Raw genomic sequence first — 108698 nt, forward strand, 5'->3', positions numbered from 1 at the left:
TTCGTGTTTTAAGATGGCACAGCCAGTCATTTGCGTAATCAACGATACTATGGGCTGCATTAGACTGGCGGCGGCGCCCTGGGAAACCGCTTGTAGCGATAGTACATATAAGCAGCGTTGATGCTGGGGAGCCGGGCTGCTATGAATTCCCTCAACATGATCCGGCAACTATGGACGGCCGTCACGCCTGGGCTGGCGCTAGGCCGGAACAGGTCACACGACGATGAACCTTGAGGGGCTGGATCTTAACCTCCTGATAGCCCTGGAGGCGCTGCTGAGGGAGCGCAGCGTCACGCGAGCTGCAGAGCGTATCAACATCTCGCAACCGGGGATGAGCGCTGCACTACAGAAGCTCCGGCGCTATTTCTGCGATCCGCTGCTTGAGCGTGTCGGCCGCGACATGCAGTTGACGGCGCGAGCACGCGCGCTCGCGGAGCCGGTGCAGTCCATCCTGTCCCAAGTCCGCGAGCTCAGCGAGGGATCGCGCCAGTTCGACCCACTCTCCGCCGAGCGCGTATTCCGCGTGGCGGCGACGACCTATTGCTGTGAGCTGCTCGCGACGCCCCTGATCTCCAGACTTCGCACGGTAGCGCCGCTCATCAGCGTGCAGTTCATGGAGCTGGCCGCCGATACGGCCGACCTAGTCTTCGATTGCCATATCGATTTTGCAATCACCATCTCCGCTAACTTTATCAAGAGGAGGCAGCCGGATAATACCCATTTGAAATCAATAAAGCTGTTCGACGACGAGTTTGTAGTAGCGATTGCAAAGTCCAATCCTAACGTAGGCGAAACCCTGTCCTTTGACGAACTATGCGGCATGAATTATGTTGAGACTCGGTTCGGCGGAACAATCGTGGGTATCAGCGAGCAACTTTGGCAACAGCAACGCAGACAGCCGCACGTATCGGGCTGGCTTCCGAACTTCCATCTAACCTTAGATGCGATCAGCCAGACTGACATGGCAACGATAGTTCCCTCCCTGCTCGTCGCTCAACGGGGCGAGCGATATAATGTACGGTCGCTTCCGGTCCCCTTCGACATGCCTGTCCTCGAGGAACGGCTCTATTGGCATCGGCGCAATGACAAGGACCCTGGCCATGGGTGGATGGTTGAAGCGATCAAGGAAGTTGCCGTGGGCTTGGGTAGCGGGGTAAGCGTGCCGTAATGCCGCTCGACGGTGTCGCGACACTGATCGAGTGGAAATTACCTGGTAAGTCGGCATCGTTAAGGGGCAATGCGTTGCCGCCCCGCCGTCAGGGCGAACGCCTTGCTCTGGTACCGGATCTGCGCCCGGCAGAGCGCGATGTTCTGCGGATCCGCGATCAGCGAGTGCGAAGCGTCGCCGGTCAAGCCGTCAAAGTAATGGTCGACCGCGGCAAGCCTGCCCTGCGCCTCGACCAGCGCGCTCCATCCCTCGAGCGCCGCCTCAACGCCGCTGCGGACCCGGATCGTGAGCGCGTCGGGAAGTGTTTCGCGGCGAGCTCCTCAGCCGGCAGAGCCCATGAGCCCGGACTCAGCCGCGTCTTCCGGCCACTCCCTCCGTCACACGCGCATGCCGCTGGATACTGCTGAAAATACGTCGGATCACGCGCCCTCCTGCCCACCGGAAACGGGGAGCGCTGGAAGCGTGCACACGGTGTATCAACAGCCTGCAGGCAGAGTGTAATCGCTGTTCCGCGGCAGCAGTGTAGTCATAGTCGTCCTTGTCGCTCGTGAGGCGCTGCAGAAGCATAGATATTTCCTCGATCAGTAGGAGGCTGCTTCCCGGACCGGCTCGCTCCAAGCTTGCGGAGGGAGTGCGTAGCGACGCGCAACCAACGCGGGTAAGACAAGACTTAGGTTCGGCTTGGTTGTGGCAAATATCGATCAAAGTATCGGGATGCTCAAGGAGAATGACATGGCGCGGAAGTTGGCACTCGCAGCGTTGCTCGCCAGCTGTGGGTCGATCAGCGCCTTGGCGGCTGACATCGGCCGGTCGAGCATAGAGGCGAATCTGAGCACCGATGAAACCGTTGACGCGGGGCAGGTGTCATTCGCCTCTCTGCCGTCGGAAGGGGATATTGCGCGTCTCTTCAAAGCGGCTTCTCAGCCGACTTACCGCGCGAAGTGGGATTGCGGTGTCTCCCGGTCTGGCCAACTCGAGAACTGCAATCTTGCGGACGTATCGCCGAAGAACGCTGATCGACGGGCTTTGAAGGCGCTGCTCGACAAGGTGCGCCTAGATGCGCCGACGGTGAAGATGGCCCGCCAGAAGCAAGCACGAGTGTATCTCGACGCCTATTTCGATGATGGGCGGCCTGGTCGGGATCGCTCATGTCCTCCCGGCTGGTGCCCGGTCACACCTGCGCCACCTCCGCCGCCAGAAGATCCGGGCCGCCGGTAAGGCGGCGGCCGGCTGCGGCTCTACAACCCTCAGTCGAGGCAATGGAGACTGAACTTCGCGAGCCAGGGCAACGGAATGCTGACCGCGCCATCCTCGTCCGGGTTATCGTCCCGCAGGTCTCGCGGAACGCTCAACTATCGAAAGCACCATACCGCTCGTTGATGTTTACCCAGGGTCGCCTCTGTCACCGGATCGCAATCGGCAGGTCTCGCCCGGACACCGCCACATTACCCATCCGATCGGCAGCAAGGATGCGGATGACATAGTTGCCAGCCGGCAGATCGGCCGGGTTCCAGCCGACCTTCTCGGTTCGGCCATGCCGCGCCCGGTTGCTGACGACGTATAGCATCCGGGTGCGCTGATCGCTGTGGACGGTATCGCCGCTCGCGGGCGCGTAGACGATCTTCGCGGCGTCGGGGGCCAGCGGCATTCGGTCGAACTCCAGCGTGATCCGCGGCTGTTCGAAGCCGCGCACCGGCGTCCCATCCGCCTTGAGGATCTGGAAGCCCGCCTTGTAGAGGCCGAGGCGGCGACGGGCCGCATTTCCGTCCACCTGGTCCCAGGCCTCGGCCACGATATCCAGCGGCCCGCTGTCTGCGGGGACGAGCAGGCGCCCGTCGGGCATCCGATCCAGCCGGCGCCCTTGCCCGTCAAGGAGATGCACGTCGTCGATCCGTGGCGAGACGTGGTCGGACAGACCGGGGAATGGGAGCGCCAGCGCGTTCAGCTTGCCGCGCGGCGGCCCCAGCTCCAGGTGAACATGCGCCATGCGGTTGATCGTCCCGATCCGATCGCCGACGCCAAAGCGCGTGCCCCGTCGGATTCTCACCCGCACGACTTTCCCCTCGGCATTGCGGATCAACTGAAAGCGGGCTTCGTCGAGCGGCTGGTCATCGAGCGTGCGGCCGACGCGCATATGCACATAGGTCATCTGATCGATCCGCAGCGCCTCGTTCAGGCCGCCGACATCGCGAGAATTCGGAAGTGGATCGCGCACGGTCTCGGCCGCGACAGCCAGCACGATCGTGCCAAGGGGCTTGCTGATATCGAGACCGGCGTGGAGGTGATGGCGGCTCTCGCCTTCATAATTCCCACGCACCTCCCCCATGACGCCGACCACCTCATGCGATCCATATTGTGGGGCAAAGGGCCAAGGAAACGGCCGGGTGCGGACGAACGCGGGAGGCTGGGTTTCAGCTAGGACGGTGTCGGGACCCGTATCGACAGTGCGAAGGCTGAGTTTGCGGATTACGAAAGCCGAAGGGTCCGCGACATAGAGCGCGCCCTTGCGATCGACCGCCACCCCGGAGGGCCCGAGCAGGCGCAACTCGGCATTGCCTGGGCTCGCCGCCCCCTCACCGGCCAGGACGCTGAGCCCGCCCTGCGGCGACATCTGCACGATCCGGCCGCGCTGATAGGAAGCGATGTAGACGAAGCCATCCCAGGTCGACGCCAGTCCGATCGCGCCCCTGAGCAGGCCGGCAGGATCGTCAGGATCGGTGCGCGCGAGGGTCGAGGCGACGCCGCCTGGCGTCACCTTCCGGATGGCATTGTTCCCAGTATCCGCGACAAGGATCGCGCCTTCATGGTCCAGCGCGATGCCGGTGGGGGTGTCGAATGCAGCGGTCACGCCCGCGCCATCGGCAAAGCCCGGCTGGCTCTGCCCGGCCACCGTGCGCACCTCGCCATCGGAGGTGATCAGGCGGATGCGGTCGTTATAGCTGTCGGCGACATAGACATTCCCCTTGGCGTCGACCGCGACGCCGATCGGGCCGTCGAACTGCGCGCTCGAGCCGGGGCCGTCGCGATAGCCCGGGAGGCCCGTGCCTGCGAGGGTCGTGACCGCACCTTCCGGGCTGATCATCCGGATCACATGCCCGCCGGTCTCCGCGACGATGACATTGCCCTTCCTGTCGATCGCGAGGCCGGAGGGCGTGTCGAAGGATCCGGGCAGCGTTGTGACCACGCCCTCGGGACTGATTCTGCGGACACGACCGCGGTCCGCTGCGTCGGCGACATAGAGCACCCCCCGCTCGTCCATCGCCACCGCGAATGGATCGCCGAACCGTGCTGCCGCCCCTGGGCCATCGGCCTGCCCCCGCACCCCGTCGCCGGCGACGGTAGTAAGCGCCGCCTGCCAGCCGATGACGGTCTGCGCCGGTTGGAGCCAACCGAGCACGGACAACAGCCAATATCCCCCGCCGGCTATGACGAGGACAATGAGAACAAAGATCGGGACGGCGCGCGAGGTCTTGCTGAACATCGCGGCTACTTAGCCGCAATCGACCGGACTAGCGCAACGGCGGCTTGCGGACATCCAGCTGTCCGGGACGGATGGTACGATTCGAAGCCCTAGACCCCGTTCAGCCGAACCTCAGTGCGCCTCAGAAGCGGTGATCCGTTCATCTCCCCCGTACGCCTGCGGGTATCGAGGAGGCTAGCTTCGCGCGGAAGGCGACGGCGACGCGATCAACGGCTCTCGCGAACTGCGGACCTCGCCCCGAGGCGCCATGGCGGCGTCCGTGAGACGCGACGGCCGCCCCCATCTGGATGACGCCAATCCCATATCCTCCGGCCGGTCAGAAGCTGTAGGTCAAGAACGCCATGCCGGAAGGGGCGGTCTTCTTCCGGACAATCGGGCTGTCCTTGACGTTGCCAAGCAGCGTCGAAATGCTGCCTGCCACACCCAAACCGATATGGTCGGTCAGCCGGTATTGCAGCCCAAGCTCTGCCTCCGCATCCAGGAAGCCCGCACCCGGGCGGAAGTTCGGAAGGCCCGATTCCTGTGCCTGGCTTGCATTCACGCCGAAGAAGCGGTCATTGTGCTTCGCGTTCGCCCATCTCGTCCCAATCGAGGAAGTGACGAACAGCCGCTCGTTTACCATGATGTCGCGGGATAGACTGAAATCAGCGAGCATGCCCTTTGTGCTGCCCGCGAATATTTGGGTAAGGCCTGCCGTGGCTTCGAACCCGAAATGCCGGACGCTAACGAAGCCGCGTGCACCTGCTCCCATATCGATCTTGTTGAACCGGTTCGGTACATCCTCCCGTTCATAGTTATCGAAAACCACGACGACACCGCCGCCGACCGTAAAGGTGTCGTTGTCTATCGGCGCGAATCCAATCCCGTTGTCGAAGTTGACGAAGAAGCTACCGCGCTTGATGTCCACCGCTAAGATCGGTTGAAACTCGTATTTTCTCGATCCCGCATAGGCGGGCTGATACATTCCGCCGGCGCCGATCGTGATGTGATCCTCTTCGGGGCCCCTGTCCTCGATGGATACCGGAGCCTGATCAGGAATCGTGAGCGGCGGCACAACTTCCATTGACGTCTGTGCTACTGCGGAAGTGGCCCAGAATAGAACGCCGGCCGAAACAATGGTTCGGTGACAAAAGCGAAGTTCTTGACGCATGTTGGTTTCCAGAAATAAGTGTGTCGACCGAGTTCCCTCGATGGCGGCGCTCAGCGTACAAGCTGTTGTCGAGCCCGTTTGTTTTGCTAGGATCGAGTGGTGAATGGTTCACAATGACGCGTGACGCGCGCCTACAGAGAATTAGGCTGCGGGAATGGGCCTGAGCGCCTCGTCGTTCAGTTTTGCAAGATAACGACCGGAATGCCGCGGCTCGAATACAGACGGGCGGCACGATGGCGGCACTTCAAACGAGACGCCGAGGCTTTGTGCGTCAAGATGATTGACGCCAATCAAGCTGCGTGGGGCAAGATATCATATCGGTGTCTCCTTTTGCCCTGAGACGCTAACCGGATTGCAGACCCGCACTAGCGGATGAGAAAATCCTTGGCTCCGCTTACGCCGACATCTTCAGTGCTGCGCATTGACTATGTTCCCCGGACATCGCCAGGCGCAGACGCTCACTTTGAATTCAGTTCTTGCTTGCCGCCCCATAGTTCACGCGGCGCCAACCCGATCCCTCAATGTCGAAGTCACACGCGTTGAAGAGGGAAGAATGATGATCTCGAGAAGGGCGCCATGCGCCGCCACCGCGTCCTCCGGCGGAATGGGCATTTTGCCGGCTTGCACGCAGGAGGCGCCGGTTACGTTCATTCTTGGGCGATGAGCTCCGCAAGGCATTCGTCCAGCCCTCTCAGGGGCAGCGGATCGAGGGTAGCTGCACGCCAGGCAAATCCCGCAGGAGGGCGCTCTGGATTGGTAGAGCGCAACCGAGAAGTCACGCTGGTGCCGGCACAACTCCGTCATCACCGCGCCGTCGCGGCTTCCTTCAGGATGCCAATGATCTGCCCTTCCGAAAACTGCTTCCGCTTCATTCCGCCCGTCCTCTGATGGGCGGACTCTAGCTCCACATGGAGGGAAAGACGGGCGTCACCTCACCCAGATCGCGCTATTCAACCAGCCTGCGCCTCTCGGACCCAGGCGACGGCCCGGCGGAAAGGTCCCTCCTGCGATGCGGGTTTAGGATTGAGCCGGCGTCTAGCCGGCATGCGATTTGCCATTCCCAAAGTCTCGAGCCAGGCAGCGATCAAACGCGTCGCGCTCCGCCAAGCCAGCAGTCAGCAGGATGCGCGCCATGAACCTACTTGGTGCTCGGCAGCGACCGAGGAGAAACTGACATGAACCCGATGAAAAGAACTCAGCAAAGCCAGGCGATGGCGCGCCGCAATTTTCTGGGTGGCGCGGCTGCACTGGGTGCTGGTGCGGGATTATCCGTGCCCGCCACGCTCTCCAGCGCCGCCACGTCAGAGGCTTCGGACATCTTGCTGCGCGACCAAGACCTGCCATTTATCGGCACGGAAGAGACCTATTCCACCCTCGAACTGATCGAGCATATCGCCTTCAACGCTGATCACGCGGAGTACCTCAAGTCCACTGGTCTTGCCGAACTGGGTCAGCCTCGGGTCGCAGCAATGGATAAGGCGGGGATCAACGTCCAAATACTTTCCGTACATACGCCAGGCGTGCAGAACGTTCCCGGTCGCAAAGGCATCGATTTTGCTTATCGCCTTAACAAGACGATAGCCGATGGTCCGATGGCGACCTATCCGGGGCGGTTCCAAGCATTTGCAACCTTGCCGCTGCAAGACCCGAAGGCATCAGCGGACGAACTGGAACGCGCCGTTCGGGAAGATGGCTTTGTGGGAGCCATGACCAATGGGATCATCGGCAAGAGATTCCTCGACCACCCCGACTTTGAGCCCGTTCTGGCACGTGCCGAAGCCCTTGGTGTGCCGATATACCTGCATCCCGGCTTCCCACCCGCTGACGTCTTTAATCTCTATTACCGCATAAGTCGGCCGGAATACAACAAGGAGTACCAAGACTATATTTTCAGCGGTTCGGGCTTTGGGTGGCACCAGGAAGTCCTTATCCAGTCCCTTAGAATGATCATGACAGGAGTCTTTGACAGATTCCCTAAGCTGAGGGTCATCATCGGCCACATGGGTGAGGGCCTCCCTTTCTTCTTCGAGCGTATCGCGGAAGATCTTGGCGAGCCTACAGAGCGTTCGCTGAAACGGCCGATCAGTCAATATTTTGCGGAGAACTTCTGGTTCACAACGAGCGCATTCCCCAGGAGTGAACTGCTTCACCTTCTTTTAAAGCACATCAATGTAGATCGGATAATGTTTGCCACCGATTTCCCGTTTGCAGACATGAAGCAACAAACCGACTGGTTTCGTGGAGTGGATCTGCCACGTGAGGCAAAGGAAAGAATTGCGTTCCGGAATGCAGAAACACTGTTCCGCATAAAGGTCTGACCGGCATCAAGCCGATCATCGCGGTGCAGACGACCAGCCGCGGATGACTAGACGTCTTGCCCGGCATTTTGCGGACAGCCGGAGTAACGGCGCCATCCTAGGGACTGCGCTGGTGGTTTCCCGATGGCTCATCGGCCAAAGCGGCAATGCGGCCAAAAAGGCGTCATCGGGCTGGGTATCCACTAGCCTGAACGGCGCCCGGGAGAGGAAATTCCACATCTGGAGGAGGCAGTCATGACGCATGTACTTGCGTGGGAGCCCGGCATCTATGGGGCTTCGCAGATCCAAGAGCGTACCTATTCCCGGTCACTCGACCACTGCAGGCCCCTCTCCGCCACCACGTTTAGAGAACACATCCGAACGTTCCTTCTCAAGGCGCTTGGCTACTCCTCCGTCGGCGAGCCTTGTTCCGGTTCCGGCTTTATCTCCAACTCCTCGACGGTTCCGGTCATCACGGCGCGGACCGTCAAGCGGCAATACGGCACGCCGAGGGACGACACCTTAGAAGTGCGCCTTCACGATGCTCTCGACAGTGGCGAAATCCCGCCATCGTTAGATCCGGGCCGGTTCCTTCTGTTCCTAGAGGTTCTTCGAAGCGGCCTAGAGGTACAGGCACAGGACGGTGCCAATGAGGCCCAGTTGTTGACGATCATCGACCTTACTCTAGAAGGGTGGGATGCATATATCCGTCGATCCAGCCACGTCACCGTGATCGCGGAAGCGTCGGGATCCTGTCGTGCTCGTCAGGATTGACGGCAGATGACCGGACTTTCTGCGGGACCACGATGCCTATTGTTTCATTGCCCAGCCGAGGCTGCTTGCATACTGGGCTAAGTCGCGGCGTCCGCCCGGGCCCGTGTAAGCACGTTTACAACTGCTCGTACGGCAGGAGAAAGTGGAGCTCCCGCCGCGTAATAAAGGTGGAAACCAGCATAGATTGGTGACCAGTCGACCAGCACCCTGAGCAAGCGCCCGTTCTCGATCATCGGCTGGGCCATGTAGTCGACCCCGTGCCACAGGCCAACTCCCTCAAGCGCGGCATGGAGCATGAGGTCGGGATCGTCGGTTACAAGGGCACACTCAAGGTCCAGAGCGATGGCCTCAGTGCCCCTCTCGAATTCCCAACGGTAGAGCGAACCGCCGGGTCCGCTGCGGCAGTTGATCGAGCGGTGACGCGCTAGATCCCGAGGATGCTGCGGAGGTGAGTTGATCGCGAAGTATGCGGGCGATCCAACTACAGCGGTTGTGAAGGGTCCGGTCAGGTCCATTGCGACCATATCTTGCGCTACATCATCGCCCAGGCCGATTCCCAAGTCGAAGCCGCCTTCGAGATCACCGGGCTGTTCGAGGGTGCGCACGTCGAGAGTAACATGCGGGAACTCTGTGGCCAGGCGGCCCGCGGCAGGCGTGACGATCCGCTGGACAGCCAGTCGAGGCGCAGCAAGGCTTACCACGCCAAAAGGTGCATCGCGCGGCGCCACCGCTGCCGCCACCGCGCCGTCCATAAGCTCCAGGGCAAGTGCAAGATCCTGCAAGAGGCGATGCCCGGCCTCAGTCACGGTAACGGACCGCGTTGTACGGTTGAGAAGGCGGTGTCCGATGCGGCTTTCGAAGGCCCGAACGGCATGACTTATGCTGGATGCCGACAGACCCAACTCTTGGGCAGCTGCGCGGAAGCTGCGGGCCTCGGCAACCGCGACGAAAGCGCGAGCTTCAGCATATTCTCCCGGTCTCAGGCGCCTTCGCATTGTTCGGCCTCACTCATGAACGTCATGCCGGGAATCAGCCTTATGCCGAACCCTCTTCGCTCCTAAACTACCCTCGAGAAGAGTTTCACCCGCAGGGAAAGCATGGTTCAGGATGAATAATCAAGGATTGAAGCGGCTCGCCGGGAAGGTGAGCATCATCACCGGCGCAGGCACCGGCATCGGCGAGGCATCGGCGAAAGCGTTTGCCCGCGAGGGTGCCCGAGTGTGGTCCTCGTCGGTCGGCGTGAACCGCCATTGCGACGCACGGCCGACGCAATCGAGGCTGCAGGCGGCGAGGCCATCGTCGTTGCGGCGGATGTGTCGAACAGCCGGCAAGTCGACGCTGTCGTCGATCGCGCCGTCAGCGGGTTCGGCGGGCTCGACCACGTCTTCAATAATGCCGGGATTATGGGATCCTTCGAACCGATCACCGCCATGTCGGAAGAAAGCTTCGATGAACTCATCGCCATCAACCTGAAGGGTCCGTGGCTCATGACCCGCGCAGCATTGCGCGCGATGATAACGGCCGGACGCTCGGGAGCGATCGTCAACACGTCCTCCTTCCTGTCCACGGCAGCGACCGTGGGCAGCTCCGGTTATTCCGCGAGCAAGGCCGGCCTGGACGCCATGATCCGCGCAGTGGCGCTTGAGGCAGGCCCCCACGGGATCCGGATCAACAACATCAACCCCGGCGTGATCGACACGCCAATGCTCAGGGCGCACGGAGACGACGCCATCCCCGCCCTCGCCGCCCGCGCTGCCCTGCGGCGAATTGGAACGCCAGAAGACATAGCCGACGCGGCGGTCTGGCTATGCACGGACGAGGCGCGCTTCATCACCGGCCAATCGATCTTGGTCGACGGCGGTTTTAATATCCCGGGCCCGAGATAAGAGCGACGAAGGGCAAACTTCTCCATGGCGTCCGCGTCGCGCGCGTACGAGCCCGCGGAGATCGCGAGAGCGGACGCAGTCGACGCCGACCGACATGTCGGCCCGTCACCCGCCTCCCTGCCAGCAAGGCTGAAGGGGTCTTCGCCTGGAACAGCCGGTGCCCGCGGGAGCGGGCACCGGGAGGCAGATGGGTCACTGGAGTCGCGCGCGAAGATACTCCTCTACATCAACTGTCCTGAGGCCGCGCCGCGCGTTGTAAGTCTTGGACTTGTCCCACCACATGCCGTCGCCCAGCCCGAACGCGGCACGGTACCTGGCCATCACGTCATCAGGAGCGGCCGCGAGGTCTGAGCGGAGTTTGTGGAGGCTCCACTCCGCCTTTTCAAACGTGCGGCCCGTGACCCGTTCCACCACCTTGGCCAGATCTCCGTAAGAAATCGTGTCGCCTGCGACATACACCACCTCGTCGATGATGCGCGGCTCAGCGAGGAGTATCTCGGTGGTGAGTTTCCCGACATCCTCGGGGGTCGTCACTGTAACCTTCGTTTCCCAGCTGCCGAGCCCATGGATAGTCTGCTTTTCGAGGTTCACAACGTCGAACGCCGGCTCGAACAGAAAGCTGGTAAACATGCCCGTCGAGACGATGACCCATTCGGTACCGCTCTGCCCCCGCAGCAACTTCCGAACCTCATATTGTTCGTCGAAGACCGGCTGCCCGCTGCCACGTCCGACAACATCATAGTCGACACCGAACTGCCACGGGAAATAACGCTTCACGCCCGCTGCAAGAACTGCCCGGCTGATGTGCAACTGGGTTCCAGGCCCGCCGACGAACCCGGTGCAGTTCACCACCGTGCGGAAGTCTCGGAACAGCCGGGTCAGCGTCCGCTCGTCCGAAACAAGGTCGCCACGGACCATCTCAACTCCAAGCCCGCGTAGCTCCGCGAGGTTCGCCGCGTCATCTTCCGATGGCGCGTCCAGTACGTTCGGCGCGATCAAAACGGTCGCCGTCGACTGCGCTGCCTGAAGTCGAGGCGCAAGTGCCCGTAGGACCGCCATTCCAAGTTGACCGGCACCAAGCACCAGCACTCCGCTGGCATCTATTCTGGAATCACTCATCTCAAATTTCCCTTCAAATTCCACTGCTCAACGAGCATTCGATGGACTCGGATGGTCATTTCATGCGGCTTGGTTGATGACGTTGAGAAAGATTTTGCGGGGCCGAGTTCCGACCACTCCAGGCGGACCCGGACTGCTTGGCACCTGCCAGGGACACCTCGGGCCCGAAGCTGAGGTGCTGGTTCACCCATACCGGCGAGACTCCATCCCGCCGGCGAGCGCTCGCGCGAGAGCGGCATTGCTGGACTATACCGAGCCGCCGAGCCAAAGTCGCTGTCGCGTGCCCGGCTGAGTGCATCCTCGCCGTCCGTGACGCGGACGACCCGGAGGATTGACGAGAACTTCTGCTCGCTGACGAGCTTGCATCGGAGCCGATGCTACTCTCGGTCACAACTTCCTGCATAGTTCCGGCCCTTCCGTGCAGACGGACCAGAGTTGGTGCGCCTGTGTCCGCACCTATTTGGCGTGCTTGCTGAGCCGGTTAAGAGCGCCAGAACTGACTTGATTATTCGCGTTTAGCGAATAGTCCGATAGGGTGCGTTGGGGAACCAAGCCATGCCAAAGGGCGAAAATGGAGGGACGCGCATTGGACCGGCTTCACGCAATGGAGACGTTCGCGAGAGTGGTGGAAGCAGGGAGCTTCAAACGCGCGGCCGAGACGCTACGCGTGCTTCCCTCCACGGTTACCAAGACGATCAAAGACCTTGAGACGCATCTTGGCGTTCAGCTGCTGAAGAGAACCACCCGTACGCTGAGCATCACGGATGCAGGCATGCGCTTCTATGACAGCAGCAAGGCCATCCTGCGTGAGGTTGAGGTCGCCGAAAACGCAGTGGCATCGGGCATGCGCGCGGTCCGTGGCACAATCCGCGCCAGCATGCCTCCTTCCTTCGCGCGATACTTCGTTATTCCGACACTCCCACGATTCACGGCGAGGTTCCCCGACATCGAAATCGACCTTCAGCTCGGCGACGCCATCATCGATCTCGTGCAGCAGGGCATCGATTGTGTCATCCGGGCCGGAGAACCGCAGCCCTCAAGCCTGATCGTACGCCGCTTGGGAACATTCGGCTGGCACTTGTGTGGGTCACCAGCCTATTTGCAGCAATTCGGGCAGCCCGCAGCGTTGTCGGATCTTCGCGGTCATGTGGCGGTCGGTTACGCAGAACGCCGAACCGGGCGGCCCACGAGTTGGACCTTCAAGGATGGCGATGAGCTGAAATCAGTTTCCCTGCCGAGCCCTGTAACAGTCGACGACACCGACGCGTATGTCGCCGCGGGGATAGCGGGTCTGGGCCTCGTCAGAGCCGCCAGCTACATGGTCAGTGAGCCTGTCGCCGAGGGGCGTCTCGTACGGATTTTGCCCGGCGTGGAGGGGCCCGCCGTGCCGCTCTCGCTCTTGTATCCGCAAAGTCGTCACCTTTCGCCAGCGGTCCGCGCCTTTATCGACTGGTGCATCGAAGCCATCGGATCTCAGGCCAAACAGTGGTGACTGCTGACACCCATAGGTTCGTGGAAGCTAAACGCTCAGCGACCGAGCCACTTCGGGCCCTTTTTGACTATCCCGGGCGTTCCTCGGCACCCCGCCACGCGGCCAACTCGATCTGAAAGCTGTCATCAGCTGCAGGTGCGAGGAACACCCATTTCAGCCCCACCGCTTCGGCGTTGGCGGCCGGCCGAAAATCGAGCTTCTCCTGATAGCGCGCGATAGCCGCGTCGGAGTCGAGCACGCGGGGCCAACGTGATCTCCTCGCAGAGAAGCGAATGGCCTTGCGGCGTTCCTGGGATTGAGGCCCGATGCCATAGGAGCCCTCCGCCAGTATCGCCGGCTGGCTTCGACGCGTCTGCGCGCGGCCCGCCTACTCCTTCTGGTGGTTATGGTTTGCTCGGGGCTGACGCCCGTGATGGGCGGCGATCAGCTGCCTAACTGCCGCTTCACGGCCTCGGCGTCATGGATCGCCGCCATGTGCTTGAAGCGCCCATCAATGACCTGATAGCCGCATATTCGACGACCTCGAAGGAAGCGCCGGTAGGCCGAACCCCTACAAATGTCTCGGTTGGCGTTCCCGTGTTCACCAACTGCGCCCCCAAACGGTCGCCATCGATGATCAGGTTGATAAGCTCCCAGTGCAGGTCTGGCACGGCACCGACCTCGTGCTTCTGAAGCACCAGGATGTCCTCTCGCGCGACCGGTTTCCCGTTGAGCGTGACCTCATCGTGGATGAACTTGTCCATGATAGCAAAGTCGCGCGCATTCAAAGCGGCGATGTAGCGATCATAGAAGTCTCGCAGATCTGGATTCGACATTGCTACCTCCATTGAAACGACGGCATTCGAATTATCGGCGACGCTTCTACTCGAGCGCTTGCGGTTTGGGCGCGGAAAGCGTCGCCAGGAGAGTTGGCTTGCGCCGTTGGCCGGCTCTGTCGCCGGATTGTGCCAAGCATTTGGATGTTGCGGCAAGTAGCGCAGCGGCTTCTGTCACGTACGAGCCTCGGGTTCGCTGAAACAAGGAATCTGGCAGATCGACGGGCGCCAGAAGAGGAACCTTAATCCGGAGGTTGTGCGCGGTACGCACGCCAGACTTACCTCGAAAAAAGCCCCAGAGCGCATCACGACGGTCCTGTCGCGACGATCCGCCTGGCCCGCCCGAGGTTGAATTCCAGTTCAGCCCTGGTTTGGGCGCTTTGTTTCCAGGCGGGTTGGCCAGGACGCGTGCGCCAGGACTCGCTGAGCGGACTGTTGTTGACCGTGTCGAAGCCGAACTCCTCGTACAGACGCCTCACAATCTCGACAGCTTCGGGAAAGTTGCTGGATGCTGTCAGTGCTAGCCGGTCCGGTGCTCCACGGGGCCTGCCCCATGTGAGGATCCGGGGCGCCTGGATATGCGTGAAAGCCTTGACCACCTTGGAGGCAGCAAGTTGCTCCTGCCGTAATTCATGCTCCGTCTTCTCGCCGGAATCCACGACCGGATAATTGCCGTCCCGCCATGGCATATAGTTGTTGGTGTCGATCACGACCTTTCCGGCGAGCGCCTCGGCGGGCAAGTTGTTTTCAAGCTTCAGTGGCACCGCGACGACGACGAAGTCGCCGGCCGCCGCAGCTTCCGCCGCAGTGGCTGCCCTCGCGGATGGCCCAAGCTGGGAAATCAGCTCCTCTAGGGTCTGCGGGCCTCGCGAGTTGGCGAGGACAACCTCGTAGCCGCTCGCAATCGCGGCACGCGCGATATGGCTACCGACTTCGCCCGCACCGATGATGCCGATGGTGCTCATGACTCTCAAAGCCCCCTTTTTCTACGGGACGATCAGCGGCAGTAGGAAGAGCGCCCCGTCCGAAAGCGCTCTTCCCACTCCTCCTCAGGCGGCGCGGATTAGTTCCTCGCTCTTTATCCAAAGCCGGGCGGCCCGGTCGGGATCGAGCGCGTACAGGCGAACGCCATCCGCGAAGGGATTGGGCGTGTCGTTGATCGTGGCCACGGCAACATCCTCAAGATACTTGCCGCCGATCTCCTCAGGATCGGCCACGACAGCGGCCCAGACGCTGGTTGCAGCGGCCTGCGAGATGTCCTTCAACTCAGCAGGCGGAAGACCCGCTGCTGCACGCGCACTGCCCACGGTGGCGAACAATCCCTGCAGCTCTTCATCCGAGAAATGGCGCGGGAGATCGGTCAGGCTGTTGCCGGGCATCACTGAAGCGGCCCGCACGCCGCGCGACCGGTGACGTCGATCGAACTCGACGGCGAAGAGGGCGTTTGCGGTCTTCGAGCGGCCATATGCCACAAAGGGCTCATAGTCCTGCCGCTCGAAATTGGGATCCTCCAGATCGACGTCCGCCACGCGATGTGCCTGGGACGAAAGCACCACGAGCCGCCCGCCGTCGACAAGCAGCGGTTCGATCCGCGTGACGAACGCAAAGTGGCCGAGATGATTGATACCGAACTGGGTCTCGAAGCCGTCGGCGGTCTTGCCGGCGGGCGTCGCCATCACCCCGGCATTGGCGATGATCGCGTCCAGGCGCTGCCCCTCTTGGATCAACCTGTCCGCGGCCGCACGAATGCTCTGCAGCGATGCCAGGTCGAGCTCAACCAGTTCCAGGCTTCCTCCAGTCCCGAATGCGGCATCGCGTACGGGCGCCGTGACCAGTTCCGCCTTCGCAAGATCCCTGACGGCTCCGACAACGTGAGCACCATGCGCCACCAGAGCGCGGGCCGTCTCGCGCCCGATACCGGAGGCAGCCCCGGTCACCAAAATGCGCTTTCCCTTCAGGTCTACGCCGGCAAGCACTTCGTCGGCGGTCGACTCCGCACTGAAGAATCCGGTCATCTCACTCTACCTCCTAGTCCCTTTTTCCGTAACGGACGTTACGATAACGGTCGATATGGAAACTGGACACGAGGTGTCAAGAATATTATAATGGCCGTTATGAAAAGTTCGGGACAGATCTGATGGGTCGCCATCGCGAGTTTGACGTGGAAAAGGTACTCGACGCCGCCGTCGCTGTGTTCTGGCGCAAGGGCTACGAGGGCGCGAGCTATTCGGACCTCGTCAAGGCGACGGGCGTAGAACGCCCTGCCCTCTATTCGGCGTTTGGCAACAAGGAAGCGCTCTTCCGCAAGGCGCTGGCGCGCTACAGCGAGCTTTACCTGGACTATATTCCCGAGGCCTTTGGGCTCTCTACAGCCCGAGAGGTGGTGACCCACATCCTGCGCAAAGCCGTCGACCACAATACCCGCTTCGAGGACCGAATGGGCTGCCTTGGCATCAATGGGGCGGTGGCATCGTCGGACGATGCGGAGCCTATTAGGAAGGCCCTCGCCGAATTCAGGGCGGCGGGCCGTGAACGGCTCCGCGAGCGGCTTGAGAAAGCTCAGGCGGAAGGCGACCTCCCAAAGTCGGCCGCGCCCGATGCGCTTGCCGCCTTCATCATGACCGTCACGCAGGGGATTGCCGTTCAGGCAAAGGGCGGAATGAGCCGCGAGTTGCTTGAAGCTGTGGCCGAACAAGCGCTGGCCGCTTGGCCGGCGGACGACGTGCTCGGATCGAAGGCCCTTCCCACCGCCTCCTCCGGTCCGCCGTGACATCTGGTAGCCAAGAAGCTGTGCTTTGGACGGCTCATTGGTTCATCTTCAGGCTTGGCGACCTCCTTCTAAGTCCGGGCTGCACAATTTGATCGTGACCCCTGTCGCAACCGTCCACCACAAAACACCCAATGAAGTAGACGAACGCTAAGGCGGCATCGCTGCACTGCTACCGGGCATAACCCTGCGAAGTCGACGGAATAGCGGCCTTAGCGGGGGAAACGAACCTTCGGCCGCCCACCTCGTGCCGATAAGCCGTAGGTGTTGTCTCGCAGGCTTTACGAAAACTGGCGGCGAAAGCCGATGGGGTCTGGTATCCCACTTCCAGAGCAATCGCGATGATTGGCCAATCCGTGGTAGCGAGCAATTCGCGGGCACGCTGCATGCGAAGACTCGTCAACCATTCGTGCGGGGTCATCCCTGTGGCGGCCTTCAACGACGTACAGAAGTGAAAGCGGCTGAGCCCCACCAGCCCTGCCAGCTCATCAAGGCCAATCTGCCGATCTAGCGATGCGGCCATATAGTCGGTGACGCGCTTCACTTGCCTGTCAGGAAGCCCGCGAGGGGGAGCCTGTGCGGTGGTAACGCCGTGGGAAGAGTGTGACCGAATGAGCTGTGTGCATAGCAGGTCCACAGCCTGCTCGACGAACAAACACGCCGACCGGTCGGTGCTGCCAGCGTCCTTGCCGAGGATCTCCAATATGCGCGCAGTGGTGGGGTCGTCGACGCAGAAGCGGCTGATCAACTCAACCGGCTTTGGCAGGGACAGAGCCTCGGCAGCGGCAATGAGGCGCGGGCGTGACAGAAAGACGTGCGACACTTCAACGGGTCCGTCTTGATCCCAGTGGCCGTCTTCACCGGCTGCAAGGAGCGAGATTGACCCGCGTCTCGTACGCGTCACCACACGCTGCGCACCCTGCCGCCACATTGCCTTCTGAGCAGTGCCATAATAGGTCAGCACGACATGCGCATCGAGCGGTGGGAGGCTTGCGTGCAACTCGCCGTGAACCAGCGGCCGCGTGAGGAGCGTGCCATTCTTCAGCTCGTGATCGACGAGCGGAAGCGCCATATCAAGCATCTCCGCTATCGCGATTGCCGATGGCTTCTCGAAACCGGAAGCAGTTGAGCCAAGTGGTTCGGTAGGCGATTCGTGAGTACTCAAGTGTACCTCCCGCCGATTCTTGCCTCTTGCGCTCTCCCCAAGACCACCACGCGATCGTTGTTTACTGAGCCAAACAACGCAACCGCAAAATCGAAACACGGGCGCAATCCGGCAATAGCCCAGTGGATGAGCCGAGCTAGATTGCGCCTCTCTGACGAGCGGCACGAATCGATTTCCAAGTCCTATTCAGCTCGTGCGAAGAAGGCGCCGCCTTCTGATACTCGTGTGTCGCCCTGGATCTACTGCGCGATCAACTCGGTCTCGCAGGCACGAAGAAGGGCTGCAACCAGGGGGCGTGCGGAGCCAGTACCGTTCTGGGGGATGGCGAGCGACGGCTCTCCTGCCCGTCACTGGCAAGCATCTTTGCATACGAACAGAAGGGAACTGGCGATGGGTGACCTGACTGGAAAACGGGCTCTCGTGGCAGACGGCGGAATCCAACGCCTGAAAGGCATCGTAAGGCAACGGAGGTCGTGATGCTGGGGCAATCGCCCGCCACACCTCGGGTCGCCAGCGGCTAGCTTGTTCGTTTGTAGTTCGGACGCATGTACGCGTACGTGAAGCCTGCACGTTCCTGATTGCGATACGAAGAAAAGCCCGGGTCGTCACGGTGGGTCGGTTGTCCGGTTTCGCAAGTCTGTAGGTGCGCCCCCATCGCAGCCGCAGCCCTGACTTGCTCGGCGATGATGTGTTGCTGAACTCCCCGGGCCCGATACGCCGGGAAGGTGGCTTCGATGCCGAACCACGCGCAGCCTCCCTGAACGAACATGGTGCCGCCGCCCACCGGCTGGCCGTCAATCGTCGCGAGAAAACACCGCCACGAGGGACGGTCGACGAGTACCGCAAACCAGGTTGCGCAATCTTTCGGTAGTCCGAACCCTCCCGCCACCGTCGCGCCAAACATCTCGGCTACAGCGGGCCCTACAGCCTCAACCTGCACCTTCCGGTCTAGCGGCTCCAACGCAGGCGCACCTTCCGTCCGGACGAATTTCGCCCATCCAGATCCTGTCGGTGCCAAGCCCTCGAAGCGGAGGGTCTCATGGATCGCAGAAGCTTTCGTCGTCGGCGCGACCTGTAGCGCCCAGGACATCGCATACGCATCTAGCCATTTGATTGCCGCATCAAGCTCCTCACGGGACGGCGCGCGTTCTACACCGACCGCCATCGCACGATTAAGTTCAGTGATAGGAAGTGCACGGCATCCTAGGACACTCATTCCGCCTATCGTTGCGCTCACGAGGCCAAGGCTTTCTCGCACGCTCTGCGGCGCGGCGTCGAACAGATCAAGCCACGCGTCTCGTTCGACCAATTCCGCGAGGCAGTCGGCATTCTTCATCCTCGGCGTCCTCGATGTCTGTCGCTTCTTACCGTGCGGTAATGCCGGCAAGATGGTACCGTACGTCGGCCATGCGAGCGCGAGCCAGTTTTAGGCCAGGGACTATGCTCTTGCTGCGATCAGGCGCATAGATCACTTTGCGATGATGTCGGATTTTTTTCGGTATTGTGTTTCAGTTGCAACCCACCGGACTTTGAGCAGGTGGATACTCGCGGCAGGAGAGTCTTGCTTTTACGCATGAGGCCAGCGAGCGTCAGACGCAGGCCGAAGCAAGGACGACCGGCATCCCCGTGACAATCGTTCCCCCGAACCCGACCCACGCGGATACGGTCGCCAGGCGGCGCTGCATCCCCGGCGGGGCACGGCCGGCCCACCAGATCGACGCTGCCGCGGCGGCACACAGCAGCAGCCATGTCCCCACCATCGCCCATCTGAACACCGTCCCGAATGCGAGCGGGATGCGGTTCAGGCCGCCGGCACAGCCGATGCCGTGCAGGCTATAGAGCAGGGTGAAGCCGACGGCCCAGATCCACAGGCCTGCGCTCGCGCGCGCCAAGAACATCATGCGAGCACCTCTGGCACCATCAGGCACAGCAGGACGAGGATCGTCGTCGCAGCCGAATAGCCGCCGAACATCCGCGCGGTGGTGGCTTCCTGCGATCGGGCGGCCGAGACGTACCCGGCACCGATACGGACGTACACGAACGCGGCACCAAACAGCGCGATGAACGCGTGGAGCACGCCATAGACAATGAGCGCCCAGCTTGCTGCGGCATAGGCGTGGCTCTGGGGGGCGGGCAGCGCAGAAACGCCGAGCGCCACCAACGCGACCATGACGCCCAGTTGCGCGGAGGCGGCCCCGAGCGCGAGGGGCCGGGCGGTATCCAGCGCCTCTGCCGCGACGTGACGATGCGCTTGGTGAATGAGGAGCGCGCCCCCGACTGCCGCAACGCCAGCAATCGGGCTTGGCAGGAGTCCCCCGTCGATCCGCACCGGCGGCGGCCAGTTGGGCGCGACTACCCAGAGGAACGCATAGCCGAACAGCAGCGAGGCGAAGAGCGTGCCATCGGACACCAGGAGCAGCGTACCACCCCACCAGCCCGGGGATCCGCGCACCTCGCGGTGGATAGGGGCAGCATGGCCGCGCCCGATCGAGACCATGCCTACGTCCGACCGCGAGCCAAGCACCCATGCCCACCGCCACGCTAGCGCCGCCACCCCGGCCATCGGCAGCAGCGCGAGCCAGTAATAACCGAACAGGAGCGACAGGAAAAACGCGCCGGTAACGACTGCAGTGACAATCGGGAGGCGAGTGTTCCCCGGCAGGACCACGACATGGTCGACTGCGCCGGTGGCTGAATCCACGGCCATGGTCTCGCGCCAGCCGTGCCGGGTGTCCGGCAGATACCCCTCGCCGCGCGCCAGTTTGAGTGCGAGTTCGGGATCGTCGGACAGGGGCTCGCGGCTCTCGACGTGAGGCTGACTGCCGAAATTATAGGCGGTGGCTGGGAGCGGCATTGCCCATTCCAAGGTGCCGGCGTTCCATGGATTACGGCGCGCCCGGCGCCCGAGGAAGATCTGCAGCGCGACATCGACCGCGAACAGCGCGAAGCCGAACGCCATGATGAAGCTGCCGACCGACGACAGCAGGTTGAGCCAGGTCCAGCCCATGTCGTCAGTATAGGTATAGATGCGGCGTGGCATGCCGAGCAGGCCGGTGAGGTGCATCAGGAAAAAGGTGACGTTGAAGCCGACCAGGATCAGCCAGAACGCCGCCTCCCCCAGCTTCTGCACGCGCCTCCGGCCGGTGAAATGGGGAAGCCAATAATATGCGCCCGCCAGCATCGGGAAGATGAACCCGCCCACCAGCACGTAATGAAGGTGCGCGACCACGAAATAGCTGTCGTGGGCCTGCCAGTCGAACGGCACCATCGCCAGCATGACGCCGGTCAGCCCACCCAGAATGAAGACCAAGAAGAACCCCAGCAGGTAGAGCATCGGGAGCTTGAGCTCCGGTCGGCCGTTCCACAGCGTCCCGATCCACGCATAGATCTGGATCGCGGTCGGGATCGCCACCAGCGCGGACGCCGCGGAAAAGAACCCCAGCGCCATGTGCGGGATGCCGGTCGTGAACATGTGGTGGACCCACAGCCCAAAGCTGAGAAAGGCGAGCGCCAGCAACGCGGCGACGATCCAGCCATAGCCGAGGATACGCGTGCGGGCCATCACCGGGAGCACCGTGGAAATCACGCCCGCCGCCGGCAGGAAGATAATGTAGACCTCCGGATGGCCGAACAGCCAGAACAGATGCTGCCACAGCATCGGGCTGCCGCCGCGGGTCGGGTCGAAGAACGGCCAGTCGAATGCCCGCTCCACCTCCAGCAGGATCGAGCCCAGGATGAGCGGCGGGAACGCCGCGATCATCATCAGCGCGGTGATGAGCAGGTACCAGGCGAACAGCGGCATCTGATCAAGCCGCATGCCGGGCGCGCGGATCTTCAGAACGGAGACGGCGATCTCGATCGCTGCCGCCACGGCCGAAATCTCGACAAAGGTGATGCCGAGCAGCCAGACGTCGGAATTGATGCCGGGCGTATACACCTTGGAGGAGAGCGGCGTGTACATGAACCAGCCGCTGTCGGGTGCGACCCCCAACACCAGCGCCACGAGCAGGATGGTGCCGCCGAAAAGGTAGCACCACCAGCCATAGGCCGAGAGCCGCGGGAACGCCATGTCGCGACTGCCCAGCAGCTTGGGCAGCATGTAGAGCGCCAGCCCTTCGAACATCGGGATGGCGAACAGAAACATCATGATGCTGCCGTGCATCGTGAAAAGCTGGTTGTAGATGGCAGGGCCGACAAAGGCGCTGTCCGGGGTCGCGAGCTGCGCCCGGATCAGCATCGCCAGCACACCGCCCACCGCGAAAAATCCGAACGCGGCCAGGATGAAGCGGATGCCGATGGTAGAATGGTTCACCGTCGAGATCGTCCCGCGCCATCCCTTGGGCGCGCCCCAGATAGCGTCCAGCACGCGGTGGCGTTGCAGTACGTTCATGCTCATCGGGCGGCGGTCCGCTGGAATGTTGCCCAACCGGCGGCATCGTGGACGATCACGCGGAAGCGGTTGCCGGTATGGCCCACGCCGCAAAATTCCGCGCACTGCCCCTCAAGCACCCCGGGTGCGCTCGCCTCGATCCGCAGCACGTTCACCTGGCCCGGGATGGCGTCCATCTTGCCGCCCAGCCGCGGCACCCAGAAGCTGTGGATGACGTCGGCAGACGCGATCCGGACATCGACCGGGCGACCTGCCGGAATGTGGAGGACATTGCGCGTCGTGATCGCGCCCGAGGCGCCGGGCTGGCGGAACGTCCAGAACCACTGGTGGCCGGTTGCCTCGACCACCACCGCGTCCGGCACCGGGCGCGCGATCGTGCGCTCCCCGATCACCAGCGCATAGATCAGCAACCCCAGCAGCACGACCGAAGGCATCGCCAGGCCCAGCCCCCCGATCCAGAAGCCCGTACTGCCCCGGTGATTACCCTCGCGCCCGCGACGGCGAAGCGCCCAGGCGAGCAGGCCGAGGGTGAAGAACGCCAGGATGAACGCGCCACCCAGCATGACCCACCACAAGGTCGCAATGTCACGCGCGGCCGGGCCTGCGGTGTCGAGCGTCGACAACGGTCCGGCACATCCGCCCACAATCAAGGCTGGCATGGCACCAACGGTTCGGTGCAAGGACGGGCTATGAACGATGAAACCACCCCTGTCGGTGACCTGGTCGATCCGGTCACGAAGCACCCCAATTTTCATCGCACTGAATCGAAGATCGCGATCGCCGGACATCCGATCCACGCGATGTTGGTCGCTTTCCCGATTGCCCTGGTGATGTGCACCCTGGGCGCTGACGGCTTCTATTGGTGGACGGGCGACGTCTTCTGGGCCCGAGCCGCACTTTGGTCGAGCGGCATGGCGTTCCTGTTCGGGTTGCTGGCCGGTCTCTCGGGTACGGTCGAATTGCTGCTCGTGCCGGGCATCCGTGTCCGCGCGGCAAGCTGGACCCATTTCGTGATCGCGGTCATGCTGCTTTCGGTGCTCGGGGCGAACTGGGGCTATCGTCTGACCACCGGCTATGTGGAGGCCGTGCTCCCCTGGGGTTTCCTGCTGTCCGCCTTCGCTGCCGGCTTCGCCGCGGTGACGGGGTGGCATGGTGGCAAGCTGGTGTTCGATTATCACATCGGCACCTCGTCCACGGGCAAGGGCTGACCCTGCGGCTCGTTGAGCCAGTCCGGCGCCAGCTTCTCCGTGATCAAGGGCTTGCCGAGTACCAGCCCGAGGATGACCGTCATCGACGCCAGTGAGGCCGCAAGGGGTGGCCAGGCGGGTCGCGGAGCATAGTCGCCCTGGTGCTCGCCAATACTCACGGTGATATGGCCGAGCCAGCCATGCACGAGCACCAATAATCCAACCAAGACCAGCTTGGCGAACATCCACGGTACGAACGCGTCGCGCAGAAAGATCAACGCCGTTCCCATCGCGATGGCGATCACCGCCGCGGGGGTGACGACGCGAATATATGCGTTGTGGGTCAAGAGGCGCAGGCGCGAAAAATCCTCCTGCTCGTCGTCGGGCGCGTGCTTGGCCAACAGCAGCGGCAGGCCGACCAGGCCTGCACACCAGATCGCGAGGGCCGCAATGTGGAGAAACTTGATCGCGACGATCATGCCGGCGCGGCCGTCCGCATCCAGAGCCGGCGGCCGATCACAGCGGTAATCACGGCATAGGGAAGGATGCCGGGCACCCACATGATCAACCCCGCGAGCTGCTGATCGGCGAGCGGGCTCAAGCCCCACGGCAGGGTGGTGGCGACGTGCACGACGTACAGCGGATCGGGCGCGAAGGTTAGCAGGGCGCCGAGCATGCCCATCTGCGCCATGGCCGCGATCGCCGAGAGTGTGGCGGGTACCGGCGGTGCGGCAAACAGCTCGCGCCAGAACCAGACCGCAGTCGCCAGCAGGCTCACCTGCATCAGCCAGTAGATCACGGTATGCGCCAGCGCCCGGTCGTACAAGGACGGTACGTGCCACAGCCACAGCGTCACCGTCGCCGTCGCCGTCAGCAGCGCGGCGCCGAGGAAGCGCGGAGGCCGTCCCGGGAACGCAAGCGCGAGCAGCGGGGCCGCGATCGCAACGATCAGGATATGATGCACGGCACGCGCCGAAAACAGCGCGACGCTCAAGGCACAGAGCGGGGACACGAACGCAAGCGCCAGTACGACGACACCTCCCAGCATGAGGCGCGGGCGTGCGGAGCGGAGCGCGACCGCTGCGCCGATCGCGAGCGCGATCAGCAGGATCGGGTCGAGGTTCCAACGGAGAAACAGGTCAGTGGGTAGCGGCGGCGTTCCGCAGTAGCTCGCGATCGAATTCATTGAGTGCTTTCATCGGGCCGCAGTGCATCGTGCCCATACCCGATCGCGATCGCCAGCGCCGCCCCACCGACGACATTGCCGAGCGTACTGAAGATAAGGTTGAGCACGCCCGCGCCGAGCGCCAGGTCATCGCCCGCCGCCGCCAGCCAGCCGAGCGGAATGATCGACATGTTGGCGATCGAATGCTCGAGGCCCGCCGCGACGAAGATCATGACCGGACCCATGATTGCTAGGATCTTTGCGGGCAGCGTCTGCGCCAACATCGACATCCATACGGCAAGGCAGACGAGCATATTGGCAAGGATGCCGGAGGCGAACACCGCACCGGCCGACTTCGCCAGCTTGTCGTCGGCCAGGGCGATCGCCGCATCGCCCACGCCGTCGCCGAACCCGCCCGCAGCCGCAAACAGGAAGGCGACGACGAGCGCACCCAGCAGATTGCCCAGCCAGACCGTTGCCCAAGCTCCAACCATGCGACCTGCGGTCAGATCGCCGGTGGTCACGGGAAGCACCATCATCGTATTGCCGGTGAACAGCTCGGCGCCAACGATCATCACCATCATCAGGCCGACGGAGAATGCCGCGCCAGAGAGCAATCGTACTGCACCGCCGTCGCCCATGTTCGCCTGCGCAACCAGCGAGATAACCGAGCCGAAGGCGATGAAGGCCCCCGCCAGCACGGCGAGCGTAACCATCCGCGGCCAGGCCGACTTGGCCTTTGTCGCCAACGCGGCCGGGGCGCCGGCGGCGATCGCATCGCCCACCGGATCCTGCACGTCCACCTTCGACACCATCAGGGCATGGTTTCGATGCGTACCGGCACTGCCTTGCTGGCCGGAGTTTTCGAGCTGCGGTCATGATGGCTGATCGCGATCAGGGGGTTGAGCTCGGGATAATAGCCGACAATCGTGCCGGACGGCAGATCGAACGGTACGACCTCCAGCCCGTCGATCCGCCGCTTGTGCCCGTCGCCCGCGTCGCCGACCAGCGCCACCCGCTGCCCGACGGCAAGTCCCGCCTTCTCCATGTCGTCGGGGTTGATGAGGATCACGTCGCGCGTGCCCTCGATGCCGCGCAGACGGTCGCTATAGCCATAGATGGTGGTGTTGAACTGATCATTCGAGCGCACCGTGACCAATCGATACCGGCCATCGACGTCGACCACATCCGTTGCGGACAGCATCTCCGGCGCGGTGAACTGCGCCTTGCCGGTCTTGGTCTTCCACACCCGTTCACGGGCACTGTTGCCACGATAAAAGCCGCCCGGCTCGAACATGCGGGCGTTCATGTCGTGAAACTGCTCGTGATAGGTCTCGGCGATCAGGTCGCGGACCCGCCCGTAATCGCCCGTCCACTCCTCCCAGCGGACCTTCGGATTGGGCGGCAGCGTCGCCATGGCCATGCCCGCGACAATGGCCAGCTCCGATTTCAGATGCGGGCTCGCTGGCGTGCGATGGCCACGCGAGCCATGGATGTGGCTGAAACTATCCTCGATCGTTACCGTCTGCGGACCGCCGGCCTGCAGGTCTTCCTCGCTGCGGCCCAGGCACGGCAGAAGATACGCCGTCTTGCCGTTGAACAGGTGATTGCGGTTCAACTTGGTCGCAATCTGGACGGTCAGCCGCATCCGTTCCCAGGCCGGTTCGACACGCGCCTGATCGGGCACCGCGCGCAGGAAATTCCCGCCGAGCCCGATGAATGCCTGGACGCTGCCGTCCATCACGCCTTCGCACACCTCCACCGTGGTCATGCCGGTGTCGCGCGGTGGATCGAAGCCGAACTGCTCCGCCAGCTTGTCGAGCGGGACGAGCTCAGGCTTTTCCGAAATCCCGACGGTGCGCTGCCCCTGCACGTTCGAATGGCCGCGCACCGGGCAGATCCCGGCGCCGGTCCGGCCGATATGGCCGCGCATCAACAGCAGGTTGACCAGCATCGCGATGTTTTCGAAGCCATGGACATGCTGGGTCAGGCCCATGCCATACACGCCGATGACCCGCTCCGCCGCCACGTACACGCGGCCCGCCTCCTCGACATCGGCGCGGCTCAGCCCCGACTCCTGTTCAATCCGTTCCCAAGAGGTGGCGTCCGCCTTGGCGCGGAACGCGTCGAACCCGGAGCAGTGTTCCGCGATGAAGCCATAGTCGATCAGCGTGCCGCCACGGCGCTCGTCCTCGGCTAACACGAATTTGCACAGCCCCATGATCGCGGCGATGTCGCCGCCGGCACGGACCTGCAGATACTGGCAGCTGATCTGCGTTCCCTTGCCCGTCAGCATCTGGCTCGGACGCTGCGGATTGATGAACTCGATCAGCCCCTTCTCGCGGATGGGGTTGAAGGTGACGACCTTGCAGCCCCGCTCGACCGCCTTTTGCAGCGGATGCAGGAAGCGCGGGCTGTTGGTGCCGGGGTTCTGGCCGAAGAAGAACAGCGCGTCGCAATGTTCGAAGTCGTCGAGAACGCAGGTGCCGACCGGCGATCCGATCAGTTCGTTGAGCGTGACCGACGTGGTTTCGTGGCACATGTTCGAGCTGTCGGGCAGGTTGTTGGTGCCGTAGAGTCGCGCGAACAGGGCATAGAGATAGGACGTCTCGAGGCTCGCCCGGCCGGATGCGTAGAAGATCGCCGACTTGGGGTCGATCTCCTTCAACTCCGAACCGATCGCGGTGAACGCCTCGTCCCAGGTGCATGGCACATAATGGTCCGTCTGCGCATCGTAACGCATCGGATGCGTCAGGCGACCTTGCTGTTCCAGATCATGATCGTCCCAGTCGCGCAGCTCGCGCACGCTATGATTGGCGAAAAAGTCAGGCGTGCACCGGTTGGTGGTCAATTCCCACAGCGTGGCCTTGGCGCCGTTCTCGCAGAACTCGAACGCATGCGGGTGCTTGGGTTTGCCCCAGGCGCAGCTGGTGCACATGAAGCCACCGGGCTTGTTCTGGGTGCGCAAGGTCGCGAGCGCCCCGGGCGATGCCATGTCGCGCAAGGCGGTCTGCGCCATGCCACGCAACGAGCCCCACCCACCGGTGGCGCTGTCATACTCAACGGTTTCTGGCTGGTCGGTCATGGCATGCTCCCAGACACTGAACGAGCAAACTACCCGATCGGCCGCACAGCATCCGCGATTTTAATGTAAGCTTTTGTGTCCAGGCATTCGTCGCCGCGCGCCGGCATCGATCGCGGCGCGGGCCTCGGCTGGGGAAAGGGTGGCGAGCGTCAACGCGTCATTCCTTGCAGTAAAGCTGGTAGAGGGTGGCGAGCAGCGTCTCGACGCGCGGGTCCGCGATGGCGTACCACAGCGTCTGGCTCTCCCGCCGAAAGGTGACGAGGCCTTCGTCGCGCATCTTGGCCAGGTGCTGCGAGCAGGCCGATTGGGACAGGCCGACATCACGCGCGAGATCGCCGACTGTCACCTCACCATGCTCGACCAGCTTGCACAGCAGCATCAGCCGCCGCGCGTTGCCGATCGCCTTCAGCGTGTCGGCGACCTGCCCCGCCTTCGCCTCGAAGGTCGCGAGGTCCATCTGCGGTCTGCGCATCGTCACTACTCCATTAGATGGCGCTTATATAGCGCCGGCTAATATATTAGCAATATCTAACGGAGCAGACCGAGTGGACAGCCGCTCACGGCCGATACGCGGCGTCCAGTGCCTCTGGAATGAGCACCAGGTTCTGGATCGCGGCCAGACCCCATTGCGCCGCTGCATTGGTGGAGACCCCAGGCCACTCCACGATGCCGCCGGGCAGCGTGTGGCGCGGGTCGTGCGCGACCGTGCCGAGCCCTGCTTCGCCGGAGAAGAATTCCCGCGCGGCGCGGCCGGCAAGTGCGGGGTCCTTTTCCCGGTTCGCGGCATAGGCGGTCAGCCGGGAATGCCCCTCGCGCAGGTTGCTCGAGCCCACCCGCTTACCGAACTTCGCGTCGAACTCGGCCCGGGGCGCGTTGTACCAGCGGCAATATTCCAGCCACGCCGCCCGGTAGCGCGGCACATCCAGCAGATCGAGGAGCTCCGAGCTTACCTCGGGCGCCCCGAACACACCGTTCAGATGCGCGATCTGGATCCGGTCGCCCGGATTGAGGAAGCGGCCACTCTTGAGGTCATAGGGCGCGCTGCCCGTCAGCCACCCCTTGGGCAGCCGGCCGATGCTGTCCATGCCGGCCACCAACTGGTCTCGCCACTGCTTGGCCCCGGTTCGCTCCCACTCCGCAAGCCACGCACCCGCGAGCGCGCACCAGGTTGTGCCGAAGCTCATTTCCACCACGCCCGCGGGCAAGGCCTTACGCTGCCCGCCGGGCACCTTGCGCCCGATCTCGACCGTCTGGAGTGTATGGTCGGAGGTGAGCAGCGCCCGCATGAGGTCGCCCACCCGCTCATCGGCGGTCAGATAGTAGAAGATGCGGCGATAGATCGCGTTGCTGACTCGCGGCTGCTTCGAGCTGTCGCTCCAGTGCTGCACTCCGTGACGAGTTCCCATGCCGGTGAATGGGCCCATGTGGTACACGTCGACTTCGCCGGTATGACGGGTCATCGCCTCGGCGAGGCGATAGGTCTTCGCGTCTCCTGAGCGGATGGCGGCGTACCACAGCCACAGGTCCGGCGAGAGTTCGCTGTTGTCCCAGGCAAAGCCGCCGATGTCGTACCGCCAGACCCGCCGGTCGCTGTCATAGGTGTGCATGACATCGCCATGGTCCCAGAAGCCATACCAGCTGCGCCGGTCGACCTCGCCCGCATAGAAATCGATTAGATTGTCGAGCTGGTTCTCCAACAGCGCGCGGGTCGGCGTCGACCGGTCCGGCAAGCCCCAGTCGCCGAACACGCCCGCCGCATGAAGATGCGCCGGCGCCACCATCAATTGCGGAGGCGTGGCAGCCGCCCGTGCCATTTCCTCGAGGGTCGCGGTCTCCGGCGTCCGGTCCAGCGCCCACAGCATCAGCTCGCTGGTGCGCGCGACACCGGTCGCGGAATCCCAGCCCGGCTCGTAATCCTCATAGGTGATGTCCAGTCCCTCGTTCTGGGCATCATATCCTTCCATCCCCATCATGCCCCGATAGGAGCGCAGGTCCATGGCCGGCGCGTCGGGCGACCACAGCCATTGGGTCAGCCGCGCGGTGTCCGTCGCCGCGTTGCGGATGTCGATCTGGCTGGGATGCCGCTCCCAGAAATAGCGGGCGGCGAGTGCAGCGCCCCCTTGGGGTGAGCCGACATAGCCCAGGCCGGGCGAGCGCGCGCCTTCCTCGGCATCGACCCAGGCGTGACCTTCGGCCGTGCGCTTTGAAAGCGTGAAGCCGCGTGCGGAGAGCTGGCGCAGCGTGAAGTCACTCCACGCAGGGATGCGGTCCAGCAGCGGCCCCACCCGTCCCATCTCTTCTGGCGGGGGTGCGGCGCGGCCAGCGACCTGCGCCTGTCGGGCGGCCCTGCCGGGATCCCGGCGCAAGCCGGTGAGCGGGCGAACCGCTTCGACAAACATGCCGTCACCGGCGGTGGCGAGGCGCACGTGACGATCGTGGAGGGGCGCACGCAGTGGCACGTCGGCCGAAATGCCCAGCCCCGAGATGAAGTCCTTCGCCGGATCGAGATCGAAGACGAAGCTGTGGACGATCCGCAGCGCGTCCGAGCCGGCATAGGCGTACAGCCGCAAGGTGAAGGGCAACACTGAGCGGCCGCCGCCGGCGTGCTTGCCCTCCACGCGGATCACCGCGCGAACGGGGCCACGCTGTTCGACCACGACCGCGTCGATGCGCCCGAGGAGTGGCAGGCGGGTGCCATCGATGGGCGCGTCGCGAACCTCTCCCAGCAGGCGGACGTTCTGGAGCACCGCGCGCTCCCCATGCCGCGCGCTTCGGATCACGGAATCGCCAGAGCGCGCGATCTCCCAGCGCAGGTCGCCTGACACGATCGTGACCGTATCCGCGCCTTCTTCCACGACAATCGGGGACGTCGGACGCGCCGGACGCCCCTGCGTCACGGTCAATCCTGCGGAACCAGCCCCTGCGGCGAGCGCGTGGGCCGTCCACTTGATCGACCCGTCAGGCCAATAGGCTGTGGGCCAGCTCTGCGACGGCAGGGACGCACCATCGGCAGTCTGAACGGTCAGCGATCGGCCCTTGGAGAGGGTGCCGCGTGGCCAGGCCACACCAAAGGTCTGGCCGAAATGGCGCCCCGGCGGCGCCCCGTCGATCCACCGCACCGGCGCAGGCGCGAGCCGCGATACTCGCGCAGCCTGGACGGGAACCGCGCGAACTGCGCTTCCTGCGGCGGCGAGCACAGTGCCGCCCAGGAGGGTTCGTCGGGTGAGGCGCATAAAGGTCTCCGTCAAAGCGGCGTGATGCGCAGGTTGCGGACGCGCAGGTGACTTTTGGTGGTGCGGATCGCGAACCATCCCCGCGTATAAGGCGCCGGATCCTGGAGCGTGAACAGTCGGCGGCCGTCCCGCTCGACCGCGATGGTGTTGCCGTCGGCGATCAGCCGGACCGCAGTCCACCGGTTCGGGACCAGCATGGCGTCGGCCGAGGCAAGATCGTGTTCGGGCAAGATCGGGCGATTACCCGGCTCCCCGATGTAGCGGCGGAAGCGGGTAGTCGTGTTCCGGTTGCCGCCGATACCGACATAATAGGTTCGAAGGTCGTCATAGGTCGCAAACGCGCCGGACCGGCCGGGGTCGAGGACCGAGCCGCCCGGCGCCTTCGGATCGGTCGCCATCCAGAAGGCATTGAGGTCGCTGACTTCGTCGTTGGCTCCCCCCTCCGCCACGGCCATCGCCTCGAAGCTGATCGCGACCGGCCCCTCGATCTCATGCCCGTACCAGAGCGACAGGCCTGCAGGGGTGTCGATGTCGATCCTGTCGCCCAGGTAGGAGACACGCGCCGCTGGCGATTCCGCCTCGACACGCCAGGCCTGCGCCTCGGTGGCGATCAGGCCGGACGTGTCGGCCTGATCAGACCCCGAGCATCCGGACGAAAGGAGAACGGCAAGGCCGAGCAGCAAGCCGCGTGCTGCCCTTCCCGCCCGTCTTGCCGTTCCCCCCTGCATCAGTACCGCGCCGAAATGCCTGCAAAGAAGCGCTTGCCCGGATAGCTCCACTCCGAGGTGCGGATGCCGCCTGCGGAATCGCGCTCGGTCGTGCCGGTCAGGTTCTTGCCTTCGATGAAGAACTGCAGCCGGTCCTCCAGGAACCGCAGCGTGATCTTGCCATCGAGATAGCCAGAGGCGTCACGGAACACCGGGTTGCCCGAGCGATCATTCGTCAGGCGCAGGTACTTGCTACGCCACGTGTAGGCGAGACGGGCGTTGAGGAAGCCCTTGTCGTAATATCCGATCACCGAATAATTGTGCTTCGACAGGCCCGGGAACGGAAGGTCCTCGAACGTCAGGCTGTTGGTCAGCCCCACGTCCTCGGCGGTGCTGTAGGTGTAGTTCAGCTGCGTGCCGAACCCGTCGAGCGGCGCCGGCAAAAACGTGAAGGCGGTCTGCGCCGACAGTTCGACACCCTTCACCTTCGCGCCCGCCCCGTTGATCGGCTGGCGCACGTCGAACAACTGCCCATCGCCGAACACGTCGACGCCGAAGGTCGCCTGGTTCTCGATGATGAAGGTGTCGATGTTCTTGTAGAAAAGAGCGGCGTTCAGCAGCGTGTCGGCATTGGGGTACCAACCCAGGTTGAGGTCGTACTGGGTCGCCCGGTACGGCTTCAGATTGGGATTGCCCGCGGTGCAGCTGTCGTTGAGGTTCGGGTTCTGCCCGGTCTCGTCAAAGGCGCAGTTGATGTTCGGGACCAGGCTGGTGGGACGCGGACGCGCCATCACCTTGGCCACGCCGAAGCGCGCAATCAGCCGGTTGGGCACGATCTCAGCCGCCAGGTTGAAGCTCGGCAGCCAGTCCGTATAGCTGTTGGTGAACGAGATGGTGTCGACCGACACCGTCCGCGTAGTCGTGGCGCCGGTCGGGTTGTTCGGGTCGACCAGTTCGATCACGCGGCGCGTGTTCGAGCCGGTGGCCGTGTCCTCGGTCCGGACCCAGCGGATGCCGGCGTTGCCGCTGATCGGCATGCCCAGCAACTCCGTCTCGAAGTTCCCCTTCAGGTAACCGGCGTAGATGTCCTCCTCGATCTCATGCGCCGGCGTCTGGGCAAAGCCGTTCGAGACGCGCACGCGGTCGCGGTTCAGGTACGTCGTGTCGAAGAAGCTGTCGAACCGGTTGAAGTTGGGTGCGAGCCAGCGATCGGGAAGCCCGTTTCGGCTACCGTTGCTGAAGAAGATGTCCGGCGTGAACTCGGTCGCGCTCGCCAGGAAGCGATTGAACTTCTCCTGGGTGAAGAACTGCGACGTTCCTTGCGCCGGGTTCGTCGGGCTGACCGGGAAGGCGAGCTCGGTGTTGTTCTGGCCGATCTGAACGTTCGAGGTCACGAACGAGGTCGGCACGAAGTCGCCGTTCGAGTTGTTGAAGTTGGTGCCGCCGTAATAGCGCAGCGAGGTCGACTTGCGGTACTGGCCGCCGAACTCGATCCGCGTGAGGAACGGCACGTCCGGCTCCCAATCGGCGTCGAGCTTATACTGGTCCTCGGTCACGTCGACCTCTTCGGGCCGATACTGGAGGCCCAGCACGACCGGGGTCGATCCGTTGACGATCGACGTGCCCGGCGTGGCATAAGAAGCTGGGTTGTCCGGGTTGAAGCCGCTTGGGAAGCCGAACGATGGGGCGCCCGTCTTCGGGTCCAGCGACACATGGATGCCGGGTACGGTCGCGTTCAGGCTCAGCGTCAGGCTCTCGCTGACCGTCGTGCCCTTCGACTTCACGGCCAGGCCCTTGAGCTGGAAGCGGTCCGTCTTCCAGTTGAAGCCCGCGGTCTTGTACTCGGACTCCTGCACGTACTTGAAGTCGCGCTTGCTGGTGGAGAAGATCGAGCCCGCGCCGCTGTTGTTGGCCGGAGCCGTCGGAGCCGTGTAGAAGTCGATGAGGTTGCCCTCATCGTCAAAGGTGCAGCGGCCGCACGCGCCCGAGGTGTCGATGCGCGACAGCGCCGTCACGTCCACCGAGCGGTTATAATCGATCAGCTGGTTGTTGCGGCGATTGCGCTGGTACTCGACGTACACGTCGAGGTTGTTGGTGAGCTGGTACTGGACGGTGCCGATGCCGGAAATGCGCTCGTCGTTGCGCAGCCAGATCCCGTATCGCGGAATGCGCGGCACGAACTCATAGAACTGCTGCTGGCAGTCCGCGCGCGTGGCGCCCGCCTCACCGCCCGTAGGTATGGTGCCGCAGCCAGCAAGCGTGGTGATGCTGTCGAAGTTGGCGTTGCTGGTGATCTTCCGGTTGTCGCCGTTCAGATCGCCGAAGCGAACCCATTCGGTGTTGCGCAGATAGTCGTTGCGCGTGTCGTTCTTGTCGTACGTGACGTTCAGGATCACGCCCAGTCGGCCGCCGAGCAGCTTGTTGGTGCCGAAGGTGAAGTTGCCGCGCGGCTGGACCGAGTCCGAGACGTCGAGATACTGCGCCGAAGCGGTCAGGGCGAGCAGCGTCTTTGTCAGTTCGAGGGGCTTGCGCGTCTCGATGCTCACCGTGCCGCCAATGCCGCCCTCGGTCATGTCGGCGGTGAAGCCCTTGAAGACGTCGATCGACTTGACGAGTTCGGAGGCGAGCTCGCGGAAGTCGGCACCGCGCTGGCCGCCACCGCCCTGCCCCAGCGTGGTGACACCGTTGATCTCGACGCGGTTGAGGTCCGGCTCGACGCCGCGGATCGACACGCGCACGCCCTCGCCGAAGTCGCGCTCGAGCTGAACGCCGGTGATGCGCTGAAGCGCCTCGCCGATGTTCTTGTCGGGGAAGCTGGCGATGTCCTCTGCGACGATCGAGTCCACGGTGGTGCCCGCATTCTTCTTGCGGCCGATCGCGGACTGGAGGCTGGCGCGGGTGCCGGTGACGATGACGTCACCGCCGACCATGTCATCGTCCGACGATACGGACGGCGCATCCGCCGGAGCGTCCTGCGCCATGGCCGGCGCCGACAACAGTGCGATCGCTACGGCGATGCCTGAAACGACACCGCCCGACGTCGCGGCACCACGCACGAATTTCCGATGTACGAGCCCCATCTATCCCCTCCTCGCAGTTCATGGAGCGGTCCCGCTCCGTGCGACGGTTTCCCCGCCTTCTGACGAAAGAAGTATCGCAAACCTCCCTGCTTGAAAACAGCAAATTTCCACATATGATAATCTAGTCCAGATATTGGGATATATTGTAGCGGGGATGGAGAGTTAGGATGAAGGCAGCATCTGGTTTTCCACCCGCTCGACGCAGCCCCCACCCGGGCAACGTCCTCAAGCGACTGCTCCTTTACGCCGCCGTGCTGCCGCTCGCGGGCCTTGCCGTTCCGGTCAGCGGAGCGGCGGACGGTCGCCAGATGGAGCGGCTCGACCGCGGGCTGGTCGCTGTACCGGCAAGTGGCGGGGGCAATCACATCTCATGGCGGCTGCTCCGCAGTGACTCCTCCCGCACGACATTCCGGCTGCTACGCGACGGCAAGCCGGTCTCGCGCGCGATCTTGCGTGGAGCCACCAGTTTTGTGGATCGTGACGGCACTCCCGAGTCCCGCTATCGGCTGGAGCGCGCGGACGCGCGCGAGGCTGCGGCGGAGACCTCCGTCTGGGCCAAGGGCTATTGGTCGATCCCGCTCGACCGGCCCGCGGATCGCACCACGCCTGATGGCGAGCGATATTCCTATTCCGCAAACGATGTGAGCGTCGGCGACCTCGATGGCGACGGGCGCTATGAACTGATAGTCAAATGGTATCCCAGCATCGCCAAGGACAATGCCTTCGCCGGTTACAGCGGCGAGACGTTGCTCGACGCCTATACGCTCGACGGCAAACGACTGTGGCGGATCGACCTTGGCCCGAACATCCGCTCGGGCGCGCACTATACCCAGTTCATGGTCTATGACTTCGACGGCGATGGGCGTGCCGAGATCATGGTCAAGACCGCCGACGGCACGGTGGATGGAGCCGGGAAAGTGATCGGCGATGCGAAGGCCGATTGGCGCAGTAAATCGGGCGAGGTCCCGCAGGCGGATCGTACCGGCGCCCGCACGCTTCCCGATGGTCGCCGCGTCGCGGACATGACCGGACGGATCGTGCGCGGCCCGGAATATCTGACGGTGTTCAAGGGCGCGACTGGCCGCGCGCTTACCACCGCCGCCTATTCGCCCCCGCGCGGTCCCCGGACATCCGATCCCACGCCCGAACAGATGACGGCCCTGTGGGGCGATGGCTATGCCAACCGCTCCGACCGGTTTCTCGCCGGCGTCGCCTATCTCGACGGCAAGCTGCCGAGCGCCGTGTTCGCGCGGGGCTATTACGCTCGCACCACCGTTGCCGCCTGGGACTGGCGCGGTGGCAAACTGACCCAACGCTGGCTGTTCGACAGCGCCGAGCCCGGCAACGCCGACTTCGGCGGCCAGGGCAACCACCAGCTCTCGGTTGCGGACGTTGACGGCGACGGGCGGGACGAGATCCTCTACGGATCGATGGCGCTGGACGACAACGGCCGTGGCTTATGGAGCGCCAAGCTCGGACATGGCGATGCGATGCACGTCTCCGACCTCGACCCCACCCGCCCCGGTCTTGAGAAGTTCGGTGTTCACGAAAATGTGAGGGACAATGGTGGCATCGGCTCCGCGATGCTCGACGCCCGCACCGGCGAGGTGCTGTGGACCAAGCCCGCCGACAAGGACACGGGCCGCGGTCTCGCTGCCGACATCGACCCGCGGCATCCGGGCGCCGAAACTTGGGCGTCGAACTCCGCCGATCTGTTCGACGTGCGCGGCAATCCGATCCCCGGTGGCCGGCCAAAGGCCGCCAACTTCGCGATCTGGTGGGATGGCGATCGCCTGCGCGAACTCCTGGACGGCACCCGGATCACGAAATGGGACTGGACGACTGGGCGCGAACACCTGCTGCTGGCGCCCGAGGGGGTAGCCTCCAACAACGGTACCAAGCAGAATCCGGCGCTCAGCGCCGACCTGCTGGGCGATTGGCGGGAGGAACTGGTGGTACGCAGCGCCGATGACCGCGAACTGCGCATCTACACCACGCCGATCCCGACCGAGGAACGCCTGGTCACGTTGATGCACGACCCCGTCTACCGTCTGGGTGTCGCGTGGCAGAACACGGCGTACAACCAGCCGCCGCACCCGTCCTTCTTCCTGGGCGCCCCGGCCCCCGGTCGTTGAACCCGATGCTTGCCACCCTGCTGCTCCTGCCCCTGGCCACAATGATCGACCCGCCGCGCAGCTTTCATTTCGGCCCGGATGCCGCGCCCACGGGCGAGACGCTGGTGGCGCCCGATCGTCGGTATCGCGCCGGCGACTTCGGCTACGAACCGGACAGCTCGCCGGAAACGCCGCTGTTTTCGGTCGCGCTGCCGGAGGGCAATTGGCGCGTTACGCTGACGCTCGGCGGCGCGACCGCAGGCGAGACCAGCGTCAAGGCGGAATCGCGACGCCTGATGCTGGACCGGGTCCGCACCCGCGCGGGCGAGACGGTGACGCGCAGCTTCGTGGTCAATGTCCGTACGCCAGAACTGCCCGCGCCGCCCGAAAACGCGCCCGGAGGCGCTGCGGTGCGGCTGAACCCACGCGAAGCCGGGAGCTACAGCTGGGACGACCGGCTGACGCTGGAGTTCCTGGGTCGGCCGCGCGTGCAGAGCGTACGGATCGCGCCCGCGGCCGATGTGCCCACCTTGTATCTGGTGGGGGATTCGACGGTGACGGACCAGCGCTTTGAATCCGCCGCGAGCTGGGGCCAGATGCTGCCAGCCTTTCTCGGCGATCGGATTGCCGTGGCCAACCACGCGGAATCCGGCGAGACGCTCAAGTCGTTCCTCACCGGCCTGCGCCTGGACAAGGCGTTATCCGCCATGAAGCCGGGCGACTATCTCTTCATCCAGTTCGGCCACAATGATCAGAAGGCACAGTGGCCGCAAACCTATGCCGCCGCCGACAGCACCTATCCCGCCTATCTGCGGGCCTATGTCGCCGAAGCACGGCGGCGGGGTGCGACCCCGGTGCTGGTCACCTCCCCCGAACGCCGCAATTTTGACCGCCAGGGCCGGATCGTCCCGAGCCTGGGCGGCTATCCCGATGCCGTCCGACGGGTCGCGGCCGAGGAGGGTCTGCCGCTGATCGACCTGAACCGCGCCAGCATCACGCTGTACGAAGCGCTGGGCCCGCAGCCGGCACCCCTGGCCTTTAACGAGGGCGGTGCCGACAAGACGCACCACAATAACTATGGCGCATGGCTGCTCGCCCGCGCCCTTGCTGACGAACTTCGCACGGCAGTACCCGCTCTCGCCCCGCACGTGACCGCTGGGCCCTTTGACCTGGGACACCCGCCGTTGCCAGACGAGGTCAAGCTGACGCCGAGCACCGCTGTAAGCGCCAACCGTCCCGCCGGAAGCTGAGGGTGCGACTTCCATTCCCGGGCCACGCCTGCCGCCAGTTCGACGTTCGCGAGCAGGGCGCAGCAGGGGACGGGCGACGACTGGATACGCCTGCGTTCAACGCGGCGATCGCACTGGCTTCCGCCACGGGCGGCGGCGTGGTGCGCGTGCCGGCGGGCAACTATCGCTGCTTCTCGATCCGGCTGCGCAGCGACGTGACGGTCGTGCTGGAGGCGGGCGCGACAATCATTGCCGCCGACCCCGACCTTGACCCCGGCAGCTACGACTTGCCGGAGGACCGTGGCGAGCAACTTTATCAGGATTTCGGCCACAGCCACTGGCACAACAGCCTGATCTGGGGCGACGCAGTCCGGCGCGTCGCGATCCTGGGACCGGGCGTCATCGACGGGCGGGCGCTGACCCGCGACGGCCCGGGCGCGCGGTGGAAGCGTCAGGCCGGCGAGCGGCCGCTTTCGATGCAGGCCATGACCGCAGCCGAGATCGACGCGCTGGAACGCGACGCGGCCTATATGCAGGGGCGCGGAAACAAGGCGATCGGGCTGGTCGAGGCGCGTGATGTGCACCTATCCGGTTTCACGATCCGCGACGGTGGCCATTTCGCGATCCTCGCGACCGGTGTGGACGGGCTGGTGATCGAAGACCTGACGATCGATACCGCGCGCGACGGCATCGATCTGGACGGCGTCCGCAACGCCCGGGTGGAGCGGTGTCGGGTAAACACCCCCAACGACGACGCCATCGTGCTGAAGAGCAGTTGGGCGCTTGGGCGCGCCATCCCGTGCGAGGATGTGGTGGTGCGCGGCTGCGCGGTTAGCGGGTTCGACCCTGGTACCCTGCTCGACGGGTCGAGGGGTACGCGCCAGCAGATTGCACCCGATCGCGACCGGGTGACCGGCCGGATCAAGCTGGGCACGGAGAGCAACGGCGGCTTTCGCCGCATCCGCATCGAGGATTGCCGGTTCGAGCGCTCGCGCGGGCTCGCACTGGAAACCGTCGACGGGGGCGTGGTCGAGGATGTGATTGCGCGCGACCTGCGACTGCAGGACGTGACGACCGCACCGATCTTCCTCCGCCTGGGTGATCGCCGGCGCGGGCCGCCCGGTTCCAGCCTGGGCGCGATGCGCGGCATCACTCTGGAACGCATCGTCGCGGACGGCATCGACCCACGCTTCGCAGCTATGCTGGTCGGTCTACCGCAGGCCCCGATCGAAGCGGTGACGCTCCGGGACATCGCGCTCACCTATCGTGACGGCAGCGGTTGCAAACGCGCGGACGTTCCTGCGCCGGAACTCGCCGACGCCTATCCGGAACCCAGCATGTTCGGGATCACGCCGGCGTGGGGGCTTTGGGCACGCCACGTCCGGGGCTTGCACATCGACGGGCTCACGCTTCACACCCCTGCCGATCCCCGCCCCCCCCTGGTGCTAGAGGATGTCCAGGCCGTCACCGCCGCGCGGATTCGTCATACGGCGGTAGAGCCCCAGAGGGGTTTGACGATCAGCCGGACAGCATCTACCATATAGTGCATAATAATCCCGTATAGTGGGAGAGCAGGAGAGGTCATGTCGATCCACGCGTTCCGGATGCAGCTCAAACCCGGCATGACCGCCGAGTACAAGGCTCGCCACGATCAGATCTGGCCTGAGCTTACCGACTTGCTCCGGGACGCGGGCATTTCCGACTATTCGATCTTCCTGGACGAGCCCAGCGGCGCACTGTTTGCGGTCCTGAAGCTTGCCGAGGACAACCAGCGAGACGCGTTGCCGGGCAATCCGATCATGCAGCGCTGGTGGGACCACATGGCGCCGCTGATGGAAGTGGATGCCGACAACCGGCCCCGGGAATGGCCGCTCCTCCCCATGTTCCACATGGCCTGATCCGATGCGCGCCCTCCTTCTCGCCACCGCCGCGCTGCTCGCCAGCGTTCCCGCCGCTGCCCAGCAGGCGCAGCCTACCGCCAACTTCGACGCTCCGGTCCAGCGCTTTGGCCGGGTGAGTTTCGATGCACGCTCGCTGATGATCGATGGCAAGCGCCAGACGATCTGGTCGGCCGAGGTGCACGCCTTCCGGCTGCCCTCCCCCGACCTGTGGCGGGACATCCTCCACAAGATGAAGGCGACCGGTTTCAACACGGTCGCCTTCTACTTCGACTGGGGATACCACAGCCCGAAGCGCGGCGTGTACGACTTCAGCGGGATCCGCGACATCGACCGCCTCCTCACCATGGCGGCCGAAGAGGGCATCTACGTCATCACCCGCGCCGGCCCCTATGTAAATGCGGAGCTTACCCGCGGCGGCTACCCCGGCTGGCTGGTCAACCAGCGCGCCCGCGCGCGCACCGACGCCCCGGAATATCTCGAGGCCGTCGACGAATGGCTGACCCAGGTGAACCGCATCATCGCCCGCCACCAGATCAACGGCGGCCCGAACGGTGAGAAGGGCGGGACCGTGATCCTGCACCAGATCGAAAACGAACTGGCGATCACCACGCCGTCCCAGCGTCGCTACATGGATCACCTGTACGCCAAGGCCCGCGCGGACGGTATCACGGTCCCGATCTTCCACAATGATCAGGGCCGCAACGGCTATTGGGTGCCCAAGGGCGCGAACGTCGAACATACGGTCGAAGGGCCGACCGACATGTATGCGTTCGACGGCTATCCCGGCGGCACCTGCACCGTCGAGGGCAGGCCGACCCGAGGATCGGCGGCGCCGGACTGGGGCTTCTACGGCCCCGGCGGTGCCAAGGGCGGCGCCTCCGCCTCCCCCAACACGCCTGGCTTTGCGGCCGAATTTGGCGGCGGGTGGTTCGACTATTGGGGGTCGAACGGCGGGTATGAGTGCAACGCGGTCCAGCGCGGCAAGCGCTTCCAGCGCGTCTTCTATGGCACCAACCTGGCCAACGGCATCTCGATCCAGAGTTTCTACATGGGCTATGGCGGCACCAGCTGGGGCTGGCTGCCGGCACCGGTGGTGTTCACCAGCTATGATTATGGCGCAGCCTTTTCGGAAGCGCGCGAGGTGCGGGAAAAGGCGCTGGAGCTCAAGCAGCTCGGCGGCCTGATTGCGGCGATGCCCGATCTTGCCGGCATGGTGCCCGCCGGGCCGGTGCAGATTTCGTCCCCGAACATCCAAGTCTATCACAACAAGAGCCCGGAGACGGACGCACGCTTCCTGATGGTGACGCACAAGCCGTCGAACGGGCAGACCGACGACCGCTTCACCATCACTGCCGACCTGCCCGACGGTCGCTATAGCTTCCCCCAGGCGGAGCCGATGCGGCTCAACGGGTTCGACGCGAAATGGCTGATCGCGGGTGCGAAGCTCGGCAGCCAGCGGCTGGTCTATTCCACCTCCGAATTGCAGACCGTACTGACGCGCGACGGCGAGGATATCGCGCTTCTGTACGGTCGCGCGGGCGAGAACGGCGAAACAGTGCTGCGCTATGCGAATGCCCCGCGCGTCACGGTCCTCGAGGGGCAGGTAAGCTCGACCTTTGACAGCGCGCGAGGCGACCTCCGGCTGAACTATCCGCACCAAGGCCTAGCACGCGTTCGTATCGAGGCCGGCGGCCGCCCCCCGCTCCTTCTCCTCCTTGCTGACGAGGCGGAGGGTACGCGGTTCTGGCGCAACGACACGGCCGCCGGTCCGGTGCTGGTGCGCGGGACCGCGCTCGTGCGCACCGCCAAGGCATCTGGTGGCACGCTGGCGCTGACGGGCGACACCGCGGAAGCAAGCGCGCTGGAGATCTGGGCGCCCGCCCGGCTGCGGCAGGTGACGTGGAACGGTGCGCGGGTTCCCCTTGCACCGCAGGCGATGGGCAGCCGCGGCGCGGCACGTCCGCTAGCGGGTCCGGCACCCGTTGAATTGCCGGCGCTCACAGCCTGGCGGGTGGCCCAGGGCTCTCCCGAGGCGCAGCCCGGCTTTGACGATAGCGCATGGCAGGCCATCGACCGCCGCGCCTACGCAAGCACCACCGCCCGGCCCGACGGCCAGCCCAACATGCTGATGGACGCCTATGGCTTCCACGAAGGCGACGTCTGGTATCGCGGTCGCTTCCAGGGTGCCGCCGACGCAAAGCGGATCAAACTTCATTATGGCGCGGGCGGCTCCGGGATGCTGCAGGTCTGGCTGGACGGACAGTTCATCGGCCAGCATGAGCTGCCGGGCGGCCTGCCCCGCCCGATCACCACAGGTGTCGCCGAGTTCGACCTGCCCGCGGCCGCTCAGGCTCCAGGTGAGCATGTGCTGAGCGTGATGGTGCGCAACAACGGCCATAATTGGGATCTGGACGCCGACGATTTCCACAAGGAAGCGCGCGGGCTGGTGTTCGCTTCGCTGGAGGCGCCCGCGGGTCGCAGCTTCGCGGTGCCGGTCGAATGGAAGATCCAAGGCCGCGCAGGTGGTGAGGACTTTGCGGATCGGGTGCGCGGCGTCCCCAACAATGGCGGCCTGTTCGGGGAGCGGATGGGCTGGCACCTGCCGGCCTTCGACGACCGCGGTTGGACCCCGGCCACCGTTCCCGCGGGCGCGCAGCCGGCAGGAACCAGCTGGTATCGGACGCGCTTCGACCTCAACGTGCCCAAGGGTCAGGATGCGACCATCGGCGTCGCGTTCGGCGATACGCAGGTGCCGCGCTCGCCCGGCCGCTACCGGGTGCTACTGTTCGTCAACGGGTGGCAGATGGGGCAGTTCATCGCCAATGTCGGTCCGCAGCGCGTCTTCCCGATCCCGGAAGGCATCCTCAACCATCGCGGCAGCAACAGTCTGGCGCTGGCCGTCACGTCGGACGGCGCGCCCGACAGCAGCCTTGAAGCGGTCAAGCTGGTCACGCTGCGCAACGTGAAGGGCGGCATTCCCGTTCGCATGGTCGAGGCACCGCAGTCGCAAGGCGCCCTTCCCTGAACTGCGCCACTTTCCTTTTTCAGGTCGGCACGACACGACGCGCCGTCCCTATCAACCCGGAGCTTTCATGGCCGCGCTGACACACGACATTCCCCGGCAAGAGATCACGTCCAAGATCGACCTGCTGATGGACAATCTCGTCAACATCAAGGACGAGACCGGTGAGTTTCTCCTCCACCTGGAGGACGGTCGCATCATCGACACCAAGGGTTGGGCCGGATGGGAATGGACCCACGGCATCGGCCTGTTCGGCATGTGGCGCTATTATGAGCAGACCGGCGACAGCAAGGCGCTGTCGATCATCAAGCAGTGGTTCGAGGATCGCTTCGCGGAAGGCACGCCGACCAAGAACATCAACACCGTCGCGCCCTTCATCACGCTCGCCTACCTCTACGAGCAGGAGCCCGACCCGCGCTACATTCCCTATCTCGACACCTGGGCCGAATGGCTGATGGCGCCGGACGGCCTTCCCAAGACCGAGGAAGGGGGATTCCAGCACATCGTCTACAACGACGAGAATCCCGGCGAGATGTGGGACGACACGCTGATGATGAGCGTGCTGCCGCTCGCCAAGATCGGCCTGCTTCTCGACCGCCCGCACTATGTGGAGGAAGCCAAGCGCCAGTTCCTGGTCCACATCAAGTACCTCTTCGACAAGAAGACCGGCCTGTGGTTCCACGGCTGGGACTTCAACGGCCGTCACAATTTCGCGGAAGCGTTGTGGGCGCGGGGCAATTGCTGGGTGACGATCGCGATCCCGGAAATCATCGAGATCCTGGATCTCAAGCCCGGCGATGCCTTGCGCACCTTCCTGATCGACACGCTGGCGGCGCAGGTGAAGACGCTTGCCGAGACCCAGGACGAAAGCGGCCTGTGGCACACGCTGATCGTCGACCCGACGAGCTATCTGGAAGCGTCAGCAACCGCGGGCTTCGCCTATGGCATCCTGAAGGCGGTTCGGAAGGGCTACCTGCCGCGCCACTATGAACAGGTGGGCATCAAGGCAGTGCGCGGCGTCCTCGCCAACATCGACGAGACGGGCGAGTTGGAGCAGGTGTCGTTCGGCACCGCGATGGGCGACACGCAGCAGTTCTACAAGGACATCGCGCTCACATCGATGCCCTATGGGCAGAGCCTCGCCATCTGCGCGCTGGCGGAGTTCCTGCGCACGTACATCTGACGTGCCCCCAGCCCGGTCACGCCACGATTGGCGTGGCCGGGCTCGATGTGAGACTTCTACGCTTCCTCGCGCGAACGGGATCGCGATGTCGCGTCCAAATCCGCGAGTCGGGCGGCCAGTTCGTCCGGCTGCAGCGGATAGGCGAGAACCGTGAACACGTTCGCGATTGCCCAAGGGGAAGAGGTGGGCGCGGCCACGAGCAATGGCTGGCCGTCGAGCACTGTCTGAAGCCTCTCAACAATGATGGGGATCGCCTCAGCGCGCCACGAAGCGACCAGAACTGCATCAACGTCGGCGATTGCAGCACGCAAGCAACTGAGTTCGACCTCAAGTGGAAAGGCAAGAGGCTCGTACCCAAGCTCCGCCAGCATCTCCTCGTCCACAGACAACTGACCGGCATCGCCCAACAGAAGAACGCGGGCGCCGTCGCCGGGTACCTTGGCACCCGACCCGGCTTCCACCTCCGGCAACCAGACGCTGAACCGCGCCCCGCCAGCGGTCGCCTCGCCCACGTCGATCGTCCCCCCGTGCCCCTGGATGATCTCCCAGGCCGTCGATAGTCCGAGTCCGGTGCCACCAGGCTTGGTGGTGAAAAACGGCTCGAACAGCCGGCGGCGGATGCCCGGGTCGATGCCCGAGCCACCGTCGCTGATCTCCACGACCACATATTTGCCCGGCAAGAGAGCACTGTGGCTGAAGTGGCGCTCCTGGGCCAACGGCTGGCGCCGAACGGCGATGCGCACGGCGCGTCCGCGGCTCGCCTGCGCAGCGTTATTGCAGATGTTGAGGAACACCTGCTGCAAATCCGCCTCCGCGCCGAGCACGGCGCAATGCGTGTTCTCGCCCGCAAGCGTGAACTGGGCTTCGTAGCGGAGGGAGGCTCCAAGGAGACGCACGGTCTGTTCCAGAATGTCGAACAGGTTCACGACGCGCTTGGTCGTGCGACCCTGCTTGGCGAAGCCCAGGATGTCGTCGACGAGCCCCCGCGCCCGCTCGACCGCGGCTTGAATTTCATCAAAATTCCGGCGGCTGGACGACCCATTCCTGGTTCGCTCCTGCCCCATTTCAGCAAACCCGCGTATCGCGCCCAGAATATTGTTGAAGTTGTGCGCGACGCCGCTCGCCATCGCGCCGATCGCTTCCATGCGGCGTGCCTGCGCCAGCTTCCGCTCCAGACGATCGCGTTCGATCTGCAGCACTTCGCGGCGCGCGCCATGCGCAATCGCGACAAGGGCGGACGCGAGTCCGGCTAGATGGTCCGGCCGCAATACCAACGCCAGCTTTTCAGGTTCGAAGCCGATCAGGACCCGAAAGGGATCCGACGTGCGCAGCATCACAAGAGCCTTCACGCCAGCGTCGCGCATGACCCTTCCCAGTGCCCCGGTCTGCCCACGCATATCAGACACCACGACCAGGTCTCCATCCCACGCCTCATCTGCATCGCTCGCCGCGGCGAGCCGCTCAAGCCAAGGGTCATCCGGTTCGGAAGGAGGCGAAACGAAGCACGGCGCATTGGGGAAGTCGGGTATCAGCAACTGCATCCGCCGCGCACCGTTATGGCGGGCCAGGTGCTCCACCGCGTCCTGAGCGCGCGCGAGAAAATTTTGATGGACCGTGTCGATCAACGGGATGGCGATGGTCGCGCTCAGCCGCTCACTCGCCGCTTGCGCTCGCAACTCACGGTTGTGCAGCCGTTGCAGCATCAGGATCGCGATGACGGACGCAAGGAACAGCAGCGTCAGGATCCGCAGCGCAATTAACCGCGTATGTTCAAGCGCAGTACGCGCTTCGGCCTCTTCATTGAGTGCGACGCGCAGCTGCTCGAGCCGCGCCTCCATTCCGATCGCCCGAATGGCCTGCAGCGTCGCGTCAATCTCTGGCAGAATCCGCACCAGCAGCCGGGCATGGGACAGCATTTGCGCGCCCGACGTGCCCTCCGGCACTGCCGTCATGCGCCGCAACGCTGTCTGGGCATCCCGCACCGTGGCCAGGCTCGTGTCGAGGGTGAGCTTCAGGATCTGCGCGGAAAGATAGTTGTAGGTCCCCGACTCCCGGCTGCCGTTCGCCGTGAAGCGGGTGAGGGAGTTCTGGAGCAGCGCATTGCTGCTCTTGAACTGTTCTACCAGCGCTTCCTGCCTGGCATTGGCTATCCGCATTGACGTAACAACGTCTCGGACCGGAGCACTCGTTCGGACGCTCTGCAACAGGGCGAGGCTGTCGCGCGTGGTCGCAACATCCGCATTGAGCGGATCGTAGTTGCGCAACAAACCGGCGCGCGCGTTCAACAGGTTCACCTGCAGCGCATGCTGAGCCAGCGCGTAGCGCATCATCGCGCGGTTGGTGTCGTCGATCCAGCGCCGGTTGCGGCTCATCTGAGGGATGGTGATCAATGCCGCCACGACTGCCCCGAGCAGGAGCAGGGCGGCGATGACGCGCAAAGCGCGCAGGCTCCTCATCGCGGGGTGGCGCCCTCTGCAGGTCGTAATCGTCGGCCCTGGTAGCTGCCCGTCAGGGCTTTCAGGAAAGCCGAAATATCCTCAACGTCCTGGTCCTCGATCTTGAGGTCGAGTTGGGCGCGCGCCATCCGCCGGATCGCCGACGGCAAGGTCGCGGCGCTGCCGTCGTGGAAATAGGGGGCCGTAACGGCGACATTGCGTAAGCTGGGCACACGCAGGAATTTTGGTTGCGCCTCCCCAAGGGGATGAAAGATTCCGCGCCGCTGGATGATGTTCCCGCCTACATTGGCACCTTGATGACAGCTCGCGCATCCAAGCGTGACGAAGCGGTTGGCGCCCCGTTGTTGTTGCGGAGTCAGGGCACCGCGCTCGCCGCGAAGGAAGCGATCGAACGGTGCATGCGGCGTGACGAGGGTCTGCACGAAAGCAGCCAAGGAGTCCGCGATCGCCTCGTCATGCGGCCGGGCGCCATAAACCGCCACAAAGCGCCTTGTCATGGCTGGGTCTTCGCCCAGCCGCCGCGCCGCGGCCCCGCCACCGCCCATTGAGTGCACATCCTGCAGGGTCGCGAGCGCGGCCTGTTGAAGCGTTCGCCCCCGGCCCTGCCAGCCCATCCTATAGTTCAGGCCGCTGTTGAAGACCGTGGGAGTGTTGAATCGCATCGGCCGGCCGCTGTCCCCGCGATCGACGCCGGCCGCCGATGCACCGCTGGTTGAAAGATCGTGGCAGGTGGCACAGCTGATCCTGCCGGACCGGGAAAGGCGCGGATCCACGAAGAGATCTAGCCCCAACGTAATCTTTCGGGGATCGCCGCCGCTTGCGGCGGCCAAGGGCGTAATCGGCCCGTCCGGTGTCTGGCTGCGCGCGACTTGCACGACAATAACACCGGCACCGAGCAACAGCGCCGGCAGCAAGGCTCGCAGCGACGCCCTCACACGATCTCGACGTCCACGTCGAACTTATACCCGACACCCCGCTCCGTCAGAATGTAGCGCGGCGCGCGCGCGTCCTTCTCCAGCTTCCGTCGGAGGCGCAGGATCTGGACGTCGATGCTGCGATCGAACACGTCCTCGTGAACTCGGGTCGCCTGCAAGAGGTGCTCACGCGACAAGGGCCGCCGCGGGGCAATGACGAAGGCGCTCAGCAACGCGAACTCGCTCTTGGTGAGCGCAACGACTTCCCCCGTTGGCGAGCGGAGGTTCCGCTGGCGCTGATCGAAGGCCCATCCGTCGAAGTGGAAGGCACATTCGCGCGGCCGGGCCGGGCTCAAGCGGTCCATCGTCCGCCGCCGCAGTGCCGCTCTGACCCGCGCGAGCAGTTCGCGCAAGCCGAACGGCTTCGTCAGATAATCATCGGCGCCGAGTTCCAGCCCGAGGACGCGATCGATCTCCTCCCGGCGATTGCCGGTGATCAGGATGACCGGGACGACGCTCCTGGTGCGCACCTCACGCAGGATGTCGAGGCCATCATCATCGCCTAGGTGTAGGTCGAGCACGACCAGGTCGGGCTCCCGTACCGCAAGGGCGTGCATCAAGCTTTTACGGCCACTGACAGCAGTAGCGCGGAAATTATGCTCCGTCAGATACCCCACGATGGCGCGTTGCATGGCTGGGTCGTCGTCGACTAGCAGGATGCGAGCGGCTTTAGTGTGGAACGGATTTTCAATCGTATCGATGATAGTCACGAGATACTCCAGCTACCGATACTCGGACGGCCGCCGTCTAGTACTTTGGACGCACGATCTATAACTGGAGACGTCACGGTTGTAACAATCCCGGCCCAGGATCAGACCAGCCGCCCGCGGGATGCGACGAGCGACGGCCAGCCGCTCCCACGAACGGAGAATGCCCGACGTTTCGAGGGGTTAGCAGGCGGAGTCGACGACTACGTCACGCCAACGGCTGCCGCGCTTTTCTTGGATATGACCGTTCGCTCGGCGAAAGAGTCGGTCCTCGAACATAGCATAGGTGGCAGTGCACCGGCCCTTGATCGCAGTAGCGATGCAGGCGCTTCGACCGACGGCACCGACATCCTCCCAGCCGCCGGCATAGCGGCGGCATGTGCTTGCCCCTCCCGACGTTCCGCCGCGGATGCGGGCCAGTTCTCGCCGGTTCGCTGCCGCGGTATCAAGGGCAATCGCATTGCGAGGCTCACGGTCTGGACGTGCCGCCGGTGCCCGCACTGACGCGCTTTTCGGCGCCGGGGAGGGCGATAGGGAGGTGACGGTCGGCTGCACAATCGGCGGCTGTAGTCCCGGGACGCCGTGTCCTTCGATGGAAAGCCAGTCCGCAAACACCTTCAGGTCTGCTGCGGAACCCGCTCCGCTAAGGCGTTGTGCAAAATCCGGGGGCGCCGCCGCCGGGACACCCGTCTGAAGCCCGAGATCAAGTGCGCGGCGGCTGTCCAACATCGTGAAAGCGCTGACTCCAGGTTGCGAGTAGCAGAAGGCCGCATGGTAGCTACCGTCGGAGCCAAGATTGAAGTGCGCCGGATCGCGCGTAGCGAGCTGCTCGAACTCCTCTCGCCCGCTCGCAATCTGGAGAAGCCGGCCGTCGGGCTGAATCGCGACCAGCGCGATCTCGCGTGCAGGATCGCTGCCAACGGCTGTCAGTTCAACGGAGCGAGCGCCCGCGTCCACGCAAGCGGGAGCACCGTCCTCCGAGGAGACGGCACTGGCGGTGACAGCCGCCCTCGGTAGCGCGCTGCCTGTCCCGGTACCGGTCAGCGGAGCGCGGAACGGTCTTAGGGTATCAATCACGTCGCACTGAGCCGGTGTTACCGTCAGCACCTCGGCTGCGTTCGCAGTTCCCCAACTGCGTACGCCGGCGCTGACCCTTGCCCGAAGAAGCTCGATATCCGCCGCGCCGCCCCGAAGGGCGATCGGCGCATCCTCGCTCGTGTCGCGAGCATCGATCCAGCTGCAGGGCAATGGTGCGAGCAATGCCTGAACGCGGGTCGCGCGGCCGTCGGTAGCGTTGGAGGAGCTGGGAGACCCCGAACGAGCCGACGTCGCGGTTGTAGCGGTCGCCTGCCGAGATGGGGTTCGGTCCCACGTAAGACCGGCCGCAACCATGGCTATTACGCCGATCGGCAGTCCCAACCACAGCCCGCGCGGCAGCGGGCGGCGTCGTGCCACCGATCGCCGCAACTTTGTCTTGGCGAGGCTGCCAGACGAGGGCGGATGTTCGGGAACGCCTGTCACTGGAGCAAAGGTCGTCGCTTCTGCGGATCCAGAGGACTTCGGCTTCAGCGTCGGGCCGTCATCAGGGCGCCTGCCCCCGCTGCCTTGCCCGCTCGGGACGCGGATGTTGTCCAGGCCCAGCAACACCTCACGCATCGTTCGCATGCGCATCGCAGGATCCGGAGCGGTCATCCGCTCGATCAGCGGCGCGAGTTCCACGGGCAGGTCGCCGAGATCCGGTCCTGTGCGTCGCCTCTCCACCGCCTCCGAGAGCGTCGTACCCATCGGCGGCGCGGCGCCACGTGCGAATGCCAGAAGCACAAGTGCCGTACTGTAGACATCGGTCCAGGGGCCGATCTGGCGACCGTAGTCGCCGAATTGCTCAGGCGCGACATAGCCAAGCTTGCCCGCGAAGCCATCGCCGACCATTGTCTCGAGCGGCAAATCCAAGCTCTTGGCGATGCCGAAATCGATGATCTTGGCCTGATCAATCCTGCCATCCGGCAGCAGCACATTGTCGGGCGACATGTCGCGGTGGATGGCGCCATGATCATGGGCCACTTCGAGCCCGGTCGCGAGCCGGCGGCCTAGTTCAACCACTTCCCGAACGTGGGGGCGGACGCCATTCAGATGCGCGCCGAGCGGCTCGCCGTTGATAAAGTCCGCGACGATATAATGGAGGTCGAGCACCGGGTCGCGCGCGAACACGCGGTAGCCAACGATCGCGGGATGGGCGAATTGCGTCAGCACCCGCGCCTCCTTGCGGAACAGGGCGATCACCTTGGGATCGCTCGCCAGGTGGCTGCGGATCGCCTTGATCGCCACGCGCTCTTCCGACTCGATGTTCACCCCTTCGAACACCTCGCCCATGCCGCCGCGCGCGATAAAGCGCTCGACGCGGTAGATGCCGTTGAGCACGTCGCCGGGCACAATCGCCGGATCGCGGCCGGGCCGGCGCGCCGGCGCGCTCGCTTCGCCCGCAATAAAGGTACGTTGCTCGCGGTCGCTCATCGCGCCTTCCACCCAGTTGCGGGAACCGTCACGACGCACCCACTGCCACGCCTTGAAGATAGGCGTAGGTGAAGCCGCTCGCGTCGGCACCCAGCCGGATCGCCGCCGGCATCGTGCCGGCCAACTGCCGCTCGATAAGCGCGAGGGACAGGTCCGGCAGGATCGTGTTCGTCAGGATGGCATCGATCATCCGGCCGCCCGAGGCCAGTTCGTGGCAACGTGCGACGATCAGGTCGACAGCATCCGCATCATAGGAGAGCACGATGTCGTGATGGTCGGCGATCCGCTGCACCACGCGTCCCAGTTGCAACTCCACGATCCGGCGCAGCATCGACGGTGAAAGGGGCATATAGGGCAGCACCGCGAGGCGCCCGAGCAATGCCGGGGGAAACACCTGTAGGAGCGGGGTGCGCAGTGCCGAGGCGAGCCCGTCCGGCGTGGGCGCGGTATCTTCATCCTCGCATAACGAGGCGATCAGGTCGGTTCCCACGTTGGAGGTAAGAAGGATCAGGGTGTTACGAAAATCGATGAACCGCCCTTCCGCGTCTTCCATGTAGCCCTTGTCGAACACCTGGAAGAACATCTCGTGGACGTCAGGATGGGCCTTCTCGATCTCGTCGAGCAGCACCACCGAATAGGGACGCCGCCGCACCGCTTCCGTGAGCACGCCGCCCTGGCCGAAGCCGACATAGCCGGCCGGGGCGCCCTTGAGCGTGGAGACGGTGTGCGCCTCCTGGAACTCGCTCATGTTGATCGTGATCAGGCTGTCCTCGCCCGCGTAAAGAAGCTCGGCAAGCGCGTGGGCGGTTTCGGTCTTGCCGACCCCGGAAGGGCCGCACAGCAGGAACACACCAACCGGCTTGCCGGGGTTATCCAGCTTTGCCCGGGTCGTGCGAATTCGCCGCGCGATGGCGTCCATCGCATGGTCTTGACCGACGACGCGCCGCTTCAGCCGGTTCTCGATCTCCAGGGCAGCTGACAGTTCATCCTTCACCATGCGGCCGACGGGTATTCCAGTCCACTCGGCGACGACGGTAGCGACGACATCCGCATCGACTTCAGCGAAAACCATCGCCCTGTTTCCGCGCGCGATCTGCGCATCAGCGATGGCCGCATCCAAGGCGAGGTCCCTGTCTCCCTCGGCGTCGGCGCTCGGCGAGCGCAACGCCGCAACCCGCGCCACAGCCTCGCGCTCCGCTGCCCATTTCGCTTCCAGCAACGACACCTCGTCCCTGGCGGTATCAAGCGCTGCGTCGATGGGGGTGATACGGGCTGCGGTCGCGTAGCGGCCATCAACCTCTCGGCAGGCGATGTCGCGCTCGATGCGCAGCAACTCCATTTTCTGCCGTGCATCCTCGACCTGAGCAGGCGTGGCATGCCGCGACACCGAAACTCGTGCTGCAGCCGTGTCGAGCAGGCTTACCGCCTTGTCCGGCAGCTGCCTCGCGGGGATGTAGCGCTGCGAAAGCCGAACTGCGGCCTCCACCGCTTCGTCGAGGACCAGCACGTCATGATGATCCTCGATCACACGCTTGAGGGAGCGAAGCATAGCGATGGCACCCGCTTCATCCGGCTCCGACACCGTCACCGGCTGAAAGCGGCGGGTAAGCGCTGGGTCCTTTTCGAAATACTGGCGGTACTCGCTCCAGGTCGTCGCCGCGATCGTGCGCAGGCGTCCGCGAGCCAATGCCGGCTTCAGCAAGTTGGCAGCGTCCCCGGTCCCGGCCTGGCCGCCGGCCCCGATCAGCGTGTGCGCCTCGTCGATAAACAGGATCACCGAAGACGGTGCAGTCTCGACCGCTTCGATCACGTCGCGCAGGCGCTTCTCGAACTCGCCCTTCAGGCCCGCGCCCGCCTGCAGCAAGCCAATTTCGAGCGCGTAGAGGCTGACGTCGGCAAGCGCGGGTGGCACGTCGCCGTCTGCAATGCGCCGTGCGAAGCCTTCGACGATCGCCGTCTTTCCGACCCCTGCCTCACCCGTCAGGATTGGATTGTTCTGGCGTCGGCGGAGCAGGATATCGATGACCTGCCGGATCTCTGGATCGCGCCCAAAGATCGGCTCGATTTCGCCCGCACGGGCGCGAGCAGTGAGATCCGTTGCAAAGCGCGCCAACACATTCTCGCCACCGGCCGTCGCCGGTCGCGGTTCGGCCGGGGCCGAAGTGCCTTCCCCCGCTTCCGCCGAACTGGCGGTAATCGTAGCGAACTCGGCGCCGAGCCGCTCGACCCCGATCTTACCCCATTCGGGCGATGCCTGGATCAGGATGCCGCGCAGCGTCGGCGTCTTCAGCATTGCGAACAGCAGGTGACCGGATCGCACGCGCGTTGCCTCGAACAGCAGCGAAGCATACATCCAGCCCTGCTCGATCGTTTCCACGATTTGGGGCGAGAAGTCCTGCAATGCGCTCGCGCCCCGTGGCAGCCGATCGAGGGCGGCGACCAGATCCTCCGTCAGCCGCGCGTCGTCGATGCCAAACGCGGTCCGGACGGCGGCGAGGTCATTGTCGCGGTCCTGCACCAGAACGTGCAGCCAGTGCGCCAGCTCTACGTAGGGATTGCCGCGCATTCGGCAGAAGCCGGTTGCCGTCTCGATGGCGCGCAGGGCGCGGGGGGCGAGGCGGCCGAACAGGGCCGCCCGGCTAATCTCGGTCATGCGGCTGTCTCCTTAGGCCGGGACGGTACCAGCCGCCGGGCATTCGCTCCGAGATGCGCGTCAGCGCGGATCTCGCCGGGGACGAGCGGACCGAACCAACTCGACCAGCCGAGCCGCGCCTCGCCACCCAGCCGTGTCGGGCGCACCCGTTCGCTGGCGATTGCCAGCGTAATGTCCCAATCGAGGTGCGGCGGGGCGAACGCTTCCAGCGCATCGACCAGCAAGGCATAGCGCTCGCCCCCGGGCAGCAGGTCCTGATACTCCCGCGTTGAACCTACCTCGACCGCGACGGCGAACGCATCTTCAACCGTGCACACCCGCGCGCCCGACAGCGCATCCCCACCAAGCGTCGCAAATCCCCGACCCAACTGGGTCTGGTCTTCGGGCTCCACTTCGCGCCACCGCTCGACATACTCGACCACGCGTACCGGCAGACGCAGCAGGGTGCCGATCCCGTCGCCGATTGCGGCGGGGCTACGCGGCGAGGCGAACAGGGCCGCGTGATGCAATCGGGCGCGGCCGGGAAACGGACTTTCCGATCCCGCTCCATCCGTGGCGCCAGTCAACAGCGCGATCTGGTTGCCGAAGCGGTCGTCGCCATCGCCTCTGTCCACGCTCGCAGCGGGCACGGTCGCCGCCCAGGCGCGGTAAAAGAATTGCAACATGCGGCCTGCAAGCACGTCGAGAAAGCGCCCGAACGGCTGCTGGCGTGCATGGCGGCGCTCATAGGCGGCGAACTCAGTGAGGTGGAGAGGCAGCGGCCCCATCGGCCCAGTCAAACCCAGCCAGCTCCCCTCGACGGTGGCGCGCCGCCCGGCGATCTCGATCGTCTCGAGCGTCGCAGCGGGAAAGGCGAGCGACGGTGCATGAACCATCTTCACCACATCGTCGCCCGGCAGCTTGGCCTCGCCAATACGCGGCAGCCCGGGCGCACGCGCCTCGGCGCCGCGCAGCAGCGCAAGCGGCGCAAGCCCGGCGACACCCGATGCCGCGCGCGCGAAATAGCTCAGATGGTCGGCCGCTGGCCGAGGCGCGCGGGCCATCGTGCGAATTTCCCTTGCTGGACTGTTTCCAAGTGCGTTTCAGTGAAGCTGTTGACGGCGGCGAATTCGGCCAGGAAACGCTCGATCACCGCGCCGAACAGGAACATCCTCCCACCCTCGTACGCCGCCTCATCGAGCGTCACGCGCAGATGTTGCCCTCGCACGAAGGCTGCCCGGCCACGGCCGGGCAGCCGGCGGGACACGGCGCTTGCGTGCACCGCTCGGATGCCGTCCACCTCCCGCCGCAACGCCGCGTCGTCGCCCCGGCCGTAGAGCATCAAGTGGTTGCGCAGCACCTCCGGGCTTCCGCCGGGGTCGCGGGCAAAGCCGGTGTAATTCGGCGTGAGATGTCCGATCACTCGCCACGCGCTGTCGCCCAGACCGAGGGGCGGCTGCGGCGGCGTGGGGGGGCGTAGCAGGCTGATCCCCCGCACCGGCATGCCCTCGACCACAAACGGCGCGGGCGTCGTACGGATCATGCCAGCCAGTTCGCGGTTCGTGACCAGCGCGCGGACGGAAAGCTCGGCAATCTGCTCGAGCCGGGTCGGATGGCCCGGCGCCGTCACGCTGATCCAGGTCTCCGTGCCGATATAGTCGCTGCGCCGCCGGATTCGTTGCTCGCGCGTGGACAGGCGGCGATGCCGAAGCCGGGCGACGTAAAACAGCGCGTCGTCCCCGACGTGTAGCTGCCCAGCATGGTCATACAGGGGCGCGACCTGGCGCACGTCGTCAGGATCCTCGCCATGCGCCTTCACATCCAGCAGGCGATATACTTCGAAGTCCAAAGGCCGGGCCCGGTCGGCGATCACCTGCCGCTCATGATCAAAGGCGCCAAGCGTTACCCGATCGAGTTGCTTTTCGAACAGATTGATCGCTGGCGTTGCGAACAGTCTCGCATTGGCCGACGAGACCGCCCTAGTGAGAGCCGGCACGGTTCGGCGGAAAAGGACCACGAGATCGCATGCCTCATCGTCCGCACTGCCGGCAAAGGCGCGAGCCAGGCCGGTAAGCTGCACGAAGCGGAAGCGTTCGGGGCAAGTGAAATGCTCACTCAGAACGCGATAGCCGCGGTTCGAACGCCGGTCGGCCGGCAGCAGCGCGCACTCTTCCCCGAAGCCGTGCTGCTGGGGCAGCGGCAGAGGCACAGCGATGCCACCGGCGGAACTGCCCGCCGGGACGGCCACCGCCGCCACCGCATCCCCAATCAGCTGCCGATAGAGTTCGCCGGCAACGCCGCCCTCCCCGTCGAGGTAGATCGGCAGGGTCTCCGCCGCGATGGCACCGAGCTTTAGCCCGCCGTTGGTCCGGAGACGAATGCGCAGCCCGGCCTCGATCGTCTCGGGAGGCGCAGCGGCCAGGAAGGGAGCGACCGCGGCGCGTGTGGCGAGATATTCGACCTCATCGATACGCAGCGGCCATAATGTGAGCGCATGGCCGGTGCGGAACGTCACGGGCGTCCCGTCACGGTCGGTGGCGACCGCATGCAGGGGCGTCTCCCGCGGGACCTCGACCCCCCGCGCGAGCGCTGAGTCCCCCTCCCGCGGCTCGAAGCCGACGATGCAGATCGACGGCCGCGGCGCGAGATAATGCGGCTGGATGACGTTCAGCAGGTGCTGCGTGAACTCTGGGAATTGGTCCTGCAGCTTCAGCTGCACGCGGGCACTGAGGAAGGCCACCCCCTCCAGCAGCCGCTCCACATGTGGATCGACTTCGGCCGGGCCGTTGAGACCAAGCCTACCAGCCACTGACGGATATTCCTCGCCGAATTCCCGCGCGGACTCCCTGAGGTGGCCGAGTTCGTCGTTGTACGCCTGGAGCAGCCGAGGATCCATCAGCCCTCCCCAAAGCTCGCGGTGCCGGTGTCCACCTCTACCTCCGTGCGGATCTCGACCGGCAGCGCTTGCACGGCGCCCGTGACGTCACCGTGGATGAGGAAGCCGACGCTGTTGGGGCGGTTGTTCTCCAGGCTCGGCTCCACCTCCAGGGTCGTGCGGTCAACGCGGGGTTCGAAGCGAGCGATGGCGTCGCGGATGTCCCGCGCGCGCGCGCGCACCCCGTTGCGGGTCAGCAGCGTCCCACTGAGATCCCCTAGCCCGTAGTTGAGCACGCAGGATCGGACCTCCGGCACGGCGGAAAGGTCCTGCACGGCATGAAGGTTGGTGGTGTTGAGCAGCCAGCCGAGCTCGCGCAGCAGCGTTGCCCGCAGCGCCGCCTCGTTGAAGCGCGCGGTCCGGGGCACCGTCTGGAAACCAAGGTCGCCCGCATTCCCGCCCGCGTCGCCGTCACTGCCGGCGTCAAAGCTATGGTCGGCGATCAGCTTGTCGAACAAGGTGGGGTTGATGCGCGCGGTCATGCCGGCATCACAAAGCGGATCGAGCGGAAGGAAAGGATGCCGATGTCATCGCCTGCGCTGGTGGTCCACACCCGCTGGCCCAGACCGCGGACGACGCCGTTCTCCTCTCGCCAGACCGTGCGACGGGCCAGCCGAAGCTCGGCATCCGCCTCTTTCTCGGTCCCGGGATAGCGTACGGGAAGCAAGGCGGCCGCCGTCCCGCCCTCGCGGAAGCGCAGCTCGACCGGCAGCCATACGAGGTCGCGCAGATCCACCGGGCCTGCCGTGCGGATCTCCTCGAGGGCGGCGAACGGGATCAGTCCCCAGCGTCCGGCGACGATCGCCTCTATCGCCGGGCCGAAGCGGGCATCGCCATCATAGAGGAAGTCGAAGGCCCGGCCGTCCACCTCACCGGGCGTGTCGGGCGCCGCGTCAAAAGCTCGGCGGCGCGATGCTGCCGCGCATTCGCCCTCGACCCCGAACGCGCCCGCCAGGTCAGCCACCCAGTCCGCCGCGCCGTGCAGCAGCGGCGCGGGCGCGTCTCCGGCGCAGCCCGCTGCGCGCGCTGCCTCCGCATCGATCGTCTGCCCATAGGCGACCGCGAGCATCTGCGCCTCGGGCGACAACTGCGCCAAGGCGCCGAGTTGCGCGCGGGCCGTGTCCCACGCGCCTTCGACGCACAGAATTTGGAACAGGAACATGCGCGCCCGCTGGTCATCTGGCCGAGCAGTCAAGCGCTTACGCAGGCTTGTGAGCGTCGCGGTGATGTTCCCGGCTTCCAGCTCGGCGTTGATCTGAGCCTCGCCATGGGAAATGTCAGCGTTCATCGGCCGTCTCCAGAGCAAATCCACAAAATAGCACCGCAGGCCGCAGCAGTGGCCCTGCGCACGATGTACTTCGGAGGCTCTCCCCCAAGCGGCGACAGGCGGAGGGCTCAGGGTTCGGCAGGCTGCAGAGGAAGTAAAGTAACCTTTCGTCACATCGCGCGCAGGAATGCGCCATGTAGTTACTCGCGGCGCCATTGGTGCCTCGCCCCTTCTAGGTCTTAGCCCAACCCGCGTGCGCTCTTCCATCATGGCTATGCTGCTATAGGACGTTATTCCCCGCTTCTTTGCTATCACTCCTAGGGCATATATCGACTTGAGCGGCACACTCCCACGTGTCTGCTTCGGGCAAATTGCCGCATTCCGACAGGTCGAATTCTCTTCCGTAGATATCGAGATACTTATGGGCCCTTCTGTCGGCCGTTCACATAGTCTCGATAATCGGCCATCTGCCAACCCGAGCCCTTGGGCGTCTTCAAGACAGATCCAGATCCACTGCACGCGACGAGCTTTATCTCGGAACCGCCTGCAACTGCTCTTAGTACGCCGAGCATCCTGTCATCTGCAGACGCAACCTCCCCCAGGGGTCGCACAAGAACAAGCTCTGGTCCTTTCCGGGGCTTTTTCCCGTGCTAGCCAGGCTGCCGAACTCGTGTCGGCTCCAGGGTTTATCGCATCTCGCGCATCGACCTCCGGCTCCCGGCGCCTTGGCGTATCCAATCTTCATGGGAGTCCCCGCTAAAGCCATCACGCTGCCTGATTCTTGCGGATGTCCCACTTGAACGGAACGCTGCCTGCAGCCGTCCCCTGCTCGCTCTGCGGCTTGTAGGTCACGTCCACCTTGGCGAAGTTGAACGTCACGTCCTCGACAGTCAGTTCGTCACTGGGCGATCCGCCATGCTCGATGCCGCTCACGAACACTTGTTCCATATCGATCTTGAGGTATTCCACCGGGGAGTCGCCGCCGACTTTCCGACAAGTCAGGACGGCGGTCGTAAAGTGCTTACCTTTTGCGCAGTTGCCCATCAGCGTCGCCGTCGCCTTGTCGACATACTTCGTGATTCTGAGATCGTGAAACGACGCCTTGCCCGTGCCCGAACCGCCGCCCATGCTCGAACTGCCCTGATTGCTCACGGCCCAGTTCCAGCCGATCAGTTCGATTTCGTTCTCGTGGCCGGTTGCGATGGACTCCCCGTCGCAGCCCGCAAGCTTCAGGAACATTTCAACAGCCATGATAAATTCCACTTTTTAGAATAAGGGAGAGGCGGACGGACTGCGGTCACGTCGCGGCTTTTGGCAGGCGCGATACCATGCTCAGGCTCACGTCCATGCCTTCGAGTTGATAGTGCGGCACCATGCGGAACAGGCCGCGGTAGTATCCGGGGTTCTCGGGATCGGCGATCACCTCGACCGAAGCCTGCTTCAGCGGCTTGCGCGCCTTGGTCTCCTCGTCCGAATGCTCGGGCTGGAGATCGACATATTGCATGATCCAGCTCTGCAGGTCGCGGCCAAGCTGCGGCGCCTCGCGAGTGCCGCCGATCCAGTCGCGCACCATGCACTTCAGGTAATGCGCGAACCGGCAGCTGGCGAAGATATAGGGCAGCCGCGCCGAAAGATTGGCGTTCGCGGTCGCGTTGGGATCCTCATAGGCCTTGGGCTGGTGCAGCGTCTGCGCGCCGATGAACGTGGCGTTGTCCGTGTTCTTGCGGTGCACGAGCGCCATCAGCCCGGCCTTGGAAAGCTCGCCTTCGCGACGGTCGGAGATCGCAATCTCCGTCGGGCATTTAGCGTCCAGCCCGCCCTCATCGGTCGGAAACAGCGCGGTCGGCAGATCCTCGACCGTTCCCCCCGATTCCACCCCGCGGATGCGGGTGCACCAGCCATAGGTCTTGAACGCCTCGGTGATCCGCACGGCCAGCGCATAGGACGCGTTCAGCCAGAGGTACTTGTCGTGGTCACCCACGACCTCTTCCTCGAAGGCGAAGTCCTCCACGGGATCCGTGTCGGCGCCATAGAGTGGGCGTCCCAGGAAGCGTGGCAAGGTGAGGGCCATGTAGCGGCTGTCGTTCGACGCCCGGAACGAGCGCCACGCCATATAGTCGGTGGCTTCGAACTGCTTGGCGAGATCGCGCGGATTGGCGAGTTCGCGCCAGCTGTCCATCCCGATCAGCCCGGGGCCCGCTGCGGCGAGGAACGGAGCGTGTGAAGCCGCGCCGATCTTCGACAATCCCTTCATTACCTCGATGTCAGGTCCGCTATGGTCGAACGTGTAGTCGCACGTGATCGCACCGAACGGCTGCCCACCGAGCTGGCCGAACTCCGCTTCGTAGATCTTCTTGAACAGCGGGCTCTGGTCCCACGCGGCGTCGCGATACTGGCGCAGCTGGCGGCGCGCCTCTTCCTTGGACATGTTCAGCACCCGGATTTTCAGATCCTTGCCGGTCGAAGTGTTGCCGACAAGGTACCAAAGGCCGCGCCAGGCGCTTTCCAGCGTCTGGAATTCAGGATGGTGGAGGATCGCGTTCATCTGCGCCGACAGCTTGCGGTCGATCGCTGCCTTCAGCGCGTCGACGGTGAGGTACACGTCTTCGCCAATCACCGCCGAATCTTCCAACGCCTGCTGGGCGAGTGTCTTCACTGCCTGCTCGATGCGCCCCTGCTTGGCATCGCTGCCGGGCTTGAACTCCTTTTGGAGCAGCATCGAGAAATCATCGGCGTAGACGAGGTCGTCGGCGATGGCCGGCGCTGCCGGCTGCAGGGCTTCCTGAGCCATGTTCGTCTCCAGTCTCAAAAGGGGGGCGTGGCGGCAGATCAGTCCGCGCGCGGAGGATCGCTGGGGGCGTCGTCCGCGGGTTCCTCGACGCCGATCGCCTCGGGTGTCTCAGCAGCCAGCGTTGCCATCAGCGTCTTGTCGCGCAGCACCTTGTCGAGCAGCGCCTGGGCCCCAGCCTTGCCGTCCATATAGACCATCAGGTCGTTCAGCTGCTCGCGGGCTTCCAGCAGCCGCGCCAGCGCGGGTACGTTACGGGCGATATGGCCGGGGTTGAAATCTTCGAGCGTCTTGAAGGTCAGGTCGATCCCCAACCGCCCATCGCCTGTCAGCGTGTTCTCGACGGCGAATGCCACGCGCGGCGCGATCCGCTCCATGCGCTCGTCGAAGTTGTCCATGTCGAATTCAAGGAAGTCGCGCTCAGCCTGCGGCTTCTTTTCAACCAGCGACTTTCCGGAAAGGTCGCTCATCACGCCCATCACGAACGGCAGTTCGATCTTCTGCCGCGAGCCATAGGTTTCCACCTCATATTCGATGTGGACCCGAGGTGCCCGGTTCTCCTTGATGAACCGCTGACCGCCTTTTGCCGAAACCATAGGGACCTCGCCTCTGCTGGCGCCATCGGCTGAGCCGGTGCCGCTTTATAGCTACAAGATCGGGGTTCAAGCTTTCAGTGGGATTTCAGGTTCGCGGCACAGGGTTACGACTGACACACGATCCATGTTTGGCGATACCCGTAGGTTCGTCCGATCAGTGGGAATTACATTCGCAACGCGGCGATCATGGTGTGAGCAACAGAGACACGTCAATAAGACTCCAAATTTCTTCGAATGCGAGATCGTTGCGCCGCCATGACTCACGCGAAACTGAACAACAGGCCGAAACCCACCAAGACAAGTCGATGCGCTCCCGCTCGTGTACCCAGCGCCTTAGTCGCCGCGGCGGAACATGAGCAGTTGCCGGGCGTCGCCCATCGCATTGGGAGCGATATCCTCCAGGACCTCGAGGAAGTCGCGGTCCACCCATTCGCGCGCCCGCCCGAGCAACAGCGGCACGGGACTTTGCGGTTCGCGCTGCCGGTAATAAGCAATCACCAAGTCGATCGCTCGAGTGACATCGGCACGCGAGCGAAGCGGGCCGCCCACCGCGCCCATGCTCGCGGGCACCTCGAACTCCGTCGACGGGTCGTCCGGCATTTCGCCGGCGTCCATCGGCTGCGGCAGGAATGCCCTGGCTGCACCGCCGATTTCACCAAGCGCCTGATAGGTCGGCGCGAAGCTGGCGCCCGCTCCGACGCCGGCGCGCTCGGCAAGCGCCGCGTCGACGGTCCGAAATACCGCCTCAATCCGTTCGATCGTAGCGGACGCGATCGTCAGTTGTTCCAGTCCGGACGGATCCTCCAGAGCGCCACGAATTTCGCCAAAGCCGGACTCGGCATCGCCGCTGCGCTGGAAGCGAAGAAGGTCGTCGCCAGTGAAGCTACCGTGGCGCGGATGCTGGACCAGCACGACGTTACGCAGCGGGCCGACGAAGGCCGGGTAACTCGCCAGCGTGTCACAGGCCCCCGTACGCCCTTCGATGCCATATTCCTCCAGCCGGGGATGTCCGTCCTCCCAATAGCGTTCGATCAAGCCCCTGAGGTAGCGCGCGCCCACCTCCACCACGTCGAGCTTGCCCATCCGGGCACCAGCGCGACAAAGATATACTGCAAGCCAGACATCCTTCGTCTTGGCGATTTGCTCGACGATGGCGGCCACGATCTTGCGCCAATCCGTGTCGCTATCTGCCGCCGGGGTTCCCGTGCTGTCGATCGAGACCTGGGCATCGAACGCTTGTTCGATCGCATGGCGTTGCGGATCATAGGCGAGGTCCGGGCCGACGCGGTCGGTATCGGACACCGGCGCCAGCAGTGCTTCGAGGTCGAGTGTCATGGCCGCGGACCTTTCGTGGTGGCAGGCGAAGTGTCGCCAAGTCCAGTCGGAGCGGTACTAATCGCTGAGATAGCCGACAATCGCTCAAACGGCGACAATGGTAATGCTATCAGAACGGAATGCCGATGAATCGTCAGGCAGAGATTACGCTTAAGGTCGGCAGCGAAGTCAGCCTCGTCAAGTTCCGCAGCCACGAACGCTTGGGTGAGCTCTTTGAGATCGACGCGGAGATCGTGACAGCCGCGAAGATAGACTTCCTGCCCCACCTAGGTAATCCGGTGGTGATCGAGGTCTTTGAACTGGGCGAAGTGGTGCGCTTCTTCCATGCGCTGTTGTCGGAATCGCATTTTCTTGATGAGACCGGGCAAGGATATCACTACGCGCTCAAGCTTCGGCCGTGGCTCTACACACTCGCACACAATCGGACCTATCGCGTGTTCGAGAACAAGACCGGTCTTGATATCATCAAGGAAGTGCTCGCGGACTATAGCCGCCGCGTCGACTTTAGCCGCGTGAGCGGACGCTACCTGATCCGCCCTTATTGTACGCAATATCGCGAGAGCGATTTCGCCTTCCTCTCCCGGATCATGGAACGGGAAGGATTATATTATTACTTTGACCATCGCCGCACCGACCATGTGCTCGTGCTGTGCGATGCCCCTTCCGCGCACAGGCCGGCTCCTGGCTATGACACGATCAAACTTCGCTCCGATCGCGTCGGACGCGGCGGCGGCCTCACCGGGGAGATGTGGCGCTGGCACGAACATGTTCGCGACGACGGGGAACGACGCTTCCTGCTGCAGAGCTTCGACTATGAGACTACCAGCACGAAAAGGGGCCTGAACGACGCCGGCGCCCGAAACCGCGCCGACACCCAGGAAGTCTATCACTACAGCGGCGACTTCGTGGAGGAGCCACTCGCCCGACACTGGGCGCAGGTCGGCGTTGAGGCCGCACGCGCGCGGCAACGCCTCTATTCCGGGGAAGGCGACATGAACCGGGCGTTCTGCGGAGGCCGCTTCAAGCTCGACTCCGACGACGCGTTTGATCGCGGCAAGGAGTTCGTGGTGACCGCACTCGAATATGCCGTCGAGGCCGAACCACATCGCAGCGGCATGGAGGCGGAGCCCCGCCGTGTCGGGCTGGAGGCCGTGTTGCGCGATACTCCCTGGCGCTCTCCGCAAACCACGCCGTCGCCCCGCGCCGGTCCGGAGACCGCAATCGTGATGGCGGGCGGGGCGGACGACGCCAATGCGGACAGGCTCGGTCGCGTGCGCGTACGCTTCCTCTGGGGTCGGCCGGGCGACGCGCCGGTCAAGACCCGATCCTGCTGGCTGCGCGTGTCGCAACCATCGGCCGGGGCGTCATTCGGTCACGTGACGCTCCCCCGGACGGGCGAGGAGGTGATCGTGGACTTTCTCGACGGCAACCCGGATCGGCCGATAGTCACCGGCCGCGTATATAACTCGGAGCACGTTCACCCCTACTCGCTCCCCCAGCACCGCACGCGCTCGCTGTACCGGACCCAAAGCATCGGTCCGGCCGGGAGCTATCCCGGCGCCAAGCGCACCCCGCGCGGCCCCGGCTACAACGAGTTGATGTTCGAGGATCGGGGCGGTGCGGAACAGGTCTATCTCCGGGCGCAGCGCGATCGCCTGACCGAGGTCATGCTCGACGACGAGACGCGGGTGATGCGCGATCGCACCGCCACGGTGTTCCGGGACGAAAGCACCACGGTGGAAACGGGCAACGCGGAACTGAAGGTCCAGCGGGGCAGCGTCACGATCGAGGCGGCGACCCGAATTACACTGCGCGTCGGCGGCAACATGATCGTCATCGATCCCTCCGGCATTCACTGCACATCCGGATCGAGCCGTGTCGATCTCTCGCCCGCCTCGCTTCTGATGCGAAGCACGATGATCAACGCCAATGCCCAGCTTTTACAGACCATGGGCATGGCCACCCTCATCCAGGGGCAGCTCGTGACCATCCGGGGCACGCCGACGATGATCGTGCCTTCCGCGTTCGGCCCGTGGATCCCGATTGCGTGAGGCCAGGGTGATGGAATGGCCGGAGGTGGTCTGGACCGAGGCGTGGCAGGTGACGAGCCTGCAGGGAGAGCCACGCCGGGAGGGCGACGACCAGCCGCCCGCCCGTTTCTTTCAGATGCTGCGCAGGGCCGGCGAGAACGTGGAAGCCGCGCGTTTCCTCGCCTCCGCCCTGCCCCGCCTAAGGGCGGTGGAGTGGCTGCGCGGGGTGATTGCCCTCCTCGCTCCGGATGCCGATGCCTCCACGCTTGCCGCTCTGGACGCCTGGCTACGCGAGCCCTCGGACGCCTTGCGGCGGGCGGCTTTCGATACGGCACTGCCGCTCCCGCCCGAGGACCCGGCCAAGATCTGTGCGACAGCGGTGTTTTTCTCGGGCGGATCACTGGGTCCCGAGGACGCGCAATCCCTTCCCCCGCCAAAGACCGGCACAGGGCAGCTCGTCGCCGCCGGGATCCTGCATTGCGTCTTTTCCACCGCTGAACCGCCCGTGGCGCTGGCCGAAGCGCTCGATCTCGGCAGCGCCATTGCCACGCGGACAAGGAAACCGTCCTGATGCCCCTAGTGCTCACCATCCGCGACCGCGACACCCTCGACAATGGCGAGCCCGCGACATTGACCCTCGACCGGCACGGCGCGGTCATTGGCCGATCCCTTCATGCTGACTGGAGCCTGCCCGATCCCAGCAACCGCATCTCGTCCCGCCATTGCGAAGTACGCTATCGCGACGGCGCCTATCTCCTGATCGACCATAGCACCAATGGCACCTATCTGAACGGTGCGACCGATCGGGTTGAGGACCCTCACCCTCTCGCCGAAGGCGACTGCTTCATCGTCGGACATTTCGAGATCGTGGTGCGGGAGGGTGGCGGGGCGGCACCAGCCCCCGCCGTCGAGCCGGCCGCACCCGAAGGCAGCGACTGGGATGCGTGGCAGAGCGGCGAGGTGATCTCGGGCGGCGGCGACGAAGATGACGGCTGGGCTCCTCCGCCCGAGCCGGTCGCCCCCGCCCTCAGCGGCTGGAGCACCGCTCCGGAAGCGGCACCCCCACCTCTTGAAGCAAGCGCGTGGGACATGCCGGCTCCGCTTGCGAAACCCTCGCCCTGGTCGAGCGCTCCCTCCGCAAACGAGGCGCCCTCAGCGACCGATGTCTGGGGGCAGCTCGCACAAGACAATGAGATTGACTGGTCCCGGGGCAACTTCGCCCGCGCCTACCCTGCCCAGGGCGGACGGGAAGCCGGTGTACCCGGGGTAGGCGCCAACCCTCCTGCGGAGGAGTGGGACCAAGGGCCCGGAGCAGCCGCTGCGAAGGGTCCGAGCAGCCCACCTACCCCGATGATCGATGCGGATTGGGAACGTTTCGTCACGGCCAGCGGCTTGCCGGCAGACCGGCTGCAGCGCTCGCGGGGCGATACGCTGGCAGCAGCGGGTGCGATCCTGCGACAGTTCGTGGGCGGGCTGATGCTGATGATCGACGCACGGGCGCGCGCAAAGGCCCGGCTGGGGGCGCAAGCGACCGGCCTTGAGCTTGACGGGAACAACCCTTTGAAGTTCGTCCGATCCCCCGAGCGAGCGCTGCTGCAGTTGCTGGATTTGCCCCAGCCAGGTTTCATGCCGGCGGAACATGCCGTCGAGGACGCCTATGGCGACCTCCAGGCGCACCAGATGGCCACCTTGAGCGCGATGCGCGGCGCCCTTGAGGGCACGCTCGCGCGCTTCTCGCCCACGGCCGTTCGTAACCGATTGGGATTACCCACGGGGTGGGGGCGGCGCTTCTCGGTGCTGCACCGCGCGGCGCAGTGGGACGCCTATGAACGGGAGTTCGAGGGTGTGGTCCGCGGAGCCGACGAGGCGTTCATGGACCTGTTCGCAAAGGAGTTCCGCCTTTCCTATGACCACCACATCGCCGAGATGAAGGCCCGCCGGGAGCGGCCCTAACGGGCAGCATTATCGGGCGACAAGCGTAGGCTCGTTGCAGCCGACTACGATCACCGTCACATTGTCCGCGGCGCCGCGCTCGAGCGCGAGCTCGACCAACCGCGCAGCCGCGGCTCGCGGCGCGCTCTGCCGGACCAGCGCCTCTATTTCGGTGTCGTGCACGGTGCGGGTCAGCCCATCACTGCACAGCACGAAGACGTCGCTCGGCAGCACGTCCCCGTGCCGCAGGTCCAGCGTCAGCTCCGGCCGCACACCGACGGCGCGCGACAGCATATGCGCCATCGGATGGTCCTCCGCTTCCTCGCGGCTCAGAAGGCCGGCAATGACCAGTTGCTCCACCTGCGAATGATCGGTGGTGAGCAGGGAAAGCACTTCGTTGCTCATCCGATAGACCCGGCTGTCCCCAGCCCACAACACCACGAACCTGCGTGCGCGGATGAGGAGGGCAGCGACGGTCGACCCGATCACCTTGTTCTCCCGCCGCCCCGCCCGGTAAATGGAGTCATTTGCCCTGGCGAGCGCGGCCTCTGTAGCGACAAGGGCGCCTTCGAGGTCGCTGGGGAGCCATGCGTCATGCAGGGACGCGGCGATCTCACTGGATGCCCAGCGTCCGTTGCTGTGACCGCCCATCCCATCTGCGACCAACCAAAGGCCGTCGCGTTCGCGCACAAGATGGCTGTCCTCGTTCACGAGCCGCACACAGCCGACGTCGCTGCAACTACCCTGTTCGTATCGCAGCGACGATTGCATGATCCATTCCTCCGTGCGCCCTCCGGCGCGGCGTACTTCCTCCGACAGCTCGCGACGCACCTACAGCCGCGCCGGGCAACGGAAGGAGAAGGGTCCGCCGCGCCCGAACGGGTTCGTGTCAGACGGCAAGTCGACCAAGAACGAAGCGCTCGCTTCCCCGGTGCCGAACCGTGCCCGTATCCGCGAGGGGCCGGCGTTCTCGATGACCGCCCGGTCCATCAAACGAAACAGCGCGAATGAGCCGCGTGTCTCGATCCGCCCGATCTCGCGGTCGCCCCCGAACAGAACCAGCTGGGCCGCGGGCAGTACGGCAAGATTCCACAGCAGCGGTTTGGCTGCGGATGCCGCGGCGGTGAAGCGATAGGTGACGCCGCCAGCAGAAAGCTCAACAGCCGTCGCCTGCTGTCCCAGCCGATCGAGCGCGACGCCTAATGCAAGACCACCCGTAAGCAGGTCACGCAGGACAGAGGCCTTCTGGAACTGCGCGGCGCTTGTCTGCGAAAATCCTGCGGCAACAGGGTCGGCGGCGTTCCATCGCCACACCTGCCCGGGCTGAATCAGCGGCGCCAGCCGCTCTCGCGAAAAGCTATCGAACTGCCCAGTGGCGCCATAGAGGCGGTGCAGTTCAGCCGGGCTGGCATCAAGCGTCGCTGCCGCCACAAAGGGGTAACGCCCGCCGGTCGCCTGCACGCAGGCGGGGCGGATGTTGGCTGCATAATCCTGCTCCAGCGCCGTCCGCGCCGTTCGCGTCGCGGCCCCGGCGCCGTTATGAGTTGCACCGTCGACAAATCCTTTCAGCTGCGGGGGCGCAATTGCGCTGGCGGTGGACAGTTCACCGAGCGCGGTTGCGAACTGACCCTGTACCGCGCCCCCGCCTAAGCTGGCACCCGGCGCACTCGTGGCCATATTGGCAGCGGCCGCTTGGCGGACCGCTTTCAACAACACGTCCACCGGCGCATCGCCTGCACCCTGCTTTCCCGCAAAGCCAGCGATACCCTGAAAGTGCGCCTGGATCTCGCGTCCGGCGTCGATCTGGCCGCCAGTCGCCGGCGTACCGGCACTTGCCAGGGCCGTGTTGCGCACCGTTTCCAGCAGCAGCACTTTCAGGGGCGAAGGCGTTCGGGTGATCGCACCCAGTGCCGCTGGCTTACGGAAGTAGTCGGCTGCCTGCGGCAGTGCGAGCAGCCCATCCCACGCTGCGATGTAGTCGCGCGCATAGCTCGCCGCGACTGCGTTTCGCATGGCCGGAATTTGGTCGCGGATCGAGCGCTTGCTGGCGTCGTGTCCCAACACCCAGAGGTCGCGGTCGAGTTCCCCCTGAACGTCGCGGAGACCGGAGCGATAGGCCCGAACATACCCCTCCCTGGTGTAAAACCAGGGGATCGTGGCGCTGAGCACAGCATCCCCGTTGCGAAATGCCTGGGCGTCGCCGCTGGCCAAAACCGTCTCGGCGCGCCAGTCAGGCTGACCGGTGGCTGCGGCACGCTGCCGCAGCAAGGCATAAGCGTACTCCGCAAGCGGCAGACTTTGGAGTGCGACGCGGGTTGAGGCGATGAGCGTGCCGTCGAGCGGGGCCCGCCGTCCCTGCCACGCTCGACCAAGGTCAGGATCCGCAAGCATCGCGTCGAGGTGCCGGGCGAGCTGCGCACGAACATCCGCCCGGTCGGCGCCCGCGAGCGAGGCGGTTCGCCAATCTTCCGCCACCCACGCCCGCACCGCCTGTCGGTCCAGCGGCCCCGATCCCCCCAGCATGAGATAGGCCTTCAGCGGCGCGTAGAGCTGGGCGGGTTGCCCCGCCTGCTCGCGCATCGCCGCTTCCGCGCGAAGCAGGATACGTGGAAGCAGGACGCGCTGGAGAGTCTGTAGATACACCAGCCGTGCGGTGTCGGCGTGACCGGACTGATATAGACCCAGGCGCATCGAGAATGGCGGCGAACCTGCCAGCTGTGCGTCGTAGCCATGCGGCAACGTGCGCAGCCGGTTCAACAAGGGCAGGGCTTGCTCAAGATCCGGGTCGCTACCGCGAACCTCCACCAGATCGACGCCAGCCGCGCGCGCCTTCTCGTTCGCTTCCTGCGCCGCGTGAAGCAGGTCGTTCTGGAATCCCTTGTTGTGCGCGAACGAGGTTCCCCAAAGACCGATCATCACGAGCACCGCGAGCCCTAGACCGAAGATCACGGCCGCCAGAGTGGCGCGCTGCCGTCGCTGATTCCTCGCGGAGACCTCTACCAGCCCGCCCTCAGGGATGATCACCTCGGTCAGCAACCGGTTCAGGAAATAGGCACGCCCCTGCCCCGGTCGCTGCGCGGCCTGTGGCGCATCGTAGACTTCGGCCATCGCGTTAAGAACCTGGTCGAACGGCGTGCCGACCTGGGTGCCGCTGGCGAAGTAGAAGCCACGCAGCATGGGCCGGGCTGCGCGCTCACTGCCCACAATCCCTTCCACGACGTAGGCGAGGCGCGTGCGCAGCGCCGTGAACTGGGCCGGGAAGGCAAGGATCAGGCCGCGTCGCCGAGCATCCGCTTCCTCCTGGAGACGCTTCGGGCTTCGCGCCCAAAGTGCCTCCGCAACCGCGTCGAACTCTGCGACGAGAGCTTCAGTGTCACGTGAGCCCTTTGGGTCGAGCGTTGCACCCAGCACCGCGCGCCGGCCTTCGGCGCTGAGATCTTCGAAATACTCGGTGAACCCCGCGATGAGGTCCGCCTTCGGCAACAGCAGATAAACCGGCGCTGTCACCTGGAGGATCCGAGTGAGTTCCTCCAGCCGTCGCCGGATTGCGCCGATATGCTCATCGAGCTCCGCCCGGTCGGCGCGCATCAGCACCTCGGTGCTCAAGGCTACGATCACCCCGTTGATGGGCTGCAGCGGCCGGGTTTGCCGAAGTAGGCGGAGGAAACTCTCCCATCCGGCCGCATCGACGACCGTGTCGCAATCCCGCGTGACGTAGCGACCTGCGGTGTCGACCAACACCGCTTGGTCCGCAAACCAGAAGTCGAGGTTGCGGGTGCTCGCCGCCCCTTTCACCGCTGCGTTGGACCAGGGGAAGCGCAGGCCCGAATTGACGAGCGCGGTCGTCTTGCCCGTGCCCGGAGGCCCTATGATCATGTACCACGGCCGCGCGTAGAGATAGTCGCGACCACCGCCGGCGTCGTTCTTCAGCTGCGCTATCGCCTCGCGCATTCGCACGGCCAACGCGCTTCCCTCCGCGTCGGTAGCGCTCGGCTCGTCGAGGCCGGCGGCCAAGGCATCGGCGCCCCGCCGCGCGCGCCACCACCGCCGTGCCGCCGCGCCGCCTAGCCCGATCGCGATCAGCGCGATCAGGCCAAGCCGGAACCATCCGGAGTTCAGAACCGGGAACAAGGTGGGCAGGCCGATCTGCCCGGCCAGACCGAGGATCAGTGCCGCAGGAAGCGCGAGCGCCCACCAGCTGCGCATCAGCTTGTCCATGGCTTCACTCGCTCCGGGGAATGACGATCTCGACCCGGCGGTTCATCGCCTTGCCCGCGTCGGTCGTGTTGGAAGCCACGGGTTGGGCCGCACCAAAGCCGTCGGCAGTCACGCGTCCGGGTGCCGATAGGATCGTCCGGAAGATCGCGGCGACCCGCTCCGCACGCGCCCGCGACAATGCGACGTTGCTGGGAAAGGAGAGGCTGGCAACCGGGTCGGTGTCGGCGTGGCCCTCGATCCGGACCTGACCCGGCTCCCGTTCGGTCGCCGTGGCAATGCGCTCGAACAGCGCGGCGCGACCTGGTGCCAGTTCATCCGAGCCGGAGCGGAACAGGGTCCCGGCGGTCGTTCGAACCCTGAGACTCGTCGGATCCTGCTCCACCACCACCAGACCGCGCGCGATCTCATCGGCCAGGAAGCCCTGCAGGCGCTGCTGCTGCAGGCTGAAGGGCTCCGCTGGTGTCACCGAGGCGCGCGAAAGGCGGAGCGGGGTCGCGGGATTGATCGCGAGAAGAGCATCCATCGAGGGCTGCCCCGTCTGCATCAGCACCAGCCGCAGGCCGAGAACCACGAACAACAGCAGCCCCAGGAGGATGCTGGCGTACAGCATGACCGGAGCCCAGAAGCCCACGCGCCCGCGAGGAGTGGGGGTGCCACGCCATGCTGGCACCAACTCCGTTTCGGACAAGGCGCGAACCTGCGGAAGCGCTGCAAAGGCGCTCCGCAATGTAGCCCGCAACCGACCGTCTGGATCGCCGAGCCGGTGTCTACCCTGAAAGCCCGCCGCGAGGCAGGCATGATATAGTTCGATCAGCTCCGCATATTCCCCCGGCCGCGCCAGCATCTCGTGCAGCAATTGCCAGAAGCGGTCGCCGCCGATGTTCTCACGAAATCCGCGCACAACCATGCTGCGCCTCGCCCACTCGGCGCCTTCCTGGGCCCGGCCCGGCAGATTCTGAGCGATGTCGTCCACCGTCGCGAACACGGCGTAGCGGGCGCGGCGGCGGGTTTCCTCGTCATAGCCCGCAGCGATCAGGGTTGCGTCAAACCGCTCCGCCGCCGCCGCCGCCTTCCGGTGGAAGGCGGGCAACTCGATCTCGACCCGTCCGGACTGGACAGATGCGGCCAGCGCCAGCAGGGGCGCCGCCGCCTCGATCATGCGGGGGCGTGTCTGCCGCGGCGGGGCGGCGGGAAGATCGTCATCGGGTGCGGCGACGGAAGCGGCCGCGACACGGCGAGGCAGCGGCGGCGGCGTCCCTCCCCTTTCTGCTTTCCGCCCCGGTGGGGGAAAGAAGAGCGTGCGCTCGCCGCCGTCGCTCATCGCGAACTCTGTTTCACGAACCAGAGCTCCAGCCGGAGTCCAGGCCAGTCACCCGCGACATGAAGCCCAAGCGCGGGCGCGGCGGCGAGCTCCGGCCAGTCCGGCGACGAGCGATCGAGCTCAAAATACACATAGCCCGGGATCGCCCGGATCTGCGCGGGCGGCGTCGGCGTGTGGCGTAGGGGGACGCCCGCGAGGGCAGAGTCGACGATCTGCCGCATGCGGTGCACCGGGCCGATCTTGGCGATCGACGGAAAGCGTGCGCGAACATCCTCAAGGGGTGTGCGCGCCTGGACGGCAAGGAAGAAATAGCCGGTCTGAAACAGCACCGGATCGGTGATCCGCGACGTGTAGGCGCCCGGCGCCGCCTCGATGAGCGGCAGCATGAACGCGGCCTTGTCATAGATCGCCGAGAGTGCGGACTGGATCGCCTCTACCACCGGCTCAAAGCATTGCTGGAGGCGCTGGTGGTCATAGGGGGGAAACGTGGCGGGCCGTCGCGCCTCCGTCGTCAAGGTCGCGAGTTCGCCTGCGAGACCCAGCAATGCCTCATAGAGCCGCTCTGGGTGCAGCATCGGCAGTGCCGCCAGGTGGCTCAGCTGCGCGCGAGAGCGGTTCAATAGCTGTAGGAGCAGGAAGTTACCGATCGTCTCTGCGCCGCCGTCCGTCGCCTCGACCGCACGCAATGCGAGTTCTTCGATGCGCTGTTCTGCCCGCCCGATGATGTCGGCGAGGAAACCGATGAGGCGGGGACTGGCTGCGATGTCGAGGACGGGCGGGATGTACCGATCGTCCAGCACCACGGCGCCCGCAACCGTCTCCCGGATTCGTGCCAAGCCGAGGACGGTCCGGCCATAAGTCTGGTCGCGCGTAACGCCGAAGCTCAGGTTTGGCCTCGCAACCTCGATGGGTTCGCGCGCTCGCTCCTCGGCGAAGACGTCCGGCACCTCCGCGACGTCGACCAGGTATCGGGACGATGCCGCGCCCGGTTCTTCCACCATGCGGAACTCGACCGCGCCCTGCTGATGGGCCGGCAAGGTCAGGTAGAGGATTGCGTCGCGGGTATCAGCCGTCACGTCCAGCGGCGGCAAGGGCGGCAGCGCGCCGGGAATGGAAAAGGGAAGCCCGTCTGGCATCACCCCGGACAGGCGCTTGACCGCAAACTTGCCGAGTGCGGCAAGATCCTCATTGATGACGAGTTCGGTCAGGCCCCAGGCGTACGGGCCAGCGGTCCTGGCCCGGGCCGCGACCAGTCCGTCCAGATATCGATCCTGCTGCTGAAAATGCTGCTGGCGCAGGAACTGACCCTCGCGCCACGCGACCCGACCCTCAGCCAGCATCAGCCCGGCGACCGATGCAGACGGAACACTGGCGATAGAACATGCATGGGTTTTCCATAGACAGATGTGACCATCGACGAGTGCCGCGCCAGGCATTTCAGCGGTGTGTCAGGGGTCTCTCCCGCGGCTACAGCAGTAACCCGCTCCAGTCGGGTCCGCGCTGCGTCGCATCAATAGCTTCGACACCCCAGGGCGATTACGACCAGGGGCGGCGATGACGCACGTGGGAATCTCGGCACCGGGCGAGGCGGCGGATCGGAGAACGGCGCTAAAAAGAAATCCACGAAGATGTCGCCGAACCACGGAAATAGCGCAGGCCAGAAGATTAGCGGCGCCTAGCCCGCGCCGCCTGCGCCGCTAATTCACTGCCATGCGATCGCTCGCTCGCGAGTGAGTTCCGCACGCAGCCAGTCAGCGTCGAAGGCCTTGTCGCCGAGGAACATGCCGAATTGGACGTCTTCGATCAGCAGGTTCACCCCGACGACATCGTGGCTTTGACCGGGCAGTAGAACGAAGCGCGTCAGGTTTCCCAGCGCGTCCACCACCGCCACGATCTGGGACAGTACCATTTTCGGATTCGACACGGATAGCGACGAACGATGCTGATCCACGGTTTGTCACATTCAAAACCGCGGCTCCGGTTAGCTTGCCGGTGCCCCCGCCATATGCGCACTCATCTTCTGATAAAAGATCCGCCAATTGTCAGCATTCTCCGATCCATTCGTCAGCCCCTGCATCACGCTGTTCCGGGTAAATGACGAATAGTGGATATCCTTTGTATCAAGCGCGTAGTGCGTCGCTTCGTGGACCATCACGCCGCGCAGCGTGAGTTCGGGAAACATCCAGAACGCCTTCTGGTTGATGCGGATCTTCGTGCCCCCGTGCTTGCCCATATGGCTCCAGCCGCCGCCCATCTTGAGCATCACAGAGACATGATCGTCGCCCAGGCCCTCGGTATCCCAGTTCGGCCGCCGATAGGGTATCGCGGTGCCATCGCCCGGCGCGTTGATCAGCGGCGGACCTTGGAACGCAATCAGCAGCGTGCGCACCTGTTCGCGGAACTCTAAGGTGCTCAGCGGCTTAAGATACTTGTCGATCTGCCGTTGGAGATAATCCTGACCGGTCGTGCTCGCGCCGCCGAACCCCGCCCTGGGCGCGCGGAGGTTGAGTAGCCGGTCGAGATCGTTGCGGATGATGGACAGCATCCGGCGGAGCTTCTGTTCGCGATATGCCCGGCTCATCGGCGCCCCCCACCTGCATGCGAGAGGCCCGCAGTGGCGATGAGGGCGGTTGGTGCTGGGGAGGTCGAACGGCTCGGTTCGCCGACGCAGTCGCGGCGGCATTCGAAGCGATGATGGGTCGGGGTCATGGTGATCGGCTCTCCGGGCGATATGGCCGCGGCGGGCGGTGGGGGAGCGCCGCGCAATCGTGCTATAAGATGCGTGTTACCCTTCGGTTTCATGGCCGCGCCGTTCGACGACGGATGTGACACGTCACCATGCCGCCGAGCGCGCGGCGTTGCGGCTGTCACCCACGCTCCCGAATCGCTTATCCGTTTGTTACGGTACGACGCGTTCTTTGTCGGTCCGGTTCAGAACGGCCGCAGCGGCCGATATAGCGCGGGCAAGGAGCGATTATGCAGCGAGAACATCTCGGCGAGTAAGTCGATCTGTGGCAGTTCAACCAGACGCGTCGCATCAAGGTCAATGCAACCGCTGGTCTCGAGGTTAGCGAAGGAGTAAACTTCGGCTGCGTCTCGGATGGCAGTATCGTAAAACTGCCATTGGCACGCTACGGCCTATGGATATTTAGCGCATAGCGATTTTAGGGCGGGGAGGTTGATCATGGCATGGAGTCACGGTCGCTCTTGACGGGGCGGGCGGTGGCGCTCGTGCATGCCGCATGGACACTGAAAGTACCGTATCAACTGATTCAAAGCTAAAGCACTTCCCCCGGTAAGCAAAGTGGTGGCATGCCTTGGCTTATTGACTTTGGTGCAACAACATCGCGATAGCCTTGCGGAAGCGGGATGTCTATACGGGGAAGTCCGCGTTTTGTTTCTCGGGCCCACCTACTCTTGGGTAATTCCTTGTAAGTACGTATATGCTGCATCGCAGTAAACTTTGCCCCACCGCCCATAGATCCGCACCTGAATAATATGAGCCGTTCGACGTTTCTTCCACCTTCTATTATTGACAAATTGGCTCGATCTTCAATCTCTATGAATATAGTACCCCCATTTTCTTTCAAGTATTTTTGAACAGACCGTGTCTTCTCGTAGTTGCTGTCATTTTTCGGCTTCGGCAAGTCTTGCAAAGGAACGGGGTGACCTTTTTTATCAAAAAGCCTTGATGATCCTAGCATAGTAGGGATGGCCTTCCGGGCATGGTCGTAAGCAGAGAAATATCGTGATGGCCAGATTTTAAGGGTAGCACTCAAAGGTTTTAGTGAATACATATTGTGCTCAAAGACCCATCGTGTTCTTTCATCGTGATCGATAAAGACGGTCTTTTCGTGCCAATCCAACTCTGGTGCTTCGACAAAACTGCGCAGCAAAGAGGGATGGTAAGTCATCTTGAAAGAGACTTTAATGTTAGACCCGAATTCTGTATCAGAATCCAGGGGTCTGAATCTTCCGTAAACGGAATCACATGTCCAGCGACCCATTTTTCATAAGCTCCGGTTGAGTTCATTTTTCCTGATTATCTCTGCCCCTTATGGTCGCCGAGGCCGCACTTGCCATCCCCCGCGGTCGTATTCCCACCGATGTTACAGATGCATTTCAACATACTTGCATCGGCCATGCGCGCGCCATTATGAGCCATTTGCAAGGTGGAATGACAGCTATCGGCGAGCATGCGGAAAGACCGGGAACAAGGTTGATCCTCGGGTGCAATCACGCTGCCGCGCCATCCCTGAATGGCGAAGGGCGGTGAGACAGCAGAGCATGATGAATGGTCGCGTCTCCTAACAAGCAGCGTCGCCGTGGACTGTGACGGTGCGTCAATGTCACCGGTAGCGCAATCAGACCTTTACGCGAGCGAAGGTCGAAGTTGTTCATGGACCGGCGGTTAGAACTTTTCCGCCTCTGCACCCATTGTGGATATTATTTGACGTGATTGGGCATCGGCGAGCACTTCAAGCGCGCCTTCCTCAATGCTGTCATACGCTTGGGCAACAACGCTGGCCAGACTGATCTCCGGTAGATCGTATTGCACCGTCATCGGGTGTCGGGTGTCGACCACACTGACATACAGGCCGATCACCTTAATCCCTTGACCTTCCAGCTGCATGCTCAAACCGTTTGTTCCCGATCCCAGTGACGGCAGATCGCCTCGACGCCATAGGCATCGCGGTCATCGCCAATGAAAGCGATCATCTCCGGAACGGGCGGTCGAGCTCCGCCTGGGCAAAATGCGCGGACGCCTTACGCGGGATCTCCTTGGCTTGCCGGAGTTCACGGACCTCGCGCTCCAGCGACTTCACCTTGTCGGCCACCTCGTTCGGCACACCGCCGCGCTTGCCGCTGTGGATCTCGGCCTTCCCTACCCACTCATGCGGCGTCTGCGGAACGCAGCCGATCTTCTCAGCGAGTGATACCACCGTCGCCCATCGCGATGGATGATCCCGCTCGTGATCGAACACCATCCCTACCGCTCGCTCGCGGACCTCAGGCGCAAATTTGTTGGTCTTCTTGCTCATACAGGCTCCACTTTCTCAGGAGTTGGAGCCTCCGACAAATCCGGGGCGGTTCAGTTCACCAGACTGTTGAAGTCGAACCTGCAGGATCATGGCCGCATTGTCGCTCGACGTGCACCTTGAAAGCGGCTTGTCCGTAGCCCACCCAATTCTGCTGAAAAAGGTGCCAGCTGGATCGTTCAGGCTCGAGTTCGGACATTGAAGCGGGCGGACGCCCGCGGATCAGGCCCGCGCTCTGGCTTCCCGTCTCAATCCTCGGAGCGACCCTCCCCCTCGCGGTCGCGCGGATAGTGCCGCTTCGTCGGGAACTCCGGCAGCCACGTTTCGCGCCGGATGGTCCAGTTCTCGTAAGTGGGCGTCAGCTGGTCAGGCGCATCAAGCGTCCCCAGGTGAACCTCGACCTCGTCGCCGTAACGGGAGAAAATGGATGAGCCGCAGCGAGGGCAGAAATTCCGCCCCCCGTACACGCGCGTTTTGCCCTCGACCCGGACGGCTTCCTCCGGAAAGATCGCGGCGGCGAAGAACAGCGCGCCGTGATGCTTGCGGCAATGCAGGCAATGACAGATCCCGACTCGGTACGGTTCGCCCCATGCGTGGATCCGGACATCGCCGCACAAGCATCCCCCGGTAAACTGCCTCACGGTGCACCCTTTCCCGCAACTCACGCCCGAGAACGCGCAATGGGCGGACAATTTCCCGCCCGAGGCCGCAGCGCAGTATCACGTGCTAGGCTTGGCTACCTCCACGGCATAGACGTGGGTGGCACCTTCGAAATTGCCCCGGAACACGATCCACTTGCCATCGGGCGTGAAGGTCATGTTCGGCTCCAGCCGATAGTCGTGCTTGCGCATGTCGACGAGCTTTTCGGCGTCCAGCGTTCCGGGGATCACCAGCGTCTCGGCGTTGGCCGCATGAATGTCGGCGACGTCGGGGATGGCCCTGGGCGTGAAGAGATAGAGGTATTTGCCGTCAGGCGCGCGGGCGACCATTTCCGGATCGCCGCCGTCGCCAGAGAAACGCCGAAGATCGGGCGATTGGTTGAAATGCACCGACCACTGGTTGCGATCGACCTTGTACCAATGCCGCCTGCCCGTCGCGAGTTCGTAGCCGGCAAGCCAGAACACCTCCCCGCGCGGGGTCTGTAGGTCGTACCAGATGGTCTTGCCGTCGGGTGAGAAGAACTCGTGGCCGGCAATTTCCATGTTCATGGTGCGCTTGTGCACCAGCGTCTTGCCAGTGCCGTCGGTCCGGATCGTCCAGATGCGGTCGACCTTATGCCACGGCCCCTCGTGGCAATACATGATCTGGTGAGGATCGGTCGGCGAGAACTGGATGTGGTTGAGCCAGTCCGTCGACGCGGTCACCACCCGCCGCTCCCCGGTGCGGATGTCGATGGTGAAAATCTCCATCGGGATTTTCGCTTCGAGCCGCTCGTTGAGGCGGATCTCCTTGGCCTCGGCAAAGCTGTAGGGCGTCCCGTCCGGGCGGGTCGCGCGATAGTCGGTCTCCCCCGGGCCGACGACATGGCCGCCGTGCTTTCGCTCTGCCTGCGACCGAAGCGTTCCGTCGGCGCGCAGCGCCCCGTCCGCCTTGGTCAGCTGGCCCAGCAGCAGCGTTTCGTCCGCATTGATCGAGCCGATCGTCCCGCCGGGAACGACCGCGACCTTGCGGGTTCTGCCGGTATCGATGTCGGCGGCATAGATCGTCATCGTTCCGCCCGCGTCGTCCCGCGCGCGATTGCTGTAATAGGCGGTTCGGGTCTTTCGGCCCGTGAACAGGAGCGCGAGCCCCTTGCCCTTCACCAGCGGCGTGACCTCCCAACTCTTCAGGTCGACCACGGCGAGACCATCCGGTACCCCGATCACCATCTTGTCGCCCTGGGGCGTGTAGCTGTTCTGGTGGAAATAGAGGCTGATGCTGTCGGGAACCCGGCTGATCCGCACGACCCGGTGCCCGGTGAGCGCGTCGGTCCACTGTGCGGCCGGTTCCGCGCTTGCCGCCACCGGTGTTGCGAGGGGCATCGCCAACATGGTTGCGGCCGCCAGCATGGACAGCAAGGGTCGCATCGCTCTTTCCTCCCCGAACGCTTGTGGTTTTTCCACATTGTATGATAGCTCTTCATGATATGAGCACGAAGCGACAGGCGGGACAAGCCTGCGCGGCGGGAGGAGGATCTCACTTGGCACCCAGCACCCACCCCCCGGCCCGCCCGGTCCGGCTGGTCAACTATCTCGCCTACGGCTCGAACGACGTGCTGGGCGCCGGCTCGATGGCCGTCATCTCCGGATGGGTGCTGTTCTTCTACACGACCTTTTGTGGTCTTGAGGCCTGGCAGGCGGGCCTGATCTTCACGATCGCACGGGTGTTGGACGCGATCGCGTCTCCGATCCTCGGTCATATCTCCGACAACATGGGCGACACGCCGCTTGGCAGGCGCTTCGGGCGACGGCGCTTCTTCATCCTGGCCGCAATCCCGTTGCTGCCGTCCTTCGCCATCATGTGGGTCGCGGGCCAGAGCTTCTGGTACTATCTGGCCACCTATGTGCTGTTCGAGCTCGTCTACGCGATGGAGATCATCCCGTACGAGACGCTCGCGGCAGAGATGTCACGTGACTATCGCACCAAGGCGAAGTTCGCCGGCATCCGCATCCTGTTCGCACAGGCATCGGCGATCCTCGCCGGCTTCCTGCCCGCAATGCTGATCCAGACGCTGGGACCCGACAGCCCGGACACCTTCCTCTACATGGGCATCCTGTTCTCCGCCCTGTTCATGCTCACCGCGGCGTTCCTCTATTTCTTCAGCTGGGAACGCGCGCCCTCTGAGGTGGCGGCGCTGCGTGCGAACACGGAGGGCCGGGCATCGGTCGGCTCCGCGATCCGCGGGCTGTACCGCAACCTCCTGTCGACCTTCCGCATCCGCGCGTTCCGACTGCACCTGGGCATGTATCTGGGCGGCTATATCAGCCAGGACGTCTTCAACGCCGCCTTCACCTTTTTCGTGGTGTTCGCGCTTGCCGGCTCTGTCAGCATCGCCTCGACGCTGCTCGGCACGATGTACGTCGTCCAGTTCGTGGCGGTGATGATCGCCATCAACCTTGCCCTGCGCACCTCGCCCGCCTTCGCCTATCGGCTGGCCGCTGCAAGCTTTGCGATCGGCGCGATCGTGCTCCTGCTGATGTGGAACGCGGGCGCGCGGTCCGGCGACCTGCTACTGTGGGTCCCCATCGTGTTTGCCGGCCTCGGCCGCGGAGCGCTCAACTATATCCCGTGGGCGACCTACAACTACATGGCCGACGTGGACGAGATCGTGACCGGCCGTCGCCGCGAAGGTGCCTTCGCCGGCGTGATGACCCTGGTCCGCAAGCTCACCCAGTCCGCTGCCGTCGCCGGCGTCACCGCGATCATGAGCCTGGGCGGCTTCGTCTCGGGTGCCACCACGCAGAGCCCGCAGGCGATCACGACACTTGCCGCGATCCTGGGCGTGGGGACGGTGGGCGTTCTGATCGCCGGTGTGCTCGTTTCCTTCCGCTTCCGCCTCACGCCGGCGACCCATGCGATCCTGATGGACGAGATCGAGCGGCTGCGTAGCGGAGATACCAGCCCGCCCGACCCCGCCCACCGCGCCGTGGTCGAGGATCTGACGGGCTGGCGCTACGACCAGCTCTGGGGGAACAACCCGGTCGCGGCCGCTCGCCCGTGATGCTGGCATGGGCGTTGGCGCTGGTCGCTTCAGCCGGCCAGGGCGCGGTGGCGCCCAAGCCGCTGTTCCGCGACCCGGTCCGCGACGGCGCAGCCGATCCTTCTACCGTCTATGATCCGGCGACCCGCGAGTGGCTGATGTTCTACACCAACCGGCGCGCCGACCTGCCGCTCGAAGACCCCAAGGACGTATCCTGGGTACACGGTACCGCGATCGGGGTTGCTCGCTCGAAGGACGGCAGCCGCTGGCGATACGGCGGTACCGCCGCCATCCCGTCCAGCTGCACCGGACCTACCCTATGGGCGCCGGAGGTGCAGCGCTTTGGCGATGTCTGGCATCTTTGGGTGACGGTAGTTCCGGGCGTGTTCCGCGACTGGAACGCGCCACGCTTCCTGGTGCACCTGACCAGCCCCGATCTCGTCAACTGGTCCTGCGGGGAGCGGGTGGAGCTCGGGTCGGATCGGGTCATCGACGCCAGCGTCGTTGCCCTTCCCGGTGGCGGCTGGCGGATGCTGTTCAACGACGAGCGTGCCGGCAAGACGGTCCGGCAGGCAGACAGCGCCGATCTGGTTCACTGGCGGGTGGGCAAGACCATCGTCGAGACCCCCGGCGAGGGGCCCAAGCTGTTCCGGTGGCGGGGACGCTGGTGGCTCGTCAGTGACGCCTGGAAGGGGCTGCTGGTGCAGCGGTCCGACGATGGGGAGCGCTGGACGGGGCAGGAGGGGTATCTGCTCGGCGAGCCCGGCGAGGCCGCAACCGATCGCGCCAAAGGGCAGCACCCCGATGTCATCGTAGCCGGCGACCGGGCCTATCTCGTCTACTTCGTCCAGCAGGAGGGTGAGCCGGAGGCCGCACGCGACCCGCGCTGGGGCCGACGCAGCGTGCTCCAGATCACCGAGCTGCACGAACGCGACGGCGTGCTGTCCGCAGACCGCAACCGTCCCACAAAGGTCCGCCTGTCCCCGCCGCCCGACGTCAGCAGTCCTTGAGTGGGCTTCCGGTCGGTGACTCCTGGGTGAGGCAGGGGTGCGTCGGATACGCCTCCAGATCGAGCTCCGTCGCCTCCCGCACCACCTCGACCCGATCGCCAGTGTCGCGCATCTCGTAGAGCTTGCCGAGGGCATGGGTGAACGGGCGGTGGAGGACCATCATCAGCCGCCCGTCGAACGCCTTGAACAGCATGCCATGGCCACTGTCGCGCTTCACGAGCGGGCCTAGCTGCTCCCAAGGCCCCTCAATTTCGCCGGACCGCGAGCGCGCCAGCGCCTGGACGTACCCGCGCTCGCCATAGCTGGACCAGAGCATCAGCAGGGTGCCAGTCTTCGTCCGGAACAGCTCCGGCCCGTCGGTCACATAGACGACGGAGCCATCGGGCTGCTTCTGACCCTTCACCCAATCCGCCTCGTCGGCACGAAACAGCAACCGCGGCTTGCCGATCGCCTTGAGGTTCGCGTCCAGGGGGACCGCCTCCATGGTGCCGACCGTGGTCTGGAGCCACTCGTGCGCATAGACCATCCAGGGCTTCCCCTTGCGGTCAACGTAAAGGGATCCGTCCAGGGTCATGCGGTCGGCCGGCGCGACTGGTTCGGCATTGCGCACGGGCGTGAACGGACCCTCGGGCCTGTCGGCGACGGCCAGCACCGTACCCCGGCGGTACAGCGGCCGCGGGCCATTCGAGGATAGCGGTAAGTCCGGGTTGTGGAAGGTGGTGAAGAGATACCAGCGACCCCGCCAGCGGTGTACCTCGGGCGCCCAGCTTCCCGCCGTCGCCCAACGGCCCTCCGGCATCGCGAAGACGACACGCGGGCGGGTCCAGTGGCGCAGGTCGCGGCTGGTGTAGACCATGGTGCCCAGCCGCGCGTCACCGGTCATCCCCGGCTCGTTGCGGGTGTAGAGATAATAGGTGCGGCTCGCCTCATCGGCGACAATCCAGGGGTCGTGCAGCGGCATCTGCGGCAGGAGCAGCGGTGCCTGCGCAGCAGCGGACGGGGGTGGCGGCGGGGGCGGAAGCTGCGCGCCCTGCCCTCCCCCGGTCATGCTCAGCAGAACGAGTGCAAGCGCCGTCGATATCACTTCATGCTCCCAACAGATTGCCGTAGCCGATCACCAGGGTCGCCAGGACCAGGATCGCCACGCCGGCCCACACCATCGCGCGGACGCGAGGATGGGCATCCTTCCATTCGCGCAGGGCAAAGCCCCACAGCGTTCCAAAGATGATGATGCTGGCCATGTGCAGGGTCCAGGACGAGAAGCCGAAGCTTCCCATCTGGCTCTCCCCCATGGTGTAGAAGAAGAACTGGAAATACCAGGCGATGCCCGCGACGGCGCACAGCAGGTAATTGCGCAGCAACGGTGCCCCGGTGCCGCGGCCGCCGCCCCGCCACTCGCCAGCGCTGCGATTGCGGCGGATCAGCATGGCGCACCATGCCAGGTTGGTGATGAGCCCGCCGAACATGACGAGGCACAACACCGGGAGCCCGGTCCACAAGGGACCGGTGCCGGCCGCGGCGGAAACGGGCCGGATCGGCTCGCCCGCGGCAAGGCCGAAGGCGAAGCATGCGGACATGATGCCGGCAAAGATCGCAACGACGATCCCCTTGCGGAAATCGAACTCTGAGACGGCCGCCGCCTTTTGCTCGGCCGACAGGGCAGCATCCTTGCGCGCGCCTGCCAGGGCGACGATCACGATCCCGGCCAGCGTCATCCCGAGCCCCACGAGGATGATGTTGCCCGAGGGGCTGTCGAGCAGCTTCTGCCGAAAATCCCCTGCGAAGATCGGCGGGATCAGCGTCCCAAACACCGTGCACAGTCCCAGCACAACCGCCATGCCGAGCGACAGGCCCAGGTAGCGCATCACCAAGCCATAGCCCAGGCCGCCGAACCCCCACAAAAGGCCGAAGAACACCGGCCACAGCAACGTCGGCGTCGGTGTGCGCGAGAGAACGCCCAGAAGATCCTCGGTCTGGATCGCCGCGAAGAACCACGGAGCCAGCAGCCACGAGAAGACGCCGCCGGTCAGCCAGTAGATCTCCCAACTCCAGCGCCTGACGCTCCGGTAGGGCACATAGAAGCTCGCCGAGGCAAGGCCCCCGAGCCAGTGGAACAGGACCCCCATCAGGGGATTGGCGCCCATTACAGGTCCAGCGCGAGGCGATAGACGCGGTTCGCGTTGCGCCCGAACAGGTCCCGCCGCTCGTCCTCCGAAAAATCCGCCACGACCGCGTGGTACGCTTCCATATGCCGGTCGAACGGCCCGAACAGCTTGTCGGTGGGGCTATCGCTCGCGAACAGGCAGCGATCGGTCCCGAACAGATCGATCACCTCGAGGAGATAGGGTCGGATGCTCTCCGTCGTCCAGTCGCGGTCGATGAAGCCGACGCCCGAGAGCTTGATCGACACGTGTGGGGACCGTGCAAGCGTCCGCAATCCGTGGCGCCAGCGGGTCAGCCCTTCGGCCTCGGACGGGATCGGCATGCCCAGATGGTTGATCACGACGGGGATGTCGGGATGGCGTTCGATCAGCGGAGCAAGCCCCGCCATTTGCCCGGCATAGCATTGCAGGTCGAATGAGAGCCCATAGCGCGCCAACAGGCCAAAGCCTGCCCACCAGCGATCGTCCTGGGTAACGTCGCTCGGCGTGTAGGTGCGCAGCGGATTGGTATGCCAGTTGACGATCTGCCGAATGCCCCGGACGTGCGGATGGGCGGCATGCGCCTCAAGCAACGATTCCACGCCCGGGTCATGCAACGGCGCAAAGGCGACGATGGCGTTCGGCATGCCGCGCTCTTGGGCCAACCCTTCCAGCCACTGCGTTTCATCCAGCGCCTGGGCGGGATCGGCCCCGGCATCGATGTGGACAATGCCCTTCACGTTCCACCGGCGGGCATCTGCGCAATAGTCGTCGATGAGATAGTCGTGCGCGATGGGCTCGGTCACCCCGGCCGGCCCCTCGCTGAAGGGCGGCGTCAGCCAGGGATAACGGATATGGCCAAGGTCCCAGAGGTGGACATGGGCATCGACAAACGGAACGGCTTCCATGGATCTCCTCTCGCATCGCGCGCCGCCTCTTGCGGGGGTCGCGCATTCCGAACCGGGGCGGGCTCAGAAGGTCGTGCGTCCTCCTGAGGTGTCGAAGGTCGCGGCCGTGGTGAAGCTGCACTCCTCGCTGGCCATGAAGCACACCATCGCGGCGCTCTCCTCGACCTCGCCCAGCCGGCCCATCGGAATCTTGGATCGCATATAATCGACCTGGCTCTGCGGGAGCTGGGCGAGAATGGGGCTTTCGAAGGTGGCGGGCGTCAGCGCGTTGGCGATGATCCCGCTGCCCGCCAGCTCCTTGCCCAGGGACTTGGTGAAGCCGATCACCCCTGCCTTCGATGCGGAATAGGCCGAGGCATTGGGATTGCCTTCCTTGCCCGCAACCGAGGCGACATTGACGATCCGGCCATAGCCGTGCCGCAGCATGAAGGGCACGAGGGCGCGCGAGCAATAAAAGATGCCGTTCAGGTTGATGTCGATCACCTGGCGCCAGCTATCGATCGGATAGTCCTGCACCGGCCCGGTGGCGCCGGTGATGCCGGCCGAGGCGATCAGCACGTCGATCCGCCCGAGCGCAGCGAAGGTGTCGGCAGCAGCAGCCTCAACCGCCGCTTGATCCGACACGTCAAGCGCCACGATATGGGCGTCACCCACCGCGTCGCGCGCCGCGGCGAGGGCCTCGGGATTGACGTCCCACAGCGCTACGCGGCCGCCCTCGGCGACGATGCGGCGGGCAGAGGCGAGCCCCAGGCCAGAGGCGCCGCCGGTTACGACGGCGGTCCGGCCGGAGAACCGATCCGGAAATACGCTCACCCCAGCACCTCGTCGCCCAGGTTGCGCCATGCCACGACCTGCTGCTGCTGCTCGCCGAGGCCCGCGATGCCGAGCCGCATCGTGTCGCCGGCCTTCAGGAAGATCTTTTCGGGCTTCTTGCCTTCGCCGACGCCCGGCGGCGTGCCGGTAATCAGGAGGTCACCGGGATAGAGGGTGATGTAACGGCTGACGTAGCTGATGATCTGCTTCACGTTAAAGATCATCGTGCGGGTATTGCCGGTCTGCATGCGCTCGCCGTTCACGTCCAGGAACATGTCGAGATCCTGACAGTCGGCGATTTCGTCCGGCGTCACCAGCCACGGGCCCACCGGGCAGAAGGTATCGTGGCCCTTCCCCTTCGACCACTGGCTGCCGCGCTCCTTCTGGTTGAAGCGCTCCGACACGTCGTTGGCAACGGTGAAGCCCGCGACATGCGCCAGCGCATCCGCCTCTTCGACGTAGCGGCAGGTCTTCCCGATCACCACGCCCAGTTCCACTTCCCAGTCGGTGTGGGTGGAGTCCTTGGGGATCATCACCTCGTCATTCGGTCCGGTCAGGCTCGACAGCGCCTTCATGAACATCACCGGCTCGGTCGGGATCGGCAGGTTGGATTCGATCGCGTGATCCTCGTAATTGAGGCCGATCGCGACGATCTTGCCGATACCTTCGACCGGTACGCCATAGCGGGGCGAACCTTCGACTGCGGGCAGGCTCGCGACATCGACGTCTCCCAGGGACGCGATCGCCTGCACCGTCAGCCGGTCTACCTTGCCCGAAAGATCGTGCAGGACGCCGTTCGCGTCCACGACGCCCGGCTTTTCGGATCCACGGGCACCAAAGCGGCAGAATTTCATGGGGAACGTCTTTCCTTGGGTCAGGGTAGCAGGGATCAGCGCGCGTAGGGGCGATGCATCGGCAGGTCGCGGTTGAGCTCGACGCCGAAGCCCGGCTTGTCGAGCACGCTCGCGCGCATCCGGCCGTTCACGGGAACGGGCTCGCCGATCAATTGCGGATGGAACATCGGCACCACCTCGCTCGGCCCCGGATGCATCATCAGGAACTCGGCGAACGGCGAGTTGTGGCGCGTGATGACGAAATGATAGCTGTAGACGGACGAACCGTGCGGCACGACCAGCTTGCCGTGGGCATCGGCCAGCGCCGAGATCTTGAGCAGCTCGGTGATGCCGCCGCACCAGCCCACATCGGGCTGGATGATGTCGCAGCAGTCCATCTCGAGCAGCATGCGAAAGCCCCAGCGCGTCGCCTCGTGCTCGCCGGTGGTGACCAGCATGCCCCGGGGCACGTTGCGCTTCAGCTCGGCATAGCCCCAATAATCATCGGGGCTGATCGCCTCCTCGATCCATTTGAGGCCGTGTTCGTGCGCAGCGAGTGCGAGACGCGTGGCATAGTCGACGTCCAGGGCCATCCAGCAATCCAACATCAGCCAGAAATCCGGACCGACGCGCTCGCGCATCGTCGCCAGCTCCGCGATGTTCTTGCGCAGACCCTCGATCCCCTCGGCCGGCCCGTGGTGGAGCGGCATCTTGCCGCCGATAAAGCCCATGTCCTTCGCAAGGTCCGGACGGGCGCCGGTCGCATAGAATTGCAGCTCGTCGCGGACCGCGCCGCCCAGCAACGCATACACCGGCTCGCCGCGCAGCTTGCCGAGCAGGTCCCACAGCGCGAGATCGACGCCGGAGATGGCGTTCACCACCAGCCCCTTGCGCCCATAATATTGGGTCGAGAAGTACATCTGGTCCCAGATCTTCTCATATTCGGCCGGATTGCGTCCTTCGAGGAAGCGCGCGAGATGCCGCTCGACGATGAAACAGGCAGGCTCGCCCCCGGTGGTGACGGCAAAGCCGATCGTGCCGTCCTCGGCCTCGATCTCGACGACCAGCGTGCCCAGCACGTTGATCCCGAAGCTTTGACGGGACTGCCGATATTCCGGGTAGCGGGCCATGGGCGTGGCGATGTGGTCGTCGATCCAGTGACCTTCGCCCTGGTCGTGATAATCGGCACCGCCCCCGCGGACCGTGAACGCTCGAACGTGCTTGATCCTGGGCAGACCGGTGTAGGCCATTCGCACCATCCCCTTACTCGCCGCCGCTTTTACGGCTTTCACAAAAACATGTTACCGGTACCATTATCTGGCACCGCGCTCGATGATATGAGTTGATCGTCTGTTCTGCGCCAAGACCCCGGCGCCCATTTACATTCTCAATTTGTGGGATAGGATGTTACGAGATGGAAAATTCCTCGTCAAACGAAGATTTGCCGGAGGGCAAGGCAGCTCCGAAGGTTCAGGGTAGCCAGACCTTGCTGCGCGGCCTGGACCTGCTCGACCAAGTGATCGACGGCCCGGTTCGGCTTGCCGAACTCTCCGCGCGGCTGGGCCTCACGCGGTCGACAACCCACCGACTTGCGAACGCGCTCATCGATCGCGGCTTCGTCACCTTCCTTCCGCGCGAGGGCTATCAGCTCGGCCCCAAGCTGCTGCAGCTTGGCTTCCTGGCGCAGAACCAGGCAGACGTGGTCCGGATCGCCCGCCCGCAGATCGAGGCGCTGGCAGCGCAAAGCGAGGACACGGTGCATCTCGGCCGCCTCGACGGCGACCTCGCGCTCTACCTCGACAAGATCCCCGGCCGCCGCCGCGTCGACATTTCCAGCCGCGTCGGCGACCGGCAGCCGCTCACCTCGACGGGCCTCGGCAAGGCCCTGCTGCTCGACTCCACGGAGGCCGAATGGCAGCGCGCTTTCGAGCAGGAACAGGGCAATGGCGCACCCTCGATCGACTATGACACCTGGCTGGCGCGGATGCGGGGCTATGTCACCGCAGGCCATGCGTTCGACCTTGAGGAGAACGAGGATCTGATCCGTTGCGTGGCCGCCCCGGTCCGCGATGCGTCGGGCAAGATCGTCGCCGCCATCAGCCTTTCCAGCGCCGCGCAATATATGGACGACGACCGGATGGTCGCCCTCAGTGATGAAGTGCGCGGCACCGCAGAACAGATCAGCCGGGATCTCGGCTGGACCCCCGACGCGCGCCCGCAGAAGCGCCGCTAGACACGAAGAGGATCGCGGAACCGTGAAGCTGCTCGAAGGAAAGACCGTTCTCGTAACCGGAGCTTCGACCGGGATCGGGCGCGCCGCCGCAATCGGCGCCGCCCAGCACGGTGCCAATGTGGTCATCAACTATCACAGCCGCGACGAGGACGCCGACAGCTGCATCGCCTCGATCGAGGCGACCGGCCAGCGCGGCCTTGCCGTGAAGGGCGACGTTGCCGACGCGGCCACGGCCACCGATTTCGTCGCACGCGCGGTGGAGGCTTTCGGTCATGTCGACGTGATGGTCAGCAATGCCGGGATCTGCCCCTTCCACGCCTTCCTCGATATGCCGGCCGAGACGGTGGAGCGGACCTTCCGGGTCAACCTGCACGGCGCCTATTACATGGTCCAGGCAGCGGCGCGGCAGATGGTCGCGCAGGGTAACGGCGGCGCGATCGTGGCAGTTTCCTCGATCTCGGCGCTCGTCGGCGGCGAGTTCCAGACCCATTACACGCCCACCAAGGCGGGCGTTCACTCGCTGATGCAATCGACCGCGATCGCGCTCGGCAAGCATGGCATCCGCTGCAACTCAGTCCTGCCCGGGACCATCCTCACGGAGATCAACAAGGAGGATCTCGCCGACCCGGAGAAGCGCGCGTACATGGAAGCGCGCACGCCGTTGGGGCGCCTGGGGTGCCCCGAGGACCTGGTCGGTCCGATCGTCTTCCTCGCCTCCGACATGGCCGCCTATGTCACCGGTGCCGCGTTGCTGGTCGACGGTGGCATGTACGTGAACCTGCAATGAGGGTGCTGGCGGCGGCGATGCTCGCCATGGCCTTGGCCGCACCGGCAGCGGCCGAGACCATCTTCATCGCCAGTGATTCAACTGCCCAGACCTACAAGGCCGAGCGGTACCCGCAGACCGGATGGGGGCAGATGCTGCCGTGCGCGCTCGATCCGGACGTGCGGGTGGAAAACCGCGCGATGGGCGGACGCAGCACACGCACCTTCATCGGCGAAGGGCGCTGGGATCGCCTGATGGCCGACCTGAAGCCGGGCGACACGGTGCTGATCCAGTTCGGCCACAATGATGCGAGCAGGAACAAGCCGGAACGGTTCGTCGAGGCAGCAACCGGCTATCGCGACAACCTGCTCCGCTTCGTCTGGCAGGTGCGGGGAGCCGGCGGCATTCCGGTCCTGATCACCCCGGTCGCCCGCCGCTCTTTCGACGAGAGCGGCCGCGCTAAAGCAGATTTCCCGAGCTATTCGGCGGTCGTCCGGGAGGTTGCGACCGCCACCGACACCCGGTTGATCGACCTGGAGGCGCTGTCCCGTGCGTGGATCGACCGGGTCGGCAAGACCGGCTCCGCACCCTATTTCCTGCACTATCCCAAGGGGAAATACGCAGCGTTCAAGGACGGCATTGCAGACGACACACATTTCAGTGAGGTGGGCGCACGCGGGGTCGCGGATCTGGTGGCGCAGGGCCTCCGCAATCTCGACCTGCCGGTTTCGAGCAAGGTTCACCCGGGACGACCCGAGCTGACTCGTGCCACGCCGCTGGGCAGCGTGGCGTGCCGCTGACCATGCTGGACCGTCGCACCCTGATCGCTGCGGGCGCTGCGACCGGGCTGATCCCGGCCGCCGCGCGCGCCGAGCGTGCGAGGCATCAAAGCTTCGAAATCTGGCCGACACACCCGCCCGGGCCGCCGCGCAGTCCTGTCACGGAGCAGGAAGCCCCGCGCTCACCGGCCGGCCCCGCGGACGACACCGCCTTCCTGCACGTCACGCGTCCCACCCTCACCTATCTTGCCCCTGTCCGCCCGAACGGCGCTGCACTGCTGCTGATCCCCGGCGGCGGCTATCAACGGGTGGCGATCGGCCACGGCGGCCGTGCCCTGCTGGAGCATTTCGCGGACCAGGGGTACGCCGCCTATCTCCTCAAATACCGGCTGCCAGGCGATGGCTGGGCGGCCGGACCCGACGCACCGTTGCAGGATGCGCAGCGCGCCCTCCGGCACATCCGCGCCCGGGCAGCTTCGGCAGGCCATGCCCCGGAACGGATCGGCGCCATGGGGTTTTCGGCCGGCGGGCACCTTGCGGCAATGCTCGCGAGCCGAGCGGGTGCGACGTATGCGCCCGTGGACGCGATCGATCGGCAGCCGCTCGGGATCAAGGTCTCGGCGTTGCTCTATCCCGTCGTCCTGATGACCGGTGCACACGTCCATCGCCCCTCCCGCGAGGAGCTGCTCGGCCCGTCACCCGACCCGGCGAGGGCGGAACGCTATTCCCCTGCTGCGGCGGTGTCGCCCAGGACGCCGCCCACCTTCCTTGCGCACGCGCTCGACGACCGGGTGGTTCCAGCGGAAAACGGCCTCGCGATGCTCTCCGCCCTACGCAGCGCCGGCGTTCCCACAGAGGCCTATCTGCCCGAAATCGGCGGCCATGGCTTCGGGCTGCAGGATCGTGCCCGCGCCCCCCTCCCCTGGCCGGGCCTGTTCGCGGCCTTTGCCGCCCGCCACGGCCTTGCATGACGACCGCCCCGCCCCCCCGCGTCGCGCTGTTCGTCACCTGCCTGGTCGACGCCATGCGGCCGCGGATCGGCTTTGCAGCATTGGCGGTGCTTGAGGATGCGGGATGCGAGGTCGTGGTGCCCGCCGGCCAGACCTGCTGCGGGCAGCCCGCGCTGAACTCCGGGGACCGCGAGGGCGCAGCTGCGATCGCGCGGCGGACGATTGCGCTGCTGGAGCCCTATGAGGCCGTGGTGGTGCCGAGCGGGTCCTGTGCCGGCACGATCATCCGCCACTATCCCGAACTCCTTGCCGACGATCCGGAATGGCTGCCCCGCGCGGAAACCGTCGGCCGGCGCACCCATGAGATCCTGACCTATCTCGACGAGGTCCGTGGATGGCGCCCGACCGCCGCGCTCGACGCGAGTGTCGCCTACCACGACAGCTGTTCGGGCCTGCGCGAACTCGGCATCAAGCAGCAGCCGCGCCGGCTGCTCGGGTGTGTCGAGGGGCTGCGGCAGGTCCCGCTTGCGGGGGCAGAGACATGCTGCGGCTTTGGCGGCACCTTCTGCGTCAAATACCCGAGCATCTCCAACGCGATCGTCGATGAAAAGGCGCAGGCGATCGAAGCGAGTGGCGCCGATTTGTTGCTCTCCGGCGATCTCGGCTGCCTGATGAACATGGCGGGCAAGCTGCACCGCCGCGGCGCTGCCACCCGCGTCTTCCACACGGTGGAGGTACTGGCCGGGATGGCCGACGGCCCTGCGATCGGCGAAAGCGAGTGAGCGACTTCGACGCCCGGGTCGAAGAGGCGCTGGCCGATCCGGTCCTGAAGCTGGCCGTCGAGCGCACCGCCGGCACCGCCGAGGCGAAGCGCGCGCTGGCAGTGGAAGCGTTCCCGGATTTCGAGCCTGCGCGCACCCGGGCGGCCGCGATCAAGGACCACGTCGTTGCGAACCTCGGCCATTATCTCAGGCAGTTCGACGCCAACGCACAGGCCGCCGGTACCACCGTCCACTGGGCCAGCACCGCCGAGGAGGCATGCGACATTGTCGTGGGCATCTGCCGCCGCGCCGGTGCCCGAACGGTCGCGCGATCGAAGTCGATGCTGGGTGAGGAGATCGGCCTCCCGCACGCGCTCGCGGAGGCGGGGATCGAGCGGATCGAGACCGACCTCGCCGAGCACATCATCCAGCTCGCCGGGGAGCGACCGTCGCACATCGTCTGGCCAGCGATGCACAAGACCCGCGAGCAGGTGTCGGCCCTGTTCCGCGAGCGCCATCGCGAGCCGCACGCCGAGGAGACGATTGCGGCGATGGCCGAAAGCGCGCGCAGGCACCTTCGCACCGCGATGCTGGGCGCCGACGTCGGAATTTCGGGAGCGAACTTCCTGCTCGCCGACACGGGCAGCGTCTGCACCGTCACGAACGAGGGCAATGCCGAACTGTCCCTTGTTCCGCCCCGGGTTCACATCGTGACGGCAGGGATCGAGAAACTGGTCCCCTCCATGCCCCATGCGGTTCACATGCTGCGATTGCTGGCCCGCTCCGCCACGGGGGCCGCACTCACCCAATACACGACCTTCTACACGGGCCCCAGGCGCCCCGGTGACCTGGACGGGCCCGAGGAAATGCACGTCGTGCTGGTCGACAACGGCCGCACACAGATGCGCGAGAACGGGCTTGCCGAGATGCTGCGCTGTATCCGGTGCGGCGCGTGCATGAACCATTGCGTGGTGTTCCGTCAGATCGGCGGGCATGCCTATGGCGGCACCTATCCGGGGCCCATGGGCGCGGTCCTGATCCCTGCCCTGGATGGCCTCTCGGCCAACCGCGACCTCGTTCACGCCTGCACGATGAACGGGAAATGCCAGGAGGTATGCCCGGTCACGATTCCGCTTCCCACCCTCTTGCGCGGGTGGCGGGAGAAGAGCTGGCGGGAGGGGCTCGAGCCGCAGACGGTGCGCCAGGGCATGGCTCTGTGGCGGTGGGGCGTGCAGCACCCCCGGCTCTATCGCATCGGCAGTGCGCTCGCGGTGCGCGCGATGCGCCTGCGCGCCCGGGCAGGCTGGATAGAGCGGCTACCGTTTGCCGGCGCCTGGACGCGGCATCGCAGCCTCCCCGCACCGGAAGGCAAGACCTTCATGGAGCAATATGCCCGGGGGAAGCGCCGATGAACGCCCGCGATGCTATCCTCGGACGGCTGCAGGACAGCGCCGCTGCCGATGCGATTGCGGCCGAAGCAGATGCGCTGCTGGCGGCTCCCGAGCGACCCTATGTGCCGCCCGAAGGGCGGCTCGACCGGTTCATAGCCCAGCTCGCACTTCCCGGCGTGGGAGCGTCGATGGAGGGGCTGACGGCCTGGTCTGAGGTGCCGGGGGCGGTCGCGCAATATCTCGCCGACCATGCACTCCCCCCTGCCCTTTATTGTCCCCCCGACCTACCGCTGGCTGGGCTCGAATGGGGTGACCTCTCCTTGAGCGATGCCTGTGCTGCCGACGAGCAGGTGGCAATCGCCCGCGCCCGGGCTGCGGTCGCGGAAACCGGGTCGCTGGTGTTCGAGACCGGGCCGGGATCGCCGATGCTCCCCAATTTCCTGACGCTCCATCAACTGGTGGTGGTCGAGGAAAGCACGATCGTCGCCTATCTGGAGGACATTCCGCGCGATCTCGCCGCAGTACGGGCGCATTATTGGGTCACCGGGGTATCCGGGACGACGGATATCGAAGGCGAGTATGTGCGCGGCGCGCACGGCCCGCGGTTCCTGCACGTGCTGCTCGTGTCGTAAAGCCCCCGGGCCCGACGGTGATTTGAGCGCCGAATGGCTCGGGCCGCTTCTTGAACGCCGCATTGGTTGACGCTATATAGCGTCACAAATACCGGCACGAGGAACGACACATGGGCCTGGCGCAATATGCAGATGGCGGCATCTTTGCCCCCAACAAGATCGCAAGCGCTTTCCATACGACAAGCGAGGAAGTCGCTCGCTCGGCGGGCCTCGGCCGCGATGCGGTCCAGCGGAAGGACCGCATCCGCTCGGACAAGACGCAACGGCGCCTGAGGGAACTCGTAGAGGTCATCAACAAGGTCCGCCCACGCTTCGGATCGGATCTGATGGCGTTCGCCTGGTATCGGTCAGAGCCCCTTCCCGGCTTTTCCGGCCACACGGCGATGCAACTTGTGCGCGACGGCCGGGCAGAGGAAGTGCTTGAGTATATCGACGCAGTCGATGCCGGCGTCCACGCCTGACGCCGGTTCATGGAGTATCGAGGCAAGCTCTTCCGGGCGCTGAACCCGGTCTACGCCCGCGAGCCGTTCTCAGGACGAGGGGCAAAGCTTTACGGAGGCCGCTTCAACCCCAAAGGGGTCAAGGCGCTCTACACCGCAACGTCCGTCCTGACGGCGATCCGGGAAGCCAACCAGGCAGGCGACCTCCAGCCGACCACCATCGTCTCGTACAACGCGAACATCGCGCGTGTATTCGACACCCGCGATCCCGCCGCGCTTGCCCCCTTCGACATGACCCAGGCCGGGCTGGCCGATGACCGCTGGCGCGACCAGATGCGAACCGACGGCAAATCGAGAACCCAGATCTTTGCCGAAGCGCTCATCGCGGTTGGCTACCAGGGGCTGCTCGTCCGTAGTTTTGTACGCGGTGCGAACGAAGGCGAACCCAACCTGGTGCTCTGGAAATGGGGGGCATCCGACCTCGAACTGATCGACGACGAAGGACGCCTGGAGTCCATCTGAGGCTACGCGCTTGCCAGGGAAGAGGGCCCTTTTCAGCGCGACGACGCCTCAAGCAGCGCGCTCGCGCCCTCGGTCCCGTGATTCCGGCAGCGACAGAGTGCCGTATGGATAGGCAGGAAGCCAACCAAGCCTTCGACTGGTGGAACACGCTCGTCGGAGCGCGCGGACTGCGCGGATACCATCAGGCGGGTTCAATGTTCGTTGCGTGGGCGGGACGATCAACAGGCCTCGTACGAGCGGGGATAAGCGTGGGTTCGGCCTCTGGGGGCTTCATCGTTGCCTATGTCACCCTGGTTCTTCTTGTGGTGCGGGGGGGCACGCGGATGGTCGCCAACATATCGGCGGGAATTATTCCGGATGCAGCGATGCTTTCAATCATAGGATCGTTGTTCCCCGGCCAAAGGTCCCCTTTCCGCTCTGTCCGCCGCTAAGCTGTCGGTCTCACCCCCCCCTCAATACCCGACGCCGGATGGTTATACGCGGGCACCAGCATAACGCTCTTAACGGGCTTCTGAGATTGCGCCTTATTGCGCTCGGGTGGGTGCCTCTGCGAGCGCCAGAGCGGCGAAGCCGGTCGCGGCGTCGGTCATAAAAAGGTAGGCGTCCGCGTTCGGTTCGCGCAACTTGTTGATTGATGTCGCGGGCATACCGCCATGGTCGGCGCTCTGATGCTCAACGAGCCACGCTCGCGCGTTTTTCACCGGCTTTGCGCTCGGTGGAAGACCCGCCTCTTGCAAGATCATGGCGATGATGGCGGTCGCGTAGCCGTCGCTTGCATCGGGCAAGGCGCTGCCATCGCGTCTCTGCCAGGAGGACAAGTTCTTTAGCGCCCAACCGCCATCCAGGCCCTGCGCCGTGCGCAGCGCGTCGGTCGTCGCTTTGCGCTGGGTTACGTCCAGGATGCCGGTGAGGTTGGCGTCAGCCCATAGGACAAGAGCCCGGGTGAAGAGCGAGGATTCGCCCGTGTAGGCGGTGCGCAGATAGGCTTTAAGCGCCTCCACATTGGCTGCGATCTCGGGTGACGCAGCATAGCCATCCGGCGCCCGAGCCACGGCGATGGCGGCGAGCGTAGCCCCCCAATAAGTGGCGGTTTCGGACTCATAGGGTTCGAGCTTGAACATCAGCCAAGCGAAGCCGCCCTTCAAGGTTCCAGTTTGCATCTGGAGCGGCCACATGTTCGCAAATGCCGTGCGGGTGACAGCGCTCATTTGACCGCCGCTCTCGTTATCGCGGGCGACCAGAAATAGCGCATTGAGCACTGCTTCAACGGCGCGGGACTCACTGCTCTTCGGCAGGCCAGACCGCTGATCGGGGTAAAAAGGCTCAACATCCCGCCACATCTGCACGCGCTTGACAATGTCCGCATACATCGCCTGCTCGGTGAGGGTCTGCGATCGTTCGCCCAGGCTCGCGCGTAATGCAGGTCGCGCCAATGCCACCGGCAGCGCGGTGTGGCAGGAAATGCAACGCGTATCATGGTCGCGTTGCGATTTGGGCCACTTGCGCCACCACTCGAGCCGCTGATCCAAATACCGGGCGGCCGCGGTAGCATCCCACTCCCGCTTCTTCTCGGAGGCGTAGCCTCGTCCAGCTATTGCGGAGACGAGGAGCCCTGCTGCGAACAGACAGGCGACTGGGGCGCGGCAGTTTTGCATCCTTAAAAGCTGGACGCTCCGCGAGTGACTGCAATGGGTCGAATGACGTAACATCTGCCAAAGCTACAGAACGGGGGCTTTCCTGCTCTGCTTGCGGATGAGCCGCCTGACAGCTTCCCATCTGTGGTCGCCCATTGGTTGCAAGCGGTATCTGGAAGTTGTGACGCGTAGTCGGATGCTGCCATCTGTCCGGCCTTTGATGCAGCGGTAAACTGCTGGCCCGTGTGGGAGTTCGCGGACCGGAACCACTTCACCCAAAGCGTGCTCATGGCACGGTGGAAAGCCCTGGTTCTTCCGGTCCCGTCTCGCCGACTGTTGCGCCATACCGTTCCTTCGAACGACTGCGCCCTCCGACGCCTCTGGTCCGCTCTGGCCTACGCCTCGGCTGCGACCGGAGCTCTGTAATCCTCCTGCTTCGCCCGCAACGCCCAGACGACGCGCGCCATCTTGTTGGCGAGTGCGACCGTCACCAGCATGCGTGGCTTTCGGGCAAGCATGCCTTCGAGCCAGGAACCCGCGGGTGCCCCGCGCTTGCTCGTCTGGAGCACGACCGCGCTGCTGCCGATGATGAGCAGGCGCCGCAGCGTGCGTTCTCCCCTCCGCGAAATCGCGCCCAGCTTCTGCTTGCCGCCGGTCGATGCCTGCTTGGGGACCAGCCCCAGCCAGGCAGCAAAGTCGCGGCCCTTCGCAAAAGTCTCGGCAGGAGGCGCTATCGCGGTGACCCGAAGCGGGTCGCACACGCTCACCGACGCCTAGAACGGCATTTTAGGAGGTTTCACGATCTGTTCCGTTCATGGGCGCGGCTCCAAGCGTGAGTGAGCTCCCGCGAGCTGGGGGCCGGACGCGTTCGCGGCTTGAACACTCGGCCAGAGCCGCACCTCCCCCTGTACTCAAGCGCACAGCAAGAGCGCAGCCCACAATCACCCGGAATCGGCCGGACGCGCCCCGTTTAACTGAGCGAGGCGCCTACCAGGGCGCCCGCGCCGTAGGTGACCGCAGCCGCCGCAAGGCCGATCGCAAGCTGTCGAATGGCCGAGAAAATTGCGCCACGCCCTGTAAACAAGCTGGTGCCCGCACCGATCACCGCCAGCGCGACCCCGCTCGCCACGACGCTTGCGATGAAGGCAGCCTTTCCCGACAGCAGGAGGAAAGGTGCGACCGGGACAATCGCACCGGCCGAGAAGAGGATGAACGACCAGGCAGCCGCTGCCCAAGCCGACCCTCCGAGGTCGTTCGGATCGATGCCCAGTTCCTCGCGCGCCAATGTGTCAAGCGCGCTATCCTTTTGGGCAAGCAGCCGTTCCGCCAGGGCTCGCGCCTGTGGCTCGGCGATACCCTTCGCCTGATAGATAAGGACGAGTTCCTCCTTCTCCTCTTCAGGCACCTCCCGCAGTTCTTGCGCCTCGGTTGCGATCTGGTCCTGATAGAGTTCTCGGGAGCTGGTGACGGAAAGCCATTCCCCCATCGCCATCGAGCAAGCCCCAGCAACAAGCCCGGCCATGCCGGTCAACACCAGCGCGCTCTGGTTCGTCGCAGCGCCTGCTACCCCCATGACGAGGCTGAGGTTGGAAACCAGACCGTCATTCGCGCCCAAGATGGCCGCGCGCAGCGTATTTCCCCCGCCCCGGTGTCTTCCCTCAAGAAGGGACAGGGTCGGTCCAGGCAGGCCGCCGCTTCCCGCTGCAGCGCGCATCAGCATCGCATGGGACCGTTCGTCTGCCGGAAGGCCGGCCGCCTTCGCCTCCGGCTGACGGTCATAGCCGGCGCTATCGTGTGTCTCGCTCGCCGCCAGCGCCGGCAGTACGAAGGATGGACCGAAGCGCTTGCCAAGGCCGGCAAGGATGCGCGCGCGCAGGGATGGATTTGGGGCGAAGGACTCGCCAGCATCGGCGAGGCGCTTCCGCCAGAACTCCCCGTGCGCCCGCTCTACCGCCGCGAGCTTCCCGAACACTTCCGCAAGCTTTGGGTCCTGCTCGCTTGCCGCCAACGCCTCATAGATCGACGCCCCGTCGACTTCGCTGCGCAAATTGGCCCGGTAGCGGCGCGTAGTATCGGAATCAGCCATGGGGGAACCCACCATCCTGTGAAGAGATCCAACGCCCCAGTTCGAAGGGTGTTGCTCACTGCTCCGGATGGACGGTCGAACAGGCTGACGCAGCGCTTTGTAAGCAACCTAGGTTGGTAGACTGGCGGGTTCGGCGTTTCTCATCGATCGAGCATGGCCTTGATTGTGCCTGCGGACCAGGCTGAAGCGCGTGGCGGGAGGTGGCCGGCCTCGGTGAGAAGCAGCGCCAAGCGCCGAAGGCTCGCATCTGGATTGGCGTTCCGGATCTCACGAAGGGCGATGCGTGCCGCATCCTTATCAGCGGCGCCGGGCATCGGAGCTCGATCTAGGACTGCCGGCGGGAGATCTCCGGCTTTGACCAAGCGCTTCACATGGGCCTTGAGGGTCTCGACAGCGATACCCCTCCCCTTTCCCCGGCCATGCTTCGCTTCCGAGCGAGCAAAGACTGTCGCTGCGACCCGGTTCCAAGGGGCATGCGGCCGCATGCGTCGAACGAGGTCGATCCATTCGACTGATGCTTCACGGGAACGCTGTAGGTAGGTGTCAGCCTGGCTGGCACGCATGCTCGCTATGGCAGTTGGGTCGTTGGCGCGCATCCTCGGGTTGCCGGCGACCTTGCCCTTCGACTTCGCAATCGCGAGACCGGCCTTGGTGCGCTCCCGGATCAGATGGCGCTCGAACTCAGCGAACGCCCCTAGGATCTGCATCATGAGGCGGCCTTGAGCGCTTCCGGTGTCGAATGGGTCCGCGAGCGATCTGAACGCGACCCCCCTACCCTCAAGGTCTTCGACGATGGATAGCAGGTGCATCAAGGATCGAGCGATCCGGTCCAGGCGGGCAACTACGAGTGTGTCGCCGCGCTTCAGCCGTCCGAGGCACCGCGCAAGCTCTGGGCGAGCGCGGTCGGCGCCAGAGGCGATATCTTGATAGACGATCTCGCAGCCGGCCGCTGTCAGCGCTTGGCGCTGCGAGGTTGTGTCCTGATCGTCGGTTGAGACGCGGGCGTAGCCGACGCGCACGATTAGGGCCGACCTATTTTCAGCAACGAGGGCGTAACGTCAGATCCATATGACCGACCATAACGTCCATTTCGGTCGCGTGTCTAGACAAGGTGGCCGCGTCCTGCGCCACGGCCACATCTCTTGAAAATCCGCGGATCGTGCTCCCGGAAGCTGCCAGGGCGCGGTCGTCCGTGGCGGTGGAATTGACGCCGGAGAGTCGACGGCCGATACTTGAAATCGGGGAAGCCGGACGCGGACTGAACATGCCCCGTTTCCGTCCGCTTAGAGTGGCCGGTTGGTACAAGGGAGGCAGCAGAGAGATGACGAACGCTGCTCTGATCGCCGGCGTCGAAGAGGCATCGCTGCTGATTGGTCGCCTGGATACGAGGGTTTCGGCCAGTCCATTGGCCGAGGCTTGGCAAGTCAGAGCGGCGATACAGGCGGGCGTCGCCTTGGCAGCTGTCGATGGGACGCCAACGCAAGAAGGCGATATTCTGAGCCTCATGACGGGGTCACCCCTCCCCTCCCCCAACAGCTACGCACCTGCTCGCACCGGTTTGCTGCATTGGCGTCGGTGCCTCGCTCGGGCCGAACTGGGAGATTTGGCCGCCCGCCTCGTCGGACGGAAGCCGTCGGCGACGCTGGCTGCGATCGAGCAGCAGGAGGATTGGGACGCAGAAGACGCTATGGGCAGCAGGGCCCGGCGTGCGCTTGCGGACCTCGCTCCCCTCTCTAGCATCGATGAAGATGCTGAGCGTGATGCCGCTCGCGCGCTAGCGGTCCTCAGAAGCATAGAACCCAAGGGATCTCGCCTGCTGGGGCTGGCCGCAGCACTGCGTGAGGCGATCACTACCGCGAGGGATCCTCGCAGGCTTCAGCGTACCTGGGATTTGCGGCGGATGGTTGAACGGCGGATCGACCAAGACGCCGAGCGAACCATCGCCGCCCTCCCCTCCCCTTCCCTGGACGGCGAGCAGTCAATCAGGCGCGCCGCGGCGGATCTGAAGGCGTCGATCGAGTGGGACCGGCCGGACGAGTTCGGCGCAGTGTTCGGTGTCGTCGCCGATCGGCTGCAGGATCTCGGCTTCACGCGATCGCGGCTGACCTGCCTCACCGGGGCAACGAAGAGATTGAGGATGGAGGGCCGGCTGGACGAGCGGGCCCAACTGGGGTTCTTACGGCGCCTGGCGCAAGAGGCGCGCAATGGCCTCGCCCTCCTCGACGGCCTCGAAACGGTCTTCCTCGAGTTCGCACGCAGTCCGGCCGTTGTTGCGGATGCTCGATCGGCCCTGCCCGAGATCGTGTACGCGCATCTCGTACTGCCGGCGGTCGACGCGAAGTGGCTCGAACTGTCGCTTGAGTTGCACGAGCGGGTGACGCGACGTTTTGTGAAGCGCCTGGTGGATGCAGGGCTTATCGCTCCGTGGGGAACCAGGAGGCATGTGCCGGTAAACGGAGCGCGAGCCCGAGAGTCGACGCTCAACGCCGCGGTCTCGTTCAACAGCCTCTATGAGCGCGCTCTCCGAACCCGCGGCGCGTCGGCTGGACGAGCGGCGGGCCTGGCGCTTGCGCCCGACGAGATGATCGGCCGAGCTCGTGATGAGTCCGTCTCCCAACCGATGGCTGTCGTGTTCAAGCGGTTCGAGGACGAGATGTTGGAGATCGACCGGGAATTCGGGCGTTTTTGGGAGCGAAAGGTGTCAAAAAGCGGCCCCCGGAAAGGCCCCTTAGAGCGCGATTTGAGCCCTTACGGACATGTCGAGGCACGGAAAGGGCTGCGAGCCCTCAGAGGGGCTTAAAACGGCGATTTTAGCGGTTTCACGATCTGTTCCGTTGCAGGGCCGCCCCAACCGGGGGTTGGCTCCCGAGCCCGGGCCGGATCCTTTCTCGGGTTGAACACTGCTCATGTCGCCCTCCTATCAACAACCGCGGGCAAGAGCGCAGGCCATGATCCCCATGATCGACGAACGGCCCCGTCAGGTGAGCTTGGTGCCGACGAGCGTGCCTGCGGCGTAGGCGACCGCTGCGGCGGTACGGCTGGTAGCGAGTGGTCGCAGCGTCGAAAAACGTCTGGCCGACCCGTGGAGTAGTGTGGCTGTACGCTAAGCGGCGGAAGCTAACCGGGCAGCAGAGCTGCCCGGTCCCGTCTGCTTCTCGCCCCGAGTCCCGCTAAGGGCTCCGCTATGACTTGGGCAACAGAGCGCCAATGCACTTGAGGATTTCGTCGCGGCTGGCGTCTGCCTTGGGAAGAATCTTGATGGTGATCGCCCCTGCCCTGCCCCTGCTGTACCGTAGGATCGGCTTGCCACGGGCTCCCAATACTTCCTGCTCAGCCGCCCGCGGAGTCTCCTTCTCGATGGTAGCGGCGATTAAGCGTTTTGCAACGAGAGCGCCAGCGAGCTTCGTACCCGTAGCACGGCGCTCCTCCTCGATCTTCTCCGCTTCAGAACGCATAAGTTCAAATGCACGGGCGTCATTGGTAAGCGGCTTGATGTCGCGGCAGATCCGAATAGTGATATCGTGCGTATCCGAAAATGCAGCAACGATCTCATCCGGGAGACGAGCGACATCCAGGAGCCGGCTGAGCCACGAACGCGAGATGTTGAGATGCTCTGCCATCTGCGACTGGTTGCCGTCGTAGAACTCCATCAGTGCGCCCGCGTACTCCTTAGCACGCTCCCAATCCGAGATGTCCTTCCGGGCCCGGTTCTCGATGTCGGAGATCCGAAAAGCTTCCTCGTCTGTGACATGCTGAACCGTGACGAGGTACTCGAACTCCGGGTGGTGGTTGGCGCGAAGCCACTCCACGGTCCACCAGCGCCGAACGCCAGCAATGATCTCGAAGTCGTGATCGGGATCGTCCCTCAAACGGCGAACGATCGCGGGAATGCGCTGCTTCTTCGCGGACAGAAACGCGTCGATGAGATCTCGGCAAGTCTCCTCCGTCAGATGATCCAGATCCCGGTTGTGCAGACGCCACGGCCGGCAGCGAGCAGGGTCAACCCACTCGGTTCGGTCGGTCACCGCCTTACCCGTGGCGATGCGGGCGAGGGTCTGGCTGCGGCTTGCCATGATACCCTCGGAGGGACTCAACTTATCGAGTTCACTCTCATCATCGAGGTTATTGGTGAACATCGAGCCAAAGCCCTTGTTGCCAATGCTCATCGCAGCATTCCTTCTATCGTGAGGCGCCCTGCATCTGGCGCTGTGATCATCTGGGCGGCGGTCGATCGCCGATCTAGGTGAGTATCTGTGGGCCTTCGGGAGGCATGGATCGCGAATGCCGGTGGGCAAAAGCCTGGGGTGTGACTTCGGACGAGCGTCCCGATCTGGAGCTCAGAACGCGATGTTGCCACGTGGCAACAAAGCCTCAAACCAGGCAATTTCGGCGCGCGAACCCCGCTTGTTGCCACGTGGCAACAAACCCCGAAATGAGTGGCCTTCGGTCCGTCGCGGGAGATTGTTGCCACGTGGCAACAAAGCGCCGAACCTGCCAGTCTGGGAGTTCCCCCGCGCTTGTTGCGACGTGGCAACAAGGAGGGAATCTCCCCGAAATCTGCGAGGAAGCCGATCAAGGCCGCCTCCCGCCCCTGCTGCTAGTCCAAGTCTCAAGGACGTCATTTTCGACTTCTCTGCACACTTCGACGAGGTGCTTCATGCAACGGTTATAAACCTCGTGGGAAGTGACGGGCTTTTCCAGTTCGAATACCGTTTTCATTCTGGAACTCGCGTTGTCGATTTCCGCGCTCGTCACCATCACGGAGGACGACATGGATCCACCGAAAACCTGACGCATCATCGAAAGAATCTCTCGGTGCATCGACTTGCTGTCGTCTACGCGGCTGCCGACCAGTCGGATGAAGTTGTACGCAGGGCGGCCGCGTCCGCCGAGCTCCTCAAGCTGCTTCATCGTCGTGTTCGCCATATCGATGAACGACACCGTCGAAGCGAAGTCTACCAGGCTCGGTGGAACTGGGATCACCATCGCATTCGCAGCCTGGAGTACAGCCATCGAGACCATGCCAAGGGCGGGCGGTGGGTCCATGATGACCACGTCGTAATCATCAACCACAGTTTCGATCGCGTCGCTGATGAGGTCGATAATCGCCGCGCTCTGGGTGCGTGCCAGATAGCCGGCGATTTCATATTCCAGATTGTAGAGGCGCAGATTGGCGGGGATCAGATCCAGGCCATGAAAATGCGTCTTCCGGATGATCTTCTTAAGCCCGAGCAGCTCGGGGTTGTGGAAATGCCCATACAAGGTGTCGTCTTCCCCGAGGTCGACATCAGGCCGGTAGCCGAACATCATCGTCGACGATGCCTGGCTGTCGCAGTCGATGAAGAGCACCCGATATCCTTGAATCGCGAAATGCTGCGCCAGGTGCAGCGCGATGGTCGATTTGCCGACGCCTCCCTTGAAGTTGCAGACCGAGATGACGGCCGCGGGGTCCTCGGGTTGGCGCCAGGGGCGCGTGCCGAAGACCTCGCGCATGTTATCGAGCTCCTCGAGATTATACTGTACCCGATGGCCTGACGCGGTGCGGCCACGAGCGGGCAACCGGCCATCGCGTTCTGCTTCACGGATTGCGGAAGAAGTCCGCCCCACAAGCTTCGCTGCCTTGGAGATAGGGAAGGTGGGTCCCCGCTTTTGCCCGGTCTCGGGATCGAGTGCGCTGTCCCGGATCCGCTTCAGGATGGTAAGCGATTTTCGGTGAAGGACGTCAAGGCCGCCATCGAGCAGGTCGTCAGCAGGCGAATGCGAGGGTTCGGTTGCCATTTTGTCCGCTTTTGAATGTTTGAGGCCTGACGTTAGCGCTCTTGGAAGTTGTGAGCAACGATGCCCCTGTGAGAGTTACAAACGGACCGATGATGTCCGAGCCCTTTCGATCTCCGGGCGGGCCGCCGAGGGGGGCAGGGGGGACGCCTCGTTCTGACCGATGATCTTCGAGCCGTCTGGTTTGGGAAGCATGGATCGGACTCGGCCAAATCACAGGCAGTGACATTCCGACCGATGATCTCGGTGCAGTTTGCGCGAGCCAAGTGGGCAAAACCGATGATCTCGGTGCCATTTTACGTGGGAGAGGCCGTCTGATGTCACCCCGAGCTGCGGAAGCGGTACGAACAAGGTCGCTTGAGCCGCCTCAAGCGCTCTGACCGATGATCTGGGTGCCGTTGCAGCGAACGCACGCCCCGGGTGCCCACAACCAACGGCGAAGGCCGAGGCCACGCGCGGTAGGTCAAAATCAGCAAAAACCCAGATGCAAACTCGAGCATCGCGCGGTAAAACCGATGAAGTCGGTGCCTTCAGATGATCTTGGTGCGGTCTGCCGATGAAGTCGGTGCGCGACGACCGATGATCTCAGTGCACAGACCTATAATTAGAATCCCTATATCAAAAACCGATTCGGAAATCGGCTTGAGCTTTGGCTTGAATTGGGAAGGCGAAGGCGTGAAACCCGGCTACCGCACCGAGATCATCGGTGTTTTTGGAACTTTCGCGGCTCGTTTCGTCGTAAAACTGCCAACCCGGTTGATTTGAGGCGCGAAACCTGTTGAACCTTCCCCCAGGGTCAGACCGACGAATCGGGAAGGGGACAGATGACGGGGGAACATAGGCCAATCGGTCACCAATATGCCCTCGCCATGCTCGACGGCGGCGTGGATCGCGTGCGGGAACTTGCCGCATCGGCGGGTTCGAAGGTCACGGCCGACGTGTTCCTCCGGGTTCAGGACGAGGAACCGGTGCCGGCATTTCTGCACTCGGCCCTGTGTGCGATGTCGCTGCCGACCAAGCAGCCAGAGGACGACACGCAGCCGATCGTTCGCGAGGATGGCAAATACGCGCTGGCGATCAATCCGCGTCCGGTGCTCCAGAACATCAATGGCAAGTCTGTGATGCGGAGCCTGGGCGTACCCTATGGCTCCTATCCGCGCGTCGCGCTGATCTATCTGCTTTCCCAGGCCGTGCTGAATAAATCGCGCGACGTGTATCTGGGCCGGAACTTCACAGAGTGGATGCGGCGTCTAGGCTACCAGACAGTGTCGTACGGTCCACGCGGTTCCGCGAACCGCATGAGAGAGCAAGTCGACCGCTTGCTGGCTTGTGAATGGCAGATCCGGTGGGACGAAAGCGACGCCGCCGACAGCGCGTTCGCGGTGCGCGATGTGAAGCTGTCCAACGAGTACGCCGGCTCGCTAAGCAAGAACGGCTCGTTTGCGCGTGAAATCCGGCTGTCGGAAGCATTTTACAGCCATCTGATCGACCATGCCGTGCCGCTGAATGAAGTTGCGATCCGGGAACTGAAGACCACGCCGACAGCACTCGATCTATATACCTACCTGGCATATCGTCTTCCTCGCATCACGGAAGAAAAGGGTCAGGTGATCTCTTGGGATCAGCTTGCCAAGCATCTCGGCAACGCGGCGGACAGCAAGCGCCTGCGCCAGACGGTGCGTGAGACGATGCAGCTCGTATCGGCGGTATATCCGACGGCGAACGTCGACATGTCCGGGCGAAAGGTCGTGCTGCATCCTTCCCCGGCGCCGATGGAGCGCAAGCTGGTCGGGCCGCACCTCCGCCTCGTAGGGGCGAGTACGGAAAAGGCACCGAGATCATCGGTCATCAGGAAGGAACGAGTCCGGAAAAATCCGGGGGAGGGGGCAGAGCCGCTTCTGGCATTCCCTGAGGGGTCCTTGTCCTATGGCGAGCGCGAAAAGGCGTTCAGGGCTATCGGGCTGAGCAAGGGCCATCCGTGGTCGGTGGACGAAATGGCGAACGCGTTTCGCAAGGGGTTCCCGGGCTACAAGCGCCCGCGGGCTGAGGCCGAGTGGCTGCGTGTATGGGAAGCTTTTGTCATCAGCTATGCGGAGCGTCGGGCAAATCGGTCGGAGGATTGACCGATGATCTCGGTGCCGTCTGGGCCTCAGCCGCGAGACCTGTGAGCAGGCACTCATACGTGGGCGTGCCCAGTCCAAGCTTTTGCAACAGATCGCTTCCTCATGCCGCTGCTGCCGTAGATATGAGCGGCTCATCACCAGCAGCTGGAGCTGCAAGGCAGCATTCGCAGCCGCAGTCAGGTTCCGCTCGAAGGCGTTGCGCACCGCGCCGAAGATGACGGTGACAAGCGTCAGGTTTACGCCCTGGATGTCAGCGAACGATGCGTCGACTGCGCGGGCGAGCATGGCGGCGGTTGCCGCATCAACGCGCCCGGCGAACGCCTCGATCAGCGCCGCATTGTCGAGCTCCACGACCGAGCGGTAGAGCGCATGAGTCAGGTCAGGCCGCTCAGTGTTGGCCTGCCAGTAGGTGAGTGTCAGGAGTGACGAGCTGGGATGATCTTCTCTTCTACACTGGTCATAGTGGAGAGATCGACGATCTCGACATGAGTGGCGCTATGAGTAGCCGCTGTCGTCCACCCGGCAGTGCGACCTCGCTTGCTCCACGGTGTCGAAGCACTCTACGAAGTCGTTCCAGCCGCCCGATGTTTCATATTCCCGATAGGCGAACAATGCGAAGCGCCGGTAAGCCGGCTCCTTGGGACCGAAGAGTTCAAGCATACCGTCGGCGAAGGCTTCGTACTGGTCGCGGAAGGAGGCGGACGCCGTCTTCTGCCCGTCGACATAACGAACCTCGAGGTCCGTCCACTCGCTGTCATCTTCGTGAATGGCTCCGCGCAGGGTCAGGTATGAGATTTCAAGCTCGTGGATGTTGAGCTCGGTTCCCTGCACGGCGAGACCCAGATCGCGCAGCATGCGAAGGATGCGCACAGCGAGTATTGGACGGTCGTCGTCGACAGTGGCGATCAGTAACTGTTCGCCGAGGGGCCGATCATCTTCTCCAGACCTAGAGGCATGGATCATGAACTCGAAATCATCAGGGTTCTTGGACTTGCTTATAACCGCGTGCGCGAAGCCGTACGTTTCCATTTTTCATCCTTTGATCGAGCCGTCTCGGAGCTTCGCTGCCCGGTGTGCTTGATCGTCAGGAGATTTGCTATCGGGCGTGCCCGACGATCACCTCCAGCCGATCATCGCCGATAATGGTAGGGGCGGTACTCCCGCAACGCGGTGAGTTCGGTTTTGGGCAAGCGAAGCGCACCGAGATCATCGGTCTGGGCTTGCGGTAGCGGCGCCGAGCTACCGGGGCTGGATCGTTTGGCCCGCACCGCACCGCCGTAGGGCTCGAGGTGCCTTCTCTACAGACCCGAGATCATCGGTTCGGGATGGTCGCTCTCCCCGAGCGGGATCGTCCTGGTCGTGCTCGGGATAGTGTCCATCGCCTCCAGTGCCTCGGCAGCGAACTCGGCCGGGCCCACAGTCGGAGCTACCAAGTCTCGAGTAATCCATCGCTCGCGCGACGTTCGACGGTGAGGTCCAAATCGTGGGAGATGAATGCCAGGCGGCTCTCGCCGGAAGTCAGGACTTAGTGAGCTGCTGCCGGTTCCGTGGACACCGAGATAAGGTGTTTTTGGAACCGGAGGATGGAGATGCAACGACGGAAGTTCAGCCGCGAGTTCAAGCTCGAGGCAGTGAAGCTCGTGCGGGAACGCGGAGTATCGGTATCGCAAGCGGCTCGCGATCTGGACTTGCACGAGAACGTGCTGCGCAAGTGGGTGCGCGAACAGACGGCTGACCCGGGATGGGCGTTTTCCCGGACACGGGGTGCTGAAGCCCGAGCAGCAGGAGATTGAGCGGCTCCGCCGCGAGTTGGCTAGGCCCTGTTGACATAGTCGGTTATCCAAAGCTTGGCGGCGGCGAGCGAGAGGAAGCCGAGAAACGACGTGGCGGTTTTGTCGTAACGCGTTGCGATGCGTCGGGACTGCTTAAGGCGGTTGAAGAGATGCTCGACGTGGTTGCGGTCCCTGTAGCGCCGGAAGTCGCAGGCGGACGGCTCACGGCGGTTCGCCTTGGGTGGGATAATTGGCAGGATACCGCGGCAGAGTAGATCTTCGCGCACGGCATCACCGTC

90 protein-coding genes, 5 pseudogenes and 1 other annotated feature are annotated in these 108698 nt (G+C 64.4%); of the genes and pseudogenes, 33 read left to right on the forward strand and 62 right to left on the reverse strand.

What is annotated here, in order from left to right; all coding sequences use genetic code 11:
* Positions 1-223: 223 nt before the first annotated feature.
* Positions 224-1168: a LysR substrate-binding domain-containing protein gene (locus tag QP045_RS09955; RefSeq protein ID WP_422514829.1), complete on the forward strand. Its 945-nt coding sequence runs from the start codon at positions 224-226 to the stop codon at positions 1166-1168.
* A gap of 59 nt (positions 1169-1227) precedes the next feature.
* On the opposite strand, the gene QP045_RS09960 is transcribed toward QP045_RS09955, so the two are convergent.
* On the reverse strand, positions 1228-1353 hold the full coding sequence (locus QP045_RS09960) for a hypothetical protein (RefSeq protein ID WP_422514830.1): 126 nt from the start codon (positions 1351-1353) through the stop codon (positions 1228-1230).
* A gap of 502 nt (positions 1354-1855) precedes the next feature.
* On the opposite strand from QP045_RS09960, the gene QP045_RS09965 reads away from it, so the two are divergent.
* Entirely contained in the window at positions 1856-2386 is a 531-nt protein-coding gene (locus QP045_RS09965) for a hypothetical protein (RefSeq protein WP_422514831.1), read from the forward strand.
* Between the two features lie 184 nt (positions 2387-2570).
* Here QP045_RS09965 and QP045_RS09970 read toward each other — a convergent pair whose 3' ends face one another.
* Together QP045_RS09970 and QP045_RS09975 are read right to left on the reverse strand one after the other, a co-directional pair.
* Entirely contained in the window at positions 2571-4649 is a 2079-nt protein-coding gene (locus QP045_RS09970) for an NHL repeat-containing protein (protein WP_422514832.1), read from the reverse strand.
* Between the two features lie 316 nt (positions 4650-4965).
* On the reverse strand, positions 4966-5799 hold the full coding sequence (locus QP045_RS09975; RefSeq protein ID WP_422514833.1) for a MipA/OmpV family protein: 834 nt from the start codon (positions 5797-5799) through the stop codon (positions 4966-4968).
* A 1175-nt stretch (positions 5800-6974) separates the two neighbouring features.
* Between QP045_RS09975 and QP045_RS09980 the strand changes: the two genes are divergently transcribed.
* Positions 6975-8117, forward strand: a complete 1143-nt coding sequence (locus QP045_RS09980) for an amidohydrolase family protein (RefSeq protein ID WP_422514834.1) — start codon at positions 6975-6977, stop codon at positions 8115-8117.
* A gap of 234 nt (positions 8118-8351) precedes the next feature.
* Positions 8352-8870 carry a hypothetical protein gene (locus tag QP045_RS09985; protein ID WP_422514835.1) on the forward strand — a complete coding sequence of 173 codons (519 nt, stop codon included), beginning with the start codon at positions 8352-8354 and terminating at the stop codon, positions 8868-8870.
* Between the two features lie 77 nt (positions 8871-8947).
* Here QP045_RS09985 and QP045_RS09990 read toward each other — a convergent pair whose 3' ends face one another.
* Positions 8948-9865 carry a LysR family transcriptional regulator gene (locus tag QP045_RS09990; protein ID WP_422514836.1) on the reverse strand — a complete coding sequence of 306 codons (918 nt, stop codon included), beginning with the start codon at positions 9863-9865 and terminating at the stop codon, positions 8948-8950.
* A 189-nt stretch (positions 9866-10054) separates the two neighbouring features.
* Here QP045_RS09990 and QP045_RS09995 point away from each other — a divergent pair, with 189 nt between their 5' ends.
* Positions 10055-10756 (forward strand): SDR family NAD(P)-dependent oxidoreductase, encoded by a 702-nt coding sequence (locus tag QP045_RS09995; RefSeq protein ID WP_422514918.1) that lies wholly within the window; start codon positions 10055-10057, stop codon positions 10754-10756.
* A 192-nt stretch (positions 10757-10948) separates the two neighbouring features.
* Here QP045_RS09995 and QP045_RS10000 read toward each other — a convergent pair whose 3' ends face one another.
* Positions 10949-11875, reverse strand: a complete 927-nt coding sequence (locus QP045_RS10000; RefSeq protein WP_422514837.1) for an aromatic alcohol reductase — start codon at positions 11873-11875, stop codon at positions 10949-10951.
* Between the two features lie 604 nt (positions 11876-12479).
* Here QP045_RS10000 and QP045_RS10005 point away from each other — a divergent pair.
* Positions 12480-13367, forward strand: coding sequence for a LysR substrate-binding domain-containing protein (locus QP045_RS10005; RefSeq protein ID WP_422514838.1), 888 nt, complete (start codon positions 12480-12482; stop codon positions 13365-13367).
* Positions 13368-13434: 67 nt separating this feature from the next.
* Here QP045_RS10005 and QP045_RS10010 read toward each other — a convergent pair whose 3' ends face one another.
* The 4 genes from QP045_RS10010 to QP045_RS10025 all read right to left on the reverse strand — a co-directional run bounded on the left by QP045_RS10010 (position 13435) and on the right by QP045_RS10025 (position 16197).
* Complete coding sequence (locus tag QP045_RS10010) at positions 13435-13605, reverse strand: hypothetical protein (RefSeq protein ID WP_422514839.1); 171 nt, start codon at positions 13603-13605, stop codon at positions 13435-13437.
* 205 nt (positions 13606-13810) lie between these two features.
* Positions 13811-14182 carry an ester cyclase gene (locus tag QP045_RS10015; RefSeq protein WP_422514840.1) on the reverse strand — a complete coding sequence of 124 codons (372 nt, stop codon included), beginning with the start codon at positions 14180-14182 and terminating at the stop codon, positions 13811-13813.
* 305 nt (positions 14183-14487) lie between these two features.
* On the reverse strand, positions 14488-15147 hold the full coding sequence (locus QP045_RS10020) for an NADPH-dependent F420 reductase (protein WP_422514841.1): 660 nt from the start codon (positions 15145-15147) through the stop codon (positions 14488-14490).
* A gap of 84 nt (positions 15148-15231) precedes the next feature.
* Complete coding sequence (locus QP045_RS10025; protein WP_422514842.1) at positions 15232-16197, reverse strand: SDR family NAD(P)-dependent oxidoreductase; 966 nt, start codon at positions 16195-16197, stop codon at positions 15232-15234.
* A gap of 122 nt (positions 16198-16319) precedes the next feature.
* Between QP045_RS10025 and QP045_RS10030 the strand changes: the two genes are divergently transcribed.
* Positions 16320-16952, forward strand: coding sequence for a TetR/AcrR family transcriptional regulator (locus QP045_RS10030; protein ID WP_422514843.1), 633 nt, complete (start codon positions 16320-16322; stop codon positions 16950-16952).
* Positions 16953-17121: 169 nt separating this feature from the next.
* Here QP045_RS10030 and QP045_RS10035 read toward each other — a convergent pair whose 3' ends face one another.
* Complete coding sequence (locus tag QP045_RS10035; RefSeq protein WP_422514844.1) at positions 17122-18030, reverse strand: helix-turn-helix domain-containing protein; 909 nt, start codon at positions 18028-18030, stop codon at positions 17122-17124.
* Between the two features lie 309 nt (positions 18031-18339).
* Between QP045_RS10035 and QP045_RS10040 the strand changes: the two are divergent.
* Positions 18340-18470, forward strand: a pseudogene (locus tag QP045_RS10040) ((2Fe-2S)-binding protein); the annotation flags it as partial.
* Positions 18471-18631: 161 nt separating this feature from the next.
* Here QP045_RS10040 and QP045_RS10045 read toward each other — a convergent pair.
* The 4 genes from QP045_RS10045 to coxB form a co-directional block, all read right to left on the reverse strand.
* Positions 18632-19450 carry a hypothetical protein gene (locus QP045_RS10045; protein WP_422514845.1) on the reverse strand — a complete coding sequence of 273 codons (819 nt, stop codon included), beginning with the start codon at positions 19448-19450 and terminating at the stop codon, positions 18632-18634.
* A 253-nt stretch (positions 19451-19703) separates the two neighbouring features.
* On the reverse strand, positions 19704-20015 hold the full coding sequence (locus QP045_RS10050; RefSeq protein WP_422514846.1) for a hypothetical protein: 312 nt from the start codon (positions 20013-20015) through the stop codon (positions 19704-19706).
* The gene (ctaD, locus tag QP045_RS10055) at positions 20012-22510 is read right to left on the reverse strand and encodes a cytochrome c oxidase subunit I (RefSeq protein ID WP_422514847.1); all 2499 of its coding nucleotides are present in this window, start codon (positions 22508-22510) and stop codon (positions 20012-20014) included. Before ctaD ends, QP045_RS10050 begins: the two co-directional genes overlap by 4 nt.
* A complete protein-coding gene (gene coxB, locus QP045_RS10060; protein ID WP_422514848.1) occupies positions 22507-23163 on the reverse strand; it encodes a cytochrome c oxidase subunit II in 657 nt (218 codons plus the stop codon). The genes ctaD and coxB overlap by 4 nt, the downstream gene beginning before the upstream one ends.
* Before the next feature lie 30 nt (positions 23164-23193).
* Between coxB and QP045_RS10065 the strand changes: the two genes are divergently transcribed.
* On the forward strand, positions 23194-23712 hold the full coding sequence (locus QP045_RS10065) for a DUF2231 domain-containing protein (protein ID WP_422514849.1): 519 nt from the start codon (positions 23194-23196) through the stop codon (positions 23710-23712).
* Here QP045_RS10065 and QP045_RS10070 read toward each other — a convergent pair.
* The 8 genes from QP045_RS10070 to QP045_RS10105 form a co-directional block, all read right to left on the reverse strand.
* Complete coding sequence (locus tag QP045_RS10070; RefSeq protein WP_422514850.1) at positions 23679-24170, reverse strand: CopD family protein; 492 nt, start codon at positions 24168-24170, stop codon at positions 23679-23681. The two genes, QP045_RS10065 and QP045_RS10070, sit on opposite strands and share 34 nt — an antisense overlap.
* Entirely contained in the window at positions 24167-24877 is a 711-nt protein-coding gene (locus QP045_RS10075) for a cytochrome c oxidase assembly protein (RefSeq protein ID WP_422514851.1), read from the reverse strand. The genes QP045_RS10070 and QP045_RS10075 overlap by 4 nt, the downstream gene beginning before the upstream one ends.
* Positions 24874-25659 (reverse strand): formate/nitrite transporter family protein, encoded by a 786-nt coding sequence (locus tag QP045_RS10080; RefSeq protein WP_422514852.1) that lies wholly within the window; start codon positions 25657-25659, stop codon positions 24874-24876. Before QP045_RS10080 ends, QP045_RS10075 begins: the two co-directional genes overlap by 4 nt.
* Positions 25660-25670: 11 nt before the next feature.
* Positions 25671-27941 (reverse strand): FdhF/YdeP family oxidoreductase, encoded by a 2271-nt coding sequence (locus QP045_RS10085; RefSeq protein ID WP_422514853.1) that lies wholly within the window; start codon positions 27939-27941, stop codon positions 25671-25673.
* Between the two features lie 157 nt (positions 27942-28098).
* A complete protein-coding gene (locus tag QP045_RS10090) occupies positions 28099-28413 on the reverse strand; it encodes an ArsR/SmtB family transcription factor (RefSeq protein WP_422514854.1) in 315 nt (104 codons plus the stop codon).
* 85 nt (positions 28414-28498) lie between these two features.
* Positions 28499-31174, reverse strand: coding sequence for a Tat pathway signal sequence domain protein (locus tag QP045_RS10095; protein ID WP_422514855.1), 2676 nt, complete (start codon positions 31172-31174; stop codon positions 28499-28501).
* Positions 31175-31185: 11 nt separating this feature from the next.
* Positions 31186-31902 carry a DUF6250 domain-containing protein gene (locus QP045_RS10100; protein ID WP_422514856.1) on the reverse strand — a complete coding sequence of 239 codons (717 nt, stop codon included), beginning with the start codon at positions 31900-31902 and terminating at the stop codon, positions 31186-31188.
* Entirely contained in the window at positions 31902-34961 is a 3060-nt protein-coding gene (locus tag QP045_RS10105) for a TonB-dependent receptor (RefSeq protein ID WP_422514857.1), read from the reverse strand. Before QP045_RS10105 ends, QP045_RS10100 begins: the two co-directional genes overlap by 1 nt.
* Positions 34962-35269: 308 nt before the next feature.
* On the opposite strand from QP045_RS10105, the gene QP045_RS10110 reads away from it, so the two are divergent.
* From QP045_RS10110 to QP045_RS10135, 6 genes are all read left to right on the forward strand, one after another.
* Positions 35270-37096: a rhamnogalacturonan lyase gene (locus QP045_RS10110; RefSeq protein ID WP_422514919.1), complete on the forward strand. Its 1827-nt coding sequence runs from the start codon at positions 35270-35272 to the stop codon at positions 37094-37096.
* Between the two features lie 5 nt (positions 37097-37101).
* Positions 37102-38325, forward strand: coding sequence for a rhamnogalacturonan acetylesterase (locus tag QP045_RS10115; protein WP_422514858.1), 1224 nt, complete (start codon positions 37102-37104; stop codon positions 38323-38325).
* 2 nt (positions 38326-38327) lie between these two features.
* Positions 38328-39848, forward strand: a complete 1521-nt coding sequence (locus QP045_RS10120; RefSeq protein WP_422514859.1) for a rhamnogalacturonidase — start codon at positions 38328-38330, stop codon at positions 39846-39848.
* A gap of 39 nt (positions 39849-39887) precedes the next feature.
* Positions 39888-40202, forward strand: a complete 315-nt coding sequence (locus QP045_RS10125) for an L-rhamnose mutarotase (protein ID WP_422514860.1) — start codon at positions 39888-39890, stop codon at positions 40200-40202.
* 4 nt (positions 40203-40206) lie between these two features.
* Positions 40207-43230 (forward strand): beta-galactosidase, encoded by a 3024-nt coding sequence (locus QP045_RS10130; protein ID WP_422514861.1) that lies wholly within the window; start codon positions 40207-40209, stop codon positions 43228-43230.
* 67 nt (positions 43231-43297) lie between these two features.
* Positions 43298-44410: a glycoside hydrolase family 88/105 protein gene (locus tag QP045_RS10135; RefSeq protein ID WP_422514862.1), complete on the forward strand. Its 1113-nt coding sequence runs from the start codon at positions 43298-43300 to the stop codon at positions 44408-44410.
* A 56-nt stretch (positions 44411-44466) separates the two neighbouring features.
* Here the strand turns inward: QP045_RS10135 and QP045_RS10140 are convergent, their stop codons facing one another.
* The 13 genes from QP045_RS10140 to QP045_RS10200 all read right to left on the reverse strand — a co-directional run bounded on the left by QP045_RS10140 (position 44467) and on the right by QP045_RS10200 (position 62611).
* Positions 44467-46848 (reverse strand): DAHL domain-containing protein, encoded by a 2382-nt coding sequence (locus QP045_RS10140; RefSeq protein ID WP_422514863.1) that lies wholly within the window; start codon positions 46846-46848, stop codon positions 44467-44469.
* Between the two features lie 14 nt (positions 46849-46862).
* Positions 46863-47780 (reverse strand): cytochrome-c peroxidase, encoded by a 918-nt coding sequence (locus QP045_RS10145; RefSeq protein WP_422514864.1) that lies wholly within the window; start codon positions 47778-47780, stop codon positions 46863-46865.
* Between the two features lie 17 nt (positions 47781-47797).
* Complete coding sequence (locus tag QP045_RS10150) at positions 47798-48550, reverse strand: response regulator (RefSeq protein ID WP_422514865.1); 753 nt, start codon at positions 48548-48550, stop codon at positions 47798-47800.
* Positions 48551-48730: 180 nt separating this feature from the next.
* Positions 48731-51058 carry a serine/threonine-protein kinase gene (locus QP045_RS10155; RefSeq protein ID WP_422514866.1) on the reverse strand — a complete coding sequence of 776 codons (2328 nt, stop codon included), beginning with the start codon at positions 51056-51058 and terminating at the stop codon, positions 48731-48733.
* Positions 51059-51086: 28 nt separating this feature from the next.
* The gene (tssH, locus tag QP045_RS10160; RefSeq protein WP_422514867.1) at positions 51087-53711 is read right to left on the reverse strand and encodes a type VI secretion system ATPase TssH; all 2625 of its coding nucleotides are present in this window, start codon (positions 53709-53711) and stop codon (positions 51087-51089) included.
* On the reverse strand, positions 53708-54754 hold the full coding sequence (tssG, locus tag QP045_RS10165; protein WP_422514868.1) for a type VI secretion system baseplate subunit TssG: 1047 nt from the start codon (positions 54752-54754) through the stop codon (positions 53708-53710). The genes tssH and tssG overlap by 4 nt, the downstream gene beginning before the upstream one ends.
* Positions 54718-56586, reverse strand: coding sequence for a type VI secretion system baseplate subunit TssF (tssF, locus tag QP045_RS10170; RefSeq protein ID WP_422514869.1), 1869 nt, complete (start codon positions 56584-56586; stop codon positions 54718-54720). Before tssF ends, tssG begins: the two co-directional genes overlap by 37 nt.
* On the reverse strand, positions 56586-57107 hold the full coding sequence (tssE, locus tag QP045_RS10175; protein WP_422514870.1) for a type VI secretion system baseplate subunit TssE: 522 nt from the start codon (positions 57105-57107) through the stop codon (positions 56586-56588). The genes tssF and tssE overlap by 1 nt, the downstream gene beginning before the upstream one ends.
* Positions 57104-57913, reverse strand: coding sequence for a type VI secretion system accessory protein TagJ (locus QP045_RS10180; RefSeq protein WP_422514871.1), 810 nt, complete (start codon positions 57911-57913; stop codon positions 57104-57106). Before QP045_RS10180 ends, tssE begins: the two co-directional genes overlap by 4 nt.
* 744 nt (positions 57914-58657) lie before the next feature.
* On the reverse strand, positions 58658-59143 hold the full coding sequence (locus QP045_RS10185; protein ID WP_422514872.1) for an Hcp family type VI secretion system effector: 486 nt from the start codon (positions 59141-59143) through the stop codon (positions 58658-58660).
* Between the two features lie 46 nt (positions 59144-59189).
* Complete coding sequence (gene tssC / locus QP045_RS10190; protein ID WP_422514873.1) at positions 59190-60683, reverse strand: type VI secretion system contractile sheath large subunit; 1494 nt, start codon at positions 60681-60683, stop codon at positions 59190-59192.
* 38 nt (positions 60684-60721) lie between these two features.
* The gene (gene tssB, locus QP045_RS10195; RefSeq protein WP_422514874.1) at positions 60722-61276 is read right to left on the reverse strand and encodes a type VI secretion system contractile sheath small subunit; all 555 of its coding nucleotides are present in this window, start codon (positions 61274-61276) and stop codon (positions 60722-60724) included.
* 333 nt (positions 61277-61609) lie between these two features.
* Positions 61610-62611 (reverse strand): ImpA family type VI secretion system protein, encoded by a 1002-nt coding sequence (locus QP045_RS10200; RefSeq protein ID WP_422514875.1) that lies wholly within the window; start codon positions 62609-62611, stop codon positions 61610-61612.
* Between the two features lie 125 nt (positions 62612-62736).
* On the opposite strand from QP045_RS10200, the gene QP045_RS10205 reads away from it, so the two are divergent.
* The 3 genes from QP045_RS10205 to tagH are packed head-to-tail and all read left to right on the forward strand — an operon-like array spanning position 62737 to position 66594.
* A complete protein-coding gene (locus QP045_RS10205) occupies positions 62737-64662 on the forward strand; it encodes a type VI secretion system Vgr family protein (RefSeq protein WP_422514876.1) in 1926 nt (641 codons plus the stop codon).
* Between the two features lie 10 nt (positions 64663-64672).
* Positions 64673-65212: a DUF6931 family protein gene (locus tag QP045_RS10210; protein ID WP_422514877.1), complete on the forward strand. Its 540-nt coding sequence runs from the start codon at positions 64673-64675 to the stop codon at positions 65210-65212.
* Complete coding sequence (gene tagH, locus QP045_RS10215; RefSeq protein ID WP_422514878.1) at positions 65212-66594, forward strand: type VI secretion system-associated FHA domain protein TagH; 1383 nt, start codon at positions 65212-65214, stop codon at positions 66592-66594. Before QP045_RS10210 ends, tagH begins: the two co-directional genes overlap by 1 nt.
* Positions 66595-66603: 9 nt before the next feature.
* On the opposite strand, the gene QP045_RS10220 is transcribed toward tagH, so the two are convergent.
* From QP045_RS10220 to QP045_RS10270, 11 genes and pseudogenes are all read right to left on the reverse strand, one after another.
* Entirely contained in the window at positions 66604-67344 is a 741-nt protein-coding gene (locus QP045_RS10220; protein ID WP_422514879.1) for a PP2C family protein-serine/threonine phosphatase, read from the reverse strand.
* A 60-nt stretch (positions 67345-67404) separates the two neighbouring features.
* Positions 67405-70791 (reverse strand): type VI secretion system membrane subunit TssM, encoded by a 3387-nt coding sequence (gene tssM / locus QP045_RS10225; RefSeq protein WP_422514880.1) that lies wholly within the window; start codon positions 70789-70791, stop codon positions 67405-67407.
* A 4-nt stretch (positions 70792-70795) separates the two neighbouring features.
* Positions 70796-71950, reverse strand: coding sequence for a type IVB secretion system protein IcmH/DotU (gene icmH / locus QP045_RS10230; RefSeq protein ID WP_422514881.1), 1155 nt, complete (start codon positions 71948-71950; stop codon positions 70796-70798).
* Positions 71951-72108: 158 nt separating this feature from the next.
* Positions 72109-73452 (reverse strand): type VI secretion system baseplate subunit TssK, encoded by a 1344-nt coding sequence (gene tssK, locus QP045_RS10235; RefSeq protein ID WP_422514882.1) that lies wholly within the window; start codon positions 73450-73452, stop codon positions 72109-72111.
* 362 nt (positions 73453-73814) lie between these two features.
* Positions 73815-74021 (reverse strand): hypothetical protein, encoded by a 207-nt coding sequence (locus QP045_RS10240; protein WP_422514883.1) that lies wholly within the window; start codon positions 74019-74021, stop codon positions 73815-73817.
* Positions 74022-74093: 72 nt separating this feature from the next.
* Positions 74094-74657: a hypothetical protein gene (locus QP045_RS10245; protein WP_422514884.1), complete on the reverse strand. Its 564-nt coding sequence runs from the start codon at positions 74655-74657 to the stop codon at positions 74094-74096.
* A gap of 733 nt (positions 74658-75390) precedes the next feature.
* Positions 75391-76026, reverse strand: a complete 636-nt coding sequence (locus tag QP045_RS10250) for a hypothetical protein (RefSeq protein ID WP_422514885.1) — start codon at positions 76024-76026, stop codon at positions 75391-75393.
* Between the two features lie 497 nt (positions 76027-76523).
* Positions 76524-76751 (reverse strand): hypothetical protein, encoded by a 228-nt coding sequence (locus QP045_RS10255; RefSeq protein ID WP_422514886.1) that lies wholly within the window; start codon positions 76749-76751, stop codon positions 76524-76526.
* 21 nt (positions 76752-76772) lie between these two features.
* Positions 76773-76873: a sequence feature (AL1L pseudoknot), on the reverse strand.
* Positions 76775-77154, reverse strand: a pseudogene (locus QP045_RS10260) (transposase); the annotation flags it as partial. It overlaps the preceding feature by 99 nt.
* Positions 77155-77399: 245 nt before the next feature.
* Positions 77400-77792 (reverse strand): GFA family protein, encoded by a 393-nt coding sequence (locus QP045_RS10265; RefSeq protein WP_422514887.1) that lies wholly within the window; start codon positions 77790-77792, stop codon positions 77400-77402.
* A 78-nt stretch (positions 77793-77870) separates the two neighbouring features.
* Positions 77871-79217, reverse strand: a complete 1347-nt coding sequence (locus QP045_RS10270) for an oligogalacturonate lyase family protein (protein ID WP_422514888.1) — start codon at positions 79215-79217, stop codon at positions 77871-77873.
* A gap of 113 nt (positions 79218-79330) precedes the next feature.
* On the opposite strand from QP045_RS10270, the gene QP045_RS10275 reads away from it, so the two are divergent.
* Both QP045_RS10275 and QP045_RS10280 read left to right on the forward strand, forming a co-directional pair.
* Complete coding sequence (locus QP045_RS10275; RefSeq protein ID WP_422514889.1) at positions 79331-80851, forward strand: MFS transporter; 1521 nt, start codon at positions 79331-79333, stop codon at positions 80849-80851.
* Positions 80851-81840: a glycoside hydrolase family 43 gene (locus QP045_RS10280; RefSeq protein ID WP_422514890.1), complete on the forward strand. Its 990-nt coding sequence runs from the start codon at positions 80851-80853 to the stop codon at positions 81838-81840. Before QP045_RS10275 ends, QP045_RS10280 begins: the two co-directional genes overlap by 1 nt.
* Here QP045_RS10280 and QP045_RS10285 read toward each other — a convergent pair.
* The 6 genes from QP045_RS10285 to rhmD all read right to left on the reverse strand — a co-directional run bounded on the left by QP045_RS10285 (position 81827) and on the right by rhmD (position 87785).
* Positions 81827-82888, reverse strand: a complete 1062-nt coding sequence (locus QP045_RS10285) for a glycoside hydrolase family 43 protein (protein ID WP_422514891.1) — start codon at positions 82886-82888, stop codon at positions 81827-81829. The genes QP045_RS10280 and QP045_RS10285 overlap by 14 nt on opposite strands.
* A gap of 37 nt (positions 82889-82925) precedes the next feature.
* The gene (rhaT, locus tag QP045_RS10290; protein WP_422514892.1) at positions 82926-83984 is read right to left on the reverse strand and encodes an L-rhamnose/proton symporter RhaT; all 1059 of its coding nucleotides are present in this window, start codon (positions 83982-83984) and stop codon (positions 82926-82928) included.
* The gene (locus QP045_RS10295) at positions 83984-84889 is read right to left on the reverse strand and encodes an amidohydrolase family protein (protein WP_422514893.1); all 906 of its coding nucleotides are present in this window, start codon (positions 84887-84889) and stop codon (positions 83984-83986) included. The genes rhaT and QP045_RS10295 overlap by 1 nt, the downstream gene beginning before the upstream one ends.
* Positions 84890-84952: 63 nt before the next feature.
* Positions 84953-85702 carry an SDR family NAD(P)-dependent oxidoreductase gene (locus QP045_RS10300; RefSeq protein ID WP_422514894.1) on the reverse strand — a complete coding sequence of 250 codons (750 nt, stop codon included), beginning with the start codon at positions 85700-85702 and terminating at the stop codon, positions 84953-84955.
* Positions 85699-86556 (reverse strand): fumarylacetoacetate hydrolase family protein, encoded by an 858-nt coding sequence (locus tag QP045_RS10305; protein WP_422514895.1) that lies wholly within the window; start codon positions 86554-86556, stop codon positions 85699-85701. Before QP045_RS10305 ends, QP045_RS10300 begins: the two co-directional genes overlap by 4 nt.
* Before the next feature lie 35 nt (positions 86557-86591).
* Entirely contained in the window at positions 86592-87785 is a 1194-nt protein-coding gene (gene rhmD / locus QP045_RS10310) for an L-rhamnonate dehydratase (RefSeq protein ID WP_422514896.1), read from the reverse strand.
* 164 nt (positions 87786-87949) lie between these two features.
* Here rhmD and QP045_RS10315 point away from each other — a divergent pair, with 164 nt between their 5' ends.
* The 9 genes from QP045_RS10315 (at position 87950) to QP045_RS10355 (ending at position 95009) form a co-directional block, all read left to right on the forward strand.
* Positions 87950-88768, forward strand: a complete 819-nt coding sequence (locus tag QP045_RS10315) for an IclR family transcriptional regulator (protein ID WP_422514897.1) — start codon at positions 87950-87952, stop codon at positions 88766-88768.
* 22 nt (positions 88769-88790) lie between these two features.
* The gene (locus QP045_RS10320; RefSeq protein ID WP_422514898.1) at positions 88791-89555 is read left to right on the forward strand and encodes an SDR family NAD(P)-dependent oxidoreductase; all 765 of its coding nucleotides are present in this window, start codon (positions 88791-88793) and stop codon (positions 89553-89555) included.
* The gene (locus QP045_RS10325; protein WP_422514899.1) at positions 89552-90334 is read left to right on the forward strand and encodes a rhamnogalacturonan acetylesterase; all 783 of its coding nucleotides are present in this window, start codon (positions 89552-89554) and stop codon (positions 90332-90334) included. Before QP045_RS10320 ends, QP045_RS10325 begins: the two co-directional genes overlap by 4 nt.
* A complete protein-coding gene (locus QP045_RS10330) occupies positions 90325-91284 on the forward strand; it encodes an alpha/beta hydrolase (RefSeq protein WP_422514900.1) in 960 nt (319 codons plus the stop codon). Before QP045_RS10325 ends, QP045_RS10330 begins: the two co-directional genes overlap by 10 nt.
* On the forward strand, positions 91281-92045 hold the full coding sequence (locus QP045_RS10335) for a (Fe-S)-binding protein (RefSeq protein WP_422514901.1): 765 nt from the start codon (positions 91281-91283) through the stop codon (positions 92043-92045). Before QP045_RS10330 ends, QP045_RS10335 begins: the two co-directional genes overlap by 4 nt.
* Positions 92042-93436, forward strand: a complete 1395-nt coding sequence (locus QP045_RS10340) for a lactate utilization protein B (protein WP_422514902.1) — start codon at positions 92042-92044, stop codon at positions 93434-93436. The genes QP045_RS10335 and QP045_RS10340 overlap by 4 nt, the downstream gene beginning before the upstream one ends.
* Positions 93433-94047, forward strand: coding sequence for a LutC/YkgG family protein (locus QP045_RS10345; protein ID WP_422514903.1), 615 nt, complete (start codon positions 93433-93435; stop codon positions 94045-94047). Before QP045_RS10340 ends, QP045_RS10345 begins: the two co-directional genes overlap by 4 nt.
* Positions 94048-94157: 110 nt before the next feature.
* Positions 94158-94508 (forward strand): MbcA/ParS/Xre antitoxin family protein, encoded by a 351-nt coding sequence (locus tag QP045_RS10350; RefSeq protein ID WP_422514904.1) that lies wholly within the window; start codon positions 94158-94160, stop codon positions 94506-94508.
* A 9-nt stretch (positions 94509-94517) separates the two neighbouring features.
* A complete protein-coding gene (locus QP045_RS10355; protein ID WP_422514905.1) occupies positions 94518-95009 on the forward strand; it encodes an RES family NAD+ phosphorylase in 492 nt (163 codons plus the stop codon).
* Between the two features lie 524 nt (positions 95010-95533).
* Here the strand turns inward: QP045_RS10355 and QP045_RS10360 are convergent.
* The 4 genes and pseudogenes from QP045_RS10360 to QP045_RS10375 all read right to left on the reverse strand — a co-directional run bounded on the left by QP045_RS10360 (position 95534) and on the right by QP045_RS10375 (position 99748).
* Positions 95534-96538, reverse strand: a complete 1005-nt coding sequence (locus QP045_RS10360) for a hypothetical protein (protein ID WP_422514906.1) — start codon at positions 96536-96538, stop codon at positions 95534-95536.
* 500 nt (positions 96539-97038) lie between these two features.
* Positions 97039-97392 (reverse strand): annotated as a pseudogene (locus QP045_RS10365) (transposase); the annotation flags it as partial.
* A gap of 221 nt (positions 97393-97613) precedes the next feature.
* Positions 97614-98729, reverse strand: coding sequence for a VIT1/CCC1 transporter family protein (locus QP045_RS10370; protein ID WP_422514907.1), 1116 nt, complete (start codon positions 98727-98729; stop codon positions 97614-97616).
* A 140-nt stretch (positions 98730-98869) separates the two neighbouring features.
* Complete coding sequence (locus QP045_RS10375) at positions 98870-99748, reverse strand: recombinase family protein (RefSeq protein ID WP_422514908.1); 879 nt, start codon at positions 99746-99748, stop codon at positions 98870-98872.
* A 302-nt stretch (positions 99749-100050) separates the two neighbouring features.
* Here QP045_RS10375 and QP045_RS10380 point away from each other — a divergent pair, with 302 nt between their 5' ends.
* On the forward strand, positions 100051-101529 hold the full coding sequence (locus tag QP045_RS10380; protein WP_422514909.1) for a hypothetical protein: 1479 nt from the start codon (positions 100051-100053) through the stop codon (positions 101527-101529).
* A gap of 382 nt (positions 101530-101911) precedes the next feature.
* Here QP045_RS10380 and QP045_RS10385 read toward each other — a convergent pair whose 3' ends face one another.
* Together QP045_RS10385 and QP045_RS10390 are read right to left on the reverse strand one after the other, a co-directional pair.
* Complete coding sequence (locus QP045_RS10385; RefSeq protein WP_422514910.1) at positions 101912-102895, reverse strand: ParB/RepB/Spo0J family partition protein; 984 nt, start codon at positions 102893-102895, stop codon at positions 101912-101914.
* Between the two features lie 406 nt (positions 102896-103301).
* Positions 103302-104507 (reverse strand): AAA family ATPase, encoded by a 1206-nt coding sequence (locus QP045_RS10390; RefSeq protein ID WP_422514911.1) that lies wholly within the window; start codon positions 104505-104507, stop codon positions 103302-103304.
* A gap of 639 nt (positions 104508-105146) precedes the next feature.
* Here QP045_RS10390 and QP045_RS10395 point away from each other — a divergent pair.
* Positions 105147-105269 carry a hypothetical protein gene (locus QP045_RS10395; protein ID WP_422514912.1) on the forward strand — a complete coding sequence of 41 codons (123 nt, stop codon included), beginning with the start codon at positions 105147-105149 and terminating at the stop codon, positions 105267-105269.
* Between the two features lie 104 nt (positions 105270-105373).
* The gene (locus tag QP045_RS10400) at positions 105374-106627 is read left to right on the forward strand and encodes a replication protein RepA (protein WP_422514913.1); all 1254 of its coding nucleotides are present in this window, start codon (positions 105374-105376) and stop codon (positions 106625-106627) included.
* Between the two features lie 129 nt (positions 106628-106756).
* Here QP045_RS10400 and QP045_RS10405 read toward each other — a convergent pair.
* The 3 genes and pseudogenes from QP045_RS10405 to QP045_RS10415 form a co-directional block, all read right to left on the reverse strand.
* Positions 106757-107047: pseudogene (locus tag QP045_RS10405) on the reverse strand (hypothetical protein); the annotation flags it as partial.
* A gap of 75 nt (positions 107048-107122) precedes the next feature.
* Positions 107123-107656 (reverse strand): hypothetical protein, encoded by a 534-nt coding sequence (locus QP045_RS10410; RefSeq protein ID WP_422514914.1) that lies wholly within the window; start codon positions 107654-107656, stop codon positions 107123-107125.
* A gap of 269 nt (positions 107657-107925) precedes the next feature.
* On the reverse strand, positions 107926-108060 hold the full coding sequence (locus QP045_RS10415; RefSeq protein WP_422514915.1) for a hypothetical protein: 135 nt from the start codon (positions 108058-108060) through the stop codon (positions 107926-107928).
* Between the two features lie 156 nt (positions 108061-108216).
* On the opposite strand from QP045_RS10415, the pseudogene QP045_RS10420 reads away from it, so the two are divergent.
* Positions 108217-108445, forward strand: a pseudogene (locus QP045_RS10420) (transposase); the annotation flags it as partial.
* On the opposite strand, the gene QP045_RS10425 reads toward QP045_RS10420, so the two are convergent.
* On the reverse strand, positions 108441-108698 hold a 258-nt coding region (locus QP045_RS10425), incomplete at its 5' end, for a transposase (protein WP_422514916.1). The pseudogene QP045_RS10420 and the gene QP045_RS10425 overlap by 5 nt on opposite strands.

It is taken from the genome of Sphingomonas sp. 3-13AW, assembly GCF_049311085.1.
In the GTDB taxonomy this organism is placed as follows: Bacteria; Pseudomonadota; Alphaproteobacteria; order Sphingomonadales; family Sphingomonadaceae; genus Sphingomonas.

Excerpts from the sequence above, each read along its gene's own strand:
- QP045_RS09955 (WP_422514829.1), top strand. The coding sequence starts at position 224 with ATGAACCTTGAGGGGCTGGATCTTAACCTCCTGATAGCCCTGGAGGCG.
- QP045_RS09970 (WP_422514832.1), bottom strand. The coding sequence starts at position 4,649 with ATGTTCAGCAAGACCTCGCGCGCCGTCCCGATCTTTGTTCTCATTGTC.
- QP045_RS09975 (WP_422514833.1), bottom strand. The coding sequence starts at position 5,799 with ATGCGTCAAGAACTTCGCTTTTGTCACCGAACCATTGTTTCGGCCGGC.
- QP045_RS09980 (WP_422514834.1), top strand. The coding sequence starts at position 6,975 with ATGAACCCGATGAAAAGAACTCAGCAAAGCCAGGCGATGGCGCGCCGC.
- QP045_RS09985 (WP_422514835.1), top strand. The coding sequence starts at position 8,352 with ATGACGCATGTACTTGCGTGGGAGCCCGGCATCTATGGGGCTTCGCAG.
- QP045_RS09990 (WP_422514836.1), bottom strand. The coding sequence starts at position 9,865 with ATGCGAAGGCGCCTGAGACCGGGAGAATATGCTGAAGCTCGCGCTTTC.
- QP045_RS10000 (WP_422514837.1), bottom strand. The coding sequence starts at position 11,875 with ATGAGTGATTCCAGAATAGATGCCAGCGGAGTGCTGGTGCTTGGTGCC.
- QP045_RS10005 (WP_422514838.1), top strand. The coding sequence starts at position 12,480 with ATGGAGACGTTCGCGAGAGTGGTGGAAGCAGGGAGCTTCAAACGCGCG.
- QP045_RS10015 (WP_422514840.1), bottom strand. The coding sequence starts at position 14,182 with ATGTCGAATCCAGATCTGCGAGACTTCTATGATCGCTACATCGCCGCT.
- QP045_RS10020 (WP_422514841.1), bottom strand. The coding sequence starts at position 15,147 with ATGAGCACCATCGGCATCATCGGTGCGGGCGAAGTCGGTAGCCATATC.
- QP045_RS10025 (WP_422514842.1), bottom strand. The coding sequence starts at position 16,197 with ATGACCGGATTCTTCAGTGCGGAGTCGACCGCCGACGAAGTGCTTGCC.
- QP045_RS10030 (WP_422514843.1), top strand. The coding sequence starts at position 16,320 with ATGGGTCGCCATCGCGAGTTTGACGTGGAAAAGGTACTCGACGCCGCC.
- QP045_RS10035 (WP_422514844.1), bottom strand. The coding sequence starts at position 18,030 with ATGCTTGATATGGCGCTTCCGCTCGTCGATCACGAGCTGAAGAATGGC.
- QP045_RS10045 (WP_422514845.1), bottom strand. The coding sequence starts at position 19,450 with ATGAAGAATGCCGACTGCCTCGCGGAATTGGTCGAACGAGACGCGTGG.
- QP045_RS10050 (WP_422514846.1), bottom strand. The coding sequence starts at position 20,015 with ATGATGTTCTTGGCGCGCGCGAGCGCAGGCCTGTGGATCTGGGCCGTC.
- ctaD (WP_422514847.1), bottom strand. The coding sequence starts at position 22,510 with ATGAGCATGAACGTACTGCAACGCCACCGCGTGCTGGACGCTATCTGG.
- coxB (WP_422514848.1), bottom strand. The coding sequence starts at position 23,163 with ATGCCAGCCTTGATTGTGGGCGGATGTGCCGGACCGTTGTCGACGCTC.
- QP045_RS10065 (WP_422514849.1), top strand. The coding sequence starts at position 23,194 with ATGAACGATGAAACCACCCCTGTCGGTGACCTGGTCGATCCGGTCACG.
- QP045_RS10070 (WP_422514850.1), bottom strand. The coding sequence starts at position 24,170 with ATGATCGTCGCGATCAAGTTTCTCCACATTGCGGCCCTCGCGATCTGG.
- QP045_RS10075 (WP_422514851.1), bottom strand. The coding sequence starts at position 24,877 with ATGAATTCGATCGCGAGCTACTGCGGAACGCCGCCGCTACCCACTGAC.
- QP045_RS10085 (WP_422514853.1), bottom strand. The coding sequence starts at position 27,941 with ATGACCGACCAGCCAGAAACCGTTGAGTATGACAGCGCCACCGGTGGG.
- QP045_RS10090 (WP_422514854.1), bottom strand. The coding sequence starts at position 28,413 with ATGCGCAGACCGCAGATGGACCTCGCGACCTTCGAGGCGAAGGCGGGG.
- QP045_RS10095 (WP_422514855.1), bottom strand. The coding sequence starts at position 31,174 with ATGCGCCTCACCCGACGAACCCTCCTGGGCGGCACTGTGCTCGCCGCC.
- QP045_RS10100 (WP_422514856.1), bottom strand. The coding sequence starts at position 31,902 with ATGCAGGGGGGAACGGCAAGACGGGCGGGAAGGGCAGCACGCGGCTTG.
- QP045_RS10105 (WP_422514857.1), bottom strand. The coding sequence starts at position 34,961 with ATGGGGCTCGTACATCGGAAATTCGTGCGTGGTGCCGCGACGTCGGGC.
- QP045_RS10110 (WP_422514919.1), top strand. The coding sequence starts at position 35,270 with ATGGAGCGGCTCGACCGCGGGCTGGTCGCTGTACCGGCAAGTGGCGGG.
- QP045_RS10115 (WP_422514858.1), top strand. The coding sequence starts at position 37,102 with ATGCTTGCCACCCTGCTGCTCCTGCCCCTGGCCACAATGATCGACCCG.
- QP045_RS10125 (WP_422514860.1), top strand. The coding sequence starts at position 39,888 with ATGTCGATCCACGCGTTCCGGATGCAGCTCAAACCCGGCATGACCGCC.
- QP045_RS10130 (WP_422514861.1), top strand. The coding sequence starts at position 40,207 with ATGCGCGCCCTCCTTCTCGCCACCGCCGCGCTGCTCGCCAGCGTTCCC.
- QP045_RS10135 (WP_422514862.1), top strand. The coding sequence starts at position 43,298 with ATGGCCGCGCTGACACACGACATTCCCCGGCAAGAGATCACGTCCAAG.
- QP045_RS10155 (WP_422514866.1), bottom strand. The coding sequence starts at position 51,058 with ATGAGCGACCGCGAGCAACGTACCTTTATTGCGGGCGAAGCGAGCGCG.
- tssH (WP_422514867.1), bottom strand. The coding sequence starts at position 53,711 with ATGACCGAGATTAGCCGGGCGGCCCTGTTCGGCCGCCTCGCCCCCCGC.
- tssG (WP_422514868.1), bottom strand. The coding sequence starts at position 54,754 with ATGGCCCGCGCGCCTCGGCCAGCGGCCGACCATCTGAGCTATTTCGCG.
- tssF (WP_422514869.1), bottom strand. The coding sequence starts at position 56,586 with ATGGATCCTCGGCTGCTCCAGGCGTACAACGACGAACTCGGCCACCTC.
- tssE (WP_422514870.1), bottom strand. The coding sequence starts at position 57,107 with ATGACCGCGCGCATCAACCCCACCTTGTTCGACAAGCTGATCGCCGAC.
- QP045_RS10180 (WP_422514871.1), bottom strand. The coding sequence starts at position 57,913 with ATGAACGCTGACATTTCCCATGGCGAGGCTCAGATCAACGCCGAGCTG.
- QP045_RS10185 (WP_422514872.1), bottom strand. The coding sequence starts at position 59,143 with ATGGCTGTTGAAATGTTCCTGAAGCTTGCGGGCTGCGACGGGGAGTCC.
- tssC (WP_422514873.1), bottom strand. The coding sequence starts at position 60,683 with ATGGCTCAGGAAGCCCTGCAGCCGGCAGCGCCGGCCATCGCCGACGAC.
- tssB (WP_422514874.1), bottom strand. The coding sequence starts at position 61,276 with ATGGTTTCGGCAAAAGGCGGTCAGCGGTTCATCAAGGAGAACCGGGCA.
- QP045_RS10200 (WP_422514875.1), bottom strand. The coding sequence starts at position 62,611 with ATGACACTCGACCTCGAAGCACTGCTGGCGCCGGTGTCCGATACCGAC.
- QP045_RS10205 (WP_422514876.1), top strand. The coding sequence starts at position 62,737 with ATGAATCGTCAGGCAGAGATTACGCTTAAGGTCGGCAGCGAAGTCAGC.
- QP045_RS10210 (WP_422514877.1), top strand. The coding sequence starts at position 64,673 with ATGGAATGGCCGGAGGTGGTCTGGACCGAGGCGTGGCAGGTGACGAGC.
- tagH (WP_422514878.1), top strand. The coding sequence starts at position 65,212 with ATGCCCCTAGTGCTCACCATCCGCGACCGCGACACCCTCGACAATGGC.
- QP045_RS10220 (WP_422514879.1), bottom strand. The coding sequence starts at position 67,344 with ATGCAATCGTCGCTGCGATACGAACAGGGTAGTTGCAGCGACGTCGGC.
- tssM (WP_422514880.1), bottom strand. The coding sequence starts at position 70,791 with ATGGACAAGCTGATGCGCAGCTGGTGGGCGCTCGCGCTTCCTGCGGCA.
- icmH (WP_422514881.1), bottom strand. The coding sequence starts at position 71,950 with ATGATCGAGGCGGCGGCGCCCCTGCTGGCGCTGGCCGCATCTGTCCAG.
- tssK (WP_422514882.1), bottom strand. The coding sequence starts at position 73,452 with ATGCTGGCTGAGGGTCGGGTCGCGTGGCGCGAGGGTCAGTTCCTGCGC.
- QP045_RS10240 (WP_422514883.1), bottom strand. The coding sequence starts at position 74,021 with ATGGTACTGTCCCAGATCGTGGCGGTGGTGGACGCGCTGGGAAACCTG.
- QP045_RS10245 (WP_422514884.1), bottom strand. The coding sequence starts at position 74,657 with ATGCTGTCCATCATCCGCAACGATCTCGACCGGCTACTCAACCTCCGC.
- QP045_RS10250 (WP_422514885.1), bottom strand. The coding sequence starts at position 76,026 with ATGACTTACCATCCCTCTTTGCTGCGCAGTTTTGTCGAAGCACCAGAG.
- QP045_RS10270 (WP_422514888.1), bottom strand. The coding sequence starts at position 79,217 with ATGCGACCCTTGCTGTCCATGCTGGCGGCCGCAACCATGTTGGCGATG.
- QP045_RS10280 (WP_422514890.1), top strand. The coding sequence starts at position 80,851 with ATGCTGGCATGGGCGTTGGCGCTGGTCGCTTCAGCCGGCCAGGGCGCG.
- QP045_RS10285 (WP_422514891.1), bottom strand. The coding sequence starts at position 82,888 with ATGACCGGGGGAGGGCAGGGCGCGCAGCTTCCGCCCCCGCCGCCACCC.
- rhaT (WP_422514892.1), bottom strand. The coding sequence starts at position 83,984 with ATGGGCGCCAATCCCCTGATGGGGGTCCTGTTCCACTGGCTCGGGGGC.
- QP045_RS10295 (WP_422514893.1), bottom strand. The coding sequence starts at position 84,889 with ATGGAAGCCGTTCCGTTTGTCGATGCCCATGTCCACCTCTGGGACCTT.
- QP045_RS10305 (WP_422514895.1), bottom strand. The coding sequence starts at position 86,556 with ATGAAATTCTGCCGCTTTGGTGCCCGTGGATCCGAAAAGCCGGGCGTC.
- rhmD (WP_422514896.1), bottom strand. The coding sequence starts at position 87,785 with ATGGCCTACACCGGTCTGCCCAGGATCAAGCACGTTCGAGCGTTCACG.
- QP045_RS10315 (WP_422514897.1), top strand. The coding sequence starts at position 87,950 with ATGGAAAATTCCTCGTCAAACGAAGATTTGCCGGAGGGCAAGGCAGCT.
- QP045_RS10325 (WP_422514899.1), top strand. The coding sequence starts at position 89,552 with ATGAGGGTGCTGGCGGCGGCGATGCTCGCCATGGCCTTGGCCGCACCG.
- QP045_RS10335 (WP_422514901.1), top strand. The coding sequence starts at position 91,281 with ATGACGACCGCCCCGCCCCCCCGCGTCGCGCTGTTCGTCACCTGCCTG.
- QP045_RS10345 (WP_422514903.1), top strand. The coding sequence starts at position 93,433 with ATGAACGCCCGCGATGCTATCCTCGGACGGCTGCAGGACAGCGCCGCT.
- QP045_RS10350 (WP_422514904.1), top strand. The coding sequence starts at position 94,158 with ATGGGCCTGGCGCAATATGCAGATGGCGGCATCTTTGCCCCCAACAAG.
- QP045_RS10355 (WP_422514905.1), top strand. The coding sequence starts at position 94,518 with ATGGAGTATCGAGGCAAGCTCTTCCGGGCGCTGAACCCGGTCTACGCC.
- QP045_RS10370 (WP_422514907.1), bottom strand. The coding sequence starts at position 98,729 with ATGGCTGATTCCGATACTACGCGCCGCTACCGGGCCAATTTGCGCAGC.
- QP045_RS10380 (WP_422514909.1), top strand. The coding sequence starts at position 100,051 with ATGACGAACGCTGCTCTGATCGCCGGCGTCGAAGAGGCATCGCTGCTG.
- QP045_RS10385 (WP_422514910.1), bottom strand. The coding sequence starts at position 102,895 with ATGAGCATTGGCAACAAGGGCTTTGGCTCGATGTTCACCAATAACCTC.
- QP045_RS10390 (WP_422514911.1), bottom strand. The coding sequence starts at position 104,507 with ATGGCAACCGAACCCTCGCATTCGCCTGCTGACGACCTGCTCGATGGC.
- QP045_RS10400 (WP_422514913.1), top strand. The coding sequence starts at position 105,374 with ATGCTCGACGGCGGCGTGGATCGCGTGCGGGAACTTGCCGCATCGGCG.
- QP045_RS10410 (WP_422514914.1), bottom strand. The coding sequence starts at position 107,656 with ATGGAAACGTACGGCTTCGCGCACGCGGTTATAAGCAAGTCCAAGAAC.